This is a genomic window from Thermococcus sp. 4557, assembly GCF_000221185.1.
Taxonomy (GTDB): domain Archaea; phylum Methanobacteriota_B; class Thermococci; order Thermococcales; family Thermococcaceae; genus Thermococcus.
On record NC_015865.1, the window covers coordinates 57,672 to 169,342 of the forward strand.

The 111,671-nt window shown below is 55.3% G+C and carries 109 protein-coding genes, 1 pseudogene and 2 CRISPR repeat arrays (2 of these 112 cut by a window edge); of the genes and pseudogenes, 43 read left to right on the plus strand and 67 right to left on the minus strand.

Going from position 1 to position 111,671, the window contains the following annotated elements; genetic code table 11:
• The 7 genes and pseudogenes from GQS_RS00240 to GQS_RS00265 all read right to left on the minus strand — a co-directional run.
• Positions 1 to 4: the start of a hypothetical protein gene (locus GQS_RS00240; protein ID WP_014011637.1), read on the minus strand. 224 nt of this gene lie to the left of the window's left edge; 4 of the gene's 228 nt are visible here — the first part of the coding sequence; the start codon lies at positions 2 to 4; the stop codon falls past the left edge of the window.
• Between the two features lie 105 nt (positions 5 to 109).
• The gene (locus GQS_RS10975) at positions 110 to 280 is read right to left on the minus strand and encodes a hypothetical protein (RefSeq protein WP_014011638.1); all 171 of its coding nucleotides are present in this window, start codon (positions 278 to 280) and stop codon (positions 110 to 112) included.
• Between the two features lie 51 nt (positions 281 to 331).
• Positions 332 to 592, minus strand: a pseudogene (locus tag GQS_RS00245) (DUF72 domain-containing protein); the annotation flags it as partial.
• Entirely contained in the window at positions 588 to 1,838 is a 1,251-nt protein-coding gene (locus GQS_RS00250) for a DNA double-strand break repair nuclease NurA (protein ID WP_014011640.1), read from the minus strand. The pseudogene GQS_RS00245 and the gene GQS_RS00250, both read right to left, overlap by 5 nt.
• Positions 1,825 to 4,488: a DNA double-strand break repair ATPase Rad50 gene (rad50, locus tag GQS_RS00255; RefSeq protein WP_014011641.1), complete on the minus strand. Its 2,664-nt coding sequence runs from the start codon at positions 4,486 to 4,488 to the stop codon at positions 1,825 to 1,827. The genes GQS_RS00250 and rad50 overlap by 14 nt, the downstream gene beginning before the upstream one ends.
• Positions 4,485 to 5,897 carry an exonuclease SbcCD subunit D gene (locus GQS_RS00260; protein ID WP_014011642.1) on the minus strand — a complete coding sequence of 471 codons (1,413 nt, stop codon included), beginning with the start codon at positions 5,895 to 5,897 and terminating at the stop codon, positions 4,485 to 4,487. The genes rad50 and GQS_RS00260 overlap by 4 nt, the downstream gene beginning before the upstream one ends.
• A 15-nt stretch (positions 5,898 to 5,912) precedes the next feature.
• The gene (locus GQS_RS00265; RefSeq protein WP_014011643.1) at positions 5,913 to 7,583 is read right to left on the minus strand and encodes an ATP-binding protein; all 1,671 of its coding nucleotides are present in this window, start codon (positions 7,581 to 7,583) and stop codon (positions 5,913 to 5,915) included.
• A gap of 87 nt (positions 7,584 to 7,670) precedes the next feature.
• On the opposite strand from GQS_RS00265, the gene GQS_RS00270 reads away from it, so the two are divergent.
• Positions 7,671 to 9,227 carry a dihydropteroate synthase-like protein gene (locus GQS_RS00270; RefSeq protein ID WP_014011644.1) on the plus strand — a complete coding sequence of 519 codons (1,557 nt, stop codon included), beginning with the start codon at positions 7,671 to 7,673 and terminating at the stop codon, positions 9,225 to 9,227.
• A gap of 186 nt (positions 9,228 to 9,413) precedes the next feature.
• Complete coding sequence (locus GQS_RS10870) at positions 9,414 to 9,662, plus strand: hypothetical protein (RefSeq protein ID WP_148236339.1); 249 nt, start codon at positions 9,414 to 9,416, stop codon at positions 9,660 to 9,662.
• On the opposite strand, the gene GQS_RS00275 is transcribed toward GQS_RS10870, so the two are convergent.
• From GQS_RS00275 to GQS_RS00285, 3 genes are all read right to left on the minus strand, one after another.
• Positions 9,631 to 22,866 (minus strand): PGF-pre-PGF domain-containing protein, encoded by a 13,236-nt coding sequence (locus tag GQS_RS00275; protein ID WP_014011645.1) that lies wholly within the window; start codon positions 22,864 to 22,866, stop codon positions 9,631 to 9,633. The genes GQS_RS10870 and GQS_RS00275 overlap by 32 nt on opposite strands.
• A 224-nt stretch (positions 22,867 to 23,090) precedes the next feature.
• Positions 23,091 to 23,393 carry a DUF3216 domain-containing protein gene (locus GQS_RS00280; protein WP_014011646.1) on the minus strand — a complete coding sequence of 101 codons (303 nt, stop codon included), beginning with the start codon at positions 23,391 to 23,393 and terminating at the stop codon, positions 23,091 to 23,093.
• Between the two features lie 9 nt (positions 23,394 to 23,402).
• Positions 23,403 to 24,161: a YchF/TatD family DNA exonuclease gene (locus GQS_RS00285; RefSeq protein ID WP_014011647.1), complete on the minus strand. Its 759-nt coding sequence runs from the start codon at positions 24,159 to 24,161 to the stop codon at positions 23,403 to 23,405.
• Positions 24,162 to 24,235: 74 nt separating this feature from the next.
• Between GQS_RS00285 and GQS_RS00290 the strand changes: the two genes are divergently transcribed.
• Positions 24,236 to 25,210: a DUF835 domain-containing protein gene (locus GQS_RS00290; RefSeq protein WP_014011648.1), complete on the plus strand. Its 975-nt coding sequence runs from the start codon at positions 24,236 to 24,238 to the stop codon at positions 25,208 to 25,210.
• Here the strand turns inward: GQS_RS00290 and GQS_RS00295 are convergent, their stop codons facing one another.
• Both GQS_RS00295 and GQS_RS00300 read right to left on the minus strand, forming a co-directional pair.
• Positions 25,211 to 25,456: a DUF504 domain-containing protein gene (locus GQS_RS00295; protein WP_014011649.1), complete on the minus strand. Its 246-nt coding sequence runs from the start codon at positions 25,454 to 25,456 to the stop codon at positions 25,211 to 25,213. It lies immediately after the preceding gene.
• Complete coding sequence (locus GQS_RS00300; protein ID WP_014011650.1) at positions 25,456 to 26,175, minus strand: MBL fold metallo-hydrolase; 720 nt, start codon at positions 26,173 to 26,175, stop codon at positions 25,456 to 25,458. The genes GQS_RS00295 and GQS_RS00300 overlap by 1 nt, the downstream gene beginning before the upstream one ends.
• Positions 26,176 to 26,321: 146 nt before the next feature.
• On the opposite strand from GQS_RS00300, the gene GQS_RS00305 reads away from it, so the two are divergent.
• A complete protein-coding gene (locus GQS_RS00305) occupies positions 26,322 to 27,377 on the plus strand; it encodes a M20/M25/M40 family metallo-hydrolase (protein ID WP_014011651.1) in 1,056 nt (351 codons plus the stop codon).
• 131 nt (positions 27,378 to 27,508) lie between these two features.
• On the opposite strand, the gene GQS_RS00310 is transcribed toward GQS_RS00305, so the two are convergent.
• The 3 genes from GQS_RS00310 to GQS_RS00315 all read right to left on the minus strand — a co-directional run bounded on the left by GQS_RS00310 (position 27,509) and on the right by GQS_RS00315 (position 30,929).
• A complete protein-coding gene (locus GQS_RS00310; RefSeq protein WP_014011652.1) occupies positions 27,509 to 30,289 on the minus strand; it encodes a DEAD/DEAH box helicase in 2,781 nt (926 codons plus the stop codon).
• A gap of 3 nt (positions 30,290 to 30,292) precedes the next feature.
• Positions 30,293 to 30,370, minus strand: coding sequence for a hypothetical protein (locus GQS_RS11130; protein ID WP_369782832.1), 78 nt, complete (start codon positions 30,368 to 30,370; stop codon positions 30,293 to 30,295).
• Positions 30,371 to 30,737: 367 nt separating this feature from the next.
• Entirely contained in the window at positions 30,738 to 30,929 is a 192-nt protein-coding gene (locus GQS_RS00315) for an antitoxin family protein (protein ID WP_148236340.1), read from the minus strand.
• Positions 30,930 to 31,025: 96 nt separating this feature from the next.
• Between GQS_RS00315 and GQS_RS00320 the strand changes: the two genes are divergently transcribed.
• Positions 31,026 to 32,510 (plus strand): MFS transporter, encoded by a 1,485-nt coding sequence (locus GQS_RS00320; protein WP_014011654.1) that lies wholly within the window; start codon positions 31,026 to 31,028, stop codon positions 32,508 to 32,510.
• Between the two features lie 18 nt (positions 32,511 to 32,528).
• Here the strand turns inward: GQS_RS00320 and GQS_RS00325 are convergent, their stop codons facing one another.
• Positions 32,529 to 33,665, minus strand: coding sequence for an iron-containing alcohol dehydrogenase (locus GQS_RS00325; protein ID WP_014011655.1), 1,137 nt, complete (start codon positions 33,663 to 33,665; stop codon positions 32,529 to 32,531).
• Between the two features lie 119 nt (positions 33,666 to 33,784).
• On the opposite strand from GQS_RS00325, the gene GQS_RS00330 reads away from it, so the two are divergent.
• The gene (locus tag GQS_RS00330) at positions 33,785 to 34,075 is read left to right on the plus strand and encodes a hypothetical protein (protein ID WP_014011656.1); all 291 of its coding nucleotides are present in this window, start codon (positions 33,785 to 33,787) and stop codon (positions 34,073 to 34,075) included.
• On the opposite strand, the gene mtnA is transcribed toward GQS_RS00330, so the two are convergent.
• Positions 34,027 to 35,097, minus strand: coding sequence for an S-methyl-5-thioribose-1-phosphate isomerase (gene mtnA, locus GQS_RS00335; RefSeq protein ID WP_014011657.1), 1,071 nt, complete (start codon positions 35,095 to 35,097; stop codon positions 34,027 to 34,029). The two genes, GQS_RS00330 and mtnA, sit on opposite strands and share 49 nt — an antisense overlap.
• Positions 35,098 to 35,152: 55 nt before the next feature.
• On the opposite strand from mtnA, the gene GQS_RS00340 reads away from it, so the two are divergent.
• A complete protein-coding gene (locus GQS_RS00340) occupies positions 35,153 to 35,695 on the plus strand; it encodes an NTPase (RefSeq protein WP_014011658.1) in 543 nt (180 codons plus the stop codon).
• On the opposite strand, the gene GQS_RS00345 is transcribed toward GQS_RS00340, so the two are convergent.
• From GQS_RS00345 to albA, 3 genes are all read right to left on the minus strand, one after another.
• A complete protein-coding gene (locus GQS_RS00345) occupies positions 35,685 to 36,218 on the minus strand; it encodes a cyclic nucleotide-binding/CBS domain-containing protein (protein ID WP_014011659.1) in 534 nt (177 codons plus the stop codon). The genes GQS_RS00340 and GQS_RS00345 overlap by 11 nt on opposite strands.
• Before the next feature lie 50 nt (positions 36,219 to 36,268).
• The gene (locus tag GQS_RS00350) at positions 36,269 to 36,934 is read right to left on the minus strand and encodes a transcriptional regulator (RefSeq protein ID WP_014011660.1); all 666 of its coding nucleotides are present in this window, start codon (positions 36,932 to 36,934) and stop codon (positions 36,269 to 36,271) included.
• Between the two features lie 109 nt (positions 36,935 to 37,043).
• Entirely contained in the window at positions 37,044 to 37,319 is a 276-nt protein-coding gene (gene albA, locus GQS_RS00355; RefSeq protein ID WP_014011661.1) for a DNA-binding protein Alba, read from the minus strand.
• A 192-nt stretch (positions 37,320 to 37,511) separates the two neighbouring features.
• Here albA and purB point away from each other — a divergent pair, with 192 nt between their 5' ends.
• Both purB and GQS_RS00365 read left to right on the plus strand, forming a co-directional pair.
• The gene (purB, locus tag GQS_RS00360) at positions 37,512 to 38,867 is read left to right on the plus strand and encodes an adenylosuccinate lyase (RefSeq protein ID WP_014011662.1); all 1,356 of its coding nucleotides are present in this window, start codon (positions 37,512 to 37,514) and stop codon (positions 38,865 to 38,867) included.
• 1,007 nt (positions 38,868 to 39,874) lie between these two features.
• Positions 39,875 to 40,225, plus strand: coding sequence for a hypothetical protein (locus GQS_RS00365; RefSeq protein ID WP_014011663.1), 351 nt, complete (start codon positions 39,875 to 39,877; stop codon positions 40,223 to 40,225).
• A 427-nt stretch (positions 40,226 to 40,652) separates the two neighbouring features.
• Here the strand turns inward: GQS_RS00365 and GQS_RS00370 are convergent, their stop codons facing one another.
• Positions 40,653 to 41,009 (minus strand): DUF134 domain-containing protein, encoded by a 357-nt coding sequence (locus GQS_RS00370; protein ID WP_014011664.1) that lies wholly within the window; start codon positions 41,007 to 41,009, stop codon positions 40,653 to 40,655.
• A gap of 96 nt (positions 41,010 to 41,105) precedes the next feature.
• Between GQS_RS00370 and GQS_RS00375 the strand changes: the two genes are divergently transcribed.
• A complete protein-coding gene (locus tag GQS_RS00375) occupies positions 41,106 to 41,564 on the plus strand; it encodes a 6-carboxytetrahydropterin synthase (RefSeq protein ID WP_014011665.1) in 459 nt (152 codons plus the stop codon).
• Positions 41,565 to 41,660: 96 nt separating this feature from the next.
• On the plus strand, positions 41,661 to 42,092 hold the full coding sequence (locus GQS_RS00380; protein ID WP_014011666.1) for a chromate resistance protein ChrB domain-containing protein: 432 nt from the start codon (positions 41,661 to 41,663) through the stop codon (positions 42,090 to 42,092).
• Here GQS_RS00380 and GQS_RS00385 read toward each other — a convergent pair.
• A complete protein-coding gene (locus GQS_RS00385; protein WP_014011667.1) occupies positions 42,089 to 42,661 on the minus strand; it encodes a hypothetical protein in 573 nt (190 codons plus the stop codon). The genes GQS_RS00380 and GQS_RS00385 overlap by 4 nt on opposite strands.
• A 57-nt stretch (positions 42,662 to 42,718) precedes the next feature.
• Here GQS_RS00385 and GQS_RS00390 point away from each other — a divergent pair, with 57 nt between their 5' ends.
• On the plus strand, positions 42,719 to 43,141 hold the full coding sequence (locus tag GQS_RS00390) for a PPC domain-containing DNA-binding protein (protein ID WP_014011668.1): 423 nt from the start codon (positions 42,719 to 42,721) through the stop codon (positions 43,139 to 43,141).
• A gap of 5 nt (positions 43,142 to 43,146) precedes the next feature.
• Here GQS_RS00390 and GQS_RS00395 read toward each other — a convergent pair whose 3' ends face one another.
• From GQS_RS00395 to GQS_RS00420, 6 genes are all read right to left on the minus strand, one after another.
• Positions 43,147 to 43,716 carry a DUF998 domain-containing protein gene (locus tag GQS_RS00395; RefSeq protein ID WP_014011669.1) on the minus strand — a complete coding sequence of 190 codons (570 nt, stop codon included), beginning with the start codon at positions 43,714 to 43,716 and terminating at the stop codon, positions 43,147 to 43,149.
• 125 nt (positions 43,717 to 43,841) lie between these two features.
• A complete protein-coding gene (locus tag GQS_RS00400) occupies positions 43,842 to 44,810 on the minus strand; it encodes a hypothetical protein (protein ID WP_048056600.1) in 969 nt (322 codons plus the stop codon).
• A 61-nt stretch (positions 44,811 to 44,871) separates the two neighbouring features.
• Positions 44,872 to 45,060 carry a hypothetical protein gene (locus GQS_RS00405; RefSeq protein WP_014011671.1) on the minus strand — a complete coding sequence of 63 codons (189 nt, stop codon included), beginning with the start codon at positions 45,058 to 45,060 and terminating at the stop codon, positions 44,872 to 44,874.
• Between the two features lie 118 nt (positions 45,061 to 45,178).
• Positions 45,179 to 45,679, minus strand: coding sequence for a NifB/NifX family molybdenum-iron cluster-binding protein (locus GQS_RS00410; protein ID WP_014011672.1), 501 nt, complete (start codon positions 45,677 to 45,679; stop codon positions 45,179 to 45,181).
• Between the two features lie 55 nt (positions 45,680 to 45,734).
• On the minus strand, positions 45,735 to 45,956 hold the full coding sequence (locus GQS_RS00415; RefSeq protein ID WP_014011673.1) for a hypothetical protein: 222 nt from the start codon (positions 45,954 to 45,956) through the stop codon (positions 45,735 to 45,737).
• Positions 45,957 to 46,012: 56 nt separating this feature from the next.
• Complete coding sequence (locus tag GQS_RS00420; RefSeq protein WP_014011674.1) at positions 46,013 to 46,627, minus strand: NifB/NifX family molybdenum-iron cluster-binding protein; 615 nt, start codon at positions 46,625 to 46,627, stop codon at positions 46,013 to 46,015.
• Between the two features lie 112 nt (positions 46,628 to 46,739).
• Between GQS_RS00420 and GQS_RS00425 the strand changes: the two genes are divergently transcribed.
• On the plus strand, positions 46,740 to 47,549 hold the full coding sequence (locus GQS_RS00425) for a hypothetical protein (RefSeq protein ID WP_014011675.1): 810 nt from the start codon (positions 46,740 to 46,742) through the stop codon (positions 47,547 to 47,549).
• A gap of 35 nt (positions 47,550 to 47,584) precedes the next feature.
• On the opposite strand, the gene GQS_RS00430 is transcribed toward GQS_RS00425, so the two are convergent.
• Together GQS_RS00430 and tsaA are read right to left on the minus strand one after the other, a co-directional pair.
• Positions 47,585 to 48,031 carry a CGGC domain-containing protein gene (locus tag GQS_RS00430; protein WP_048056491.1) on the minus strand — a complete coding sequence of 149 codons (447 nt, stop codon included), beginning with the start codon at positions 48,029 to 48,031 and terminating at the stop codon, positions 47,585 to 47,587.
• A gap of 97 nt (positions 48,032 to 48,128) precedes the next feature.
• Positions 48,129 to 48,614 carry a tRNA (N6-threonylcarbamoyladenosine(37)-N6)-methyltransferase TrmO gene (gene tsaA / locus GQS_RS00435; protein WP_014011677.1) on the minus strand — a complete coding sequence of 162 codons (486 nt, stop codon included), beginning with the start codon at positions 48,612 to 48,614 and terminating at the stop codon, positions 48,129 to 48,131.
• Positions 48,615 to 48,704: 90 nt separating this feature from the next.
• On the opposite strand from tsaA, the gene GQS_RS00440 reads away from it, so the two are divergent.
• A complete protein-coding gene (locus GQS_RS00440; protein ID WP_014011678.1) occupies positions 48,705 to 49,367 on the plus strand; it encodes an MBL fold metallo-hydrolase in 663 nt (220 codons plus the stop codon).
• On the opposite strand, the gene GQS_RS00445 is transcribed toward GQS_RS00440, so the two are convergent.
• The 5 genes from GQS_RS00445 to GQS_RS00460 all read right to left on the minus strand — a co-directional run bounded on the left by GQS_RS00445 (position 49,364) and on the right by GQS_RS00460 (position 52,127).
• Positions 49,364 to 49,897, minus strand: coding sequence for a DUF2250 domain-containing protein (locus tag GQS_RS00445; RefSeq protein ID WP_014011679.1), 534 nt, complete (start codon positions 49,895 to 49,897; stop codon positions 49,364 to 49,366). The genes GQS_RS00440 and GQS_RS00445 overlap by 4 nt on opposite strands.
• Positions 49,898 to 50,034: 137 nt before the next feature.
• Positions 50,035 to 51,216, minus strand: coding sequence for an RNA-guided endonuclease TnpB family protein (locus GQS_RS00450; RefSeq protein ID WP_014011680.1), 1,182 nt, complete (start codon positions 51,214 to 51,216; stop codon positions 50,035 to 50,037).
• The gene (locus GQS_RS10980) at positions 51,206 to 51,370 is read right to left on the minus strand and encodes a hypothetical protein (RefSeq protein ID WP_014011681.1); all 165 of its coding nucleotides are present in this window, start codon (positions 51,368 to 51,370) and stop codon (positions 51,206 to 51,208) included. The genes GQS_RS00450 and GQS_RS10980 overlap by 11 nt, the downstream gene beginning before the upstream one ends.
• Before the next feature lie 85 nt (positions 51,371 to 51,455).
• Complete coding sequence (locus GQS_RS00455) at positions 51,456 to 51,716, minus strand: protein-S-isoprenylcysteine O-methyltransferase (protein ID WP_014011682.1); 261 nt, start codon at positions 51,714 to 51,716, stop codon at positions 51,456 to 51,458.
• 3 nt (positions 51,717 to 51,719) lie between these two features.
• A complete protein-coding gene (locus GQS_RS00460; protein ID WP_014011683.1) occupies positions 51,720 to 52,127 on the minus strand; it encodes a NifB/NifX family molybdenum-iron cluster-binding protein in 408 nt (135 codons plus the stop codon).
• Positions 52,128 to 52,200: 73 nt separating this feature from the next.
• On the opposite strand from GQS_RS00460, the gene GQS_RS00465 reads away from it, so the two are divergent.
• A complete protein-coding gene (locus tag GQS_RS00465; RefSeq protein ID WP_014011684.1) occupies positions 52,201 to 53,070 on the plus strand; it encodes a P-loop NTPase in 870 nt (289 codons plus the stop codon).
• A complete protein-coding gene (locus GQS_RS00470) occupies positions 53,070 to 53,957 on the plus strand; it encodes a P-loop NTPase (protein ID WP_014011685.1) in 888 nt (295 codons plus the stop codon). The genes GQS_RS00465 and GQS_RS00470 overlap by 1 nt, the downstream gene beginning before the upstream one ends.
• Here the strand turns inward: GQS_RS00470 and GQS_RS00475 are convergent.
• Positions 53,935 to 54,819, minus strand: a complete 885-nt coding sequence (locus tag GQS_RS00475) for a hypothetical protein (RefSeq protein WP_014011686.1) — start codon at positions 54,817 to 54,819, stop codon at positions 53,935 to 53,937. The genes GQS_RS00470 and GQS_RS00475 overlap by 23 nt on opposite strands.
• Before the next feature lie 110 nt (positions 54,820 to 54,929).
• Between GQS_RS00475 and pfdA the strand changes: the two genes are divergently transcribed.
• Positions 54,930 to 55,373 (plus strand): prefoldin subunit alpha, encoded by a 444-nt coding sequence (gene pfdA / locus GQS_RS00480; protein WP_014011687.1) that lies wholly within the window; start codon positions 54,930 to 54,932, stop codon positions 55,371 to 55,373.
• A 209-nt stretch (positions 55,374 to 55,582) separates the two neighbouring features.
• Positions 55,583 to 57,253: a DUF2341 domain-containing protein gene (locus GQS_RS00485; protein WP_048056492.1), complete on the plus strand. Its 1,671-nt coding sequence runs from the start codon at positions 55,583 to 55,585 to the stop codon at positions 57,251 to 57,253.
• Positions 57,254 to 57,275: 22 nt separating this feature from the next.
• On the opposite strand, the gene GQS_RS00490 is transcribed toward GQS_RS00485, so the two are convergent.
• Positions 57,276 to 58,211: an SDR family oxidoreductase gene (locus GQS_RS00490; protein ID WP_014011689.1), complete on the minus strand. Its 936-nt coding sequence runs from the start codon at positions 58,209 to 58,211 to the stop codon at positions 57,276 to 57,278.
• Positions 58,212 to 58,343: 132 nt separating this feature from the next.
• On the opposite strand from GQS_RS00490, the gene GQS_RS00495 reads away from it, so the two are divergent.
• Positions 58,344 to 59,363, plus strand: a complete 1,020-nt coding sequence (locus GQS_RS00495; RefSeq protein ID WP_014011690.1) for an adenylosuccinate synthetase — start codon at positions 58,344 to 58,346, stop codon at positions 59,361 to 59,363.
• Here GQS_RS00495 and GQS_RS00500 read toward each other — a convergent pair.
• The 4 genes from GQS_RS00500 to fba all read right to left on the minus strand — a co-directional run bounded on the left by GQS_RS00500 (position 59,360) and on the right by fba (position 63,878).
• Entirely contained in the window at positions 59,360 to 60,160 is an 801-nt protein-coding gene (locus tag GQS_RS00500) for a hypothetical protein (RefSeq protein WP_014011691.1), read from the minus strand. The two genes, GQS_RS00495 and GQS_RS00500, sit on opposite strands and share 4 nt — an antisense overlap.
• Positions 60,161 to 60,166: 6 nt before the next feature.
• Positions 60,167 to 60,943 (minus strand): alpha/beta hydrolase, encoded by a 777-nt coding sequence (locus GQS_RS00505; RefSeq protein ID WP_014011692.1) that lies wholly within the window; start codon positions 60,941 to 60,943, stop codon positions 60,167 to 60,169.
• 168 nt (positions 60,944 to 61,111) lie between these two features.
• A complete protein-coding gene (locus GQS_RS00510) occupies positions 61,112 to 62,911 on the minus strand; it encodes a pyruvate/oxaloacetate carboxyltransferase (RefSeq protein ID WP_014011693.1) in 1,800 nt (599 codons plus the stop codon).
• A gap of 121 nt (positions 62,912 to 63,032) precedes the next feature.
• Positions 63,033 to 63,878, minus strand: coding sequence for a class I fructose-bisphosphate aldolase (gene fba / locus GQS_RS00515; RefSeq protein ID WP_014011694.1), 846 nt, complete (start codon positions 63,876 to 63,878; stop codon positions 63,033 to 63,035).
• Positions 63,879 to 63,972: 94 nt separating this feature from the next.
• On the opposite strand from fba, the gene GQS_RS00520 reads away from it, so the two are divergent.
• The 4 genes from GQS_RS00520 to GQS_RS00535 all read left to right on the plus strand — a co-directional run bounded on the left by GQS_RS00520 (position 63,973) and on the right by GQS_RS00535 (position 68,380).
• Complete coding sequence (locus GQS_RS00520; RefSeq protein ID WP_014011695.1) at positions 63,973 to 64,683, plus strand: biotin--[acetyl-CoA-carboxylase] ligase; 711 nt, start codon at positions 63,973 to 63,975, stop codon at positions 64,681 to 64,683.
• Positions 64,684 to 64,786: 103 nt separating this feature from the next.
• A complete protein-coding gene (locus GQS_RS00525; protein WP_014011696.1) occupies positions 64,787 to 66,079 on the plus strand; it encodes a dicarboxylate/amino acid:cation symporter in 1,293 nt (430 codons plus the stop codon).
• 114 nt (positions 66,080 to 66,193) lie between these two features.
• The gene (locus GQS_RS00530; protein ID WP_014011697.1) at positions 66,194 to 67,666 is read left to right on the plus strand and encodes an exodeoxyribonuclease VII small subunit; all 1,473 of its coding nucleotides are present in this window, start codon (positions 66,194 to 66,196) and stop codon (positions 67,664 to 67,666) included.
• 72 nt (positions 67,667 to 67,738) lie between these two features.
• A complete protein-coding gene (locus GQS_RS00535) occupies positions 67,739 to 68,380 on the plus strand; it encodes an alanyl-tRNA editing protein (RefSeq protein ID WP_014011698.1) in 642 nt (213 codons plus the stop codon).
• Here GQS_RS00535 and GQS_RS00540 read toward each other — a convergent pair.
• From GQS_RS00540 to GQS_RS00585, 10 genes are all read right to left on the minus strand, one after another.
• Complete coding sequence (locus tag GQS_RS00540; RefSeq protein ID WP_014011699.1) at positions 68,377 to 69,549, minus strand: hypothetical protein; 1,173 nt, start codon at positions 69,547 to 69,549, stop codon at positions 68,377 to 68,379. The two genes, GQS_RS00535 and GQS_RS00540, sit on opposite strands and share 4 nt — an antisense overlap.
• Positions 69,550 to 69,661: 112 nt before the next feature.
• Entirely contained in the window at positions 69,662 to 71,764 is a 2,103-nt protein-coding gene (locus tag GQS_RS00545) for a CRISPR-associated helicase/endonuclease Cas3 (RefSeq protein ID WP_014011700.1), read from the minus strand.
• 3 nt (positions 71,765 to 71,767) lie between these two features.
• Positions 71,768 to 72,256, minus strand: a complete 489-nt coding sequence (cas4, locus tag GQS_RS00550) for a CRISPR-associated protein Cas4 (RefSeq protein WP_014011701.1) — start codon at positions 72,254 to 72,256, stop codon at positions 71,768 to 71,770.
• The gene (cas2, locus tag GQS_RS00555; RefSeq protein ID WP_014011702.1) at positions 72,253 to 72,510 is read right to left on the minus strand and encodes a CRISPR-associated endonuclease Cas2; all 258 of its coding nucleotides are present in this window, start codon (positions 72,508 to 72,510) and stop codon (positions 72,253 to 72,255) included. The genes cas4 and cas2 overlap by 4 nt, the downstream gene beginning before the upstream one ends.
• Positions 72,510 to 73,463 carry a type I-B CRISPR-associated endonuclease Cas1b gene (gene cas1b, locus GQS_RS00560; protein ID WP_014011703.1) on the minus strand — a complete coding sequence of 318 codons (954 nt, stop codon included), beginning with the start codon at positions 73,461 to 73,463 and terminating at the stop codon, positions 72,510 to 72,512. Before cas1b ends, cas2 begins: the two co-directional genes overlap by 1 nt.
• 33 nt (positions 73,464 to 73,496) lie before the next feature.
• Positions 73,497 to 75,538: direct repeats of the CRISPR family, unit length 29 nt; unit sequence CTTTCCACACAATTCTGTCCTACGGAAAC.
• A 461-nt stretch (positions 75,539 to 75,999) separates the two neighbouring features.
• A complete protein-coding gene (gene cas5 / locus GQS_RS00565) occupies positions 76,000 to 76,686 on the minus strand; it encodes a CRISPR-associated protein Cas5 (RefSeq protein ID WP_014011704.1) in 687 nt (228 codons plus the stop codon).
• A 1-nt stretch (position 76,687) separates the two neighbouring features.
• Complete coding sequence (gene cas7i / locus GQS_RS00570) at positions 76,688 to 77,671, minus strand: type I-B CRISPR-associated protein Cas7/Cst2/DevR (RefSeq protein ID WP_014011705.1); 984 nt, start codon at positions 77,669 to 77,671, stop codon at positions 76,688 to 76,690.
• Positions 77,668 to 79,014, minus strand: a complete 1,347-nt coding sequence (locus tag GQS_RS00575) for a hypothetical protein (protein ID WP_048056493.1) — start codon at positions 79,012 to 79,014, stop codon at positions 77,668 to 77,670. Before GQS_RS00575 ends, cas7i begins: the two co-directional genes overlap by 4 nt.
• Positions 79,007 to 79,732: a CRISPR-associated endoribonuclease Cas6 gene (cas6, locus tag GQS_RS00580; RefSeq protein ID WP_014011707.1), complete on the minus strand. Its 726-nt coding sequence runs from the start codon at positions 79,730 to 79,732 to the stop codon at positions 79,007 to 79,009. The genes GQS_RS00575 and cas6 overlap by 8 nt, the downstream gene beginning before the upstream one ends.
• A gap of 143 nt (positions 79,733 to 79,875) precedes the next feature.
• Positions 79,876 to 82,434: direct repeats of the CRISPR family, unit length 29 nt; unit sequence CTTTCCACACAACACTGTTCTACGGAAAC.
• Between the two features lie 496 nt (positions 82,435 to 82,930).
• A complete protein-coding gene (locus GQS_RS00585) occupies positions 82,931 to 83,926 on the minus strand; it encodes a TIGR01177 family methyltransferase (RefSeq protein ID WP_014011709.1) in 996 nt (331 codons plus the stop codon).
• A 158-nt stretch (positions 83,927 to 84,084) separates the two neighbouring features.
• Here GQS_RS00585 and GQS_RS00590 point away from each other — a divergent pair, with 158 nt between their 5' ends.
• The 6 genes from GQS_RS00590 (at position 84,085) to GQS_RS00615 (ending at position 88,120) form a co-directional block, all read left to right on the plus strand.
• Entirely contained in the window at positions 84,085 to 84,609 is a 525-nt protein-coding gene (locus GQS_RS00590; RefSeq protein WP_014011710.1) for a ferritin family protein, read from the plus strand.
• 180 nt (positions 84,610 to 84,789) lie between these two features.
• Positions 84,790 to 85,176 (plus strand): hypothetical protein, encoded by a 387-nt coding sequence (locus GQS_RS00595; RefSeq protein ID WP_014011711.1) that lies wholly within the window; start codon positions 84,790 to 84,792, stop codon positions 85,174 to 85,176.
• Between the two features lie 25 nt (positions 85,177 to 85,201).
• Entirely contained in the window at positions 85,202 to 86,254 is a 1,053-nt protein-coding gene (locus GQS_RS00600) for a hypothetical protein (RefSeq protein ID WP_014011712.1), read from the plus strand.
• The gene (locus GQS_RS00605; protein ID WP_014011713.1) at positions 86,251 to 86,994 is read left to right on the plus strand and encodes an ABC transporter permease; all 744 of its coding nucleotides are present in this window, start codon (positions 86,251 to 86,253) and stop codon (positions 86,992 to 86,994) included. The genes GQS_RS00600 and GQS_RS00605 overlap by 4 nt, the downstream gene beginning before the upstream one ends.
• Positions 86,991 to 87,428 (plus strand): hypothetical protein, encoded by a 438-nt coding sequence (locus GQS_RS00610; protein WP_014011714.1) that lies wholly within the window; start codon positions 86,991 to 86,993, stop codon positions 87,426 to 87,428. The genes GQS_RS00605 and GQS_RS00610 overlap by 4 nt, the downstream gene beginning before the upstream one ends.
• Entirely contained in the window at positions 87,425 to 88,120 is a 696-nt protein-coding gene (locus GQS_RS00615; protein WP_014011715.1) for an ABC transporter ATP-binding protein, read from the plus strand. The genes GQS_RS00610 and GQS_RS00615 overlap by 4 nt, the downstream gene beginning before the upstream one ends.
• A gap of 23 nt (positions 88,121 to 88,143) precedes the next feature.
• Here the strand turns inward: GQS_RS00615 and GQS_RS00620 are convergent, their stop codons facing one another.
• Positions 88,144 to 88,671, minus strand: coding sequence for a GNAT family N-acetyltransferase (locus tag GQS_RS00620; protein WP_014011716.1), 528 nt, complete (start codon positions 88,669 to 88,671; stop codon positions 88,144 to 88,146).
• Positions 88,672 to 88,725: 54 nt separating this feature from the next.
• On the opposite strand from GQS_RS00620, the gene GQS_RS00625 reads away from it, so the two are divergent.
• From GQS_RS00625 to GQS_RS00635, 3 genes are all read left to right on the plus strand, one after another.
• Positions 88,726 to 89,205 (plus strand): ferritin family protein, encoded by a 480-nt coding sequence (locus GQS_RS00625; protein ID WP_014011717.1) that lies wholly within the window; start codon positions 88,726 to 88,728, stop codon positions 89,203 to 89,205.
• Between the two features lie 60 nt (positions 89,206 to 89,265).
• Positions 89,266 to 89,568, plus strand: coding sequence for a ferritin family protein (locus GQS_RS00630; protein ID WP_014011718.1), 303 nt, complete (start codon positions 89,266 to 89,268; stop codon positions 89,566 to 89,568).
• 120 nt (positions 89,569 to 89,688) lie between these two features.
• Positions 89,689 to 90,138 (plus strand): ferritin family protein, encoded by a 450-nt coding sequence (locus tag GQS_RS00635; RefSeq protein ID WP_238515831.1) that lies wholly within the window; start codon positions 89,689 to 89,691, stop codon positions 90,136 to 90,138.
• 18 nt (positions 90,139 to 90,156) lie between these two features.
• Here GQS_RS00635 and GQS_RS00640 read toward each other — a convergent pair whose 3' ends face one another.
• From GQS_RS00640 to GQS_RS00680, 9 genes are all read right to left on the minus strand, one after another.
• Positions 90,157 to 91,017: a DUF835 domain-containing protein gene (locus GQS_RS00640; RefSeq protein WP_014011720.1), complete on the minus strand. Its 861-nt coding sequence runs from the start codon at positions 91,015 to 91,017 to the stop codon at positions 90,157 to 90,159.
• Positions 91,018 to 91,304: 287 nt separating this feature from the next.
• Positions 91,305 to 91,829 carry a ferritin family protein gene (locus GQS_RS00645; protein ID WP_014011722.1) on the minus strand — a complete coding sequence of 175 codons (525 nt, stop codon included), beginning with the start codon at positions 91,827 to 91,829 and terminating at the stop codon, positions 91,305 to 91,307.
• A gap of 3 nt (positions 91,830 to 91,832) precedes the next feature.
• Positions 91,833 to 92,180 (minus strand): iron-sulfur cluster assembly protein, encoded by a 348-nt coding sequence (locus GQS_RS00650; protein ID WP_014011723.1) that lies wholly within the window; start codon positions 92,178 to 92,180, stop codon positions 91,833 to 91,835.
• Between the two features lie 3 nt (positions 92,181 to 92,183).
• On the minus strand, positions 92,184 to 92,543 hold the full coding sequence (locus tag GQS_RS00655; protein WP_014011724.1) for an iron-sulfur cluster assembly protein: 360 nt from the start codon (positions 92,541 to 92,543) through the stop codon (positions 92,184 to 92,186).
• A 33-nt stretch (positions 92,544 to 92,576) separates the two neighbouring features.
• The gene (locus GQS_RS00660; RefSeq protein ID WP_148236341.1) at positions 92,577 to 93,200 is read right to left on the minus strand and encodes a hypothetical protein; all 624 of its coding nucleotides are present in this window, start codon (positions 93,198 to 93,200) and stop codon (positions 92,577 to 92,579) included.
• 132 nt (positions 93,201 to 93,332) lie between these two features.
• Complete coding sequence (locus GQS_RS00665; protein ID WP_014011726.1) at positions 93,333 to 93,680, minus strand: class II SORL domain-containing protein; 348 nt, start codon at positions 93,678 to 93,680, stop codon at positions 93,333 to 93,335.
• Positions 93,681 to 93,690: 10 nt separating this feature from the next.
• Complete coding sequence (rd, locus tag GQS_RS00670; RefSeq protein ID WP_014011727.1) at positions 93,691 to 93,852, minus strand: rubredoxin; 162 nt, start codon at positions 93,850 to 93,852, stop codon at positions 93,691 to 93,693.
• A gap of 76 nt (positions 93,853 to 93,928) precedes the next feature.
• Positions 93,929 to 94,444, minus strand: coding sequence for a rubrerythrin family protein (locus tag GQS_RS00675; protein ID WP_014011728.1), 516 nt, complete (start codon positions 94,442 to 94,444; stop codon positions 93,929 to 93,931).
• A gap of 103 nt (positions 94,445 to 94,547) precedes the next feature.
• Positions 94,548 to 95,777 (minus strand): FprA family A-type flavoprotein, encoded by a 1,230-nt coding sequence (locus GQS_RS00680; RefSeq protein WP_014011729.1) that lies wholly within the window; start codon positions 95,775 to 95,777, stop codon positions 94,548 to 94,550.
• Between the two features lie 116 nt (positions 95,778 to 95,893).
• On the opposite strand from GQS_RS00680, the gene GQS_RS00685 reads away from it, so the two are divergent.
• From GQS_RS00685 to GQS_RS00700, 4 genes are all read left to right on the plus strand, one after another.
• Positions 95,894 to 96,370 (plus strand): hypothetical protein, encoded by a 477-nt coding sequence (locus GQS_RS00685; protein WP_014011730.1) that lies wholly within the window; start codon positions 95,894 to 95,896, stop codon positions 96,368 to 96,370.
• Positions 96,309 to 97,448, plus strand: a complete 1,140-nt coding sequence (locus GQS_RS00690; RefSeq protein WP_148236342.1) for an SLC13 family permease — start codon at positions 96,309 to 96,311, stop codon at positions 97,446 to 97,448. The genes GQS_RS00685 and GQS_RS00690 overlap by 62 nt, the downstream gene beginning before the upstream one ends.
• A gap of 73 nt (positions 97,449 to 97,521) precedes the next feature.
• On the plus strand, positions 97,522 to 97,878 hold the full coding sequence (locus GQS_RS00695; RefSeq protein ID WP_014011732.1) for a helix-turn-helix transcriptional regulator: 357 nt from the start codon (positions 97,522 to 97,524) through the stop codon (positions 97,876 to 97,878).
• Positions 97,878 to 99,947, plus strand: coding sequence for a heavy metal translocating P-type ATPase (locus GQS_RS00700; protein ID WP_014011733.1), 2,070 nt, complete (start codon positions 97,878 to 97,880; stop codon positions 99,945 to 99,947). Before GQS_RS00695 ends, GQS_RS00700 begins: the two co-directional genes overlap by 1 nt.
• Here the strand turns inward: GQS_RS00700 and GQS_RS00705 are convergent.
• Positions 99,922 to 100,572 carry an N-acetyltransferase gene (locus GQS_RS00705; protein ID WP_014011734.1) on the minus strand — a complete coding sequence of 217 codons (651 nt, stop codon included), beginning with the start codon at positions 100,570 to 100,572 and terminating at the stop codon, positions 99,922 to 99,924. The genes GQS_RS00700 and GQS_RS00705 overlap by 26 nt on opposite strands.
• Before the next feature lie 244 nt (positions 100,573 to 100,816).
• Between GQS_RS00705 and GQS_RS00710 the strand changes: the two genes are divergently transcribed.
• Together GQS_RS00710 and GQS_RS00715 are read left to right on the plus strand one after the other, a co-directional pair.
• Positions 100,817 to 102,799, plus strand: a complete 1,983-nt coding sequence (locus tag GQS_RS00710; protein ID WP_048056495.1) for a heavy metal translocating P-type ATPase — start codon at positions 100,817 to 100,819, stop codon at positions 102,797 to 102,799.
• A gap of 108 nt (positions 102,800 to 102,907) precedes the next feature.
• Positions 102,908 to 103,210: an SHOCT domain-containing protein gene (locus GQS_RS00715; protein WP_014011737.1), complete on the plus strand. Its 303-nt coding sequence runs from the start codon at positions 102,908 to 102,910 to the stop codon at positions 103,208 to 103,210.
• Between the two features lie 7 nt (positions 103,211 to 103,217).
• Here the strand turns inward: GQS_RS00715 and GQS_RS00720 are convergent, their stop codons facing one another.
• On the minus strand, positions 103,218 to 103,796 hold the full coding sequence (locus tag GQS_RS00720; RefSeq protein ID WP_014011738.1) for a TRASH domain-containing protein: 579 nt from the start codon (positions 103,794 to 103,796) through the stop codon (positions 103,218 to 103,220).
• 177 nt (positions 103,797 to 103,973) lie between these two features.
• Here GQS_RS00720 and GQS_RS00725 point away from each other — a divergent pair, with 177 nt between their 5' ends.
• The 5 genes from GQS_RS00725 (at position 103,974) to GQS_RS00745 (ending at position 107,684) form a co-directional block, all read left to right on the plus strand.
• A complete protein-coding gene (locus GQS_RS00725; protein WP_014011739.1) occupies positions 103,974 to 104,624 on the plus strand; it encodes a helix-turn-helix domain-containing protein in 651 nt (216 codons plus the stop codon).
• 12 nt (positions 104,625 to 104,636) lie between these two features.
• On the plus strand, positions 104,637 to 105,371 hold the full coding sequence (locus tag GQS_RS00730) for a class I SAM-dependent methyltransferase (protein ID WP_014011740.1): 735 nt from the start codon (positions 104,637 to 104,639) through the stop codon (positions 105,369 to 105,371).
• A gap of 65 nt (positions 105,372 to 105,436) precedes the next feature.
• Entirely contained in the window at positions 105,437 to 106,288 is an 852-nt protein-coding gene (locus tag GQS_RS00735; RefSeq protein WP_014011741.1) for an ABC transporter ATP-binding protein, read from the plus strand.
• Positions 106,285 to 106,983 (plus strand): membrane protein, encoded by a 699-nt coding sequence (locus tag GQS_RS00740; protein ID WP_014011742.1) that lies wholly within the window; start codon positions 106,285 to 106,287, stop codon positions 106,981 to 106,983. The genes GQS_RS00735 and GQS_RS00740 overlap by 4 nt, the downstream gene beginning before the upstream one ends.
• Positions 106,980 to 107,684: an ABC transporter permease gene (locus GQS_RS00745; RefSeq protein WP_014011743.1), complete on the plus strand. Its 705-nt coding sequence runs from the start codon at positions 106,980 to 106,982 to the stop codon at positions 107,682 to 107,684. Before GQS_RS00740 ends, GQS_RS00745 begins: the two co-directional genes overlap by 4 nt.
• 61 nt (positions 107,685 to 107,745) lie before the next feature.
• Here GQS_RS00745 and GQS_RS00750 read toward each other — a convergent pair whose 3' ends face one another.
• The 4 genes from GQS_RS00750 to GQS_RS00765 all read right to left on the minus strand — a co-directional run.
• A complete protein-coding gene (locus GQS_RS00750) occupies positions 107,746 to 108,396 on the minus strand; it encodes a peroxiredoxin (RefSeq protein WP_014011744.1) in 651 nt (216 codons plus the stop codon).
• A 222-nt stretch (positions 108,397 to 108,618) separates the two neighbouring features.
• Positions 108,619 to 110,529, minus strand: coding sequence for a molybdopterin-dependent oxidoreductase (locus tag GQS_RS00755; RefSeq protein ID WP_014011745.1), 1,911 nt, complete (start codon positions 110,527 to 110,529; stop codon positions 108,619 to 108,621).
• 5 nt (positions 110,530 to 110,534) lie between these two features.
• A complete protein-coding gene (locus GQS_RS00760; protein WP_014011746.1) occupies positions 110,535 to 111,119 on the minus strand; it encodes a hypothetical protein in 585 nt (194 codons plus the stop codon).
• Between the two features lie 42 nt (positions 111,120 to 111,161).
• A protein-coding gene (locus tag GQS_RS00765; protein WP_014011747.1) for a DNA polymerase sliding clamp crosses the window boundary here: on the minus strand, positions 111,162 to 111,671 show its 3' portion. It continues 240 nt past the right edge of the window; only the last 510 of its 750 coding nucleotides appear in the window; its start codon lies beyond the right edge, outside the window — the gene reads right to left on this strand; its stop codon occupies positions 111,162 to 111,164.

Sequence of the window (111,671 nt, forward strand, 5' to 3'; positions counted from 1 at the left end):
TCATGTAGTTCACCACATTTAATTTGGTATTACAAATCTTAAACTTTTTGCACTACAATGGGTATAATTCACGCCTGTGTCCGACGATCGCAGAAAAACAACTGGATTGTTAAGCTCTCCAGGCGTATTCTTCGAGTTCTTCAACGCTCGCCTTTCCGAGTATTCCTAGGTGAACCTTCTTTTTCATAGCCTTTGCAAGGAACTCTGCATCAGCTTCGAGGAGTTTTTTCAGCCTTTCGAGGTCAACTCCCGCCGGAACCTTTATCATTATCTCTCCCATGCTCCCACCTAAAGGGAATTCAATGAGGTTGTATAAAGCCTTATCGAAGCTTCACACCTCTTTCATCATCGCCCTGAACCTCCTCGCGTCCCTGCACATGTCAGAGTTGTTGAAGAAGACGAAGCCCTCCCCGCGGTTCCAGCCGAGGACCCTTTCCCTTATCTTTTTCAGCTCTTCGTCGCTGTAGGAGTGCCTGTAGATTATCCTCCCGTTCTCGTAGCGCCCGTGCAGGCGGTAGTAGTTCATCTCCCCGTTATGGAGCGGGATCCTCACGAGGGGGTCGGTGACGTCTATAACGTCGAACTCCTCACTCCAGCGGCTCCCTCCCATAGCGCAGGAAGCTCAGGAACCTCTCGTCTTCCCCCACCAGTGCGCTCAGCACCGCGCTCACGTATGCGTCGAACTCCTGCTTTTTGATGACCACTGAGTGGTGGGCGTACTCCAGCGGGATGACGTATTCATCCTCGGCGACGGAGAGGATATTTGCAAGGGTTCCCTCGAAGTCCTGCCTTTCTGGTACCTCAAGAAGGTATATCAGCCCCCTTTCGGCGAAGCGGACGTATGCCGGTCTTATCCGGGCTCCGAGTATCTTACCGTCCTTCATGATGAGGATTTCCTTGAGGCTCTGGAGCTTTCCGTGGTGCATCAAATCGACGACCAGCTTTGGAAAGGCCTCCTTGGGCTTTTCGAGGTACCTGAACTCCAGGTAGCCGCTCTCGTCCGAAAGCGAAGCCACAACGGGGGTATCGACTATCATTGGTGCTCCCTTGAGCTTCTCTTTCTCCCTTTCCAGGACTGTCTTAACGACGTCGGACTTGTAGAAGGTCTTAGCTACCGCCGCTATCCTGCCCCCAAGGAGCCTGTCCAGTGCGTGGAGGTACTCTAGGTACTCGAAGAGGACTATAAGATCCTCCTTGTCGTTGACCCACCAGAAGCTCTCCCTTATACTCCTCGCACCCCGTTTCATAAGCATTGAGAATATCTCCTCCCCGTTCCAGCCCCTTGAGGGAAGGGAAAAACCGTTGAGCACGCCGGTTTTCTCCAGCTCCTCCCTCCACTCAACCCACTGTTCGTCGAGGAAGTCAAGGAACTCTAGGGCCGCTTCGAGGAGTTGCTTTCCGTGCCGGTTGTAGAGTTCCCTCGTCGTTGAAGATGCGTAAGTGGGAGGTGTGATTATGGCGCTGCTTATCGTGCCGTCCATGAGCACCAGATCGGCGCCGAGTTCGAGCATCATCGCGCCCATTCTCTTCTCCAGAATGTCCATGTGGATCCTAACCCTCTCCTCGACGTTCTTATAGGGAAAGACCATGCCGATATCGTTCCAGTAGTAGAGCCTCTCACCTATCGCAGAGGCCGAAACGGCGTAGATTATCGCCCCGCTGAGGCGCTTCATCATTCTGCTGCCATCGATCGCGTAAACGTTTCCACCCCTTGGAGCGGGCAGGGGCTTCCAGGAGAAGTGTTTCGCCACTGCGCTTCTCAGCTTCCCAACGTCCCTGAGGCTCCTGAGGAGAAAGTTCCTGATCTCCTTGATATGAACATCGCTAATACGCTCCAATGCTCTCCACCTCCACGCGGCTCTTGCCGCCGACGTTCAGCACCCTTATCACGTAGTCCGCCGCGTCCTTCAGCTCCTCGTCGTGGGAAACGATTATGACCTGCGGTATCTTCCTCAGCTGGCTCGATATTATCTCCACGAGCTTCTTCCTGCGCTCCTCATCCAGGAAGGGCGTGGGCTCGTCCAGGATCAGAAGCTCCAGGTTCCCCACCTTGTAGAGCGAGAGCGCCAGGCGGAAGGCCAGGCCGAGCGCTATTCTCTCCCCACCGCTCAGGAATTCCAGACCGACCTCGTTGCCGGCGTAGAGCACCTTCAGCTCTATCCGCTCCTTTCCGAACTTCTTCTCGCGTTTGAGCTTTATCCCCTGGTACTTGCCCTCCGTCATCTCCGAGAATGTCTCGCCGGCGAGTTTCTGTACTTCCTCAAGGCCCCTCAGCTCCTCCTCGGCCTTGAGCCTCGCCACCTTCTCCTTGAACGCGGTCATGTCTGCCATGGCCTTTTCAACGGTCTCCAGCTCCCTCTCGGCATCTTCTATCTCCTTCTTCTTTGCCTTCAGCTCGTCGAGGAGCTTCATTACCTCGTCCCTCAGCTCTTCAGCGCCCTTGAGCTCCGTTCTGGCCTTCTCAAGCTCCCTCGCGGTTGCCATGTATCTCTTCTCTGCCTCGGCGTAGGCTTCCTCAGAGAACTCCCGCGAGAGTTTTTCCATCTCCGCCCTCAGCTCCTTGAACTCTCCCTCCAGTTTTCTAAGGGCCTCGATGCTCTCATCGCGCCTCTTCTCCAGGAGGGAGAGCTTCTTCTTCGTCCTCTCAAGCTGGGCCGGGACGTCCCTGAGCGAGAGGTACTCGCGGTAGGCTGGCTCGAGCTCCTTCATCCTTTCCTCAACGGCCTCGAACGAGCCGAAGCCCTCGTTCTCCAGCCTTTCCAATATCCTCCTCTTTTCCCTGCCCATCTCCTGGAGCTTTTTCTCTATCCTACCCAGCTCGTCTTTTGCTTTCTCAAGCTCCTCGAGCTCCTCTCTGAGGTGTCTCAGCTCCTTCTTTATCTCGATGAGCCTTGCCTTGGCCTTTTCAAACTCCTCCGCGGCCTTCTCGAGTTCCTCCAGGTCGTACTTCGCCAGCTTTTCTTCGACTTCCCGCAGGAGGTCTGCCGTCTTTTTCAGCCTTATGAGCTTTGACTCCCTCTTGATGATTCCTTTGAGCTCGATTTCCCGTTCATTGAGCTTTTTGAGCTTCTTTGATAGCTTATTCAGCTTCTTCTCGATGGAGGTTATCTCGGCGTCGTACTCGGCCCGTATCTCCTCCTCGTCGTGCTCCCCGATGGGCCTCTTGCACAGCGGGCAGACCCTGGCGCCTTCCAGCTTCGAGAGATTCTCGATGAGACTCTCCTTCAGTCCGTTGAGAGTCGCAATCTCCTCCCTTATCCCGGTCACTTCCTCGCGGAGGTTCTCAAGCTCCTCCTTGGCGTTCTCGACCGCTTTTAGCTCCTTTTCCAGGTTCTCGGGGGTGACCCCCGCCCGCTCGAGTTCCCTCAGATACCTCTCCGCCTCGGCCTTCCGCTGGAGGGCGCGCTGGTAGAGGCCGTTCTGCCTCTTCAGCTCCTCGTAGGTCTCGCGGAGGGACTTTTCCTCCCCTTCGAGCTCCGCCATCTTTGCAGAGACCTCCTCGATCCTGGCGGCTCTCTCCTCAAGCACCTTTCTCTTCTCCGCCAGTCTTGCTTCGGCGGTTTCAAGCTTTGATAGCTCGTCCTTGAGGGAGAGGAGCGACTTCAGCTTCAGGTACTCCTTCTCGAGGGGCTCGAGCTCCCTGAGGCGTGCGAGCTTACCCTCGAGCTCTCCTATCTCCTTCTTCACTTCCTCGATCTGGGCTTCATAGTCCTCTATTCTACCCTTCTCGGCCTCTATCCTCTGCTCCAGGACTGCCCTCCTCTTCTCCAGCCCCTCAAGCTCACTCTTCAGGTCCTTGAGGCGCGAGTAATCCTCCTCCGCTTTCCTGAAGGCACCTTCGAGTTCTCCAACCCGCTCCCTGAGCTCGCTTATCCTCCTCAGCGTCTCGGAGAAGCGCTTCTCGGCATCGCGGAGGTTCTCCTCCACCTCGGCCTTCCTCTCGATGAGCTTCCTGAGGTACTCCCTCCTCCGCTTGAGCTCCCTTATCACCTCCGCCGCGTTCCTCTCGGCGTTCTCGTAGTCCTCTATGCCCAGGACCTTGCGCAGGACCTTTTCCATTACCTCGCGGTTCGTGATTATACCCTCTATCTCACCCTGCCTTATGTAGAGCGCGTTGGTGAATACCTGGATTGGGTAGACGTTCCTCTCGACCCAGCGCGCCACGTCGGAGCTCTTCTCCGCTATCGTCTCCCTGTCCTCAAGGAGCTCGCTCTTCTTGGAGTCCCTGACGATTTTGTAGCTCTTCCCGTTGTGCTCGAACTCCAGCGTTAATCCCAGTCCGCCGGTCGAGTTGACGCGGGTGTTTGCCTGAATGTAGCCCCTCGGGAAGCTCGGGTGCCCCATGTAGAGGGCCGCGAAAATCGCCTCGAGGATCGAGCTTTTGCCGGCGCCGTTCTGGCCTATCAGCAGGTTTATGCCGTCGCTGAACTCCACCTCGCTCATCTCGTGGGCCCTGAAGTTCCTGATCTTTATCCTCCTTATCCTCACGGCTTACCCCTCCTGAGCCACGCGTCTAGGCTCGATGGGTTTTTGGGCTTGGAAATGGGCCTGGGTTTTTTAGGAGGCTCTTTCCCCAGATCTTTTTCCGGTTTGGGCTTCTCCGGCTTGGCGGTGCTCTCGGACACCTTCTCCTTCTTCTCGGGTTCTTCCCTCTTTTCAGTTTCCGGAACTTTCCGGGCTTTTTCCGGGATTCCCTTCTCGTACCTCCCAATCAGCCAGGAGACGAACTCGGTGAGCCCCTCGGAGAACTCCTTCGGGGAGACCCTCAGGTTCAGGAGGAGCTCCCGCTCCCATTCGGTGAACAGCTCCTCCTCGCTCAGCCTCTCCTTGGAAAGCACCGTCTCCCCCACGACCCTGCTCCTGAAGGTGTAGTACATTATCCCCGAATCTTTAAGGAGGTCGTTGAACTCGGCCAGGCTCACCCCGCCCTTAATCGTCCCTTCGAGCGTTATAACCGCTATCGCGTCCTTCGGGACGAGCGAGGCTGCCTCCTCAACCCTCTTCCTGAGCTGGGACTTGCTGTCCCCCTCCACCCTGATCGAGTAGAACGGCCTCGCATCGACTTCTACGAACTCCGGCTGAAAGTCCTCGACGATGTAGAACCCCTTCGGCCCCTCCCTGCTCTCCGTGACCTTCGGCTTTTTGTCCCTCAGGGAATAGCGGATTGTATGGCTCGCCTCCCTTACCTCCGTCCTCTCCAGCGAGCCCGGATAGACCAGAGGCCCGCTCAGCCCCGTCTGCTCCGGTTCAGCTACCCTCCTCACGTGGATGTGGCCGAGAGCGTAGTAGGAAAAGCCGTCGGGAAGCTCGTTGAGCTTCAGGTCAAAGGCGTCCTGGTAGGGCGTGTCCTTGGCGAGGTAATCGACCGCCTGGTGGAGCATCAGGATGCCCTTCTTTCCCTTGAAGAGCGCCTTGAGAACGTTTACGGCCCCTTCCTGCCTTATGAGCTGCCAGCGGGTGTGATGCCTGAGGCCGTGGATTTCAAGGTCTCCTACCTGGCCCCAAACTAGGTAGCGGTTCTCACTTATCTTCCTGCTCCTCTGGAACTCACCCTCCCTTGGCTCCCTCTTCAGCCCGACGGTGTATATCAGCCCGAGATGCTCGAGGAGGTCGAAGACCGAGGTTTCCCTTATGGTCTTGTCGTGGTTGCCCTCTATCGCGAAGACCGGGATTCCCTTCCGCCTCGGGAGCTCAAGGACCTCAACCGCGTCGCGTATCGTCCTCGGGGACGGCCGGCTCACGTGGAAGAGGTCGCCTGCGATGAGTATGAAGTCCACCCTGGCTTTCACGGCCTTCTCGATGGACTCCCTGAAGACCTTGAGGTAGTCGTCGTAGCGGAAGGGCTGGTTGAACTGCTCCCTGCCGAGGTGGACGTCGGCGATGTGCGCGAATCTCATGGTTCATCACCGGCTTCACAGCGGGAGGGCCTCTATGGCCTCTTCCTCGGTTATCTCCTCTTCCTCGTCCCTCCCCGCGAGCCACTCGCCGACGATGTCTATGTCCCCGCCGCCGTAGTGGCCGTTCATATCCCTTTCGAAGCTGTATATCTTGACCATCGCGGGAATCGTGATGGCGTAGCCCACTAGGACGGCCTCACCAACGCCAAGGGAGGCAATGTCGCTCAGCAGATCCTCGCTTATCTGCTCGCTCGCCTGCTGGACGTAGCGCTGGTCGTTCGGCTCGACGAGCTTGAGGATTATCTTGGTGTTCGTCTGGCTGAGTATGTCGTCGTCCAGCTTCTTCGGCCTCTGCGACACTATCCCGAGGCCAACGCCGAACTTCCTGCCCTCGCGCGCTATCTTGCCGAGCCACAGAGTTGCGGGATTCTTCTCTCCCCTTGGCGCGAATATGTGTGCCTCCTCCACTATGATCAGCACGGGCCTCGTTAAAGCCGGATACCTCTCGGAAACCTCCCTGACGAGGGCCCTGTCGTTGGTTCTGACGCCCTTAACGTAGTCTATCCTGTTCTTGAGGATTCCGCGGAGGACGAAGCTTGCCAGCGTTATCATCTGCTCCTCTTCCATTCCGCTGAGGTCTATAACGTTCACCATCCCCGGCCTTATCTCGCTGAGCACATTAACCGGACTGATGAACTCGCCGAAGTTGGCCCTGAGCTCGCTGAGGTAGTCCTTCAGCCTTATGAGGGCCTCTATGTCCCTTGACTGTATTTTCCTCGGCGTCTCTATGCCCTTCTCGTCGTAGTAGTGGATGATCTTGTCGTCGGTGTTCTCGTAAACCCTTATCCACTCCTCTATCTTGTCCTCCATCTCGTGGATGAAGGCAATTCCGCCGACGACCTGTCCCTTCCTCCGCATCTCCTCCCTGACCGTCCTGTAAACCAGCCCCAGGAAGCGCCTCTGCAGGCTGGCGTTTTCAGCTATCCCGAGCAGTGTGGCGAACTCGCTCAGCCTTATCCGCCCCGGATCTATCGTGGCCTTTATCGGGTTCACGCGCGCGCCGGGCCAGCTGAGCCTCTGGTATTCCCCGTGGGGGTCGAGAATAACAACCGTAGCGTTGACACTGCTAACCAGCTCCTTCGTGAGAACTGCTATCGTGTTGGACTTTCCTGCGCCAGTGACGGCCAGAACCGCGAAGTGTCTCGAGACGAGTTTGTTAGCGTCCAGCCCAACCTCTATGTTCTCCCTCGCGATGAGCCTGCCGAGGCGTATATGCCCCTCCGAGAATATTTTCTGGAGGTCCTCGTCCCTCGTGAGGTAGACCTTCTCGCCCGGCTTTATTGGGACGCGGTTCGGGGCGGGCTTCGTCAGGAACTCACCGTCGTGCCTCCTCAGCACGCCGAGAACCTTCGCCGTCGCCAGAATCGCCTCGCTCTTGTCCAGGACGCCCTTTGAGAATACGTTCACTGTCTTCTCAACGTAGTCGTAGCTCCCCCTGCCGGCGTCCATCAGCCAGTTGATGTTCCTGATTGACTTAAGAAGAGCTAAAACTTCATCACCGTCCCGGTTTTTAACGACCAGAAACTCTCCGAAGCGGGGCAGCTCGTTCCTCGGGTTCACTATGAACGTGAAGTGATCCGTGCTTGATTCGCCAAAAACTATTCCAACGGCACCGTTTCCGACCATATTACCACCCTGAGTTGATTGGATGGGTATGAACAAAAACCTTTCGCCGGCCAAAACCCTAAAAGGCCCCGGGTGCTATCCTGTAACATGAGCGAAATCCCCTGTGAAAGGATTCTCCTGGTTACGGGCAGGCTCGCGGAGCCCCTCGTGAGGAGGTACGGGAAAGGCTGCGACGTCTTCGTTACGCCGGTCAGCGTCGCGGCATTTCTCACTCCAGAGATGATAGTCCGCTACCTCAAAAAGGCAGGGATCCGGAGCGAGGACTACGACCTGGTTCTAATCCCGGGCCTCGTCCGCGGTTCGGCCGGGCTCATCGAAGACGAACTCGGAATTCCTGCATTCAAAGGGCCGAGGAACGCGATGGACATCCCCCAGACGCTTAAAGCCCTGAGCGAGGGCTTCAAGCTCAGCAAAGAACTCCCCGCCGACGAGCTATTCTCCTTCGATGCCCTCAAAAGGGTCGAGGACATCAGGAACAAAACGAGGAACCGGCGCTACATTGAGAAGGCCCTCGAAATGCCGTGGAACGTCCTCATCGGCAACCTCCCCGCGGGAAGGGACTTTCCGGCGAGGATTCTGGGGGAAGTAGTGGATGCTCCGAGGCTCGGGGTTGAAAAGACCGTCGAGAAGGCCCTCTACTACCTCCGCGAGGGGGCCGATATAATCGACATCGGCATGGTCGCCGGCGAGACGAACCTCGATTTCATCGAGCTGATTCTCGAAATCCGTGAGAGGCTTGGAGAGAAGGGCTTTGACGTCCCCCTAAGCTTCGATTCCCTCAACACGGCGGAAATTGAGAGGGCCCTCGACTATGCGGACCTCTTCCTGAGCGTTGATGAGGGCAACCTTGAGGGGCTCGTGACTGAGAAGCCCGTCGTTTTAATCCCGACCAACCAAAGGAGAGGCTTCTTCCCGGTCAGGCCGTCGGAGAGGGTCGAGTTCCTTGAAAACCTCAAGGAGAGGGCCCTCGATCTGGGGTACAAGACGGTTATCCCAGACCTAATCCTCGAACACGTTCCTCACTTAGCGCGCTCCCTTACTGCTTTCCAGCTCTACCGCGAGAGGAATCCGGACGACGTTCTTTTGGCGGGAGTCGGCAATGTGGTTGAACTTTACGATGCGGACAGCGTAGGGATGAACGCCCTCTTAGCTGGAATAGCAAAGGAGCTTTCAATAAACCTCCTCCTCACGACCGAGACGAGCGCCAAGGCGAAGGGTTCGGTGAGGGAGCTGAGAAGGGCGGTGGACATGAACCTTTTTGATATACCAAAAGACCTCGGCTTCGACCTGCTGGTGCTCAAGGAGAAGAGGGCAGGCGAATGGAGGTTCGAGCCGGCTGAGAAAGTCATTGAGGCCGAGGAACGGCCCGTCCGGATTGAACCCCTCTACTTCCGCATCTGGGTCGAGAACGGGAAAATATGGGTAAACGCCCACCGCGGAACCGAGCTTCTCCTCACGATAACCGGGGACGAGCCCAACGCGATAATCGACACCATCCTCGAGCGCTTCGAGATAAGCCCGAGGCATGCCTTCTACCTTGGCAGGGAGCTGGAGAGGGCCTACACTGCCCTCAAGCTGAGGAGGAGCTACGTCCAGGAGGTCGAGCTCTTCGGGGAGTTCTACGGCGATGCCCACAAAGTTTAACTCCTGAAAGTCCACTCCATCAGGGCTGGCCTCGACGGCCTTGTCCCTTCCGGCAGCAGTGGGGAGTTCCCCTATCTGAACTTCGAGGAGAAACTCGGGGTCGTGTCGCCCCGGAGCTCTGCGCCGAACTCTGGAGAGCCTTCAGGAAAAGGGAATCACCAAAAAGCCGGAGAACTTCAGCTCCACGTGAGCTTGATAAACGAGGTTGTTTCCAAGCTCCACAATCAGATAAGCGCGGTGAAGGCTGCTGTGGAAATGCAGGGCCTGAAAGTTGGGGGACCGAGGTTGCCTTCGCTACCCCTCGATGAGAGGGCTCTCGGCGATATTGAAAGCGCCCTCCGGAAAGCGAGTTTTCCTGAGGTCGGTCAAAGGTGGGAAAGAAGCAAAAACAGAAAAGTAAAAATCAGCGCCGTCTGTAGAGATAGACGGCTATAAGCACCAGCAGGGCTCCAAGGAGGGCGTAGTAGGGCCAGCTGGCCCCTCCTGGGGTGCCCGGCCCAGTTGACGTTCCGGTTGTGCCCGTTCCAGGGGTTTCCGTCGGACTTGTCGTTGTCGTCTCGCTCGTCTGGTTGCCACCTGCCGATGTCTGGGTCTCCACCTCCTCCGCCACGGCGAAGAGGGAAAGCCCCGGAACGCTGGCCCGATAGTAGGCGTATCCCGCGTCCTCGTACTCGAAGACGGGGCTGAACTCCTCCCACGTCCCCGAATAGCGGAGCAGGGTAACGTTCTCGGTGCTCGCGTTGTTCTCCCTTAACCAGTCCTTTGAAACGCGGAAGTGGAGCGTCACGTTCTCGACCGACCAGTTCTCCGGATGGGTGACGTTGAAGAGGGCGTAGACGGTGTAGCCCTCAACCTCGCCGGGCTTCTGGTAGACCCCGAGGACCCCCTCAATGTCCCTGCCTGCCGTAAACGTCAGCATGTAGAGGTCCGTGGAGAACTCGAAGAGCCCAAACCTGCCCTCCCTCAGCTCCACGAGGAGGCCGTCCACGGGGTTTGGTCTCTTCGGTCTGGTGACCTCCAGCCCGAACTCCCTCTCAACGCTCCCGTTTCCGTAGGTGCATTCAACGGCGAGGGTGTAGTTGCCGGGCTCAAGGCCGTCCGTCCTAACCAGTTCTCCCCCGCCGTTTCTCCCGTCGAGCCTCCAGCTGAGCAGGCACGGGGAGGTGCTCATTATTCTGACCACGCCTCCAACCGGGACGCTCGTGCTGCTCACGTTGATCTCCGGTGCCCTTCCCTTCCTGGCTATCAGAACCTCGTTTCCGGAGGAGACCACCGATGCGTTGGAGCCTTCAACGCTCACCGACGTGTCGCTTAGCGGAACTCCGAAGGCGGGCTTTATCTCGATGCTTCCGTTGTAGTGCCCCTTCCTGGTTATGTTCGCCCTTAGCAGCTCCCCGTCTATCGCCATCGAGAGTTCTATTTCCTCGTCCTCCGGGAGCGCGTTGAGCTTTCCGGTCGCGGCTATTGTGAGGACGTTTCCCCTTATCGAGACGTTTGCCCCTTCGAGCTCTTCGAAGTACGCCCCGGCGAAGAGCTTCGCGTTCTCCTCGTCCCTGAAGAAGGCGAAAATGGCTTTGGCAGCTTCCGCGGTTGGCTTCATCTCTATGAAGGCAGTGCCTTCCACGTCAGCGCCTTTCCTGCCTCCTGTAACGTTTACCCTCATCCACTCGAGGGTCCTGTTGAAGAGGGGTCCCACAGCAGTGGTTGGCGTTAGGACGGTGTACCTCGCCTTGTAAACGTCCAGTTCCCCAAAGGTCAGGGAGACGTTGGCCACACCGGTTCCGTTGCCATCGCTTCCTCCGAAGATGAGGGCCCTGTCAGCCTTCTCGACTTCCACCGTGAAGTTGGCCGGCGGGTCGAGCACGTAGATGGTTCTTGAGCCTGGGACCGGGGCGAGGAAGAGGTACGTGAGGAACTGCGACATGTCGAAGGTGTAGGATACAATGGCCCCGACCTCTCCACCAACTTTTTTGAGATAGTCCTTCTGTTCCTGCTCCGCGAGGCTCTTGAAGTACTTGCCCTTCTTTATCTCGTTGAGTACAAGCGTCTTCGCCTGCTTCTTCAGGGCCTTTTTGACCGCCGCCGTTCCCAGCGAGCCTACCGCTCCCTGAGTTCCCTCAACATCGCCCGTGTAAACTGATTTGGCCAGCTTTGCGAGCTCGTAGTAGGTGCTCTTGTCGCTCACCTCGATTATGGACTCGATGAGGAGAACCTGGAGGTCCTCGTCGAGGGCTATTGCCTTCACCAGCTTCCCGAGAACCGCCGCTCCTTCCCCAACGGAGAGCTGGTTGAGGTTCATCAGCTCGCCGTAGTAGGTCCTGTCCATGCCGTAGTTCTCCTCAAGCCGGGTGAAGGTGTCTATCCCCACTGGTGCCATAACCGTCTCGTTGCTTGCGAGGAGCGCGTTGTCGACCTCTTCCCTCCTTGCGCTCGCGTTTATGGACTCAAAGCTCTCCGATTCGGTCTGGAAGTCTATCGTCTCCACGAGGTTGACCACCTTAAGGATGGCGTTCGCGAGCCCCATGACTATCGTGTCCGAGGGGACGTCTATGCCGAAGAAGTCGAGGAGGGCCTCTATCGACCTCGATACGATGCGGAACTCGTTGCCCACCAGAGAGGGCCTGGCACCAACGATTATCTGATAGTGGGGTATCACCTTGTTGGGCTCCCTGCTGTCGTCCGCTATGGCCCTCATCGTGAAGTCGGGAGGTATTATGTGGTACCACTTGTAGCCCTCCCCGGGTCCGTAGACGCCGTCGGCGTAGTAGTCGTAGTAAATGTTGCCGTTCGTGTTGTGGAGCGTCAGGTAGGTTCTGCCGTTCTTCACGGCCGTTACCGTGACGTCTATTGGGTTCATGTGGACAGTCTGAACTTGGAATGTCTTGTTGAGGGCCTTGACGGGCGTTTCCTTGTAGTTCAGGCTCGGGGTGTAGTATTCCTTCCCATCAACGGTGTAGTAGAAGGTCGCGCTGGTCATGTAATTCCCGCTGTAGTTCACCGGCGGAATGATGGCCGGGGGTACGTCGGGCCACCAGTTCATGTAGATGTCCAGTCCTCCCTTTTTCTTCCCGACTTCCGCCACCCCCAGAATGCCGACGTTGTTTCCAGCGTCCACGAGGGCCGAGCTGCCCGGGAATATGTAGGCGTCCATCCCCTTGTAGAGCTTCGTTCCCTCCCCGCGCTCGGAGATGTGGTCGGTTACCGTGATCATGGTCACGTTGGCGTCCCTGTCCCCCACGTTCGTGTATTGCAAATCGAAGTGGTGACTTTCGGATGCCTCGACGTCGTTGTCGCCATCCCCGTCGTAGGGGGGAGTGTTGTGGCAGAACTCCGGATAGCTCTGGCAGTACGCCAGTGTGTACGGATACATCACGTATCCCGTTATCTCGAAAACTGGCCCGAGGGTGAAGCCCACAGTTACCGGTATCTCATCCCTCAGGATGTTGTCTCCATCGTAGAGCCTCACTATGGCTGTGAACCTCTCGACGTCTGGAAGCTCATCGGGCTGGACGTCCCAGCTCAGCGTTCCGAAGTCGTACTCCACTATCGGTATGGAGACGTGGAATACTCCGGACTCATTGGGGCCGAGGAAGATCGGCTCACCCACCTTTCCGGTGTGCCTCTCGACGTACTCCGGAAGGTCTATCTCGATGCGCGCCGTTCCGTTCGTCAGGCCGGTGTTCCTGAGGTAAATCGTAAAGTTCGCGAGCCTCTCCCTGTTGGGTACCCAGGCGGTGGCCATCCTTCCCCAGTCAAACGTCTCGTACTCCACGCGGTAGAGGCTGTAGATGTTGCTCGCGTTCGTCACGCTGACGTTCTCGATGACTATCTCGGCGTTGGAGAAGTAGACCCTCCTCGCGCTTGTCAGTTTTCTTCCCCCTGAATCCACGGCCGTGAACTGCAGGATTCCCTCCCCGGTGAGGTTCATGGAGAGGCTGTCGAGGATCAGGTAGTCGTTGTATGAATCTCCCCCGACGGTCTGGTTGAGCAGCACGACGGTGTTGTTCTGAACGACCTCATAGACCACCCGCGAGAGACCGTCCCTCGACGTAGCACTCCCTTCGAGCGTTACAACTCCCTTAACCGAGCCGTTCTCGAGGGGTGTAATCCTGAGGAACGCCGAGAGCAGGTCCGAGCCCCAGTCCTCGGTCGCGTTCCCGTCGGTCCAGATGACGATGATCCAGGTCCTGCTCAGGATGTCGTAGTCGTCCTGAACCTCTCCGGTTGAGGTGTACATGAAGCCGCCGTTGTAGTTCGCGACCATCTTTGGCTCATTTCCGCCCCAGTCTATTCCGTGGAGTCTCGGCGTGGAGCGGTTGGCAACGAGAACGTCCCTGTAGTTCACCAGGGTGTTGTTAACCACATCCGGGAGCAACGTGGTGTTGAAGTAAAGCCCCAGGGAGTTGCCTTCCAGGACGTTCTTGGTGAAGTAAACGTAGCCCTCCCCGTTGTTTCCCTCGAACCTTGCACCGATCCCGTTCTCGACGAGGGTGTTGTGGTCGATGAAGACCCTGTTTCCCTTGCTGTAGACGCTATCGCCCCCGGTTACCTGGAAAATTCCGGTGTCGCTGCCGTAGATCACGTTGTTGTGGACGGAGCCGGTGACGTTGTGAAGCCTTATGCCCACCCTATTGTCCATGATGTAGGAGCTGTTTATCATGACGTTGGCGCTTCTAACGTCTATTCCAACGCCGTTCCCGCTTACCTCGCTCCCGCTGACTGTGATGTTGCCGGTGACCCTTATCCCGTACTCAAAGCCGGAGATTCTGCTGCCCTCAACGCTCACCACTCCCCAGTGGGGCCGGGTGTTGATTCCTATGCCGCTCCCGTCCCCGGTAACGTTGCTGTCTATAACGGAGAGCCTTCCGAGGACGTTTATACCCCCGTTCACCTCGCTGTCGCTTATATCCACCCAGGACAGGTATCCAAAGTCCAGGTTGCCGGTGATAACGTCCCTCGCTATTATCGCCCTGGTTCCGTACCCCCCGATTTGTCCGTCGATGACGCTGTCCGTTATCCCCGAAACGCCGCTCTCCATTGTGAGTTTGGCGGTGAAGGCACCGAACTTCTCGTAGCCGGCGGGGTTTCTCACTCTAACGGCGATAACGTTCTTACCGGGTACGAGGTAAGCCGCTATGTCGACCTCACCATAATCGGGAACCCCATAGGGGCGAATGCCGCCGAGACTTCCGGTGTAGCCTGTCCTCGGTATGTACTGGTCACTCCCCCGGAGAACCCTCCTGCCGTTGACGTAGAGCTCCACGCTCCCGACGGCGAAGTACGTGAAGACAGCCCTCAGGGGCATCTCGTCGACGTCTATCGTTTTCTTGAGGTACAGCTTGGTGAAGTCCCCGACCTCAACTGAGGCGTCCCAGCCGGGGGGCCTGTATGAAGACTCTGCCACCAGGGGCGTGACGGTTGGGAACATCCCGTCCGTTGATGGGCTCAGATACCAGTTGGGTGAGGCGCTCCTGGAGTGGTACCAGATGCTCGAGTAGCTTATCGGCGTTGAGGTGGTTATCTCCTGGTCGAGGGCCTCTTCGCTTGAGCTGAGGGAGAAGGTCGTGTTCTCCGAGACGCTCCCCCTTAAGAAGAACCACTTCGACTCCGCTATCACCTTGGAGTTCTTCAGCCTCGCGTTGAGGAAGCTCATGTGGCCGCTGTCCCATCCCTGGATTCTGACGCCCTCGATGAGGGGTGCATCTCCATCCAACCCATTCGTCGCCGGGATCCCATCGAGGTCTTCAACCTTCAGCGTGCCGGAGACATCGATGAGGCCGCCGCTGAGCGAGTAGTCCCTCAGCGTCAGGATTCCGTCTACGGTTCCGCTAACCCCTTCCATCGATCCCATTTCCATGAATGCCCTCGCGTCCGGCTTCACCTCCACCCTGAGGTTCGCGATGCTCCCCGAGATGCCGCCCGTAACGTTGGTGTTGACCAGCTCAAGGGTCTGGAGGGAGTTGGAGAAGAAGGCCCTGTCTCCGCTCACCGAAGAGTTCACGACTCTAACGTACCTCCCGGGGGAGGAGATTACGAAGGCGTTGTTCCTCGCGTTGATGTTGGAGCGCGTGATTAGGACGTCTGCACCAGCTATTCTAATCCCCTCATCGGCAAGAACGCTCAGGTTCCTGAACTCCACCTCTCCGAAGGAGTAGTAGGGCATGTTTATCTCAACCGCGCTCTCCCTCGGGTTCTCGATGAAGACGTTCTCAAAGGTCGTCCCCGCCACGAATCCGTCCAGGAGCCTTATTCCGTAGGAACAGCCCTCGAAGCTGACGTTCTCCACCTCAACCGGGCCGGGGTTCCTGAGGAGGAGCCCCCCGCCGTAGCTGAAGGCCGAGTTGAGGATCGAAACCTCACCGCTGGCCTCGATTCCGCCCTTTACTTCGCTCCCCTTTACGGTTAGGTAGGTTGCCTCAAAGAGATACTCGCCCCCGAGCTTTGAGCGTTCTATCCTGGCGTTCCCTCCCCTGAACTCGTCTTTCCAGGCCACGTCGAGCTCGGAGTCCATGACCCTGAGACTGCCTTCGTCTCCCGTCAGCCTGTCCCCATCCACGAGGGAACCGTCCAGAAGGCCGAGCGCCCCGTTCACCTCAACCTTCCCGGGCAGGTGAACCTTACAGCCCCTCAGGGTCAGGTTTCCCGTGTCCTCGATGATTATGCTTCCGTTGAAGGAGAACTCGCGGTTGAGGCAGCTCTCGGTGTCGTTTACTATCCAGTCCCCATCGCTCGGAGGCCCGAGGAAGACTCTCATGGTTTCCTCCACTTTCAGTCCGCATTCACTTGCCGCCCTGACCGATACGAAGTTCTCGCCCGGCCTCAGCAGGCCCGTCAGGTTCACGGTTCCGTTGAACTCAACCCAGGGACCGCCGTTGATGGAGTAGTGGAATTCCCTAATCTGAACCCCGTTGGTTGCCTCGGCGGACATTACGACGTCCTCGTCCCGGTAATAAAAGTCCTCCATGTTTATCGAGAGGGCGGGTTTCTCCGGGTTTTTGCAGACTGTCACTTCTCCCTCCGCTTTAATCTGCTTTCCGCAGTTGTCCGTGGCCGTTATCTCCAGGCTCACCGGCCTCCCTTCCTCCGTCCCCTTCAGAACCGCGTCCTGGATTTCCCAGAGGTCCGCGACGAAATGGCCCCTGACAACGTAGAACCTTTTCACTTTCCCTTCGAAGGGCCCTCCGATGTCATTCTTAACATCCTTAAAGTCCACGACCTCGATGTCGGGCTCAAAGGCATTCTCGACGCTCGCCCCCATGATCGAGGCGCTGTAGGTGTAGGCCTTTGCGAGGCTGTTCGTTACGAACGTGAAGTTCACTGGGAAGCGTAGGGAGCCCGCCTCGTCCGGCAGGTTCAGTTCGAGACTGTCCCCTTCAACGAAACACATCCCCTTCACCGAGAACGCTCTGCTCTCCGTCTCGATTCTGCGCCGGTAAATGTCCACCGCGGAGACCGAGAAGCTGTATTCCCCGCCGGGGATAACGTTGAGTCTCGCCCTGCAGGTGTTCTGGGTTACCCCCATCGCCAGCGGCACGCCGTTCCACGTGATCCAGCACTCCATCAGGGGCACGCTGGAAACCACCGTCACGGTAACCTCTTGGACTTCGCCCGGAAGAACCGTTCCGTTCTTCGGAGTGGGCTCGACGTAGTAGAGTATGAACTCGGGCAGCGGGACGGTGAATCTGGCACTCACGGGCTCCCCGCCGTTCCCGTACCTGTCGAAGGTTCTCGCGTACAGGACGTGCCTTCCGTGGCCGAGGTTCATCGAGAACCTCATCTCCTCCCCCGGTTCGCCGCTCAGGTTGGCAACGCGGGAGGAGTTCCAGTCGATTATCCTCTCTCCCTTTTCGTCTTCCATCTCCTTGGGGTCGAGGTACAGTTCAACCCTCTCGAAGTCGTCGTTATCGGGATTCCTCCAGGTCGCCGTGAACCCGGAGCTGTTCGTGCTGACGTTCAGGCCCCCAACTGGGCCAGGTGCCCTCGTGTCCGCAACGCGGACGAGGAGGGTGAGCTCTGCGTGGTTGAGGGCGGCGTCGTAGACGACCACCCGGTAAACGTCGATTCTCACATCGTCGGTCCTGACAGGGAACCCAAACGGGACGCCGCTCCGGTAGCGTCCTTCCCGTGCCGGGAGCTCCAGATGGCCAGGCTCGGGGTTGAGGTAAACCTGATAGCTCATCGGGTGCTCGTCGGTAACGTTTATCTCGAAGGACGCGTTTGAGAGCCTCTCTGCGATGAAGACTCCTATCTCGGAGCGGGTCATGTTGTTGGCGTGAACCCACAGGATGACCGGTGGCGTTGAGTCCACCTCGACGGTTCTGGTCTCGCTCACCCCGGTGTTGTTCCCGAGGTCGGTTCCGTAAACCCTGAAGGAGTGCTGGCCGTCGGAGGAGCAGAGTTCGCCGGTAAGGCTCCAGACACTGCCCGAGCCCTCCATAGTGAAGTTGGCTCCGTCGAACTCGAGAACCGCTCTGCCCAGCTCCTCACTCGCGTTCACCGCGATGGTCAGGGTGCACGAACCTACGATGGAGCCGTTCTCCGGTGTCGGCGGGATGAACGCGAGAACCGGCGGTGTCGTATCAACCGTGAACGTTCTGTGCTCCGTTTCGTTGGCGTTGCCCTCGACGTCCCAGGCCTCGATGTAAAAGCCGTACCGTCCGTCCTCGAGGGCCAATGCCAGGCTCCAGTTCCTTCCGGAACCGGTCATTTCATACGCGGTCCCGTTCAGGTTCAGCACCGCCCGTGAGAGGTTTTCATCTGAGAGCAGTCTGACCTCCACGGTGCTCCTGTTTAGGACCGAGCCGTTTTCCGGCGTGGGCGGGAGGAGGGTAAGTCCCGGAGGCGTCGTATCCCTCACCCGTATCTGCACCGTCCTCTCGCTTTCCCATCCGAATGTATCGTTGGCCCACACCCTGTACTCCACCATCCCCGGCTCCGGTGCCTGGAAGACCACGCGCAACGTGGTGTTGCTGGAGTAACTGCCTTCCTCCTGAAGGACGCCGTCCCTGTAGATTTCGTAGCTCGCGGGGTGGGCATCGTGTATGCTCACCTCCACCGTCACCGAGTCCCCCTCGTCCACCGTGTCCGGGCAGTTTACCGTTATCTCTGGGGGATTTCCATCCGATTCAAAGGTCAGCTCCCCGCTTTTTGCCCTAGTTCCCGCCGCGTCCGTGCCGTAGACCCTGAGGACGTGATGTCCATCCGTTAGGGAGACGTTCAGGTTCCAGCTCCTTCCAGAACCAAGCATCGTGTGGTTGACACCATCGAGTTCAAGAACCGCCAGCAAGAGCTCCCTGCTCGCCTCTGCCTCGACTTCTACCCAGCTTCCCTTTATATTGGATCCGTTCCCCGGCGCGAGAACGACTATTTTGAGCGGACTTTCGCGTTTCACAACCCGCATCAGCCACCAGTGTCTCGCGACGCCGTTCTCATTTTCAACCCTCACGCTGACGTTCCAGAGGCCGATGACGAGGCTGGAGTTGGTGTAGGTCGAGCCGTTCCCCTCTTCCTCCAGAACGACCGTCCCGTTGACGGCCCACGTGACGTTCGCCACCTGGTTGAGCGCTATGGAGAAGGCCGCCGTTTCGTTTTTCCTGAGGGTGATTTCCTCCGCCTCGGGCGAGAATGAAACTATCCTCAGCGGCTCGATGACCCTGAAGCACTCCATGGGCGTTGAGTTCACGTGTCCTAGCGTGTCGCTGGCCTCCACGCGCCAGCAGTACAGGCCCGCGCTGAGACTCCTCGTCTGAATGGTGAAGTTCGCCCAGCTTGAGTATTCCATGGATTCAACGGGGGCCCAGCCGCCGTCGGCGGTGGCGTTCGTTATGAGAACCGCCTCGGAGGGGTTCGCCTCCTCCCAGAGACTGTGAACTCCTAGGCTTTCTCCCAACGTGATCGAGTCCCTTTCCTGCCCGTAGCGAACCCAGCGCGGTGCCCTCGTATCTACCTCAAATTCTCTTTCTTCGCTCGTTCCGACGTTGCCGTGGGCATCCTCGCCGGTTGCCATGAAACTGTGCTCCCCATCCCCGACCTCTACCGTTGCCGTCCAGTCCCTGCCGGAGCCCTCCATGGCGTAGCTCCTCCCGTCCAGGCGGAGGGTGGCGTTTCTCAGTGTCTCATCCGCCCTTAGGCTGAAGGTAACGCTTGCCGTGCCGATCAGACTGCCGTTTTCGGGAGTGGGCGGAACGAAGGTGAGAACCGGCGGAGTTGTGTCCGTTTTCACAACGAGCCTCCAGGAGTGGGCCGCCTCTCCGCTTTCCTCGCGGGCGACAGCGGTCACGTTCCAGATTCCCGGGACGAGGGTATCGTTGAAGTAGCTTGAGCTCTCCCCCCTTTCTCTCTTCGCGGGACTCTCGTTCACGAACCAGGTCACGTTCGCCTCGCGGTTCAGGGTTATCGAGAAGTTCACGCTCCCGTTGTCCTGCACTTCCACCTCGTTCTCCTCGGGCGAAAACGAAACTATCCTCAGTCCTTCTTCGACCCGGAAGCAGAGCTTCGGCGTCTCGTTCTCGTTCCCGAAGGTATCGTTGGCTTTGATGTACCAGCAGAAGACCTTCCCGGCAAAGTTTTCGTCGGTGCTTATCGTCCCGTTGCTCCAGCCGTCGGTGATTTGGAGCGGTCTCTCGCTCCATATGAAGGCTCCGTCCACAAAGGTCGCGTTCGTGACCAAGACGGCTCCGTCGAGATGGGAATCACCCCACCTCGCGAAGACCTCAACGTCGTCGCCAGCTGTCACTTCATCTCTGTTCTGGCCGTATTCGGTGAACTCCGGGGCCGTCGCGTCTATTTCTATTGTTCTCTCTTCCGTGGTGTTGGTTATCCCTTCGGCCGAGCCGTAAACGCGGAAGGTGTAAGTTCCGTCCGCGAGGTTTTCCTTGATAACCCACCAGCTCCTCCCGGAACCGCTCATGCTCTCGTTAACGCCGTTCCACTCGAGGGTGGCGTTATCGAGGTCGAGCGAGGAGCTGACGTTTATGATGACTCTCCTCACGTTGAGCATCGCCCCGTTCTCTGGAGTTGGTTCCACGAAGCTCACGGTGAGGCTCGGTTTGGGATAGACGTACCACGCCCAGAACTGGCTCGCCGAGCCGTTGGAGTTCTCGACGACAGCTCTAACGCTGTGCTCCCCCTCTCCCACATCGGAGTTCGTGTAGGTGGATGTCTCAACGTTCTCATCCGTCTTCACGACGCTCCCGTCGAGGTACCAGGTGACGTTCACAACCTGGTTAACCTCAACTGAGAACTCGACGGTATCGCCGACGTAGCTCTCGACTGGGCTCTCCGGCGAGTACGAGACTATTTCAGGTGGGGAGTAAACCACGAAACAGTGAACCGGGGTGGTGTTCTCGTGATCCAGGGCATCGTATCCAGTTATCTTCCAGCAGTAGAGCCCCGGCTCGTCAAGGGTTATGGAGAAGTTGCTCCAGCCTTCCGTTTCTTCAAAGACCACTTCATCAAAGACCTCCCATGAGCCGGTTATGTTTGTATAAAGAACCGCCCCCTTGAGGTGGGGGTCGCTCCAGAAGGCGTTGACGTGAACCTCTCCGCCCGGCGGGATGCCTTCCGCATCCTGGCCGACGTTTGAATACTCCGGGGCCTTCGTGTCAACTTCAAATTCCCTCTCCTCGCTCGTCCCGTTGTTCCCGGCCAAATCCTGGCCGTAAACCGTGAAGGTATGGGTTCCATCCGCAACGTTCATTGCGTAGTGCCACGCCTTTCCCGAGCCGAGCATCGTATGGTTTGCCCCGTCGAACTCAAGGGTCGCCAGGGCGAGGTTCTCGTTCGAGGTGACGTTTATCACCACGCTTGAGTCGCCGATCAGGGAGCCGTCCTTTGGTGTCGGATCAACGAAGGTGAGGACAGGTGGGGTGATGTCGTTCTCCTCCTGGGCAAGCGGTGCGAAGATGCCCAACCCCGTCAGGTTGGCCTCCACGAGGTTCTTGTTCGTGTCCAGATGGTGCCCGCTCGTCCCATCGAGCGTCCAGCCCTCTGTGAAGTGCCATATCTGGAGGCTGTCCTCATTAAGGCCCTCAAGGGCAGAATCGTCGTAATAGAGGCCCAGATGGAGCCAGCTGTCCACGTCTATTTCGATATATTCCCCAACGTCGCCGTAGCCCTCCGGCGGTGCCGGCCGGTTCTCCGTGGGAACTCCCCTCACGAGACAGTTTCCGGGACAGGTTACCTCCGTGGGAATCCCGTTTATCGTATTCCCGCTTAGCGAGCCGTAGAACTCCGCGATGACGATTATTGCCCAGGCGTTCGTCTCGGAGAGGTTAGTCGTCAGTTCGTTGTTGTCTATAAACGAATCCCCCGCGAGGTACAGGTAGAGGGCATAACCGGCGTTCTCACCCACACCGCTTATCGAGATCGTGTTGTCATAAACCCATGCAGAGGTTTGGAAGACCTCTATCCCGTCGGCGCTGTCGCCTCTAACCGTGACTGTGTTGTCGTGGACGTCGCTGGCTTCCCCCTCTTCCTCGTAGACGTAAATTCCGACACCCTGGAAGCCTGAAACGCTCACGTCGTTGTCCCTGATGATGTTGCCTCCCCCGTAGCTGAGATAGATTCCGTAGCGCTCGCTCTCCCCGGTCTCGGTTATCGTAATCGTGTTGTCCTCAATCGTACAGTTCTCAACGCCGTCCACCCAGACCCCGATGTTCGAGACCGACGAGGCTACAACAAAGCCGTTCAGCGTAACGTTGTCGGAGCTCACGTAGAAGACGGGCTTCCTTCCGTTCGCCCACTCGGAGCCGTCGCCGGTGATGCGGGCGCTCTCGCTCGTTTCCACGGTGAGGGATTTACCTATCTCCACACTCTCCGGATAGGTTCCAGCAAGGACTACGACCGTTCCACCTTCGATCGCGTTCTTTATTCCGTCCTGGAGCGGCGTCTCGCTGGGGTTGAGGCTCCCGCCCTCGTACCACCAGCCGCTCTCGTTTACATAAACCGTTTCAGCTGGAGTAAGCGTCGTTGCGGTGTCGTTCACCCATGTGGTGTTGACGTTCCCAGAGTAGTCCCTCGTGAGAATTCCAATCGTGTGCGTCTCGCCGGGTGAGAGCTCGTCGAGCCACCACTCACCCTCGTCCGTCTCGCCCTCGAATTTTCCGTCCACGTAGATTAGCGCCGTCTCGAAGTCCTCATCCTCCGGGTTGTCCCACGTCCAGTGGATGTAATCCGGACCAACTTCGTGGGCCAGGTTTCTAACGGTCCCCGGCGGCGTCTCGTCTTTCTCGCTCGCGTTCACGTAGAAGTTCACCTGGGCCATCCCTGTCTCGTCGCCGGCGAGGGCGTACACCACGAGGAGGTTTTCCCCGTTCTGGGCGGTTATCGTGGTGTTCGGCTCGAACGTGACGTTCTTCCCGCCGTTGAGGGAGTAGCGCCACTCGTCAACCGGCTTGTTGGCGGTGACGTTCAGGTTTATGGTCGTCGTGTTGTATATCCTCTCCTCAGGGGAGAGAATGGCTATCTGAAGTTCCCCACCCACCGGTTCCGCGGGTAGGTGGCCCATACCGATAACGTCCGAGTCTTCCGGGGAAAATGGTGCCCCCCTGCTGGGAGCCACGTAGGAAACGCCGACGAAACCCACGTTTAAATAGGAAGCTAGGAGGAGATAAATCAAGAATACAACTCTTTTTCTCATCTTCTCACCTTCTCGGAGAAGAGACCCTAGCTGTCAGGAGGGTGGGAGAGTGATTAGAGGGGCCTTGATTGGAGGCAACAGTTAGGGCCCCTCCTGTAGCGGATACGTATACTTCATATAACGAGTTTAAGGTATAATAGGCTTTTGGTGGGGCTGCGAAATGTTGGAAAATATACAACAAGACATTTCGGGGCGTATTCGCCCTCCGATGTGCACCTTCCGGATTATGCCCCGTCGAGGTTTCTCATCCTGGGCTTCCTGAAGAGTTCATCCAGCTCCGCCCGTCTGGCCCGCACCCGCTCGTGGAGCCCAGCCACGCGCTCGTCACCGGGATATTTCATCATCAGGGTCGTGGTTATGCCCTCCAGGAAGCCGAGTATCGAGACCTTTATGAAATCCTCGCCCCTCTTGCTCTCCAGCCCCTCGTTGAGGGCCACGAACGAATCGAGCCTCGCTATTAGCGCCCCTTCCCCAAGCTCTTCCAGCAGGCTCCTGACCTCCGCCACCTCGGGTATATCGACCGCCATGCCATCACCTCACATCTTCAAATTGAAGAACCTCACCGCGTTCCTCTCGGTGATTCTCTCGACTTCCTCGAACCCCAGCCCCTTAAGCTTTGCCACCTCTTCAACGGCAACGCGGACGTTGCATGGAGTGTTCCTCTGCCCCTTTACCGGACTCATGTAGGGAGCGTCCGTCTCCACCAGCATGTTTTCGACTTCAATCGCCTCCGCGGCCGCCATTACCTCCGGGATGAAGACTATCCCTGTGTTTATCCCTATGGGGTGCCCGTTTTCTGCTATCTCCCCCGCCAGCTCGACGCTCCCCGCGAAGGAGTGGAAGTATGCCCTAACGCCCGCGCGCTGAACCATCTCAAAGGCCTCCCTTTCGGCCTCGCGGGCGTGTATCACCACTGGAAGCCCCAGTTCGAGGGCCAGCTCAAGGAAGTGCTTGAATATCGCCCTCTGGTTCTCCCTCTGAGTTTCGTTTTCCGCGTAGTGGTAGTCGAGTCCTATCTCCCCTATCGCCGCTATCTCGGCCCTGTGTTCCAGTATGAACTCCTCGACCCGCTTCACCTTCTCCCAGTTGCCGCGCCGTGCCTCGTTCGGATGGTACCCCAGGGTCGGGACGATGAAACCGAAGTACGGCTTCAGCAGCTCCCAGCTCTTCCAGACGTGGGCTTTCCTGTACTCGGTGATTGAGTCCACCACGGCGGCGAGATCCTTCCGACACTCCTCTATCATACGCGGTGCGTCCTTTTTGTAGAACTCGAAGTGGGCGTGGGCATCTATCATGTTCCGCCGTTGGGTTTACCATAGAAAAGCTTTTCCGTTGTTTGACCGACTAATTTACGGGAGGTATTGATAACATGGAAACCAACAACGGTGCCACGGAGCTCATGAAGGACATTGTGAGAGCCCTTCGGGACAAGTCACCGAAGGAGCTTCTAAGCTATGCGATATTCAACGAGGAAGAAGAGGCGAAATACTATGCCAGACTCGCCGAGAGTGTTGACAAGGCCAGCATCAGGGCTCTGTTCCTGAGAATGAGCGAGGAGAGCATGGGGCACCATGACTGGCTTTACGGGCTCTTCAAGAAGCTGTACCCGGATGAGGAACCTGTAAAGGTGGACGCTCCCCCTGTTGAGGTTGCCCCGTTCTACCCGAGGTTCGAAAGCGTTGAGGACTACGTATCCGCCCTCGAGTACTGCATGGAGAGCGAGCTTTTCGCGAGGAAGACTTACGAACTCCTCTCCAAAGTGGCCGAAGATGAGGACACCAGGAACTTCGCCCTCAACCTTGCCGCGATGGAGGATGAGCACTACCTAGCGATACGCAAGATGTACGAGCTCATAATCTCCCTGGAGGAAAAGAACATCGTCCCCACCAAACTCGATCCTGGGGGATACCTCTTCACGGACGACCTCAAGGCCAAGTACTTTCTCCTGGATCTCCTGGAAGGGGATGCGGTTCTCATCGTGGTCATTCGGGAGAAGCCCGAGAAGTTCCTTGAGATGTTTGAGGGAAGGAAGGTTGATGTCATTTGGATGACAAAGACGGATGTTGACCGTTCCATTCGTCCCGAGGCCCTGCCTGCCCTCAAGAACCGGCTGTGCCAGTTTTTCAGGAGGGCATCCGAGAACGGCAAACGCGGAACCGTCTTCATTCAGAACCTCGGCTACATCGCCCTTGAACTGGGATTCAAAAGCATGGTGGACGTGATTTTTTACCTGAAGGACTGCGCCCTCCTCTACAACGGCCATCTCCTTGTAACCGCAGTCAGGGATGCCTTTGAATCCCGCGAGTGGGCGCTCCTCACCTCGGAGCTCAGGGAGGTCTCCTGATCAGAGCTTCCGGGTCTCCCATATTACTTTCCCATCTTTTCTAACGACCTTCAGGATGCGGTGGTACGGTATCTGGGCGTCCCCGACGAAGAAGTAGCCGTGACCGAGCTCTATCATCTCGACGGGGATTTTCTTGACATCGCCGTAGGCACCGCGGTGCTCTATGATGACATAGTAATCTCCCTCGTCCTCCCTGGGGTCGTACTTGAGCTTCGCCAGAACCTCCTTCACGGAGCCCTTCCGCATCAGAGCCACCCCAGGATTTCGTCGATGTTCCCTCTCCAGTCCTTTATGACCCAGCCGTGCCCCGGAAGGCCGAAGTCAACGTCGTAATCCCTGAGCCTTTCGAGGCTCTCCTGGAGCTTCCATCCGTTTCCGGTCGGCAAATCCGTCCTGCCAACCGTGCCGTTGAAGATCGTATCCCCCGTGAACATTACCCTCGTCTCCCCATCGTCGAGGTAGAGGCACGAACTCCCCGCCGTGTGGCCGGGCGTGTGGATCAGCTCAAGCTCCAGGGAGCCGACTTTGAGCGAATCGCCCCCCCTCATGTGGAGGTCAACCCTCTGCGGTTCGAACCTCCTCCCGTAGGAATAGGCCAGAATCACGTAGTCGTCCCCCTTCTCCAGCGTTTTTGCCGTGGTTTCGTGGGCGGCGAAAAGGACGGTCATTCCTTTTCTCCTCAGCCAGTCCGCCAGGGCCATGTTCCCGCCCACGTGATCGAAGTGCTCGTGGGTGTTGAATATCGTAACCCTCTCAACACCGTTGAGGAGACCTTCCCTCTCCCAGATCTCGGCGTAGACGTGCCAGTTAACGCCGGTGCCGGTGTCCACTACGAGGGCCTCTCCCTCGTCCCTCACGAGGTAGACGTTCGAGTCCCAGCCTATGCCCCTCAGCATCATGGTGTGGGGAGGAATCTCAACGGGCACCAGCTCCCTCGGAAACTCCTCGATGGAGCTTATCCTCACGCTTTCACCTCCAAAAAGGGCTCGAGGAGGACCGCCTCCTCATACGGAGCAGATCCCGTCGGGAGGGGTCAAACTCTTCATCGCCCTATCGACTTACGCGGGGGAGGTTTATAAACTCAACCGCGGAGTTGAATTAGGTGACCCAAATGAAAACCGAGCGCGCGAAGGAGATACTCCTTCAGCTTTTGAAGATACCCTCCCCATCGGGAGAGGAAGACAGGATAATGCTTCACATCATGGAGTTTCTGCACAAACTGGACTACGACGTCCACATCGAGAGCGACGGGCAGATAATAGACCTCGTCGTGAACCCCGATGCCGAGCTCTTCTACGAGGTTCACATTGACACGATACCGATCCGCGCGGAGCCCTTCGTGAGGGGCAACATCGTCTACGGAACCGGCTCGAGCGACATAAAGGGTGGCGCCGCTGCCATACTCCTCATGCTCGAGAATCTGCGCAGGGAAGGGAAGGAACTCAACGTCGGCATCGTCTTCGTCAGCGATGAGGAGCTTGGGGGCAGGGGAAGCGCACTCTTCATGGAGAGGTACAAGCCGAAGATGGCCGTCGTCTTAGAGCCGACCGATTTGGAAGTCCACATCGCCCACGCCGGCAACATCGAGGCCTACTTTGAAGTTGACGGCAAAGAAGCCCACGGTGCCTGTCCAGAGAGCGGCATCAACGCTATAGAGGAGACCTACAAGATGCTCGAGGAGATGAAGAAGCTCGAACCCTTCAAGGCCAAGGGCAAGTACTTCGACCCGCACATCGGCATCCAGGAGCTCGTCTGCGAGAACCCCGTCTACCTCATCCCCGCCCTCTGCCGCGGCCGGCTTGAGGCGAGGCTTCTGCCCGACCAGGAAGTCGAGGACATACTCGACCTACTTGACCCCATATTCGACGAGTACACGCTGAAGTACGAGTACACCGAGATATGGGACGGCTACGAGCTTGAGCCGGATGAGGAAATAGTCCAACTGGCTAAAAAGGCCATGGAAGTCACGGACATAGACGAGTTCGGCGGGATGAGAAGCTGGACCGACGCGATAAACTTCATGTACAACGGCACCAAGACGATAGTCTTCGGGCCCGGCAACCTTGATATATCCCACACAAAGAACGAGCACATCGACGTCAGGGACGTGGTAACTGCCAGCGAGTTTTTGAAGGCCCTCAACGAGATTTACGGGAAGGGCGGGTGAGCATTTCTTTTTCCCTTCTTGACCCAACTTTTTTAAGCAAGACCCCCCACCAGTAACTGGTGGGGGGGTTACATCGAAACGCATTTATATATAATCGTGCTTAGACTGACCTCAAACTGCCAACTGATGTGTTAACCTTCATTTTCACCCTTCTCTTTTTCGCTCTCCTTCCTATCCACCCAGAAGCGCCTTGTCCTTATGAACTGCCGCTCCCTCTCCATGAGGGCGACGAGCAGGGCGTCCCCTTTGTACTGGGCCAGAATCCTTGCCGCTGTGTCAGGACCGGTGCCGTAGCTGGCCAGAGCCAGGACCGCCTCGAACCCGTAGGAATCCACAAGGTCTGCAGCTTTCAGCAGCTTCCTGTAGGTTCTCTCCTCCTTCCGCTCCAGCGGCTTCCCGTGGCGAACCTTCTCCAGAACGGGGAGAAACTCTTCCGCGTCAATCGGGTGAGCAACGGCGAGCATCTTCGAGCCGCAACGCGGGCACTGCCTCAGCTTTATATTTTGAAGCCTTACAACCTTCGTCTTCGAGTGCCAGCCGCAGTTGGTGCAGACCAAGACGACCTCGTGGTCGAGCAGTCTCTTCCTGAACAGCTCCAGTATCTCGTCCCTCTCCAGGACGCCGGAGAGCAGGAACTCACCGCCAACGGTCATGTTGAGCCCGGCCAGAGTCGAGGGCTCCCTCCTAAGCTCGGTCTTCACCCTCATCGTGCCCCTCTTGAGCATCTCAAGGACCAGCTCCCCCTTCCTAACGTCAACTTTGTCGTGGTACAGCTCGCTGAGGGTTTCCCTCTCCACCACGGTGCCCTCGAAGAGCCTCTCGATTCTCCTTATCCTGGCGTCCCTCCTCAATGCTCCGAACCGCTTCGCCACGTTGAGCATCCTCCAGCGGTAGGCGTGGGAATCCCTCATGGCGCGGGAGACGATGAACTCCAGGCTCTCCGGTTCCCGGTAGAGGTAGCCCTTTACCTCCTCCGGGTTCAGCTGGAACGGCGTTTTGAATACTATCGCGTGGGCCTGTGAGCGGACTGAGAAAACCCTCCCGTAGCGCAGAATCAGAAGCGAGTGAACCAGCCGTCCGAGGGCCTCGTTGGTCCTGTTCCCGAAATCGGCGTGTATGACGAGCGCCTTGGGCGTGCTCTCGACGACGATATCGCGGTCGGTCGAGAAAGGTTCGTCTTTGATTTCCTCGAAGGCCCTCCTCAGCTCCTCCTCGCTGAACTCGACCCCTTCCAAAAGCCCCTTCGCCTTCTCGAAGTCGAAGCTTAGCTCCCTCTTCAGCCTGCCGACGTCGAGGGCAACGCTGAACGGAACGGGAATCATCTCGCCCTCCCAGCTCGGTATCGCGCTCTCAAGGCTCTTGCTCTCCCTGACCTTCAAAAGCTTCGCCTCGTCATCTATTTTGAGCACTATCCAGCTCCGTCCGTTCATTACGAAGTCCATGCCTTCCTCTAAATCCATTACGAACCTCTCGTCGAGCCTGCCTATAACGTGGCCGCTCCCCGCGTCGAATACCCTCCACGCAACCTCGTCCGGAATCGTCGAGAGGTTCTCGTAGTAGTACTGGAATGCCCCCCTCCTCAGGTAGAGCAGGCCGCTCTCCTCGTCGTAACCTATCAGCCTGGCATCCTCCAAAACGCGGAGAACGTCGAGGTAATCGCTCCAGCTCAAATCCCGGTAAACGTAGGCCCTTTTCGCTATCTCGTAGGGCCTCTCGCGGGGCAGTCTTTTGTACTCGATGAGAAGGCCGACGACGAAATGGGCTAAAACGTCCAGCCCTCCCATCGGCTCGACCGCCTCAAAGCGGCCTTCGAGGGCGTGCTTCGCTATGACGAGGCTCTGAAGGTAGTCCTCGACGTTGGAGGTTATGACGTAGCCCTCGCTCACCTCGCCTATCCTGTGCTTCGCCCTTCCAACGCGCTGAACTAAGCGGTTCACCTGCCTCGGGCTCATGTACTGAATTACAACATCAACGTCGCCTATGTCTATGCCCAGCTCCATCGAGGAGGTACATATCAGGGCCTTGATTTTGCCCTCCTTCAGCGCCCTCTCCGCCTTAACGCGGGCCTCCCTCGAAAGCGAGCCGTGGTGAACCTCGACCGGCTTCTCCCAGGCCTTGAGGCGGTGCGCCAAAATCTCCGCGAACTGGCGCGTGTTGGTGAATATGAGGGCCTTTCCGTGCTCCTCAACTATCTCCCAGAGGAGCCTTAGCCTCGCCGCTATCTCAGGTGAGAGGCTCAGCTTCCTGGCAAGCTCCATGTCCCTCTCGTCGGGCTTCGGATAGAGGACGTGGAAGCGGTAGTTCTTCCTCCAGCTCGGCTTCACTATGACGTCCGCCTTCAGCCACTCCCTCACCTCCTCCTCGTTGCCCACAGTTGCCGTCATGCCTATTCTCCTGAAGTCCGCAATCTCGGCCAGCCTCTCAAGGTTCAGGAGGAGCTGCGCACCGCGCTTGTTGTCCACCAGCTCGGCTATCTCATCGACGATGACGAACTTCACGTTCTCTAGGTGCTTTCTAAGAGACTTAACCGTCAGAATCACCGCGAGAGTTTCGGGGGTTATGATGAGCATCTGCGGGGGGTTCTTCGTCTGCTTCGCCTTCCTGTAAGCCGAGGTGTCACCGTGTCTGACCTCAACGGTTATTCCGAGCCTCTTCCCCCACCATTCAAGCCTCTCGAGCAGGTCCCTGTTGAGGGCCTTGAGCGGGGCTATATAGAGTGCTGAGATTGGTTTAAGCCCCTCCTCAATGATTTCGTTGAAGACGGGCAGAACGGCCGCTTCGGTTTTCCCCGAGCCGGTGGGGGCGATGATTAGAACGCTCTTCCCCGAACTAACCTCGCGGAATGCCCCCATCTGGACCTCGTTGAGCCTTCCGAAGCGCTCTTTGATGACCTTCTTGAGGAGGGTGTGCATGGTTTAAGGGAGAACCTTCACCTCTTGAACTTTACTGTAGTCCCTGTCAAAGGTCGCGATGGCATCAATCCCTCTCTCCACCGCGGTGGCGAGTATCGTGGCGTCGTTTGGAAGGAGGGAACTTCCGCATGAGTCCCCTTATGGCTTCCCAATCGCTCGAGTCTGGTGAGTCCTTTCGATTCTCAAAGCCTGCAGAACGAACTCCATTCTACTCAGGGGTTCCTCAAAAGGCTTGTATCCCCTTTCTTTTAGAATCTCTTTGACCCGGTAGTACGAACGTGCCCCGAAAGTTACCTCGACCGTTTTTCGTATTATCGCATAGCTCAGCTCGTTCAGGACTGTGCCGCTGATGTAGAACTCGTAATCCTTCGACAGAACCTCCTTCGCCTTCGGTGTTAGTCGGTTTTGTAGAAGTAGTTGTACAGGACGTTGGTATCAAGGAGAACCCTCATCGTGGAACTCCCCCCAGGTACTCTTCCACCTCGCTCGCTCTTCCCTCGCCGAGGATTCCAGCCAGCCTTTCAACCAGCTCCTTTCTAGTGAGTATCTTGACCGTGATGGTATCCCCCTCGTGGAGTTCCTTTCCATCGATTATGATAAGCTCCCCCTTTCTATATACCCCTGAGATTACCTCGGACATGCCCACACCCATCTGTATATCATCTGCGGAGTTTATAAGCCCAACCACCGCTAACTTTATAAATCGATATATCGTTCGACATGTCGGTGAAGAGATATGAACGTGACGGGAAATAACGAAACCTACGACCTTAACTATGCCAAAAAGGCCATGCTCGTTGTGATTATCCTCCCACTGCTCGTCATGTACACGGAAGCGATGCTTACACCCGCTCTACCCACCATACAGAAGGAGTTCGCGATAAACCCCAACGACGTCAGCTGGGTTCTCACGATATACCTGCTCGTTGGTACGGTCAGCGTGGCCCTCTTCGGAAAGCTCGGCGACATGTACGGCAAGAAGAAGATGTTTTTAGTTGCTCTGGGCTTCTACACGCTCGGCGTCATCCTGAACGGCTTCGCCCCCAGCTTTGAGTCGCTCCTCATCACGAGGGCAATCCAGGGCTTTGGAATGGCCATATTCCCGCTCGCCTTCGCCCTCGTCCGTGAGGAGTTCCCGCCGAGCATGGTGCCGCAGGTTCAGGGAATGATAAGCGCCATGTTTGGAGTCGGTATGGTCATAGCCCTGCCCCTCGGCGCCTGGGTCACCGAGAACTGGGGATGGAGGTGGACCTACCACACGGCCGCCCCCTTTGCAATCCTGATGTTCATCCTCGCCTGGAAGGTTCTCCGCGAGAGCCGCTACATCAACCCCGGAAAGCTCGACTGGCAGGGCGCTCTGCTCCTCGTCTGGGCCGTCGTGCCGATGCTGGTCGGTGTAACGCGCGCCCCGAACGTTGGCTGGACGGCGACTCAAACGCTCATCCTCTTCGCGGTCTCGATAATTGGCTTCATACTCCTCGCCCGCTGGGAGAGAAAAGTGGAGAACCCGCTCCTTCCCCTCGACATCATAACCTCGCGCAACCCTGCCATAGTGAACGTTGGAATAATGTTCGCGGCCTTCGGAATCTCGATGATGAGCCAGGCGAACACCTACATATTCCAGATGCCGGAACCCTACGGCTTCGGCAAGACGATACTCCAGAGCGGCCTCCTCATGACTCCGCAGGCGCTCGTGATGCTCATAATAGCTCCGCTCGCGGGAAAGATAATGCCAAAGGTCGGTGCAAAGCCCATAGCCCTCACGGGCGCTCTGGTGGCCAGCGCAGGCCTCGCCTTCATGTCAAAATACGCCACCAGCCTCTCGCTGCCGCAGTACGTCGCGATGATAGTAATAGTCGGAACGGGAATAACCCTCATGAACATCTCCCTGATAAACATCCTCGTCTTCAGCGTCCCGCCGAGGATCATGGGCGTCGCGACCGGCGCCAACAGCCTGTTCAGGAACTTCGGCTCGACGTGGGGGCCGGCCATAGCGGGAACCATAATGAGCACCTACTACGTCCTCTTCCACCCGCCCGGAGCACCGGCTTTCGTGCAGATTAAGCTCCCGACGGAGAAGGCCTATGAGGTGCTCTTCGGTGGAGCGGCCGGAGTCTATCTGCTCCTGGCGCTCCTCGTGCTTGCCACAAGAGAGGTCATGAAGGGCGGAAGGATACACGAGGTCGAGAACGAGGGAGAAAAGGAAATAACCGTCGGCTGATTTCTCTTTTACCTCCTTTTATTCTCCCCTGTACGCCCGTAGATACAGCGCCCTTATCTCCTCGGGCTTCGGCTCGACGGGATTGAAGAACACTAATCCGTCGCGGTAGGCTTTTTCGGCCATCTCTTTGACCCTCTCGACGAAGGTCTCCTCATCAACCAGCTCGCCCAGTTTTGGAACGCCAAGCATCTCGTTGAGCTCCCTTACGACCTCAATGAGGTCCTTCGCCGTCTGGAAGCCAAGCTCCCTCGCTATCTCAGCGTAGCGCCTCCTCGCGTAGTCGCTTTTGTTTGCGTTGAACTCCATCACGTAGGGCAGGAATATCGCGTTGAGGAGTCCATGCGGGCCAATCCATGCCGCCTTGTGACTCATCGCGTGACACAGGCCGAGGCGCGCGTTGAGGAAAGCTATCCCCGCCATCGTTGCCGCGTAGTGAACCCTCTCTCGAGCATCCTCGTCGCCCCTAACGGAGAGCGGAAGCCACCGATAAACGGTCTTTATGGCCTTAATCGCCATGGCGTCGCTGAAGGGGTTGGCAACCTTGGTTGTGTAGGCCTCTATCCCGTGGACGAGGACGTCAAGGCCAGAGTTCCGGGCCACCTCGGCTGGCATCGTCCTCGGCAGCCGGGGGTCGAGGATGGCCACGTCGGGCGCTATCTCCGGAGTGACTATGTTATATTTGACGCCGCCCTTCTTCAGCACGCTCGCTCCCGAAACCTCGCTTCCCGCTCCGCTCGTCGAGGGTATTGCTATTAACCTCGTCCTCAGCTTAGGAACCGGCTTCGGCTTCGAAAACCTGTCTATGAATGCTATCTCCTCAAAGTTTAGCTCGGGGGCATCGTAGAAGACCTTCAACGCCTTGGTCGTGTCGATGACGCTTCCCCCACCAAGAGCAACCAGAAGGTCGGGCTCGAACTCCCTAACCTTCGGCAGAAACTCCTCTATGACCTCGACGCTAGGCTCCGCCGGAAGACCCGCTATCGAAAAGACCTCCGCACCGGCCTCCTTCACGTAATCTTCGGCCTCGCTCAGGAAGCCGTGCCTCTTCATCGAGTTGCTGGCCAGGATAAGAACGCGCTCGTGCCCGCTCGCCTCCCTCTTGAGCTTCTCAAGGGAGCCCTCACCCTCAATGAGTTTCGTCTTCAGCCAGAACATCTCCACCACCGGTGAAGATTGGGTGGGCTGGCTTTTAACGTTCTCGGCCGGGTTAACTTCAAGTTCGAAACCTTTCGGTAAGGAAATCCTTTAATTTCTGCCGTTTTAGCCTATATTTGATGCTCGTGAGGGGCAAGGTTATCGGCGAGAAGGTTACCGCACCCTTTGAGATTCTGAAGACTAAGGAGGGCATCTTCCTCAGGGTCGAACTCCCGGGCGAACCCTTTAAGTACTCGACGGACTGCTCCTGCCTGGAACCCCTTGAGCTTCTCGGCCTCCTCCTGCCGGCCATAGAAGAGGAAATCGGAGAGATAAAGGGAGTTTTCGTTGAAGAAGTGGTTGAGGAAAAGAAAGGAAAGGTTCACTCCATTTTGAACAGTCTCTTCAAATTCCTCTCGAAGGGCGGGTAAACGACGCCCTGATCTGTGATTATTCCCGTCAGGTACTTGTGCGGTGTGACATCAAAGGCAGGGTTGTAGACGTCCACATCGGGGGCAATCCTGCAGCCACCGCAGGTGAGAACTTCCTCGGGCTTCCTTTCCTCGATGGGTATCTCCTTCCCGCTCTTGAGGCTCATATCTATCGTTGAGAGTGGGGCGACTGTGAAGAACGGTATCCCGTGCTCTTTGGCAAGGACAGCCAGGGTGTAGGTTCCTATCTTGTTGGCGAAGTCGCCGTTGGCAACTATTCTATCGGCACCCACAATTATCGCGTCAACCTTCCCCTGCTGCATCACGAAGCCCGCCATGTTGTCGGATATAAGCTTGAGCGGAATGCCGTCGTAGTGGTACTCCCAGGCGCTAAGCCTAGCTCCCTGAAGGACCGGCCTCGTCTCGTCCACCCAGAGGAGTTTGAGGCTCCCGTCACGGTTCATCACGCGCAGAACCGCCCCAACGGTTCCGAGCTGAACCGTTGCGAGGCTTCCGGCATTGCAGTGGGTGAGAACGTTTCCCTCGGGCAAAGCCTCTGCTCCGTAGTGACCCATCCTGAGGTTGGCCTCGACGTCTTCGTCCGCTATCCTCTGTGCCTCAGCGACGATGAGCTTTTTAATCTCCTCCAGAGGGCCCTCAAGGTTCTCCTCTACCAGCTTCTTAATCCTGTTGAGTGCCCAGAAGAGGTTTACAGCGGTTGGCCTCGTGTTCTTCAGCCTGTCGTATGCGCTGTAAAAGCCGTCCATGAACTCGTCCCTGGTTTTAGCTTTGCTTGTGTCGGCGTAGAGGGCCAGGCCGAACGCGGCGGCGGCGCCTATCGCCGGGGCACCGCGGACCTTCATCGTCACTATCGCCTCGGCCACCTCATCAACGGTCGTCAGCTCTATCGTCTTGAACTCCCCGGGCAGGAGTCTCTGGTCGATCATGATGACCTTTCCGGTTTCGTAGGTCACGCTCCTCGGGAGCCTCGTGAGTTCCTCCGGTCTGTACCTTATCTCCATAACCACCACCCCAAAGGGTTTAAGGCTCGAGCTTAAATCTCCTTCGGTGATGGAAATGACGCTGAGAATATTTGTTACCGGTCCGGCGGGAGTCGGAAAGACAACACTCGTGGAGAGGGTTGCGAGGGAAGCCGACCGCTGGGGCTACCTCGTTGGTGGAATGATAACGAGGGAAGTGCGGAGGGGAGGAAGGCGCGTGGGATTCAAGATCACCGCCCTCGACAACGGGGAGGAGGGAACCCTGGCCAGCGTTAGGGGCACCTCACACCTTCCGGGCGTTCCCTTTGGGAAGTACGTCGTCCACGTCGATGAAATAAACCGCGTCGGTGTTTCGGCGATAAAACGTGCCCTTGTTGAGGCCGACCTGATAGTCATAGACGAAATCGGCCCGATGGAGTACAAGAGCGACGAGTTCATCCGCGTTGTGGGGGAAGTTCTGAGGTCAGAAAAGCCCCTCTTGGCTGTCGTCCACAGAAGGATGACAGATAAATTCCGACCACTCGGGAAACTCTACACGCTGAGCGTCGAGAACAGAAACAGAGCCTTCGCTGAGGTAATGGACGAAGTTATGAAAGAACTGAAGGGAGTCAGAGGTTGAGGCTGTCCTTGCAGCTCTCGCATATCCACTTCTCGCCGCCCTCGATGTAGACCTTGTAGAGCGGGCCGTACTGTCCGCAGAGCTCGCAGATACCGTAGACCTCGGTCTCCTCGCTGGTTTCCTCCTCACTCTCACTGTTGTACGCGTTGAGCGCAGCGAGAAGGTCCGCCGCGGTGACGAAGCCTATCGGCCTTCCGAGCCTGGTGACGAGAAGTCTCCTGATGCCCTTGTCCATCATCTTGTCGATCGCGTCCTGAACCTCGTAGTCGTCCTCGATGGTTATCGGGTTCTTCGTCATGACCTCCTCGACCTTGACGGTCTTGGGGTCCCTTCCCTTCGCAACGACCTTGTCGAGTATGTCGCGGTCGGTGATTATTCCAACGATCTCGTCGCCTTTAACAACAACCGCGCTCCCTACCTTGTTCTTTGAGAGAATCTTGGCGATCCTGTGGACGGTGTCGTCCGGCTTGACGATAACTGCCTTCCTTTTAACCACTTGTCCCACGGCTATCCTAGGTGCCATTTTATCACCTCGCCAACGGGGGTTGGAGAAGAAACTTAAAAACCTTTTCTTCAACTCCTGTGCTTCATAATGTACGAAATCAGGAGAAACGTTAAGATGAACGCAGCAATGGCCAAGCCCACAGGAACGGCCGTTGCATGGGTTTCAAGGCCGGAACTAGACACCGTGGAGTGAATCGCATGGAGCATGGATTCGGTACTCGTGTTCGTTGCCGATGGGACGATGGCCCTTTCGGATGCCACCATCATCGAGACGTTGTCCGCCGCGGACTTCGTGATTGACTCAGTTGTGCCGCCGGAATTCACGGGGGCGAGTACGTTCCGCGCCGCGGCGTACACACCGGCCGCCACCAGCCCGGCGAGGCCCAGGCTTATAACGTGCAGCTTCTCAAAGCTCATGACGGCTTTCTTCCTCACCTTCGCAACGTTCCTGCGGGGTACGAGGAGTATGGGCCTGTTGGAGGCGCGGTAGAGCTTGACCTCCTGGAGCCTCTTCCCGTACTTCTTCCCCGCCACCTCGATGAGGCCGACCTTGAGCATTTTGTCTATGTGGTATGAGACCGTGGAGATGGGGAGGTTCAGCTCGCGGGATATCTCGCTTATTGACAGCGCCCGGTCTTCCACAAGATGCAGGATGGCTATCGCTTTGTCGTTCATCAGAATCTGAGCGAGCTCCTTGGCCCTTTCGTCGTGTATGTCTATCGTCTCATAGTCCAAACGGCGCCACCTGGGAAGAATACGGTGAGGACGTATTAAAGCTTTTCACAGCTTCAAGCCAGTTTGAAGCGTCAGAAGAGCCCCGAAGGAAAAGGAAAGGGGGTCAAATTCACGGCTTCTCCATAACGATCTCGATGGTCGAGGTGTTGGCGGTCCTGCCGTCGGCGGTCGGGAGCTCCTCGGTGCCGATCCTGATCTCCTTGACCCTGACCTCTGGGAGGAACCTGTTCCTGACGATCTCGGCGACATCGACGGCCCTGCTGATGGCCCTACCGCGAGCCTTGACGCTGACCTCCTTGGCGCCCTCGTTGAACTGGGTTATCACAGCGAGGACGTAGTTCATAACCGGCTTCTTTCCAATGTAGACGACGTGCTCCTCAGCCATTTCTGGCACCTCCGGAAGTTTTGTCGTTAGGCTATCGTCGGGTTCCGGTTAAATACTTTTCGGTCGTTTAATAGCGTTATTGAACACTCCTGTGGCTCCGATGAGCGAATCAAATGACCAACCATGTTCCTGCAAATTCATGTTAAGCGAAAGGTTTTAAGGTCCAGAAATTGCCATATGGTTGGTGATAAAATGGCCGTTCACCCGATTGATTACCGCTACGGGAGCGAGGAAATGAGGCGCATCTGGGACGAGGAGAACAAACTCCAAAAACTCCTCGATGTGGAGGCGGCTCTGGCAAGGGCCCACGCGAAGGTTGGCAACATCCCCGAGGATAGTGCCCGCGTGATTTCCGAGAGGGCCAACACGAAGTGGGTGAAGCTCGACCGCGTCAAGGAAATAGAGGCTGAGATACACCACGACATAATGGCCGTCGTCAAAGCCCTGAGCGAGGTCTGCGGCGAGCACGGCAAGTACGTCCACCTCGGCGCCACTTCCAACGATATAATAGACACCGCCAACGCCCTTCTCATAAAGGAGAGCCTGGAGATAGTGGAGAACGACCTCAGGGAGACACGCTCGATTCTCAAGAACCTCGCCAGAGAGCACAAGTACACCGTCTGCATAGGAAGGACCCACGGTCAGCACGCGGTTCCAACGACCTACGGCATGAAGTTCGCGATATGGCTCGACGAGATACAGAGGCACTTGGACAGGATAGAAGAGCTGAAGGAAAGAATTCTGGTCGGCCAGATGAGCGGTGCCGTCGGGACGATGGCAAGCTTTGGGGACAAGGGTCTCGAGATACAGCGCCTCGTTATGGAGGATCTCGGGCTAAAGCCAGCCAGGATAAGCAACCAGATAATCCAGCGCGACGTCTATGCGGAGCTTATGGCGGTTCTCGCTCTCATCGCCTCGACCCTTGACAAGATTGCCCTGGAGATAAGGAACCTCCAGAGGACCGAGATACTCGAGATCAGCGAGCCCTTCGGGAAGAAACAGGTGGGCTCTTCAACAATGCCCCACAAGAGGAACCCCATCAGGAGCGAGAAGGTGAGCGGTTTGGCGAGGGTCTTGTACTCGAACGTTTTCCCGGCCCTGCTCAACAACCCCCTCTGGCACGAGAGAGACCTCACAAACTCCTCCGTTGAGCGCGTTATCCTCCCCGAGAGCTTTGTCCTCCTTGATGAAATGCTGAAGAGCATTAAGAAAGTTCTTGCCGGCCTGGAGTTCTTCCCGGAGAACATTGAAAGGAACCTCTACATGACCAACAACCTCATCATGGCCGAGCCGCTGATGCTGAAGCTGACGGAGAAAGGTATGGGAAGACAGGAGGCTCATGAACTCGTCAGACAGCTCGCTATGAATGCGTTTGGAGAGAACAGAGACCTGATCGAGGTTGCCAAGGAAAACGAAGATGTGAGAAAGTTCTTAACTAAGGACGATTTTGAGATCCTGAAGCCGGAGAACTACATAGGGATGGCCCCGCAGATAGTCGATAACGTAATCGCGTGGATAGAGGCGAAAGAGCGAAAAGAAGTGCTGTGAGGCTTTAATTTCTTACTTTTTGTTCTCTGCATCGTCTTTGTTGCCCCGTCATCATCGTCGAATTTATCTCTCAAATTTTTGGGCGAATTATTATGCTTAGTTATAGTAATTTTTGTGTTTTCAATTTAGATTGTTATTTGCATTCATTATATATTGTGCATTTAATTCTTTGCTTATTTGGTCTAAAAATTACTTATTAAAATATTAAAAAATTTGGATTTTTGACTATCTTTTAGTGCAATTTGCACAATTATTTTGTGTGGGACAAAATGTGTGGCTGTCATATACCGGCGAGTGAGTTTGTTCCTGCCAGTGGACTTGGGACAGTGGCAGTAGCCCTCACGGCTGGATTGACACTACCTTTAATTGTAACCAATTTTTGGTCTTTAGAAGCCAGACCTTGTAGATAAAATCCCCTGATTCAGAGAAGGTGTCCATAGTTGTGCCCCACTACCAGTTGGCTGGGGTAATTAGTTGCTGCTATATGTGCCGCTTAGTTTGTGTTGTTCCAATCATCCCCGTACGCGGGTAGTTGCATTTGTAATTACGACAGTAAAATCCTCCACGGTGAGTTTGGTGCAAGTTGATGGGGTCATGACGCTCACACGGCCTCTAGTAGGTGGATCCTTAATTCGCAGTGGACTCTGTGGATGGGCTGGTGCAGTTCGCAGGAACCTAAAACTCATAAACTTGGGGCATGTAATGAATGCCCCTCTGCAGTTTATCCCTCGACCCCTCTGTTTCTGTCCTTCTTAATGTTCTTGTATGTTCACAGGTTTTAGATATAAGGCACATTATAGGAAAATTAAATAAAGTAGTAAATACTAACAAAGGGCGACAGTGGGGTCGCGGGTAGTTATTTGCCGGTGCCAGTGCAGGTGTGCCAAGTCCTTAGGCTCCGGAGGATTCTGGATTGTGGGGATACTCATATAAAGGCCCCCCATGAATACGCCTCGTCGTGTTGAATACGGCGCTGCTTTTGTACTCACACCGGAGGTGTCCAACGAATGAAAGATACCAAGACCCCCAAATGCACCGCCCCTGGATACAAGTGCCTGGGGCCGCTGGCCGAGGAGATAATCCTCGCGAAGCTTGAGCGGGCCTCCCCTGTGCGTGATTCAATCAGCCCGTTCTTCCGAGAGAACTACAGGACCAAGCACCTTGAGTTTGTCATACCGTTTAAAGCCCTCACCAGTATGGAGAAGCATGTCCTCAAGGAGGCGGGATATCCCGAGAGGCTTGTGCGGGGAGACGAGAATGCGGGACTGGCTAAGGCCTTTGTTATCGATGTGCGGGCGATTGAGGCCACGTCCCCAGGGCTGGCGGAGGCAATACTCTCAGCGTATAGGGGGCTGTGATCGGCAGTTGCTGCTTACATGGGTTGACGATACGTGCGGGTGTGTGTTGCTCCCGCACATTTCTAGTATCTTACCTGTGTGTCCCATTTGGGCTGTATGGTTGTACACATTTTGCCAGATTTTACTTTTTTTGGCAGTAGATTTTTTGGATTTCTTAACTTCTTAAATGGTAAAAATATAAGTCATAATAAATTTCCAAAATTTTTATTATATGCAATTTTAAAACTAACCACTCGAATATGAAGTTTGTATTAATAAAGAAATACAAGTACTTTTAATTACGTTTTTGAAAAGTAAGAATTCACCCAAAAATTTGAGAGATAACTCCGACACAAAAGTTAGGCGAGCCTAAAATCCCTAATCGGCAGGAGAACAGCTGGATCGGCAAATATTCGGCAATAAGAACTGCTTTCAAGAATATAGCCGACTATAACTCTTCTTCGCCAGGAGTTTTCGGGACCTCGTTTCCCTGGGGTAAAATTATGAGCTCCCTTCCCTCCACCAGCATCTGGGCGACTTTTTTCCGGGCCGAGCTCAGGGCCCTCCACACGGTGCCGCGGGAGACTCCCATTCTCTTTCCAGCTTCTTCCTGCGTCAGCCCTTCGTGATCCACCAGCCTGAGAGCTTCGAATTCTTCGTATGTCATGAAAATCGGAGGCTTGGGCTGGCCCATAGGGGGTAACGCGGGATAGAAATGCCTAACCTCCGGAACGAATCCTATCATCCTCAGCTTCCTTCTCCTCCCCCTTCCGCGGCCCCAGCCGGGTCCCATTCCCATCGGCATGGCTATCAAAGACCTTTGAGCTTTGGGGTTTATAGGCTTTCCCCCGCCCAGTAAGGGTTATAACTCCCTCCCGCGAACCCCTTGGTGGTGAGAGATATGGGATTCCACGTGACCGAGAGGAAGATAGGATGGCACAAGGACTTTGACAGCTCACATTTTCTTGCCCTGCCCTACGAGAGCAAGTGCCTCAGAATACACGGGCACACTTACAACGTGGACGTCGAGATATGGGGTGACCTCAACGAGAACGGCATGATATTCGACTTCAACCACCTCAGCAGGCTTATCAAGCTCCTCGACCACAGGATCATCGCGAGCGAGAGCTGGGTTGTGGAGAGGAAAGGGGATGGTATCATTATTGAGAAGAATGGAAAACGCCTGGAGCTGCCCCCGGATGAGGCTGTAATCCTCAACAAACCGAACGTTACCGCCGAGTACATAGCGGAGTGGTTCGCGGAGAGAATAGCAGAGAAAGCAGGAGACAACGTAAAGAAAATCCGTGTGAAAATCTGGGAGGATCCGCGGAGCTACGCGGAGGTAACCCTTGAGAGATGACTCTTAACGTCCTTTTTGCCTTTGTCTCTATTTTGAAACCGGGCAGAGAGGAAACCCGTAAATAGAAAGACGTCAACTTTTCTTCGAGGCGATTTTATGAAGTGGGTGACCCGTGAACACGTCCACGTTGATCGCGTGGCGTGCCCCTGGCTTATAAAGCGTTTTATCGACCCCGAGGCGGAGTTTATCTTCGTGCCCCGCGATACTGACCCCGCAACAATCACTGAGGGAATACCCTTTGATTTTAAGGGGGTTGAGCTTGGTCATCACGACGGAAAATGCTCCTTCGACGCTTTCGTTGAAAAGTACAACATAACCGACCCCGCAGTTCTGAAGATTGCCGAGATAGTTCGGGAGGCCGATACTCACGTCGAGAACCCTCAGCCCTTGGCGGTTGCCCTCGATATACTCGCGAGAGGGTACAGGATGATATGTAAGGACGACTATGAAACCCTCGAGAAGGAGTTTTACCTCTACGATGCCATGTACGCCTACTTTAAGAAGCAGATTGAGGAAGGAAAGGCTTAGCAGCCCCTCTCCCTTTTTTCAGGGGGTACCTCCTCGATTCCACAGTTTTTGTAGACCTTTGTGAGTATCTCTCCAGCCTTCTTCTTGAGTTCGCTGAAATACTCCTCCTCGAAGGTTTCTTCCGCTTCGATCGTTAGCAGGTAGGCGGTTTTCATGTATGCTGGACCCAGCTCGCAGTCGGATTTTTCCACAATTTTCTCCGCTATATCCACGAGGTAGCCGACGAACGAATGCAGGAGCCGTCTGTAATCGTTCTCGAAGCCGTTTTCGTTGAGCCAGCCCTTGAGGGTCAGGAAGACCTTAAACGCCGGCACTTCGACCTTTTCGTCCCCGTAGCGGCGGTATCTGATGAGGAGGTACTGGAATATTGAGATGAGGAACTTTCCAACATCGGCCTTCGTTCCGCCGTTTTCCTCAACGAACTCCTCGAATTCCCTTAAACCGGTTTTCCCGCTCTCGAGGAAGGCCTCCAGCACCGCCGCGTAGGGTGTTGAGTACTGGGAGAAGGCAACCTCGCCGAATTCAGGAATCTCGGGGAAGATGCGCATTATCGCTCCTTTGGTCTCCATTTCTTTCACCCAAAACCGTTAAATCCAGGGAGACTTATTAGCTTTGAGGTGGGTACCGTGAGGTTCTCGAGGGGCAGAAATTTCCTGTTCAAGGTTCCCGAGGGGGAGGAGCTCCTGAAGTTCATAAACGAATTTGCAAAGAAGAACAACGTCCTGATCGGGACGGTCAGCGCCATCGGGAGTTTGAGGAACCCGAAGATAGGTTACTTCGATGAGGCTGCGGGGGAGTACAAGGTCACCGAGCTGACCGGTACCTATGAGCTGGTCTCCCTCGCAGGCAACATAAGTGTCAAGGACGGTGAGCCGTTCGCCCACATCCACGTTGCCTTGGGCGACTCCGACGGCATGCTCTACGGCGGTCATCTTGTTGAAGGAGAGGTTTTCGTGGCCGAGGTTTTCATGCAGGAACTCCTCGGCGAGCTGCTTGAGAGAACGCCGCAGGAGAATGGATTGGCGCTGTGGGACGAGATCAGCCTTTAAGCTCTCTAACTCTTTTCGGCGAAGAATTTCTCCCACAGCAGCGCGTAGTGCCAGATTATCATGGCGAAGATTCCGGTGAACTCGGCAATGGCGACGCCGCTGAAGGTCTTAAACGCCCACCTCGCGAGGAGAACTTCTGCGGTAAAGAGCAGAACGGTGAAGGCTCCGAATCTTCCCCGACCTTCGAGCCAGAGGCTGGCTCCGGCTATCAGGAATCCGACGCTCCCGGCCAGAAAGAACCCCCAGCTGACGTGGTAGTGCGGTTCGGTTCCTTCCGGAAAGACCGCTATTCCCGCCAGGAAAGCCAGCCCAATGATGAAAACACCGATCCCAAGCTTGGAGACGGGATTTGTAATCTCCTTGAAAAGACCCACTGCGTAATAGATGGCAAGAACCGCGGATATGAACAGCGGGACGTTCATTACCCAGCTGTACGGAAGGCCGACTTTTCCCAGGTCGCTTATCGCGTTGTCCGTGAGCCGCCACCAGGAGCGGTTTATGATGATTGCCACCCCTATCCCGCCGAGAGCAATGGGAGGAGAAAGAATGCCGGCCCACAGCTGGCTCTTTTTCATTCACAGTCACCCCTCGTAGAAGACCCGGCAGTGCTGGACGTACTTCTCCTTCTCCAGCAGGAAGACTGCCACTAAATCACCTCGGCATTATTCTCGGCGGCATCCTATAAAAACCTCCCGCGGCGTTACTGGGTAAACGCCCACCTAGCGCTCCTCCCAAGACTCACGACCGCGATAACGCTCGCAAAGGCCCAGAGAGCCATGATGACCGCAACGCCGAGCTCCGGCAGCACGAACGTTTTGATTGAGGTAAATATCGTTGCAGAGATTACGAAAACCCCCGCAAGTTCAATGAGCCTTCTAATCCCGGGCCTGTATTCCATGATCTCGACCTCTCCATGCTCTCGGGACTTCTTTAGGGCGCGGTACAGCAGGAAAAATGTGGCAGCATAGAGAAGCCAGATTGGAACCTGGGCGGAGACCTCAGGGAGGGCTTCCCTTCTCAGCAGGGAGCCGAAGATGATGTAGTATGCCAAGAGAACGATTAACAGGGGTTTTAGCTCCTTTGACGTTGGAAGGAGCCCCTTCATGTCATGACGTTTGCCTTTAAAACGCTCCAACCACAGGTAGATTAGTACGATCAGGAACGCCGAGGAGGAGAACGTGGAGAGGAACGAATGGAGCGGAGTAGGGGCGTTTGAGGATTCGACGATGCCGAGGAGTGCGGCGGTAATGTGCGGATGTCTAAGCACGATATCTGGGAGAATCTTCCTCCCCGAAGTCAGGAGCTCCGCGACTCCAACTGGGATTATGAACGACATGAACGGGTGCCAGAAGAGCACCACGACGAGAACCTCGAAGATTCCGACGCCGCCAATCTTGAGGAAGGAGTCCCACTCCGGGTTCCACACCACTTTGGTTATGTACGCCTCGTAGAGGCCGAAGAGTATCCCTGCGAGGTAGAGGGTCTCGAACCGAGGCTTCCCAAAGCGGTAGACGATTCCCGCGAGAACCAATGTGTGGAGGCCGTAGAGGGGAAGGAGGGAGATTATTCCCCAGGGAGTGAAGTACGGATAGAGGTATGAAGCCACCGTCACCTCGGCAAAGAAGACTGACAGCGAGGCGAGGAGAAGCCAGAAGAAGTACCTCCGCATTCCCCGCTCGCCCGTTGTGTGTTTCATAAGGGTGTTTATCGGGCGCATGGCCGTACTCCACTTACAGATAATTTTTCAGGATGAAAGCCACAAACCCCAGGGCCAGTACTGCGAGTATTATGACCACGGCGGTTTCTATGCCCGAGTACTCCCGGGGTTCTCCCCTTTCGCGCCGGAACCTTTCGGTCCTTTCGCGGGCAAGGGGGTCGGACCTCTTGATGGTGACTTGGTCTGGGAACGGACCGTGCATAGACTCACCGTTGTTTTCTCCGCTTTAGAATATTTTAACATTTCGCTGGCAGTAGGGTAGAACCTTAACTCTTGGCGGGAGTGTGCTCACAAAAAATGTTGGAAGAAGGGACTCAGGTTCACCAACCGCCACCGCGGCCGTATCCGCCGCCTCTGCCGCGGCCGCCGCCCATTCCACGCCCCATGCCTCTGCCTCTTCCCATGCCGCGTCCCATACCTCTTCCCATTCCTCCGCCGTAGCCCCCGCCGGGTCCGACTCCACCGCCCTCGGGGCCGAAAACGGCCTGGGTGAGCTCGCCCCTCAGGAAGGCTTCGACCGCTTCTCTGACGGTCATAGCGGCAGGAGCCGAGACCATCCTTATGCCGGCGGCCTGGAGTACTCCAGAGGAGTTGGGTCCGAAGCTTCCCGCAATGACAACGTTGGCTCCCTGGTCTATACAGAACTGCGCCGCTGTAACTCCGGCTCCCCTCGGCTGGCTGTAGCCTGGGTTCTGAACGACCTGGGCGCTGGTTATTCCTCCGTTCTCAACGTCAACTATCGTGAAAGTGGGAGTTCTTCCGAATGCCGGGTTCACCCGGTCTTCGAGTCCTCCGTTTACGGTTGAGACTATGATCCTCATTCACATCACCTCCGGGAGAATTAGGAAAACCGAACTTAAAAAAGTTTGCATACGCTCAAAACGGCCTCCCCCATCCCCAGAAACGGGGCCTCAGAAACGACCCGAGGATTAGGAGTGCCACTAGGCCCAGAGCGTATGGAAACGCCACAACGAAGAGCTTAAACAGGAAATACAGGATCCCTACTAGGAATAGCAGGTCGATTAGGTCGTATGCTCCGCCGAATGGATAAAATCCGTACCCTGACCTGCCGTATCCCCTTCCCATTCCCCTTGGCATTCTCCTTCCTCCGATACGTTCTCAAAGCTTGTGCTCATAATGTAAAAAGAGAGGGTTCACCACCAGCCAAAGAACCTCGCGCGCCAGGTTCTCCTGCTGGGCTGGCCGGTCCAGGGGCAGTAGCCGAGTCTGGCTCCCCAGCCTCTTCCTCCTCTGCCCCATCCACGGCCGAGGCCTCTGCCTCTTCCCCAGCCGCCACCGCGGCCCCAGCCTCTTCCCCAGCCGTAGCCGTAAGCGGGGTAGGCCGGGTAGGCAGGTGTGGCTGGGTACGGGCCGTAGGCGGGGGCCGGCGCTGTCGATGTCGCCGGGGCAGGCGGCACTGGGGCCGTGAACTGGCCAACGCTTCCGCTGGTGACCGCCTTTATGGCCTCCTCAACCGGGGTTCCAGGTGCGACCTGGTAGAGCCTTATCCCCGCGGCCTGTATGGCTCCAAGGGCGTTGGGGCCGACCTGCGGTGCTATCACCGCTTCGACGCCCTCGTTGATGAGGGTCTGGACTGCCATCGGCCCGGCTCCGCCGCCGGCCATGGCGGCACCGTTCTGGATGACCCTGCTGTTGGTGACGTTGCCGTTCTCGTCAACGTCCGCTATGAGGAACGCGGGTGCCCTGGCAAAGACCTGGGCAACGGTGTCCTCGAGTCCCCCTCCATTGGTGGGTATCGCGATTCTCATCTCAACCACCTCACTTTCATTCTATTATTTTGTGCATATGCACAGCATTTAAAGTTTTCGGTTGCCCTAATTCTGGGCAAGGTTCATATACCCTGCTTCAAAAGGGAGTCCTATGAAGGTAGCCACCGTCAAGGGATTCTCCTTCAATGTGCCTAAGCGCTCGTGGTGGAGCTTCTACAATAGCCCCTATCCAGCCCACAGGCTCGGGACTGCCGTTGACGTGTATTTTCCCGACGAGGCGCTCTTTCCATTTGAAGAGGGCAGGGTGGTGGCTACCAGGAGGGTCAGGACACCGGGCTACGTGCCCGTGCGGGAGGATTACCTCACGATTGTGAAGGTTGATGGCTTCTGTCTCAAGGTGCTCCACGTAAAACCAAAGGTGGTGGAGGGAGAACACCTTACTCTCGGTGACCCCCTGGGAGAAATGGTGGTCTCGGGCTTCTTCAGTCCCTGGAGCGACAGGCACGCACACTTTGAGCTCAGGCCGTGCCACGACGCCTACCGGGCGCGCGGGGCGTTTCTAATGAGTCCCATTCTCCTTGAGCTGGTGCCCTCTCTGAGGGGGGATGAGCTTGAGGTCGTGGAATGCACGGAAAACTATTGCTGGGCACGGCCCTTGAAAACCGGAGGACGTTCCCTGACGCCCTTAACATCCGAAGGGTTTCCCATTGAGGGTGGTCTCCCGCACTACCGCTACGGGGCACTCTTTGGCGAGAAAGAGGGCGTAGAGCTCTTTGGCCTGGGGCTTTCGGTTGGGGAGAGATTATCAAACGGCGTCTCGATTTTTGACGCGAACTTTAGGGTGCTGGCCAATGGAAAGGAAATAAGGGGGGTTGGGGTTTACTGCAACAATCCCCTCTTCAAGCTCGTGGGCAGGTTTGAGGAGGGCGAAGCCGTAAAGCTGACCTTTGTGCGGCCGTGAGGTCTTAGCGTTGGCTTGGGGAGTTGATTCAGCCATTAGTCGTATTTCTTTCTCGTTTCTTCATCGCAGATGACGTACTTCAGTTTTTCCTCCCAGTCGGGCGAGTCCCACGTGCCCAAAGCTTTGTGGGTCGTGTAGTATTTCTGCGGAATGGGATGGGTTCCAAGGACGACCTTGAGGCCGTATTTCTCCTCTATGAACCGCTTGAAGTGCTCTATCCAGGGACAGGGAGGATAGCCCACCAGAAAGCCCGTCGCGAGGTGTATCACCTCGGCACCGTTCTTTTTCATTTCCGCCGGGGCGTATTCAATGTTCCCTCCGGGGCAACCCCCGCAGGTGGTGTATCCTACAACCTCGACTTCTTGATCCCGGTATATGCTGAAGGCTCCCTCACGTTCCCTCAGCGCCCTGAAGCACTTACCGCCCGCGCAGGTGCGGTAGCGGTCGCAAATTATAATTCCAATCTTTACCATTTTCGGCATCTCCCTAAATGTTCAGACAGATATCTTAACAAAAAAGTTGGCTTAAAGCTTTTGTACGATGTCCTTTGTTCAGCTGTGAATCAAGAGGATAACGGTGCTATCCCTTCACGAACCTGCCGTCGTCCCTGGCCTCTGGGAGCTTGTGAACGTTTCGCTCCAGCCAGCCCGTCCTCTCGACGGTTCTAATGTCAAACTCCGGCACATACGGCTTTATGTCGAGCAGCGGTGTTCCGTCAACGATGTCAACGTCTTCGATGTGGAGCACGTTTCCCTCAACGCCGATGAGTCTCACTATCGAAATGCCTATTGGGTTCGGTCTGGCCGGTGCACGGGTGGCGAAGACTCCGTGCTCCTCATCATCCATGTACGGCCTGACGAGGAGCTTTCCTGGCTCCGCAAGGTGGAAGTGGTAGATTAGTATGATGTGCGAAAACCCTTCGATGTCCTTCAGTCCTGGCGAGTATTCAGGAAAGACCTCAACGGTCCCTTTAACTCCTCTGGCCGCCGAGGGCTGTATTGGAACGCCCTTCGGCTCCTTGAATGGGCTGTGGATGACTCCGATGAAGCGGTAGGTTACTTCCATCACTTTCTTCCCCCACGTGTGTTTGGCGGGAGAAGTTTAAAACCCTTCCAGCGATACGTTGCATTGAGGGTGTAAACAAGGGGGAAGGGTATGCGCCTCCTCGTCCTTAACGACAACGCCTCTTCGAAGGGCTTCCTCAACGACTGGGGCTGGAGCCTCCTTGTGGAGGGAAGAACCCGCTTCCTCTTCGATGCCGACACGAAGGGAGGAATACTGCTCCACAACGCTGAAGTTCTCGGCGTTTCCCTAAAGGGCCTCGACTTCGCCGTTCTCAGCCACTGGCACTACGACCACTACGGGGGCCTCTCCCTCGTCGGTGAGCTGAATCCGGGAATTCCTCTCTATACTCCGCCGAGAAACGGGACGATGGCGAGACAATGGGGATTTCAGGTTAGAGAGGTCACGAAGGCCGGTGCGATCGAAGTCGGAGTTTGGACTTCGGGACCATTAAGTGGGTTTGAGCAGGCGGTTGGGGTGGAGACGCCCTCCGGCCTCGTCGTCATCGTTGGCTGTTCTCATCCCGGCGTTGACAGGCTTACTATGGCAGTCCTTGAGGTCTCTGGGTATGAGAAAGCCTATCTCGTAATCGGTGGTTTTCATTATCCTTCGGTTAGGACTCTTGATAGATTGGCGAAGCTGACCGAGCTAATAGCCCCTGCCCACTGCTCGGGGGAAGGGGCAAAGGCCTACGTGCGTGAAAAATATCCCGAGAAGTTCGTGGGAGTGAGAACGGGGAGCGTCATCGAGCTTTAAACCCCGAGGAACCCCCACAGTCGCTTGAAGAACTCCGTCTTTCTGCCCTTTTCCGTCACGAAGCGGAGAACCCTCAGCTCTTCGAGGGTCTCACCGTCAATGCTTACCTTTCTGCCTGCTTCATTTAGGTCCCTGCTTTCGGCGAGTGCCCTGGCGACCTTCCACCCGTTTGGGAGGAGCGCGTTAAAATACTTCTCCACCCACTTCTTATCAATCGAACGGACGAAGAGTTCGCCCTCCCTGGAGAGGCGGTAGTAGGTGTGGTGCTTATGCACCTCAAAGGCCTTCTTGAAGCGTGCTTTGCTTCGCTTTACCGCGCTCCCCGGGTCGCGTTCTATCAGGCCGATTTCAAGGAGGTCCTCGATTGCATCCGTTATGAGTTCAAGCGGAAGGCCGCTCATCTTCCCCATCATCTTCGCGTAATCAACGCCCGCCCTTTTCAGGTGGGCAAGGACGTAGAGATGAACAGGGAGGAGCTGGAATCCTCGGTAGGAATCTGCCCGTTCTTTTCGTGTATTCTCGCAATTCATCGCCGAACCTCTCCTCCAAGGCCTTCTCTTCTTCCCCTATAAACCTCACCACTGCGAGCCAGTAAACCAAAGGCAGGCCGAGCATAAAGCCGCCGATGGCGAGCGAGAAGCCTGGCACTATAAGAAAGCCGTTCTGGTTAGCCGTAACTTGTGTAAAGTTCGTAAACGTCGTTACGGCTAACCTTCCCCACTCCCGTCTTCATTGTGGGGCTTTCGGGGGGAACGGTAACTCCCCACATCTTCAAGGCTCTCAAACGAACATTCCAAGAGCCAACCACATCACGGTTAGCCTCAAAACCACAATTCGAACACTTCAAAACCCTGTGCCCATTCGGGCTCAATTTCTCCCCACATATCGGGCACAGGGAAGAAGTAAAAGCCGGATTCACGAAAACAACCTTAACACCCTTTAATTTCGCCTTGTATTCGATAATGCTCTGAAGCTTCCGAAAACTCCACCTGTGAAGTCTCCCATTCATCTCAGCCGAATACCTGATTGACTCCCTAATTTCCGTTAAATCTTCGAGGGCGATTCCGCCGTATTTCTCCGCCACCTCAACGATTTTATTGGCGAGCTTATGATAAAGGTCATTAAGCCTGTTCTTTTCCCTCTCACCGTATTTTTCGAGAAGTTCTTTCCTCTTCTTTCCAGCTTGGATTTTCTGCTGTATTTTCCGCCTCTTCACGAAGTAACCCGTCCTAATCTCTCGCTCGTGAGTGATGATTTGGAGGAACTCGCCGTTAGGAAGGGAAAGCGTTACGTTGTTCTCATTCAAATCCACACCAACAAAGGCATTAGGCTCGCTAATTTCAACTTCTCTCGAAAAAACAACGTTGAGGAAGATGCCCTTCGGCGTTCTAACCAACCACGCCTGCCCAACCTTCCAGTCCTTGAACTTCTCGTGGTATTTAGCCGGATAAAATTCCAGTTGAATCCTCCCGTTCGGAGTGGAGAGCTTTATGATTTTATTCTCCAAGTCGAGTTTGAACAGGTGGTCGTCGAGCATTATGACTTCTTTCTTGAAAACTGGCCTCCCCCTCGTTTTACCCTTCTTTTTCCGCTTCCTAAAGCTTTTGAAGATTGCAGTCGCCATTTGACAAGCCGTGTAAAGGTAGTGACTTGGGAGTTCTGGATACTCCTTGCGAAGGCTCTTGTAGGTCTCTTTTTTCAACCGGTAAAAGCTGGTGATGTTGTTCTCAAAAGCGTAAGTGATGAGAAAGTTCACGATTTCTCGATAAGTGGAGAAAAGGTCATCTAATCCGTCGGGTGTTCCCTTGAGTTTGAATTTAGCGGTGAGTTTGATTGTTTCATTCGGCATTTTCCAGCTCCTTTTTTGTTTTCTTAATCCAATCCTTGATTGCCTCTTCAATTGCAACGCTTAAGACTCCCCGCTTGTCCCCGTAGCGTTTTTTAGCGAGTTTTTTGAACTCTTGGAGGGTTTCTTCACTGATGACGAAAGTAGCCTTAGGCATTATTAACCACCATCAAAGAAATACTAAGTTGGAGTATTTAAACCTTGTGCTAACAAAAACCAGCAAAAGTTACGAAAGTTACCAACTAAGAAACAGCCCAGATTGAATAGATAGGGTGGCGGACTCTGGAGTAGCAGCCCGTTGTGAGCAGCTCACCCCTTCGGTAGGCCTTCGAAATCTGCCGGTAGCAGAGGAGCCAGAAGACCATGCCGGCTGTGAGAAGGGCAACCCCCAAGGCCGAAAACCTAGGAAAAGAGAAGTTGAGCCTCGAATTTAGGTAGAATGCCAAAACCGCGTAGGGAACCGTGAAAAGGGAAACCTTGGGAACTATCCCAAGGAACCCCATCGCTCACTCCTCTATCGGGGGCTTTTCGGCCTTCTTCGCCTGAACTTGGCTGTAGAGGTCATCGAAGTTCTCGATGAACCTCTGCAGGGCGAGGTTTAAGTCCCTCGTCCTCGTGAAGAAGGCCACCTTGTTGGTCTTGTCGCGGATTCTCAGGAAGTTCGGCCCCATTCTGAAGGCCGCCAGGACGTCAACGTCGAGGAGCTGGCTCACGACGGCCTTGAACTTTCTGGGGTCACCGTGGCCGTCATCCTCTTCCTCGAAGTCCTTGGCCTTGTTGTGCCTCTTTTCGAGGAGCTTAACGCTCCCGTCCTCGCAGATCTCGTATATCGCGAAGAACTCTGAATCCCCGTAGTGGGCATCTATGAGCGTCTCGTCGTTCTCCATTCCAAACGCGACCTTCAGGCACCTCATGAGCATCACCGTTTTGAGCGTATGCACAAAGCTTAAAAGCTTTTAGGTTAGCCTAATTCCTGGAGGTGAGAGCTTGCAGATAGCGGTGAGTGGTGGAAAAGGTGGCACCGGAAAGTCCACGATCGCGATTAACCTGGCGATAGCGCTCAGGGAGCACTACGACCTTGTCCTGGCGGATCTCGACGTTGAGGCTCCCAACGACCACCTGCTCCTCGGCGTAGAGCTGGCCAATGAGGAGCCGGTTGAACTGTTCATGCCGCGCTTCGACTATCAGAAGTGCACCCGCTGCAGGAAGTGCGCGGAGGTCTGTGAGGAGCATGCGATAATAACCATGCGCGATGGGACGCCCTTCCTGATGCCGAACCTCTGCTCCGGCTGCGCCGCCTGTGAGATAGTCTGCCCGGTTCCGGGGGCGATTCTGCCGGGCAAGAAGCTGATGGGGCACACCTACCTCACTGAGACCCCCTACGGCTTCCCGCTCGTCACGGGAAGGCTCCTTGAGGGCGAGGAGAGGGCGATGCCGATAGTTTCCAGGGCCAAGAAGCGCGCCCAGGGGCTTGAGAAGGAGCTTTTGATGGTTGACACCGCCGCGGGAACGAGCAACACCGTCTCGAAGGCCCTTGAGGACTCGAGGCTCATCATAGCCGTCACCGAGCCAACTCCCCTCGGAATTCACGACGGCGAGCTGATTCTAAAACTTGCGAAGCTGATGGAGGTTCCCGCGATGGTCGTTGTGAACCGCTCGGACCTCGGCGACGTGGCCAAGGTGCGCGAGATCGCCGAGAAGTACGGTGCGGAGGTAATCGCGGAGATTCCGTACAGCGAGAACATCATAAGGAGCTACGTTGAGGGGAAGCCCATAGTCCTGACGGATTATCCCGAGGCGGGGCTCTTCAGGGAGATTGCTTCCAGGGTCGTTGAGTTCCTCGGAGGTGGTGAGTGATGCAGCTGGTCATAGCGAGCGGCAAGGGAGGCGTTGGAAAGAGTACCGTCACGGCCTCGCTCCTCTACCTGCTGAAGGACGAGTACCGGTTCGTTGCCGTTGACGCTGACGCTGACGCGCCGAACCTCGACCTGCTCCTCGGCGTGGAGCACTGGGAGGAGGAGAGGGAGCTGGTAGGGGCGAAGGTGGCGAGGATAAACACGGAGAGCTGCATAAGGTGCGGTATCTGCCAGGAGCGCTGCCCTTACGACTGTATCAAGGTCATAGACGGCGACTACGTTGTCAGCGAGCTGACCTGTGAGGGCTGCAACGTCTGCGGCCTCGTCTGTCCTGTTCCGGGAACGATAACGCTGGAGGAAGTCCGCTCCGGAGTCGTCAGGAAGACCACTACCCGCTACGGATTCCCGCTGATTTCGGCCCAGCTCGACGTTGGCAGGCCCAACAGCGGAAAACTCGTCACCGAGGAGAAGGAGTGGGCGAAGAAGCTCATGGGGGAGCTTGGCCTGAAGCACATGGTGGTTGACAGCGCCGCAGGAATCGGCTGTCAGGTTATAGCGAGCATAGGCGGGGCTGATCTGACGATACTCGTGGCGGAGCCTACCCCTGCTTCCCTCAGCGACGTGCAGAGGGCCTACAAGGTAGTCCAGCACTTCAGGCAGCCGGCTTACCTCATCATCAACAAGGCCGACTTCAACCCGGGCTTCATGGCTCTGAGGGAGTGGGCCGAGGCCGAGGGAATCCCGATACTCGGCGAGATACCCTACGACAGGGCCATCCCGAGGAGCATGAGCATGCTCAAACCCTTCGTCGAGGCCTTCCCCGACTCGAAGGCGGCCGATGCGATGAGGGAGATAGCCGAGAGGGTCAGGGAAGAGATACTCCGCTGACCTCGCAGTTCATCGGGGCTTCCCTTTCTCCCCATATTGTTTCCAGCTCGAACCTGACGCACAGCGGAGGTCTATCTTCTTCCCCGTAGGTCGTGTTGAAGACCAGTGCAAAAGCTCCGTACGGCCGGGTAACGTTGAAGCCCGCGGAGTCCAAGCCACCGTATGCTTTGGGGAAGGAGAAGTACTTGGAGATCTCGTCAGTTTCGTTGCAGGTCATTATCGTTCCGTTTTCTGGCCAGCACTGCCAGAGGAGGGTAGAGGTGGAAGTTTCGATGCTCCAGGAGGGTGGGTAGATTACGGTGGCGTCACTGATCCCTTCGATGGTTTCGGGGTTGGCGAGGTAGTAAACCACGAGAACCCCCTTGCCGTCCATCTCAGAGTAAACCCACCCTCCGAGGAAGTCGAAGGTATCGTTGTCGAGGAACATGTCCCTGGGAGGATAGACAATAAAGCGGTCGTCGGGACTTTTCGTTGGAACCCACTCGGAGCGGACGCTGGACTCAAGACTGCCGTTCTCGTTGAACTCCATGTAAAAGTACTCCGAGTAAGCCCTGAGCTTCCCCCTCCCAGCCAAATACTTCACGACGGCGAGGGGATAGTTGGGGTCGAGGGAGTCGTTGAAGGCCTCCACGAGAACGTTGCCCAGGCTCCTCGGGCTGTAAACCTTTCTAGCGTAGCCCCTCCCCGTGCCGTTTTGTACGTACGGGCAGATCTGGTAGCTGGCATGGTAGTTGACCTTGGGCGGCTCTGATATCACCAATTTGCAGTCTTCATTCTCGCTTAGATATTCACTTATGGAGTACGCGGTTCCGATTACCGCCACGAGAATCATTGCGGCGAGAAGGATTCTTCCCAGGTTCATTCCACCACCGCTTTTTCTTTGGTGTTGGATTAAATAACTTTTTCGTTTCTTTGGTAATTTGGACCCAAACCTTAAAAGCCTCCCCCGCGTAGTCTCCCCGGTGGTGTGAAATGGCCGAGATGAACGAGCAGCTTGAAAGGCTCGCTTACGAGTACCAGCTCCTTCAGGCCCAGGCTCAGCTCCTGGCCCAGAACCTCGAACTGCTCACCCTTGGAAGGAACGAGTTCCAGGCTGTGAAGGAGACGCTGGAGGAACTCAAGAAGGTCGAGGAGGAGAAGCCGGAGATACTGGTGCCCATTGGAGCCGGCTCCTTCCTGAAGGCGCACATAGACGACAAGGAGAACGCGATAGTCAGCGTCGGCGCCGGCTACGCCATCGAGAAGAACCTTGACGACGCAATAACTTATCTGGACGCGCGCATAAAGGAGTACGATGAGGCAATAGCCAAGACCCAGGAGGCTCTCAAAAAGCTGGAGGGTCAGCTGGGAGAGCTCGCCCAGAAGGCGCAGGAGCTTCAGCAGAGGCAAGCCATGGGCTTCAGCGTGAAGAAGTGAGGCACTTCCCAGGACGTTCTCTTTCGATTTTATCTCGTCTGTCATTCTTCGTTGGTGGGTCCGCGGACGCTGTTCGGATTGCCGCTGGGAACCGGAACCTAGTGTTCTGAGAAAAGCGTGTTTACTCACGTTTGTTTCGTAAAATTGGGTGTTTTGGTGCCTTTGTTTCGGATACGTTTAAATGTCTCTCAGCACTATTCACAAGGGATATGAATAGAGTGAGGATAAAATTCCTTGCCGTGGCGTTTGCACTGCTGCTGATTCTGGGAACTTTTGGGCTAGCCGTGCCTAGGATTAACATCAGTGCCCAGGAGATTGGGGCGGGCTCAAACTATCTAGTGAGTCCTGTTAACGATGGAAGGTACACTATATGGACATCTGGGAATACGGTCACTAATGTAGAGCTTATATTGGGCGGCAGTCTTTCAGAGGGTACGATGGTTTATGTTGATCTTAGGGACTCCTCAGGGAATATGGTCTCAAACGGGTCCCTCACTGTAGGGCCAGGTGGCATTCCTGGTGGGGTTGCATTTAATGTGAGTGTATCCTCGACGGATATCTCAGGTGTAGACCCAACAAAAACCGAGGTCATAATTTTGTCCTCCGAATACAATCTGGACTCTTCTGGGCCGATCTTTGTAAGTATTCAAAAACTTGGACTTGGGACCTACGATGGTAGTTACTCTAATCCCATAACAATTCATGGGAGCGCTGTGTATCTTAATCATTATCCAGTTAGGATTTTGCTGGTTGCATCGTCCCCTTCTTTTCCCTGGGACTCTCTTTACTTTACAAACTCAACCGGCCATTGTCTGTATTACTGGAAAGAATTTCAGGGCACTTTTGTTAACTCTGACGGCAACACCTACTCTTGGGCGGTATTCTGGGTTAATGTAACTACCATCGCACCTGACTCTGATGAGACTATATTCGTCAATTACCTCGGGACAGGAAATTCCTGTTCGAGCTATCTGGATCCCAACAAGGTTTTTCTCTTTTATGATGACTTCAACAATTTGGCCAATTGGGAAATCAGAGGGTCCCCAGCAGTATCCAATGGCAGGCTTGTTCTTGATGGCGGGGACTGGGTGTGGACAAAACAAAGCTTCCCAACCCCATACGCGGTTGAAATGCTTGTGAATCTTGGGTGGGATGATGGAACATCATATAATAAAAGAGGCATAAATACATATTCTCTGGGTCCATTTATCGTGCCCTATGTAGACTCTGGTGGAGATGGATGGGGTGAGGGTATCGGAACGCGATACTTGTTTGGCGTCATACCGTTATCTCAGGAAGATGGAGCGGTCAATTTTAATGTTTATTCATCGTTGTCCTCTTTATCTTGGAGCTACCAGCAAAGTACTCCGCAGTACGTGATGGGCATTTGGGAGATATTAAACGCCACTGTTTACGCAAACACTCTTGACTTTTCTCAGACTGTGTTCGTCACATACCAGTCAGGTAATGGATGGGTTCTCTCTTCAAGCCCTTCTACGGGAATCCCAATGGGAGTTCAGGATACAAGCTCGTACCCTGTTTCGATAACCTCTGAGGGACGCGTTGGAATTGGTCAATGGAGTGGTGGTCCGACAGAGGTAGAGTTTCTCTTCGTCAGAAAGTACGTAAATCCCGAACCTACTTACGATATAGGAAGGTGGTACTATCACCTTACATTTATTCCAGAGCCTGCGGCAGCGTCGGCAACTGGGACTGCCGTGGCTTCTACGACCGCTCCGGCAATAGCCCCCGTGGGGAAAGCTGGTCAGGCAGTACTGTCTGGTTATGGACTCGGCTCTAAGAGACAGACTGTCCCCCAGTTCCAAAACATGAATAACATTACAGGATCCGGGAATTCTGAGGTTTATGCAAAGAATTAGAGAACTTGCAAGAATTACAAATCTAGCCCTCAGCGAGGTGGCTCATAGCCCGATACCACTCCACAGTTTTCTTCAGCCCGTCCTCCAGGCTCCACTCCGGCTCGAAGCCAAGGCTCCTGATCTCGCTTATATCCGCTAGGCTGTGCCTTATGTCTCCCGGTCTGGGCCTGTCGAAGAGTATTGAGCTGTTGGCACCTGTTATCTCGATTATCTTCATCGCCAGCTCCAGGATGGTCGTCTGCTTTCCGGTTGCAACGTTGAAAACCTTTCCGTTGCTCCTCCGGCTCTCGGCGGCGAGTATGTTCGCCCTAACGACGTCTTTGACGTATATGAAGTCCCTCGTCTGCTTGCCGTCCCCGTAGATGACGAGCGGCTCGTTCTTCAGGGCGCGGTTGATGAAGATGCTTATAACTCCCGCGTACTGGTTGGCGCTCTGCCTCGGACCAAAGACGTTGAAGTAGCGCAGCGCGACGGTTGGAACCCCGTAGAGCTCGTTGAAGACCCGCAGGTACTCCTCAGCGGTCGCCTTAGTCACGCCGTACGGTGAGAGCGGCCGCGGCCTCTCAACCTCCCTCAGGGGCAGGTTCGGGTTGTCCCCGTAAACCGCCGCGGAGGACGCGAAAATCAGCTTCCCGTGCCCATTCAGGAGGGCCTTTAAAATGTTCAGGGTGCCGATGACGTTGACCTCCTCTGTGAAAACCGGGTCTCTGACGCTCTCGACGACGCTCACCTGCGCCGCCTCGTGGAAGACGTAGTCCGCGTGGCTTATAAGTTCCGCAACGGCGCTGTAATCCCGGATGTCTGCCTTCACGAGCTTCGCGCCCGGGGGCACGTTCTCCTCCTTCCCGGTGTAGAGGTTGTCTATTATCACAACATCGTTGTCCTTGACAAGCTCCCAGGCGATGTGGGAGCCGATGAAACCGGCCCCTCCAGTGACGACTACCAGCTTGTTCCTCATAGCTACCCCCACAGGTAGTGTTTGCCACGGGTTTTAACCTTTTGTGGGGCCCGGGTGGAGTGTTTTGACACTCTTTTGTTAAATTCGAAACCGTTATAAGCCCCCTATTGACTTAAACCTGGGTAAGGAGCCATGCCGAGCTACATCGTTGTTGGCGGTCAATGGGGAGACGAGGGCAAGGGCTCAGTTATCGCTTACCTTGCCCTGAAGGACGAGCCTGAGGTCATAGCGCGCGGCGGCGTTGGAACGAACGCGGGCCACAGCGTTTTTATCAACGGCAAGAAGTACGCGGTCAGGCAGCTTCCAACGGCGTTCATCCAGAGAAAGGCCCGGCTTCTCGTGGGTGCGGGCGTTCTGGTTGATCCTGGAGTGTTCTTCCACGAGCTTGAGCACCTCAGGGACTTCAACGTCGGCGAGAGGGTGGGCATCGACTACCGCTGTTCCATAATCGAGGACGAGCACAAGAAGCTCGACAGGAGCAACAGCCACCTCCACGACAAGATAGGGACCACCGGAAGCGGCTGCGGGCCAGCTAATGCCGACCGGGTCATGAGAAGGGCGAGGCTTACAAAGGAAGTCCCCGAGCTTGAGCCCTACCTGACGGATGTCGCCGCGGAAGTGAACGACGCCCTGGATGATGGGAAGCTGGTTCTCGTCGAGGGAACGCAGGGCTTTGGACTGAGCCTCTACTACGGAACCTACCCCTACGTCACCTCGAAGGACACGACCGCTTCGGCCATAGCGAGCGACGTGGGAATAGGCCCGACGAGGGTTGATGACGTCATAGTCGTGTTCAAGAGCTTCCCGACGAGGGTTGGGGAGGGGCCGTTCCCGACCGAGATGAGCCAGGAGGAGGCAGAGAAGATGGGCCTCGTCGAGTACGGGACGGTGACCGGAAGGAGAAGGAGGGTCGGCTGGTTCGACTTCGAGTTCGCCCGCTACTCCGCGAGGCTCAACGGGGCAACGATGCTTGCCCTCACAATGCTCGACAAGTACGATAAGAACGCCTTCGGCGTCACGGACTACGAGAAACTGCCGAGAAGGGCCAGGGAGTTCGTTGAGGAAATCGAGGAGCGCGTCGGCGTCCCTGTCGGACTCATAAAGACCGGACCCGAGCTGGAGCACATAATAGACAGAAGGGAAAACATCTAGCCCTCGAGGAACTCCAGAATCATGCCCCTGACCCTTTCTTTCTTCAGTTTTGCTATCTCTTCAAAGGAGAGCGTCTCTTCAAGCCATCTGATGAACCTGTAGCCAAGATAGTAGCCGGTAAACTTCATTCCAAAGAGCTCGTACCACGAGCCAAAGAACGGGTTCAGGGGTTCGTTTTCCCGGACCCTTCTTGAGAACTCCTCCTTAATGCGCCGCTCGTTTCTCGTGCACCATTCGAACCATCCATCGTATTCGAGGTGCCACGGCCTCCCGGTTACAATGTCCTCCACCCTCTGGGCGAATCCCTCAGTATACAGCCCCATAATGGAATCTTCTTCGAGCTTTTCCAGGTTCTCGTTCCTCATGAGCCAGTGCACAAGATGTCCGAATTCGTGTGCAATCAATCCAGAGATTCCATCGTACCATCCAAGCTCGGCTATTGCTTCCAGGCCAAAAAGAAGTGAGGGCTTTCCTTTGAATTCCGTCACCCATCCGGCCCCGTTCTCAAGGCCGACGTATATGACGATGTTGTACTCGTCCGGGGTGATTCTGAACAGCCTCTCGACGTCGGCGGTGAGTTTTGGCAGCGCTCTCATGAGGCTTTCGTATGCTTTGGGGAACTCCTCCGGCTTTCTCTTGTCCAGCAGGCTCAGATAATCTCTCCAGCTCGCCCCGTATCTCGCGTAATCCTCCTTAATTTTTTCAAAAAGCTCAGGGTAGTTACTGATGTATGTTACCCAGCTTTCAGGACTCCCATCCCAGCGCTCCATAAAATCCTGAAATGTATCAAAGATCATAGGAATTCACCCTGTGTGCCCGGTCATCCACTCAACCACTGTCCTGTGGAGTTCATCCGCCCATTCGGGATCTTCGAATATCTCGTGGTAGGCCCCTTCGAATTCCCTGATTGCCTTGTCCTTAACTGTCAGCTCCTCCAGAAGCCTCCTCGCCCCCTCGGGAGGTGTTATCACGTCCGCCGTGCCGACGACCAGCAGCACGGGAACCTTTATCCTTCCAGCATCCCTGTGGGCCAGTTCCATGTTCTCGAAGATGCTCCTGCCGAGCCTTGCGGAAATCCTGTCGTGGACGAGGGGGTCTTCGACGTAGCGCTTCACCGCCTCGGGGTTCCTGGAAAGCAGCTCCGGCTTCAGCCCGTTGGAAAGAACAATCCCCGGGGCGATTTTCCCGAGGAACTTCGCGAGGGCCACCATAAACTTGGGCGTTTCGGGGCTTTTGGCGAGTGCCGGTGAGGACGCCACCACGCCACGTATCCTTTCGGGCCTCGTCTCGGCGTACCTGATCACGGTCAGTCCGCCGAGGCTGTGGCCGAAGAGGAATGGCTTTTCGCCAATTTCATCTATGATGCCGTCTATTATCTCCATCGCCTCTTCAACGCTCGTATGTCCCCTCTTGCCGGGGCTCTTCCCGTGACCGGGCCAGTCGAAGGTGTAGACCCCAAAGCCGGCATCGTTGAGCTCTCTGATTAGTCTCCCGTACCTCCCGCTGTGCTCACCAAGGCCGTGGACGAGAACGACCCAGCCGAGTTTTGGTTCACCGAAGCTGACTTTATAAATGTCCATAACGTCCACCGCCCTTGAAAATGGATGGAAGAGGATTTAACGTTTTCCCCGAAGCTGACCTCCTCTCTGCCCAAAGTGCAAAGCTTTCAAAAGAAAAATGTAAAAAAGTTCATGATAAGTGGGCTTCCCCTGAGCCTTTTATTGGCGAGGTGAAAGAGAGGGGGCCGTTTACTCGAGTTCTATTAGTGTTTGTCCGGTGTCGACGGTGTCGCCTTCTTTGATGAGGATTTTCTTGACTACTCCGTCTTTTGGTGCGGGGATTTCGTTCTCCATTTTCATTGCTTCGAGCACGAGGAGTCCTTGACCCGTCTTAACCTGCTCACCCTTCTTCACGAGTATCCTGAGGATCTTGCCCGGCATTGGGGCCGTCACAACACCCTCCCCAGCCAGGGCTGGAGTAGATGCTGGAGCGGCAGAAGCAACCGGAGCCGGAGCAGGAGCAGCAACGGGCGCAGGTGCGGGAGCAACAGCCGCCGTTTTTGGAGTGCCGGTGGGAGCTGAAGCTCCTGCTATCTGAGGCAGGTACCTGAGGGCACTCAGGTCGACGCCCTCGATTCCAACCTCGAACTCGACGCCGTTAACGTAGATCTTGAACCTCTGGGCGCTCGCAGGTATCTCTGGCCCCTTCTTTCCGGCCTTTCTCCTCTCGAAGAACTCCCTGGCTATCTGCGGGAAGAGGCAGTATGTGAGGACGTCTTCTTCTTTCTCAAGGTAGCCAAGGCCCTCCAGCTCCTTTCGGCAGGTTTCGAGGGCAGGTTCGAGCAGTTCCCCGTGCCTCACGGTTATCGGTTCCTCGTTGCCGAGGACGCGCTTCCTCAGCTCCGGGTTCACCTCCGCTGGCGGTCTGCCGTAGAGGCCCCTGATGTAGTTCTTAACCTCCTCGGTTATCCTCTCGTACCTTCCAAAGAGGACGTTGAGAACCGCCTGCGTCCCGACTATCTGACTGGTCGGCGTCACCAGCGGCGGCCATCCAAGGTCTTCCCTGACGCGCGGAATCTCCTCCAGAACCTCCTGGAGCCGGTCGAGGGCTTTCATCTCCTTCAACTGGCTTATGAGGTTGGAGTACATCCCGCCTGGAACCTGGTACTTCAGAACGTATGGGTTCACCATGAGGGCCTCCTTGTGCAGCATCCCCGAGTACTTCTCGTCGAGGAGCCGCTTGAGGTAGCGTGAGACCTCGTGGATGAGCTCCCTGTCGAGGTGGCTCCCAACGGCCTCCGGTAAGGCGTGCCATATTGTTTGTATTCCCGGCTGGGCCGTTCCGAAGGCGAGCGGACTTATGGCAGTGTCTATGTAGTCCGCCCCGGCCTCGACGGCCTTGAGGTAGGTCGCGACCGCCATTCCCGTTGTGGAGTGCGTGTGAACGTTGACTGGGACGCCGTAGCGCTCCTTTATCTCGCTCACCAGCTCGTAGGCCTTCCGCGGCGTCAGCAGGGCCGCCATGTCCTTGATGGTTATCACATCAACATCGAGCGCTAGGAGCTCTTCGACCTTTCCCAGGTAGTACTCGAGCGTGAACACTTTGCCTGTTGTGTAGGCTATCGCACCCTGAACCTCGGCACCGATTTCCTTCGCCTTCCGTATCGCCACCTCCATGTTCCTGACGTCGTTTAGGGCATCGAATATTCTGAAAATGTCTATCCCGTTCCTGTGGGCCAGTTCAACGAACCTTTCAACCACGTCGTCGGGGTAGTGGCGGTAGCCGACGACGTTCTGCCCGCGGAGGAGCATCTGAAGCTTCGTCTTCCTTACCTGCTCTCTGAGGAGCCTCAGCCTCTCCCACGGATCCTCGCGGAGGTAGCGGATGCAGACGTCGAAGGTGGCCCCTCCCCAGACCTCCATGGAGTAGAAGCCTATTTTATCCATCTTCTCCGCTACCGCGAGCATGTCCTCGGTCGTGAGCCGTGTGGCTATAAGGGACTGGTGAGCGTCCCTAAACGTTGTGTCTATTATCTCAACCCTGCTCATGCCCTCACCTCCATCCTGGGCTACAGTCGGCCATTTAAAAGTCTAACGACGTTCGGGGGAGAGAAATTCGACAGAAGACGAAACAGTGCCGCGAAAGAAAAAGTTGAAAACTGCTGAAGGCTCAGAGGAGCCCCTCGGCTTTCGCCGCCTCCTCCGGGTCCTCGTTGCGGTGGACGACGCGGAGGAGTGCCTTTATAAACGGCTCGGGGTCTTCGCGCTGGAAGATGTTCCTTCCAACGACCGCCCCGGCTCCGCCGGCCTCTATGACGTCCCAGACGAGCTTGAGGAAGTCCACGGGGTCCTCGGTCTTTGCCCCGCCGCTGAGGAGAACGGGAACTCCGGCTGCCGCATCGACAACCTTGGCGAAGGTCTCCCTCGAGCCGGTCCAGTAGGTCTTTATCATGTCCGCGCCGCTCTCAACGGCCGCCCTGGCACCGTACATGACGACGCGGTAGTCTTCCTTCTTCCCGTACTTCTCGTTTATGTACGGTCCGCGCGGGTAGGCGAACTGGACGACCGGAAAGCCGAGGTCGTGGGCGTAGCTCGCTATCTCCGCGAACTGGCGCATCATAACGTCTTCCTGCGGGCTGCCCCAGTAGACGGTCGCGGCTATTGCATCGGCGCCGAGCTTCACCGCGTCCTCAACGTAGCCGAGCTGGCTCTGGAGGAGCTGGTCGTCCTTCGGGCGGAGGTTGGTCTTGCTGGTGAGCTTGATCATCAGACCCCTGTCGGGCTTCACGTCGTTGCCGGCAATCCTCGCGAGGCCAGGGAGCATCATAACGCCGTCGATTCCGGCCCTCATGACTTTCTTTATGATGATCCTCGGGTTGACGTGCTCCCAGTGCTCCTCGAAGTCCGTCGGCCCGTGCTCGAAGCCGTGATCCATGGCGAAGATGAGGGCCCTTCCGTCCCTCCTGAAGAAGCGCTTCATCCTCCTCTTTATGCCCACGTTCTGGTATGCATCCATACTAATCACCGGGAGTGATATATTCATTTGGGGATTTAAGGTTTTTGGGCGAAGGTTGTTTAAGGTGTTCCAGGAAATCACCCCGGTGGTGGAAATGGAGCGCATCATCGGAAGAAAGATCATAACCCTGGACGAGGTTGACTCCACCAACGAGTACGCGAAGCGAATAGCCCGAAATGTCCCGGAGGGAACTGTTGTCGTGGCGAAGAAACAGACCGCGGGAAGGGGCAGGAAGGGCCGCTCCTGGGCGTCCCCGGAGGGCGGGCTCTGGATGAGCGTTGTCCTCAAGCCCCCCAGGGTCGATCCAAGGCTCGTCTTCGTCGGGGCGCTGGCGGTCGTCGATACGCTCGCGGACTTTGGGATAGAGTCAGGGATAAAGTGGCCCAACGACGTGTGGGCGGGAGGCAGAAAGATATCGGGAATACTTACCGAGGGGAAGGCCGGCGAGTACAGCATACTGGGAATAGGCCTCAACGTGAACAACGCCATCCCCGAGGAGCTCAGGGAAAACGCTGTGTCGATGGTGCAGTTTACGGGCAGGGAGCTGCCGCTCGACGCTGTTCTCGAGAGGCTCCTGTTCCATCTGGGGGGATGGTATAGGGTTTTCCTCGAGAGGCCGGACCTGCTGATGGCGAAGGTTCGCGAGAGGGCGTTCATACTGGGGAAGGTTGTCACCGTAACCGAAGGTGATGAGAAAATCTCTGGCATAGCACTGGACATACTGGATGATGGCTCATTACTCATGAGCATTGACGGACAGTTAAGGAGAATCCTGTATGGGGACGTTTCGCTAAGGTTCTTCTAAGTTCTTTGCCATTTTGTCAATATTTAGCGGATAAAATTAATATATCATCTCGAACTGATTGATTTTGCTGGCAATCAGTCAGCCCAATAAAGGGGGTGGAACAGTGGGAAAGGGACTTCTGAGGAGGTATCTGGACTACCCGGTTCTCTGGAAGATACTCTGGGGCCTCATTCTGGGTGCAGTGTTCGGCCTGGTGGCGGCTCACTTCGGCTGGCAGGACGCCGTTGAGACATACGTAAAGCCCTTCGGCGACCTCTTCGTCAGGCTCCTGAAGATGCTCGTCATGCCAATAATCCTCGCGTCCCTTGTGGTGGGTGCATCGAGCATCAGCCCCGCCAGGCTGGGCCGTGTTGGCGTCAAGATCGTCGTTTACTACCTGTTTACCTCGGCGTTTGCGGTGTTCTTCGGCCTGCTCATGGGCAACCTCTTCCATGTGGGGAGGGGAGTTGACCTCGGAACCGGCACAGGTAAGGCCATCGAGGCCCAGCCGCCGTCCCTGATTGACACCCTCCTGAACATAGTGCCGACGAACCCATTTGAGTCGCTCTCCAGCGGTGCGGTCCTTCAGACGATATTCTTTGCGATAGTCCTCGGAATAGCCCTCACGTACCTCATCAACAGGGAGGACGAGAGGCTTAGGGCCGCCGGAACGACGCTTCTCAGGGCCTTTGACGGTCTCGCCGAGGCGATGTATCTCATAGTCGGGGGTGTCATGCAGTACGCACCGATAGGTGTCTTCGCGCTCATAGCCTACGTCATGGCGATTCAGGGCACGAAGGTCATCGGCCCGCTGACAACGGTCGTTCTGGCCGTTTATGTTGGTCTGATTCTCCAGATACTGCTTGTTTATGCCGTCCTGCTCAAGATCTTTGGCATCGACCCGGTGAAGTTCCTCAAAAGGGCAAAGGACGCCATGCTGACTGCCTTCGTCACGAGGAGCTCCAGCGGAACGCTGCCGGTTACGATGCGCGTTGCGGAGGAGGGAATGGGCATCGACAGGGGAATATTCTCCTTCACGCTGCCCCTCGGCGCGACGATAAACATGGACGGAACCGCGCTCTACCAGGGAGTTACGGTCCTGTTCGTCGCATACGCCATCGGTCAGCCACTCTCCCTGAGCCAGCAGCTCATCGTCGTTCTGACCGCCGTTCTGGCCTCGATAGGAACGGCAGGAGTTCCGGGTGCGGGGGCGATAATGCTCGCCATGGTTCTCCAGAGCGTCGGTCTCGACCTCACCGCCGGAAGTCCGGTTGCCCTGGCCTACGCCATGATACTCGGAATCGACGCCATCCTCGATATGGGCAGGACGATGGTGAACGTCACCGGCGATCTCGCGGGAACGACGATCGTGGCCAAGACCGAGGGAGAGCTGGACGAGTCGAAGTGGGCGGAGTGAGCCCCGCCTCCTTTTCTCTTTCAAGTTTCTTCTGACCGATCAGACGATGGGATAAAGTTAAATACTTCAACGTGGCGCTAACTACCGGTACAGATTGAATGGAGGTAGTGTGTAATGAAAAGAGTCTTTGCGGTTATTTTTGCGGCGATTCTTCTGACGTCTCTCGTTGGCCCGAACTTCGGGCTTGCCGGGGATACGGCCCCCGTGGTCTACAAGCAGGACTTCACGTTCAAGATAATCGTTCTGCCCAACGGCAGCGCCAACATCACCATGACGAGCGTCTGGCTGGGACCGAAGGAGGAGATCGAGAAGCAGATAGAGAAGATCCTCAACGAGACCCAGAACGGCAACATGACGATGGAGGAGGCCATAGAGAAGTTCGAGCAGGAGCAGCTCGCCAGGTACATCCAGGGACTCGCCCAGGCCGGGGTAAAGCTGGTGAACGAGAGCATGAAGTCCTACGGCATAGAGGAGGGCAACAACATAACCCTCGTCTTCAACGCGATAGCCCTCGACTATGCCAGGTACTACTCGTATGATCACTACTGGGAGCTCTGGATCGACCCGACCAGGGGATACGGCTCCATGATGGTCCCCGATACGGGGTTCCCCTTTGGAATCGAGGCCAACAACACGTTCATAGTTGTCCTTCCACCCAACGCGACGCTCCTGAGCTACCCCAAACCCTTCGTCAAGCAGTACAACCAGAGCAGGTTTGCGGTCGAGTCGAGTGCTGAGGGCGATACCGTCATCGTTCGCTCCCGCATATACCTCGAGCCCTGGCTGACCCCGGATGGGCTTAACTCCCTCTTCGGGGATTATGGGGACTACTACATCCGCTATAAGACCCCCTACGAGGGAGTCGAGCACTATGAGAAGAGCATAACCAACGAGTACGTTACCCTTAACGTGTACTCCAACGGCACCGTCAGGCTGCACATGAAGGACGAATACGTGGAGCCCCTCAGGGACGTCATCGCCAGAAAGGTCGAGATAGTATCGTACGGGGTTCAGAACGTTACTGAGTACATACTCAGGACGTACTCCCTTGCGCTCGGTTACCAGGGAGCCATAGTGGATGGTGGTAAGGTAACCATCCTCGGACTCAACGAGACAACCGCGCCCCTCGTCATCGACGCGGAGTACATGCTGAGGAACTTCACGAAGTACGAGAACGGATCATACGTCTACACCTTTGATCCAACGATGGGAATGGCCCAGAGCCTCCAGGGCAGGAGCGAGTACGAGGTAAACAACACCCTGCACCTCACCCTCAACCTGACCGACGGCGGGGAGTTCATCGAGGTGCCCGACAACGTCAGCACCGAGGTCAAGGGCAACCGCTTTACCATGACCGTTGTCCGCAGGGGGAACACCCTGGAGATAGTCTCCAACGTTTACATCCGCTACGGCGCCCAGCCGGAGGACGTGAAGGCCCTCCTCGCCAACCGCACCAGCGCAACGGTCAGGTACACCCTGCCGGCCGAGGAATCCAACGGGGGAATGAGCGACACCCAGAAGATGGCCGCGGTCATCGTTGCGGCGCTTATCGTGGTCCTGGCGGTGGCCTTCTGGAAGAGGCGCTGAGCTTCTTTCTTCCTTTCTTCCACGTTTCGATACCCATTTAAGGGAGCGCTCCAATTTTGGGTGGTGGTCAGGATGACGCGCAAGCTCTACTACGAGGATGCCTACCTGAGGGAAGCGAAGGCGAAGGTTCTTGAAGTCAAGGAGAACGCCCTTCTCCTCGACCAGACGGTATTCTACCCGACCGGCGGCGGCCAGCCCCACGACAGGGGGACGATAAACGGCGTTGAGGTTCTGGACGTCTACAAGGACGAGGGAGGAAACGTCTGGCACGTCGTTGCGGAGCCGGAGAAGTTCAAGCCCGGCGACGAGGTTGAGCTTAAAATCGACTGGGACTACCGCTACAAGCTCATGAGAATTCACAGCGCGATGCACCTCCTGGAGCACGTGCTGAACGAGGTTCTCCCCGGCGAGTGGGAGCTCTACGGCAGCGGCATGAACGTCCAGAAGGGCCGCTACGACATAACCTACCCCGAGAACGTGAACCAGTGGAAGGAGCAGATTATAGAGACCTTCAACAGGCTCGTTGACGAGGGCGGCGAGATGAAGATATGGTGGGAAGGGGAGACCCGCTACACCCAGATAAGGGACTTCGAGGTAATTCGCTGCGGCGGAACCCATGTTAAGGACATAAAGGAGATAGGCCACCTGAAGAAGTTCAAGCGCTCCAGCCTCGGAAAGGGGAAGCAGAGGCTCGAAATCTGGCTCGAGGATTAGCGTCTTCTCCCCACAACCACAGCCAGAACGCCCAGAAGCACCAGGATTATTCCAATGGCCGCGGCGGGCCAGATTTTGTTCTTTTCTTTCCAGGGCACTGGATCCCTGGCGTAAATCTCCATGCCGTAGAGCCTTTTGCTGGGGAGCCCGAGGAAAAGCTCTGGGTATATACCGCTGCTCTGGAGTTCCAACGTCAGGAAATTCCTGCCCCGCTGCATTACGTAGAGAGTTCCATATGAGAACAGGATTTCAAAATGCGACGGTCCTGGTATCAGCCGCCCGCTGCAGGCCTCTCCACCGTTTAGTTTTGTGCAGACGAAGCCGTTCTTGACGTATATTTCTCCCTCTTTTTCATCGTCTGTTTTGTACCGGAAGAGGGTGAAGTTCTCACCCTCCCACAGAGCTTCTCCGTTTATTCTGAGGTAGCTCACCGGTCCGCAGCTCGGTGGAGGGTAGCCCTCTCCGTAGCTGGGTATACTTGGGAAGCCCTTTTGGGGTAGGAGGGCGAGCGCGTAGACTTCATCGATGTATTCCGCCCCTTCTCCTTCGAGCTTTACTGTGAGGTTCTTTGTTCTGATGAACCCACCCAACTGATACCACCAGAGCCCGCTGTGGAGGGGACGTGGTTCAACTGCGATACTCCCGTTTTCGGTTGTTATGATTGCCCTCAATGGAAGCTCCGTAACCTCTGTTCCATTGACGTACAGCCTGTTGGAGTCAAAATAGATGGCCTCGATCTCCAGGGGGCTTTGGATTTCATAGGCGGCTCTTTCCCTCTTAAGGGGCATTCTAACTATTCTGTATCTCCAGCTGGAGACGTAGTACTCCCTGCCGCAGACGTCAACGTCATAGACGGGCTGGATTGAGATGTTGATGGGGCAGCGAGCCTCAAGGAACACTGTCACGTTTTTCCATCCAAGCGCTATTATCCTGGGGGATACGTTTTCCAGGCAAAATTTCTCCGTTCCGTTGAGGAAGAAAGAGGCTGTTCTACTTTCCTCCGGCCCGAAGAGTGTCATAACAACCCACTGGGGACAGGGGGAGCTGGCATTGATGTGGAGGCTGTCGATAACATGATACGGCCTCTCCCTGATCTCTATCGTCGTGTTCCACGCTGAAACCGCGGGGAGGATCAACAGGGCAATGAGGAGCAGGGCGGCCGCTCTCATGGTTACCCCTAAGCTGTTTCTGGATAAAAACTTTTCGCGTTAGTAATTGGTGGGAACTTGTTATTACTGAGCTAGAAGAGAGCCTGGAAAATAAAGAATGGAAAGCACAGGGTTAAAATAGCATCAGCTTCTTTTTCTCCTCTTTTATCCCCACTTCGCTGTCGTAGTCCACGTCAACGCCAAAAACCCCGAATCTTTCGTAGATGTCCTCGCTGTAGAGCCTTGCCTCCCCGAGCACCCATATAGGTACATTCACCGTGTGCTCCATCACGTAAACCGCCGCGTCCAGCCGTTTCTCCCTGGACAGTTCATCCCAGCGGGAGGCAAATTCTGCGGCCGTATTAATGAATGGCCGTGGAATCGCCGGCAGGGTCATGAAGGTGTCCCTCGTGGATAGCCAGTCTTCGCTCTTTTTCCAACGATTTATTGTCCTTAGAGTTTTTAAGAGCGGTCTCTCCTCGAGCTTGCCCTCATAGTTATTCCATATCTCGTCATAAAACCTGTCGTTGAGCTCCAGAAGGTGAAGCTCACTCTCCATGCCTTCGAGTTCTCCAAGAAGGGCCAGGCTTGCCTTGAATGCATCCCTGTCATATGGCAGATGCTTTCTTTTGCCCTCTGGCTGGAAGATGTACACCCTGCCTTTTTTCTGCCCCCTCCTGTTGACCCGCCCAAAGCGCTGTATCAGAGAGTCCAGCGGGGCGGTCTCGGTGTACATCACATCGTAGTCTATATCAAGGGAAACCTCGACCACCTGGGTGGCCACGAGTATTCCCCTGTCAATTTTTCCCACGAGTTCCATTTTATTTTCCTTGTCCTTATTGATGAACCTTGAATGGAAGAGGTACACGTCCTTTCTTTTTCTCCGGAGCTCCTCGTAGAGGTGTCTGGCCCTCGTTACGGTATTGGCGACCACCAGAACCTTACCGCCCTCGCCAGCGATCTCATCAACGGCGTTCATCAGCGGCTCGTCCCTCACCTTCACATCCACCCTCTTCCTGGAACGGTAGCGCTCCTCAACGCTCTTTAAGGGGATTAGCGGCTGAAGCCCCCTCCCCTCCAGTTCCGCAATAACGTGCGATGGCAGTGTAGCAGACATTACGGTAACATGGGCTTTTAGGTATTTGATAGCGTATTCAATCGCGTCCAAGATAAGGGATAGTGTGAACGGGCTGTAGGCGTGTATCTCGTCGATTATCCAGTGCGCTCCTCTGAGTGCGAACTCCCTGACCGGGAAGCGTGGATAGTTCAGGAAAGCCAGCAGAACCTGGTCGATTGTTGATACGAAGATGGGCCTCATCGCGTAGCGGTGAATGAGACGCTCGTCCAGGGCACCTTTCCGGTAAAGGCTCAGGAACAGCATGCTGTGGGAAAACGAGACCGTATCCTTCCCAAACATGGATTCAAAGCGTTTCCTCATTGCCTCCGTGGTGGTTATCGTTGGGAGTGAATAGACCACTCTAGAGGCTCCATCAGGGGTTGCCAGGAGGCTGGTTTCCGTTTTGCCGTCTCCAGTCGGGAGTCTGAAGTATCCGCCTCCCCTGCCCAGCGCCACCCTTTGATATGGCCTGAGCGAGAAGCCCTTATTCTTCAGATACCCTGCGGTCAGGTCCCGGACGGCTCCTCCCCCCGGCAGGTGATACGTCTCCGCCGAGAAACCCCCGCTTTCAAGCCAGTCTGAAACGCGGAGAAGACCGTTGAAGAGCGTGTACAGGGCGCGGACCTCTACAGGATCCATGTCATAGTCGTCCTCCAGATCCCCTCCAAGAATTCTTTCTCTGAGCTCCCAGACGAAATCAGCGGGCTCTGAAATAGTGGTTCCGTCAACTACCAGTTTCTCCCCGCGCTCTATCTCGTTGCTGTAAAGTGCTTGGTGAAGGTCAGAGTGATGGCTTAGTATTGAGGCTAGGGCTATCGTCCTGTAGGGTTCTTGGCAGTTCAGAAACCGCGAGGCCAGCTCGAGTCCGAGGTACGCGTGGGGAGGTGCCTTTCCCAGTTTTCCATCGAGTTTGGCCTGGAATCTGTCATCGAGCTTTCCAATGTCGTGAAGGAAGACGTGAAGGAGCAGGCATTCATCGAGCCGCTCATCGTGGGGGATTTTTGGCAGAAGTCCTCTGGCTATTTCTTGCGCCCCCTTGGAGTGGTCGTAGAGGCTCCTGTCAGGTTTGGCCTTGGCTCGCTTCCTCTTCATGAGTTCTATCAAATTGTCCCATTCCATATCTCACACCCAGCAGAAGTCCCTGTAAGCGCATCTTCTGCAGTATGGTTTTTTCTTAGCTGGAGGTGGTGTTTCAAGGGATATAACCCTTTCGATGTCCTCCAGAGCTTTTTCGAGGGCCAGTATGTCCTCGTCCCGCAGCTCTACTTCCTCGCGCCTCTTTTCTCGAGGATATGTCATGACGCCTTTCGCATCAACGCCCGCTTTCTTCAGCAAGTAGAGGTAGTATTTCAGCTGCCACCTGGCGGGCTCCTCCAGCCTGGAGCTTTTCTTGATTTCCACGACCTCAATGCCGTCACCCTTTATCACCACGTCGAGCTTCACGTCGCCCAGAGTAACCTCCTTCCAGTTCCGCTCATACGATTCCCCGTGAATGAGCCTTCCTATGAGCATGTCCTCGTTCTCCTCGTCAAACTGAAGCCCCCTAGAAAAGAACCACAGCTCCCTCTTGCATGTGAAATAGTACTGTACCATGACGCCAGTTATCCTCAAATTATCTCCCCCACGGGGCTTTTATCAATCCCGATGACGTGGAGCGTGAAGTCCCCGCGCGGCAGTTCGTATATCAGCACGGAGTCATCTCCCTCGATCATGCTTTCGAGGGTTCGTTTTATCTCATAGAGCTGGGCTTTGCCGACTTCTCCTTCAAAGACGCTGTTCTGGCGCCAGTGAAGGTGTGTCCTCAGAAAGCGGTGAACCTTGCCAACCCTCCTCACGTCAACATCGTAAACGATTATTACGTACATCACCACCACGCCCGCAGTGATCTGTATTTGCTGTCCCCCAGGAGGTGCCTCACAAGGGAGTATCCTTCCAGGCGAACCATGTATCGAATCGATACCTTCCTCTTGAATCGTGGATGGAGAACCTTCCTGTTGAGTTCTCCGTTGAGTTCCTCGATAAATATTCTGAGCCCCTCCCTGTTCATCATCACCCCAACGTCCCTATCGAAGTGTTCTTTCCGTATCTGTCGCCTGTTGACGAGTCGGAGAATAACTCTGAAGACGATTATCGGCTTGAATATATCTGCAATGTCAAGTGCCAGCGAATACCTCCGCTCCAGAGGCTCGTGGAGGAAGCTGATGGCCGGATGGAGGTATGTCTTCCGAATCTCCGAGAGCACCACCGTGTAGAGAACCGAGTTCCCGTAGCTTATCATGGCGTTCACCTCATCGCGGGGAGGCCTTCTATTTCTTTCATTAAACTCGAAGTGTTTGAGCATGGTGGAATACACCCCGTAGAACTCCCTCCACAACTGGCTCTCGACCCCCATCAGCTCGGTGGGCGTTTCACCCTTAACCTCGATTTCCGAGATGGTGCCATAATCCGCCCTCTGTGATTTCAGAAAAGCCACCATCGAGGCTTTTATCCCCCCCAGGAACTGAGAGGCTATGTAGATGCGCTTTTCCGGGTCGAGGTAGTGCTCGGCCTGTTTTATTACGACCGTTCCACTTATCTGCCCCTCAATCGGCATATACGAACCCCTATAATAGCCGTACTTGTTGTAGAAGTGGGCAGGGACATTTTTCTCTGAGAGAAGTTTTATAGCCCCGCTCGTTAAAGTCACGGGTTTGAAACAGTGTATTTCGCTGGTGGAGTTTATGGGGATGGCTTTCTTGCCGTTCTCGTTCTCGAAGAATAGAGTATTGCCCCTCCTTTCGAGTATCCCCATCTGGGTGATATACACCGGCCGTTTCATGAAACCACCAACCGGGGTTTTGCTTAAGCTTCTTATTGGACACAATTCTGTCCTACGGAAACCTACAAAAGCCGGTTTGGGCGTCGTCGGTTACCCATAGCTTTCCACACAATTCTGTCCTACGGAAACGTCATACCAAAAGCAGTCGTGGGTGCGGGGGTCTCTGCTTTCCACACAATTCTGTCCTACGGAAACTATTCCTCTGACCCACAAGCACGGTTGTATGGCAGGTTATTCTTTCCACACAATTCTGTCCTACGGAAACTTCGAGGACCGCGAGCCTTTCCTTCTCCTCAAACTCCTCTTTCCACACAATTCTGTCCTACGGAAACAGAGGGTCCGAGGTTATCCCCATGTCATACGTTCCACTTTCCACACAATTCTGTCCTACGGAAACCCCGACCAACGACGAGGCAAAGGCCCTTTTCGCCAACCTCTTTCCACACAATTCTGTCCTACGGAAACCAAAAAGCGGTTTCTCCTCGCTCATTGGCTCCCGACCTCCTCCTTTCCACACAATTCTGTCCTACGGAAACAAGACGTTGGAATAACCCATTTCCGAACTCTCGAACCTCTTTCCACACAATTCTGTCCTACGGAAACCAAAACATGCAGGCTGTGGGCGCAGGGGGAGAAAAGTTTTCTTTCCACACAATTCTGTCCTACGGAAACGGGAACCGACGCCGGAACCGGTGTACATAGTGGTGGAGATCTTTCCACACAATTCTGTCCTACGGAAACGATTTGCAAAAGGTCGCCTAACTCTTCAGCCACCTTGACTTTCCACACAATTCTGTCCTACGGAAACCCGGTGGCCTCGCTACTGATGGACCACATGAGCCTGGCTTTCCACACAATTCTGTCCTACGGAAACGAACATAGTTCTAACGACAAAACTTCGGGGGTGGTACTTTCCACACAATTCTGTCCTACGGAAACCCTTGTCACCCACAAGTCGACATACGCTCCGGGCACTTTCCACACAATTCTGTCCTACGGAAACCTGGGATAACTGAAGGGTCCTCAGAGTGGACGGAGTCTTTCCACACAATTCTGTCCTACGGAAACAACAGAGAAGAGGCGATTAGGCGCACGCTTGAGGAGCTCTTTCCACACAATTCTGTCCTACGGAAACTTCAGGAAAGCGATAACGCCGACCCGGACCACCCAATCACCCTCTTTCCACACAATTCTGTCCTACGGAAACGCTTATGGGCGAGCTTGCGGACGATTAGCAACCACTTCTTTCCACACAATTCTGTCCTACGGAAACCCGCGGCCGTCGTCGTGAGCATGAGGGAACACGGCGCTTTCCACACAATTCTGTCCTACGGAAACCCGCGGCCGTCGTCGTGAGCATGAGGGAACACGGCGCTTTCCACACAATTCTGTCCTACGGAAACTGTTCACTACCGAGGAGGTTACGCCGATTTCGAGGACGGCTTTCCACACAATTCTGTCCTACGGAAACAGAGAAAGTTGAGCATTTGGAGGCACTAGACGACTTCCCTTTCCACACAATTCTGTCCTACGGAAACTACTCCTCCCACGGTTCGGGCGGTTCTGGGAAGTTACTTTCCACACAATTCTGTCCTACGGAAACAAAAGATGGGAGGTGAGGATAGGTGAATGAGGTTGTCTTTCCACACAATTCTGTCCTACGGAAACATTGGCTGCATCGGACGACGAGGAAAAGAAGAAGGAGGTCCTCTTTCCACACAATTCTGTCCTACGGAAACCCGGTGTGTTTTTGCGGAGAGTATAGGGCGGCGGTCCTCTTTCCACACAATTCTGTCCTACGGAAACAGAACTTTGAGAAGCACCTGAATGTGAAGAAGGCCAACTTTCCACACAATTCTGTCCTACGGAAACATGACAACAATGAAGTTTATTTTGGTCTAAGGGATAATCTTTCCACACAATTCTGTCCTACGGAAACCTACTTCCCTGAGGTCATCGGCCGCCGCCTGAGGAATTACACTTTCCACACAATTCTGTCCTACGGAAACTCTCGTAGTCCTCGCTTATGTTCTCGATGTAGTTCGCCTTTCCACACAATTCTGTCCTACGGAAACTTTCTCTTTTTCTCCTTGTATTGTACAATAAACTATCCTGAGACTCTCTATTTAATGTTTTCTCCGAGAATCCGTAACATCGCTGGCTGTTTATAAACCTGATACACAAACTAAAACGGCATGTGATCCAGTATCTTGGCCATTGAAGCCTCATACTGTCCTTATATTGCAATTGGTGTAATCGAAACTGGTCTGAGGGTTAAACTATTCCCCTTTGGCGTTTAATAACGTGATACCGCCCTCCAATGTGCGGTTGAGGGTTCAACCTCTCCCGTCCTAGCGTTGTTTTAAAAACTGGGGGATAGATAGCAGTATTCCCATTCTCCCCAATCCAGCGGACACCCGCAGAAGCCCCCCACACCCCACATTTGAAAAACCCGTTTTTGCCTTCTTACCATTAGTTCTCTGGTATGGTCGATTTATATAACAAAATAGACGCGACAAAGGTAAAACTGAAAAAATCAAAGAGCGAACACAGGTTCTCCATCAAAGAGTAGCACATCGATGGGGTTGGCCAGCTCAACGTATCCCCCTGCAAACGCTACCACTTTCCTGTAAACCGCCCTTCGTCCTTTTCCCCTGCCGTAGGTGAAGTCGACGGGCATCCTATACTCCCTGGGGGTCAGATTGGTTCTCTTCATGAGGACAAACCTAGCACCTTTGGTGTACTCGTCGCCTGGTATAATGCTCCGCAGGATGGATTCTTTGCCATCATTGACTTCCACGATACGGACGTAGTCTCTCTTCGCTGGATACATGAGACTCTCGCTATCCCCAAGATACGGGGTGAAAACGGGATCGATGAGGGAGTCGTAGGCCCTCTCTATCAGATCATCGTCCCCGGCGAAAAACATGCGATACCGCGGTTTGTGGAAGAGGACCTTAGTTATTGGATAGAGAGGGGAGTCGGGACTTTTGAATATTGCTGCCTTTTCCTCAACTCTGACCCCTGGATCCTCTACTATTACCCCGTACCTCATTTCTTTAAGCAGTTCTCTGTAACCACCCTCTGGGAGCCCCATAGCCCCAGCCACTAGACCTATGGCAGTCGTCCTTGGTGGGAATGGGTAGCTGTCGAGGAGTAGGGAGTTATAGGGTATCCTGAAATGTGCCTGCAGGGGTCTGACCTCAAGAACGAGGCCCAGCACGTTACTCACCGAGTTCAAGTTCTTCAAGCCTCTCCCTCAGCGCCTTCATGCTCAGTATCTCTACGTTGTCCATGTCGCTGAATGAATTTCTCAGCTCATCTACGTTGGCGAAGCGGCTCTCGAAGAGTCCTATGTAAAGCTTCTCGATGTTGTCCTCGAAGGTTTCTACAGTCTCCCTCAGCCTGTCCACGTCAATTACCAGCTTCCCATCGACGTAGCCTGGCTTCACAGCTAATGCATCACCTATTGCCGGGACTTTCCTCTTCAGCAGGGCCACGACCATGATCTCGGGATAAACTTTGGTAAAGAAGTTGCTGAGCTTTGCACCCCCGTGGTACTGCATTATGGCCGCAAGGAGCGCCCTCAGTCTCTTCTCACGTTCCAGCTTTGGAAGGATGTAGAATGTAACCTCTTTCCCCGTGGCGTCCTTTTCTTTCCTGACCTCAAGACCCTCAAGCTTTGGGACTTCGAGGCCCTCTTTGAAGACGCCAAGCCTGTCGAGCTCGATGAAGAAGTTGCCGCGCATGACGTTTGTGGTTATCTCTGTCTCGTATATGTTGTGGTTGTCTCCGCTCGGGTCGTAGCGAACTCCGAAGTCCCTGTCCTCCTGATAGGGGAATATGGATATCATACCGTTGGTTCTTACCACTGCGGTTCTCCTGAGCGTTGCGTTTTTATTGTTCACTTTCTTGGCTATCATGTAGCCGAAGATGTCGTCGTCTATGTACTTTTCCGGTTCTCCGAGGGATACTATGACCTTCTGCCCACCTTCGCTCTTTGGTACAACCTGGCTCAGCTCCCAGCCGAGCTCCTTCAGGAGCTGCCTTAGATGGTACTTGACGCTCTGGCCGGAGACACGGACATACTCTCGGCCATCAATGGGGTCGCGAATCTTCTTGAGGACCGCTATAACGCCCTCTGTTCCGTTGGAGTTCAGATTTGCCCCCTCCACCTTGGTCAGGGTCACAATCTCGATGGCTTTCATGAGGATCCCCCCGTGCCCTTATCCTTCGGCTTCTTATCCGCCCCGTGAAGGGCGTTCAGCATTCCGTTCAGCAGTATGGCCTTCATGGTCTTCCACTCCTTCTGGTTTTCATAGATCGGCCTCAGGTCGAGGCTCTCCTCCAGCTTGGCCTGAAGCTCGACGAGCTTGTTCATGAACTCTTCAAAGCCCCTTGCCCTGAAGAGTTCCCACTGATAGCGCTCGAGGTTGGTCCCCTTCATCTTCATCCCCAGGCTGTATCCCAGGCCGTTCACCTGTTCAAAAGTCTTGACGTCCACAACATCACCCCCAAATACCTCCAGGTAGGAGCGTGTCCACGCGTGGTAATACGGCGGTAGGGGGAGCTTGTGCTTGACCCTCTCCATGAAAATGCCGTTCAGGAGAACGAAATCAAAACTCCCCTCCAAAAGTTTCCTCAGGAATTCTTCCCGCTCAAGGAAGTTCTTGGAACGGTCCTTTTTGTTCCGCGGGACTTCAAGGCTCTCATAGAACATGACGACTGCCGAGTCCCATTTTTCGAGGTGCCTTTTTCCCCACTGGGTCTCCCTGCCTGCGTTCTGGAGCCTGTCTAGGAATCCTATGAGCTTCTCAAGCGTCGTTCCTTCGATTACATTTTCCCTGTAAAACTGGCCAGAGCCGTATACCATGTAAGTTCTTACGGTCCTGCCTATCTCCACAGTCTCCTTCAGCATCCGTCTGTTTTTGAGGAACTTGACGAACTCGTGGAGAACTGCAAAGAACGCCTCGTTTGGGTGGTATCTACTCAGGGCTAGACTCACTCTAAGGGAATACTTCTTCTTCCCGTTTTTTTCCTGGACTCCAACCCTGAACTTTTCCCTCCAGAAATCGTCCTTAAACGTCCTCTTGAACCTCTTGAGCTCCCTCTCAGGGGCGTCGAAGAAGAATCTCAAAGTTGCGTTGCCTGTGGGAACGGTATACAGGTATGCCATCCCGGAATAAATCTTGAATGCATGTTCTTGACAGAGTGCCAATCTGTTGTTCTCATCAACTATTGAGTCGATCTTTCTCTCGAACGGAAATATGAACGCCCTGTTTGGAACTACCGTAGTTTCTCGCCCACAAAGAGAGCAGATGCCATTTTTACCACCTGTCAATCCCGGGAGGAGTTCTTTAGTCTTCCCAGATAGTTCAAACCCAAACCGTCTTAGAAGGGCAATGGCGTCTTTGTCGGATGTTATGGACACATCGTTTGCCATCTCTCGAATGGGCTCAAGATAAACCCTTGAGATGGTTTCTGGGTCGAGGTCACCTATCCCGCTCTCCTTCAGAAACAGCTCTCCATTCCTTAGGTACGCGTCAAGCACTGTTACCACCCCGAATCGGGTTCAAAAAGCCGAACCCGAGACTGTTCTTTTCACCCAGGCCGGTGTCCATTATGAAGCGGTAAAAGCGCCTTTCAGAGGGCCGGATTCTGTCCCTCTCAAGGAGCTCCCAGTTGGAACCTATTACCGGGAATGGAACACCGTTTTTGACAACCTTGACGTACACGTCGAGCTTGCCGTTTTTTCGGACTTTTGGTATCATCCTGTCGAATATCGGCCCCTCCAGTATGAAATCGTCGTCATAGAATGCGTTGTACTTCTTCTCTGCGTTTTCCTTGAGCCTTTCAAGGAAGAATGTGAGGTCACGGTGGGCATGGAGCTTGAAATACTCGTTTGCCTCTGCGTCCAGGTACAGAACCACCGGGGAACCCGTCTGAAAGCGATTCTTTAACGGGAGGTTGAACTTCCTGAGTTCGGCCAGATAAAGCTCGTGGGTGCCGATGTACAGTCTGTCCTTCTCCTTGATCGCCGAGTACAGGGCCCTTATGAAGTCTCTATCGGGTGATGATACAAGGAACGTCCATCTGGAGTTCTCCTTGAAGAAGTCAGAGAACGTGAAGAACTTGAAACGGGGCTGATCGTGTCTGGCGCCGTACTCAGTACCTTTCAGCATGTTGTATATGAAGCCCTGCACCGCGTGCTTGTTGGGGCGGAGGGGGCCGGTATCAGAGGGTGCCCTAAAGGACACTTTGAGCCTCATAATATGCACCTGATGCTCATTGTAAGTGCAGATGTGAATTTAAACGTCCTACTTATAAACTTGTCTATGCACCGTGAGTCATTGAATCTCACTCTGCACTGTAGGTGTGTAGAACCATAGGGGGTAATTATGTGGAGGGTTTCCTTTTCGCACAATATTGTTCTACGGAAACCTCACCATGTGCCAGGCCCCCAATTACTAAGTTTTACTCTTTCCACACAACACTGTTCTACGGAAACGCCTCGAAACGCTCATCCTGTTCCTCTCGGACGAGTATCCTTTCCACACAACACTGTTCTACGGAAACGAGAACTTTGGAGTTGTCAACGCGAACGTAGGGGCGAGCTTTCCACACAACACTGTTCTACGGAAACTCCTTCACCGTGTACTCCTTCTTGCGAGGGAAGGCGTCTTTCCACACAACACTGTTCTACGGAAACTCCTTTCCACCCGAGTAAAGCACCGCTGGCCTCCTGCCTTTCCACACAACACTGTTCTACGGAAACTAGAGCATGCAAAGGGCGCGTTCCATCGGGTCATGCTTTCCACACAACACTGTTCTACGGAAACGAGCTGAGCCCAGCGCGTCATTCCTCAATCCTCCTTAGAATCACTTTCCACACAACACTGTTCTACGGAAACAGGATAGGGCCGGGGAAAATCCTCACCGAGACGCTCTTTCCACACAACACTGTTCTACGGAAACACTACTGCGACGTTGAGAAGCTCGACGGCGAGCGCGTCTTTCCACACAACACTGTTCTACGGAAACCGCCCTGCGCCATGTGGAAGAGGCTAAGGAAACCTGCTTTCCACACAACACTGTTCTACGGAAACTCGATGCAGCGTACTCCAATTACTCATACGTGAGCTTTGACTTTCCACACAACACTGTTCTACGGAAACATGGTAGGGCATCAGACGGGGTTTGCAGGTAGTCCAACTTTCCACACAACACTGTTCTACGGAAACCATAGTATCAGTTAGGCCGAGGGCCTCAGTTAGGACTTTCCACACAACACTGTTCTACGGAAACCGCCCTTATCCGGCTGTAATTATTGTATAATGCTACGACTTTCCACACAACACTGTTCTACGGAAACAGAGATACGGGCCGCTGTGTGGAATGCAATTGCAAAAACTTTCCACACAACACTGTTCTACGGAAACGGAAAGGAGCCGGCCGGTTATAAGCTCGATGTTTACACTTTCCACACAACACTGTTCTACGGAAACAACGTCGTAATGCTTCCGTTAGATGCACCCCACCCGCCTTTCCACACAACACTGTTCTACGGAAACTCGATGTGATGGAAGTCCACCCGGCGAGGCGGCCGTCCTTTCCACACAACACTGTTCTACGGAAACTGACGCGCCCGCTAAACCCACACCCAGTCAGATGGACTTTCCACACAACACTGTTCTACGGAAACTTCTTGACCTGCTGGCGTTCCTGACGACAAGGCGAACTTTCCACACAACACTGTTCTACGGAAACAAAAGCAGCCCCCTGCTCGAGCCATCAGCGCCGGGAGGAGTCTTTCCACACAACACTGTTCTACGGAAACAGGCCGCCCGGTCAAGAAGCGCTACAAGGTGGGGGACATCTTTCCACACAACACTGTTCTACGGAAACGTGGGTGTTCGTGATGAATACGGCGGTATTCATTACTTTCCACACAACACTGTTCTACGGAAACTATGAGGGCGTTCCTCAGCCCTTCCCGATACCGGTCACTTTCCACACAACACTGTTCTACGGAAACCTTGCGGAAGTTCGCGAGGGTCTAAATGAAAATTATGTTCTTTCCACACAACACTGTTCTACGGAAACATTATCATGTGCCCTGGGAGAGGGTGGATGATGTGGTCTTTCCACACAACACTGTTCTACGGAAACGGACCGAGGACCCGAGGACCCTCGCGGCCGAGTTCGTCTTTCCACACAACACTGTTCTACGGAAACAAAGACGTGTACGCGGAAGTGAACGCAGAGGATGGGCTTTCCACACAACACTGTTCTACGGAAACTTCTTATTGATGAAAAGATAAAGGAAGGGTACTTTTTCTTTCCACACAACACTGTTCTACGGAAACGGTAGTTGATGAGGCAACTCATTATCAATATGTGTTCCGCTCTTTCCACACAACACTGTTCTACGGAAACCCTCGACAAGACGATAGAGGCCATCTGCAAAGCGTGCGGTCTTTCCACACAACACTGTTCTACGGAAACTAGATTTGGGCGATTTCTGAATCGCTGAGGGCGCGCGTACTTTCCACACAACACTGTTCTACGGAAACTCGGGCCGGCGGTAGCATCACACGGAAGGACCTTTACTTTCCACACAACACTGTTCTACGGAAACCCGTTCACTCCGGGTGGTGAAAAGATGGCGTCCCCGTGCTTTCCACACAACACTGTTCTACGGAAACCAAATAACTGCTCAAAGGCTGGGTCGACGAAGTATGCTTCTTTCCACACAACACTGTTCTACGGAAACAGCTTACCGTTACTCAGGCCGACGTCTCCGCTATCACTTTCCACACAACACTGTTCTACGGAAACACATACATAAGTCGAGGGGTCCGCTCGGAGTTTGGATTTCTTTCCACACAACACTGTTCTACGGAAACTCGATGAAGGACCCGCGAGCATGGAGAGGGACCCCGCTTTCCACACAACACTGTTCTACGGAAACTCTCTCTGATTTCTTTTATTTTCTCAAATATTCCCATCATAGAATGTGTATTTAAGCCTTTCTTGGGGAACCTGTGGCACTGTGTTTCATTTAAAATCCTGCCCCGGAAACGGAGAAATTACGTGGTTGTCAGGACTCATTGTTTGGAACCTTATAGTGCTTAAAATCCCGAATCCTGCGATCGAAAACCTCTTTGAGAAAATCCGGGTCTTGAAATCTCCGGAAAAATAAATTCCCCTGCAACTGGGGCCATTCAACCGTTCAAACTGTGGTGTCATCGGAGATTTAGCCCCGCAGGTGCCCCTGGGGGCATCTCTGCAAAATGGATACATCCAGGGGACAGTTACTACCAGTAGGGTGAACCGGAGACAAAGACGGCTGGAGGGAACCAGAAATTGTGATGGCCCCATGATATCATCTTGCAGCCGGAATAAAGCCAGACCAATAGTGTTTAGGCTGGATAAGAAGTACATGACCCCGAAAGACACCCTGTGTATCACTTCTCAAACACGTAGAAGTACCTTTCGAGGCTCTTGTGCACGCGCTGGTAGTACTTTCCTACCAGTTTGAAGCCCACCTTTTCAGCTTCCGCCTCCCCGTCGAAGCTCGTTGGGAATGCTATCGCCAGCCTTCCGCCCCCCTCAAGGACACCGTAGATGCTCTCCAGCACCTTCCTGTACAGCTCGTCCCTCTCCCTGCCTGCGAGGGTTGCGGAGGTCCCGTAGGGCGGGTCGGTGGCGACGGCCTCGAACTTCTTCCCCGAAAACAGCTCCTTCAGCCTCGTCGCATCGCCGAGTTTGAGCTCGTAGTTCCTCATCCCGTAGTGCCTGAGGTTCATCTCCGCACCTTCAACCATCTCCGGCCGTATATCGACTCCATAGACCTTAAGGCCGAGCAGTCCCGCCTCCATGAGGATTCCGCCGGCGCCCATCATGGGGTCGAGGATTTCCCGGGTGGCCTTCGTGAGGTTCACCAGCGCGCGGGAGACCCTCGGGTGGAGAGAAATCGGCCTGAAAAACGGCCTGTGGTGGGCCTTTCTGCCCTCAAAGTCCTTGGGGTCGAAGAAGCGGAGCCTTATCCCGGCGTAGACTTTCTCGCCGCAGTAAACCCGGACGAGCGTGTCCGGCTTCGAAAGGTTTACCCTGAAGCCCTGGGCGTGAATAACCGCGCCGAGCTTCCTGGGCAGGTCGAGAACGTCGTGCCTGCAGTTGGCCATGGTCTCGGTGTCGACCTTAAAGGTTCCTTTAATCGGCCAGTCCACCTCTTCGGCCTTCCGGAGGAGCTCCTCTATGGAGTCGGCCTCCACAATGAGCTCCCCATATTCGTGAGAGAGGCCGAGCCGGTCGAGGTAGGGGAAGGCAGTCTCATCTGCATCGAGCTTCAGGAACAGGTAGTCCTGCCCGGCTATCTCTCCGCCGGCCAGTTCCAGCATGGCCTTCACTTCGTCCCTTGCCATCTCCGGAAGGTTTCCAAGGATTTCCAGGTAGAGCATGGTTGGAGCTTTTCGGGGGGGTTTTTAAGCTTGTTCCCCTTCGGCCGTTATTCCAGGGGGTGGGCCGGGCCGTTCCATCGGCGCGATTAAGTTTGTAAATCATCTACCTGCGAAACGTTAATAGGGTGCTGGGTGAATGTTATATCGGTGAATTTCCTATGGAGATAACTGACAAAGAGGTTTTTGAGATTGCCATAAACGCGGAGATACGGGCCAAGGAAGCCTACGAGAAGCTCGCTTCTCTCTCCACCAGCGACATAATACGCGACGAGCTGATGTTTCTGGCCCGGGAGGAAGACAAACACCGCGAGATAATCGAGAAGATGGCCGAGAAGTTTGAAGGGGCCAGGACGGAGCCCAAGAAAATAGAGATCGACGTCATGGGCGAGTTCAGAGTCATAGCCGAGAGGCTTGCGGAGCTCATTCAGAAGCCGGACTTCACCGTCGATGAGGTTTACGAGGTCTCCATGCAGGCCGAGCTGGTCAGCGAGAAGCTCTACCGCGAGCTGGCCGGCTACGCCGCCACCGAGAACACGCGGCTTATTCTGGAAATCCTCGCGGACATGGAGCGCAACCACTACAACATCCTGAAGAAGCAGTACGACTACATAATGCGCTATCCCGACATATACAAGGAGGAGTTCTACGACCAGCTGATGAAGGACATAAACTTCAACTTCTAGCCTGCTTCTTACTCTTTTTTCGTGTTATGATTACCTAGGTTTCTACGTGTTCATAATTGTTTTTTAAAGTTGTTTACAGAAAACTCCAGAACACCGAAAGCTTAATAAGCGGCATTGATGTAACATTAAGTGCAAAACCCCGTTGGGGGGGCGATGCCAAGGAAGGTGTTGGCCCTGTTTATGTTGGGAGTTTTGTTCTTTGCAGGAGTAGCCGTGGCACTGGACGGCAACGAGCCGGAGGCAATAACCAGGGACCCCCTTGTCCACGACGAGAACATCTACGAGCCCACCGACGATGGAAGCCTCTACTGCTGGATAAGCGGGTACGCGAGCCAGAGCCAGCCCGGTTACCTCTACAACATATACGGCGATGCAAGGGGTATAGGGATATGCGGGCTCTGGTATAAGAAATTCAGCCCGTCCACCGCAACCCCACCGGCCGGATACGCTTGGGACTCTGCCCAAGTAGCCGCCACCGGCTGGTGCCCCTTCTGGCCCAAGACCATCTACGCCGAGATAACCTGGGTCCCTGGGGTTGCTTACACAAGTACAACTGAAGAAAGCTGAGTGAATCTTAATCGGGGGGAATCACATGGAGAGGGTTTCCAGGTTCTTCGTTCTCCTCTTTTTTGTTCTTTTGGTTCTAAGCCCGCTCGTCTCGGCAACACCCTACTGGTTCAAGGAAGGGATTTATGCGAAGTACGTCGCCAGGGGCTGGCTGTCAATCGACCTGAACACCTCCACTGGGAACGTGACCTATTACTGCCCCCGGGTGGAGTTCACGTGGCGCGTCCTCAAGGTTTCCGACGACAAAGCCCAGGTGTCCCTTCTGCTCAGGGGGTTCAACTGCACCCGGGAGGCTTACTCTACCCTCAGCCTGGAAGAAGCGAGGGTCCTTCTCCGGAAGTACCAGGGGCGCTACAACTTCACCGGAGGCGACTGCCTGGAGGTGCCGATCGCTGGCGGCAACGTCACCGTGTGCGAGGAGAGCTACTCTGAACGGACGGCACAGCGCTCCTTTGGCTTGATGATTATGGAGGGAGAGGGCAGGCTGTTCAACAAGTCCTACGTACCGGAGAACTTCAGCAGGGCAGGGGTCGTTGAAATCGACCTGGCCACCGGGAAAATTTACGTGAACGGCACTCCCGCTGGAGGAAACTTCCTCTGGGCCGAGAACCCGGCCAACGTGACCGGGCTTGAGATACTGCCCGGGCTGAAAATCGAGACGGTCAAGATGATAAACTCGACCGCGATGACATACTACGGCGACTTCAACGCCCCGGTTTACATGGCCCACACGAACATGATGAGCCTCGACAATTGGACTATGGGAAAGGACGTTATCCTCTACGACGGCTCGAGCGGTCTGGCGATAGCCTTCTTCACGCCCTTCAGCCCGCTGTGGAAGGCCCTCGGCGTGAGCAGTACCATGATTCAGGACACCGAGTTTGCCAAGGAGCACGAGAAGGAGATTAAGGAGAGCAACAAGATGCCGCCCTTCGGCCTCGTCCTGGCCAGGACCAACATAGACTTCACCAGGGCCGAGGAGCTTCCCGACGAAGGCCCGTCCAGGACGGCGGTCTTCGCCGTCGCTGGCATCGCCGCGGTTCTCGGTGTTCTCTTCCTCTGGAGGTGGAGGCGGTGAGGGAAGTCCTCCGCTGGGAGCTCCGCTCCCCGCTTAATTTAGCCCTGGCCTCGGCCGGGGCGGTTCTCGTTGGAACCGTTATGAAGAGGTACTACATGACGTGGAGCGAAAGTGCCCACGGCGGACCTCACGGGGTCGAGGAGCTTGGCTCCGTTTTCAGGGACGCCTTCACCGGCGACGTTTACCTGATTCTGGCGATACTGGTTCCCTTCATAATAACCCTGGCCGTGAGGCTGGAAAGGGACGAGGGCGTTGCCCTCTCGGTGTACTCCCTTCCGGTTTCGAGGGTTAAAATACTCCTCGCCAAGTTCCTGGCGGCTTTCCTCGCGCTCTTCCTCTTCGTCTTCTCGGTACATCTCCTTGTCTTTGGCCTGCACTTCTCGGCCACGCCGGGCGCCGTGCTCAGCGTTCTGAAAACCCACACCCTCCAGATGGCGTTCTTCTACCTCTCCGCCCTGCTCTTCATGACCTCGGTCGCGGCCCTGATAGCGATAGCCTCGCCCAACACCTACGTCTCCATCTTCGGGGGCTTCATAGTCCTTTACCTCCCCGAATTTTTGGGGACGACGTGGTACGGGCCGGTGCCGTGGAGGAATTTCCTGATAAGTTACTATTTCGCCACCATTTCGATTCGAATGGATCCGCTGTTCTCGTGGGCCTTCGTGAAGATAACCCTCCTCCCGGCGCTGGTGTTACTTGCCCTATACCTGCTCATCGGCAACTGGAGGGACGTGAGATGAGGCTCTTCCGGGCGCTCCTCCTCGTCCTCATGCTGGTCTCGCTTGTAAGCCTCGGCCTGCAGTCCAACCTCAAGCCGAGCGACGTTCACTACAAAACGGCCTTCGTGTCCGGGAGGGACGCAACAGCCGTTTACATCTCCTCCATGGCGTCGGTGAAGCTCTACGCCGTCGGCACCGGGGAGTTCTGGATAGAAGACCTGCAGACGGGGGAGACTATATTCACCGGCGAAGTGGAGGGCAACGGGGCCTTCGCGCTCGTCTTTCCCCACCCCGGATACTATGAGTTCGGCGGGAACTCCACTCAGGGCATCACGATAACGATAACGCCCGTTGATGTTGGCTTCCCAGGGAAGCAGAAATCCGCCCACCTGTGGGCATCGGCGTTGTTCGGCGGGCTTCTGGCGCTGACGCTCCTTGGAGGTGGCAGGAGATGAGCGCGGTAATCGAGGCAAGGGATTTGCACAAGTACTTTGGGCCGATAAAGGCCCTTAAGGGTGTCACCGTCGAGATACCCGAGGGCCTGACGCTCATCCTCGGGCCCAACGGCGGCGGGAAGAGCACCTTCATGAAGGTCGCACTGGGCCTCTACAAGCCGACTAAGGGGACCGTGAGGCTCCTCGGAAAGAACCCCTGGAAGCACCCAGAAACGAGGAAATCCGTTGGCGTGGCCTTCGACCCCGGAAGGTTCCCGAAGCTGACGACGGGGCGGGAGTGGCTGGAGTTCATTGCGCGGACGCGGGGAGCGAACCCGGACGATGTTGAAAAGGCCGCCGGGCTCTTTGGCATCGAAGACGCCCTCGACAGGAGGATAGACGGCTACTCCTCGGGAATGGTGAAGAGGCTCAGCCTTGCGCAGGCTTTCGTGGGAGAGCCGGCTGTTGTGTTCCTGGACGAGCCGCTGGCCAACCTGGACTTTGAGAGCGTCGCCGAAATCGTGGGCATCATCGGGAAGTGGAAGGGCAGGGGCAGGAGCTTTATTCTCATAAGCCACATATGGGAGCCCTTTGAAGGGCTGGCCGACTACGGGGTGGTCATCAGCGGCGGAAAGGTTTACCTGAAGGGCCAGTTCTCGGAGATACGTGAAAAGATTGAGGGCATGTTCCGGCCGCCCGCGGTGGGGGAATGAGGCTTCGGCTTTTGATTTTTGAATTATTCCCTTTTGAGCACCATGAACTCCTTGTAGTCCATCACCTTGACGAAGCCCTTTCTCATATAATATGAATAAGCCTCAAGCTCGGGGAAGGTTATCACGTAGGGCACCCTGCCGAGCTCGCGGAGCCTCTCAATCGCGAACTCCAGCAGCCGGGAGCCGTAGCCTCTGCCCTTGTACGAGGGGTCAACCATGAAGAACTCTATGAGTCCCGTCTCCTCGTCGTTGATTTCATCCGGCAACCACGGGACGTCCTTGCCTTCAAGGTTGTAAACCAGCGCCACGGTGCCGATTATTCCCCCGTCACTATCGCGCAGGACGTAGAGCTCGTCGAACTCCCTCCCCAGGCGGAACTCGAGGAACGGCTCATAGACCTCCCTGAATCCATCGAAGTCATCCGTGCCCGGCTTGTTCTCCACCCACTCCAGCGCGGGATACGCTCCGTTCGTGCCCCGATAGACCCTGAAAACGAAGCGAACCAGCTCATCCTTCAGTGAGGGCGGCTCCCCGACCCTTTCAATACTCACCTCTGTCCACCAAAGGTTATTAGGGCCCGAAACCTAAAACATTTTGGTGATAGCATGAACGAACTCCAGGCTTTGGCCCTGGCCCTCGAAGTCGAGAAGGCTGAGTTGAAGTTCTACATAAGGCTGGCGAAAAAGGCCAGCGACGAACGGGCTAGGAGAATGTTTCTGTTTCTGGCAAACGAAGAGGCAGGCCACTGGGAGCTGTTCGAGGAAAAGTTCGTCGAAAAGCTCATAGAGAAATGTGAACTCCCCGCGGTCGACAGGGCTGCCCTTGAGAGCCTCTTGGTGGAGGCCGACGAAAGGAAGCTGAGCGAGGTGGACGCCGTAAAGATAGGAATGGAGCAGGAAAGGAAGACCTGGGAGTTCTACGAAAGGGCCGCGAAGGAGGCCGAACACGAGGACGTCAAGCGCGTGTTTGAGGAGCTGGCAAAGGTTGAGAAGGGCCACTACGAGCTCCTGAAGGCCCAGTACGATTCGGTGATGAAGACCGGCATCTGGATGGACTACCAGGACTTCAGCCTCGAGGTGGACTGAAGCCCTGCGAGAGGTGTTTTCTTTTATTCCAGCTATTGAAAGTGAATGTGGTGGTGCTGTATGCTTGCAAAATACCCATTTGAACTGCCGAAGGATAGGCCCCTCTCAAAGAAGGAAATAGCCCAGGCCCTGCGCTGGGCCATCGAGGCCGAGCTCGACGCCATAAGCTTCTACGAGCAGCTGGCCGAGCTTATTGAGGATGAAAGGATAAAGCACATCTTCTACGACGTTGCCAACGAGGAGAAGGAGCACGTTGGGGAGTTTTTGGCGGCCCTTCTTCAAGTCGATGAAGACCTTGTGAAGTACATGAAGGAAGGTTTCGAAGAGGTTGAGGAAGAGACCGGTATAAAGGTCGAACTGTGACCTTTTCCTTCCCATTTTCCATTCCTTTCCTTCGATTCTCGTGCACTAAGCAGTATGTTAATGTACCGTTGCGCTCAATGAAAAACGTTATTAAGGTTCGATGTTCATATAGTTCTGGTGATGTGCATGGTTGAACCCCTTGTTAAGAGGGCCTATGAGACTGAAAAGAAGGCTGCTGCGAGCTATACCGATGGTCTCGCCCTCGTGAGAGGCCAGGGACTCAGGTACACGAAGGTTGAGGAACTCGTTGGAAGGATAGCCGTTGACACGATAATTCACAAACACCTGATGAAGGCCATCCTCGATGCCCAGAAGGAGCTGGAGAAGCTCGCCGGCGAGGGACCAATATCCGAAGTCAAGGATGTCGAACTCGCACCGGAGCAGAAAGCCCTAGTTAAGCGCTTCGCGGAGATGCACCTCGACATCGAGAAGGACATGATCGAGACCTACCAGAAGATGGCCGAGAAGATGACGCACCCGCTGTTCAAGGGCCTCGCGGAGGCGCTGGTTGAGAACGAGAAGGAGCACCACAGGATTCTGGCGGAGCTGATAGCAAAGTATGGGGAATGAATGGGGGTTTAATCGGGGTCACCCGATGGTTCTCAGAAGGATGTTCCACTCCCCCTCGTCCCAGATATCTTTTTCGGTGACGATAATAAGGGCGCCGCCGTGGATGAGAACGCTGTCCCTCAGGGTTGCCAGCATTTTGACAACGCTTCTGAAGTCATTGTAAAGTTTGAGAAATTCAACCGCCTCTATTATGACGATCCCTTTGTTTCCCATTCTCTCCATCTCCACGAGGTACATGTTAGCGGTCTCCGTAATCCTGTACATTGCAGTCGGGGGTATCACGTTGGGGCCCTGCACGGTGCTTATCCTGTAGCTTATCCACCCGTTCATCGGCTTTGAATTGCGGAGGAATGCCAGTGCGGGATATCCATCCAAACGGGCTGAAATCTCCCGGAAGTCTTTCTCGGACACTATACTGCTCCCGGAAACAACCCTCTCCGCTCCGCGCAGGGGTGCGAGGTTTTCCAGTCCCAGAAAGTGCCTGCTGTATATAACGCTGTAGTACGCGTATGCAGTCATGGTGGCCAGCAGCAGGGAGGTGTACATGACAACGTTGGGTGTGAGGAAGCCGTTCTCATACGCCACAGGGTGCATCATGCTTGCAATGCCGGAGATACCCAGGACTGCCCCGAACAGAGCCGCGTTTCTTCTGTAGTACGCGGACATGAGTTCGGTGAATACAACCCCTGCTATAAGCAGCAGAACCCCGCTGGTGACGTAGGTTCCGGTGCACGAGCTACCGATGGACGCCTCGGCTATACCGTACAACGCGGGGAGTGTGGGGAGGGTAAGGTGCATAGCCTTGGGCGATTTTCTGCCGCTCTCTTCCTCAATTAGAGTCAGTATACCCATAAGGGTGAATGCAGCCGCCGTCCCCATGAAGATGCATTCCACTCCGGGATTTGAGCTTATACCGATCGGAGACACGGGAATACTGCTTATCCATCCGGAGGATAGAAAGAGAGCTGATTTCCTGCTACTCTTTATGTAAGCCCTCAAAAACACAACACTGGCTGCTATTTTTAGCATCATGGTTAACCATTGAGGACTTATTATCATCTTTAATCCTCCATGATGGGATATATTCCAGTGTAGAGGCTATTATTTAAAAACTTTAACGGCCAGGAGAATAATAAAAAGAATGGACGTTCTTGATATTCGGTGCTTCAAGGTCCAACGTGCATCATCTGGCTGTACATCTCCCAGTCGAGGAGAAGTTCGTACTCGGCCTTCAGGGTGTAGTAGTGGCCCTTCTCCATGTCGCTGAGGTAGCGCATGAGCCTCTTTTTGTCATCGGTATCGACGAGGTTCTCGATCTCGGCGTAGAATTTGGCCGCTATATCCTCTGCTCTGATGGCCCAGCGGATAAGCTCCAGGATATCCTCCGCACCATGAAGCTCCCTCGCCACGGGCTGGAGCTCCGGCCCTATGTGCTCCTTCGGGTAGATGACTTCCTTTCCGGAGAACATTGACTCGTACATCTTCCTCAAAAGGGCCTCGTGCTTGCCCTCCTCCCCGGCGAGCCACTCTATCTTGTCCTTTAGGGCGTGGATCTCTATCCTCTCCGCGAGGCTCTCGTAGAACTTTCTCGCCCCAATCTCGGCCTTTATGGCCATTGCGAGGAGCTCCTCAAGCGAGAAATCCTTGACCTTCTCGAGGGGAAGCCCCTCGTCAAATTCCTGTCCAACCATAACTCATCCCTCTGCAAGTAGCAGACCAATTTCATTGTAAACCTTTATCTTATTAAACCCTTCCTGCCTTAAAACTTCAACTATATCACCCAGAATCTTGTTCTGCAGGTTTATGGCCAGCATCTGACAGAAGTGGCACTCGGGTGTTGCTCGGGCCATCAGAAGAAACAGCTCGACACTCCGCCCCTTGACCGTGATGCCGTAGAGAAGTCCTTCATCCACTATATCCAGCCCGGTCTCCGGGTCTTTCACCTTCCGCAGGATTCGAACCACGTTCTTGACGTCGAGAGGCAGGTCTTCCCTTGGCCCTGCTAGCGTCTGTTTCCGCATAAAAACGTCAAAGAGGCCCAAATCTCAGACCCTCTCGGTGCTGATGTCCTCGATTGTGTAGCCCTTCTTGTTCTCGAAAACTCCCACTGGATTGTTCTTGAGGTCGTAGACGTAGACGTTCTGGAACTTCACGAGGGCGAAGCGCTCGATTATGTCCCCGATTATCTTTGAGTAGGCTATTGCGCTCTCGCCGGTTATGTTGTACTCCGCGTGGCTCTCGAAGTTGAGCCACACCTTTAGCGTGTCGTCCGCGACTTCCAGGCCGGCAACGACGCCGGAATCCAGGATGTCCCCCCCAGTAACGGGGTCGGTTATTCTGGCGAGCTCGTCCAGAACCACCCTGTAGTGCTCAGGCCATTCCCTGTCTGGCATGTAAACCTTCATTTTTCTCACCCGTGAGGGGGTTGGAGTGTTCGGTTATAAGCCTTCCTGGGCGGTTATGTGTAACGCGGGATAGTTTGAGGATAGTTTGAAGTACGTCACCGTGAGAACGCCAACCCAGAGGAGCACCGCGGCAACGTACGGCAGCACTATCGCGGCCTTTAGTAGTCCGTGGGTATCGTTCAGGGCGTACCGGGTCCAGGAGAACAGGACGATGAGCCATGAGGAGACCACTATCAGATGCCTCTGTATCCCCTTCTCAATCATCATGTGGGCGTTCATTAGGAGAAGAAGAGCCAGGAAGGGGCCGGCGTAGGCCACATCAACGGCGACCATTGAGTAGCTTCCCGCCAGGAACAGGCTCAGAAGCGTTAGAACGCTCTGAATCATAAGCCTCCCGGTTATCTTCTCAACACCAACGTTGGCGAGTGCGTACCCGATCATTGCGGGGCCAATCAGGATGAGGGAGAGCACTGCAGTCGTCATCCCGCCGCTACCGAGAAGCCCCCATGTGAATCCTATGGATGTTAAAAGTCCCCCTAGCAGCATAACCGTTGGATAGGGGCTCCCGGCACCTTCCCGGTGCCTGTCAATCTTACGGAGAATTGCCCATGCAAGGAAAATGCCAAAGAATATAAGCACTCCCGTAACACTCATCACGATATTATACCACAGTTCGGCCATATTTTCCAGCGTCCATCTTGCTATGCTCTAAATTCAACGCTTCTCCAGATAAACCTTCCGGCCGGTTCCTGACGAATCATTAAAAAAGAGGGGGTTGGGGCAGGGAAATCACTCAAGCGTGACCTCGTTCTCCCAGAGGCCGTGGATGTTGCAGTAGCTGAGGGCGTATAGCTTGCCCTTCTTGCCCGTCCTGAAGAAGAAGACCGCCTTTGGCTCGGTCAGCGGGTCGCTGTGGTTCGTGAAGGCAACCCTGCCGACGAGAACCGGGAAGTTCTCCCCCTCCGGGTGGAAGTAGAGCTCAATCCAGGCTATGTGGTGCTCAGGCGTGTTCGGGTGCGGTATCTCCTTGCCAACGCTGACCTCGACCTTGACGAGGTCGCCCTCCTTCTCGTACTCTATAACGGGGACGTGCTTCTCCCCCTTCCAGTCTCCACTCTTTATGGTTCCGCTAAGCATCTCAACCACCTCACTCTATCTTTTCAAACATGTCCTTGGGCGCACCGCAGAGCGGGCAGACCCAGTCCTCGGGGAGTTCTTCAAACTTGGTTCCCGGGGCTATCCCGGCGTCCTCGTCACCCTCATCCTCATCGTAGATGTAGCCGCAGACCATACACTTCCACTTTGCCATTTTCATCATCCTAATGTTATTAGTCCGCCCTTATAAGGTTTGCGCCTCAAACTTGAGAAGTGGAAAAGCGAAAGGTTCACTCAAAGACCACGAACTTGTCCCTGGGAGCACCGCACACGGGGCAGTACTCGGGCGCCTCGTCAACTGCGGTATAGCCGCAGACCGGGCAGATGTAGACCTTCTTTATCTCGATATCCGTTCCGCCCTCGGCCTTCTCCTTGGCGGCTTTGTAGAGCTCCGCGTGTATCTTCTCGGCCTCGAGGGCGTAGTGCGTCGTTCTCACGGCGTCCTTCTCTCCCTGGAACTCGGCGGTGTTCTTAAAGACAGGGTACATCTCCTCTACTTCGTATGTCTCGCCGTCTATGCCCGCCTGCAGGTTCTCTGGGGTCTTCCCGAGGTGTCCGAGCGCCATGAAGTGGTTCTTCGCGTGAATGAACTCCGCGTGGGCGATAGCCCTGAAAAGCTTAGCTATGTTCGGGAAACCCTCCTTCTCGGCCTGTTCGGCAAAAATCAGGTACTTCATGTGGGCCATGCTCTCGCCGGCGAAGGCGTCCTCCAGAAACTTCCGGGTCATTGCTCTCTTAACTGGCATGGGATACACCATAAAAAGGAGGAAACGAAACTATATAACGGTTTTCTGAACCTTTGGTTTGCCCTTCCGCTTACTTCCATTGGAAGACAGTTCGCGGCTGGTTCTATGAGATCCAGTTAATGAGTTTCCTGACTGCCTCCCTCAACCGCTCCTCGTCCTCCTTTCTGAGCATTCCCCTGCCCTCAACGGTGTCGACGTGATCAAACTTGCTCCTCGCTATGAGTGTCTCGATCTTCCTTCCAGCAACGCCGCCCCAGCCGTAGGCACCGACGATGAGGACGGGCTTCTCGTAGTTGGCCTTGTCGAGGAGCTCAAAGAGTGTGTACCTTATTCTGGGGTGGATATCGGCCTCAAAGGTCGAGGCGCCGATGATTATCGCCTCGCTGTCCGGAACCTCACCCAGTATGTCGCTCACCGCGGGGGCCTCCTTGTCCGTGAAGCGGTAAACGACCGGGTTCAGTCCGTTCTTCCTCAGCTCGTCGAGGACTATCTCCATCCTCCTCTCAACGAAGCCGTACATGGAGTCGTAGAGCACCAGAACCTTGCCCTTCGTGACCTTTCCGGATCCAACCCTCTCGTAGTGCTCGAATATCCTGGCCGGATTCTTCTTCCATATGAGTCCGTGGCCGGGGAGTATCATCCTGGCATCATCAATTATCCCTAGATTTCTCAGCTTCTTTATGTTCTGGACGATGTACTTGTGGTAGTGGCCTATGACGGTCACTATGTACTTGGTCACGTGGGGCAGGTAGCGCTGAACGACCTCCTCGTCGCTGTCGTCTATCCTTTCCGGAATCCCGTAGCCTCCCCCTGCGTCGCAGCTGAATATGAGCCCCTCCTCAACGACGTAGGTTATCATAGTGTCCGGCCAGTGGAGCCAGGGAACGGTTATGAAGCGGAACGTCTTGCCCCCTATGCTCATCTCCTCGCCGTCTTTGATCGTGTAAAAGTTCTCAACGACCCTCTCGCCGTAGAAGCCCTCCAGGAAGCGCTTCGCGAAGGTGGTTCCTATGAGCTTGGCCCTGTAGCCGTTGGCCTCAAGGAAGGCCGGTAAAGCGCCAGTGTGGTCGGGCTCGGTGTGGTGGATTACGACATGGGTTATCTCCTTTGGATCAACCAGCTTTCCGAGGGCCTCCATGAAGAGGTCTGTGTATTCCCGCTTGCTCAGGTCAAAGAGAACCGTCGCACCATCGAGCTTCATCAGGTAAGCGTTGTAGGTTATCCCCTCGGGGATGCTCCAGGTGGCCTCGAAGTACCTTATCCTATCATCATCGACCCGGATTATGTAGAGCTCCGGATCGTCGAGAATCTTCTCAACTTTCACATCGGGCATTTCTATCACCGAACCTATTTGGTGCGGAAGAATAAAAAGCCTTTCTTGACCAAACAGTTATACGGCCTTTTTCCACACCCGGTATGTAGGCAGGTGTTCATTGAGGAGGTCTCGCCATGTCCCCCATGCCGCCACCGATAAGGGGAAGCCCCGACCGCTGGAGGGAGCTCACCCCGGAGCTTGCCGAGAGGGCGATAGAGACCGTGAAAAACGCCCTTCCCTTCTTCACGGCCGGAACGCCGATCGTCCATCACGCACCCCACGGCATTCACGTGGATGTCCCAGTCATGTACCTGAGCTTTGCAGTGGACAGGATTCACTACAACCCTGAGACGAAAACCCCGGCTCCAAAGGGCCTGCCGCCGGAGTCTATGGTGGCCGAAGTCAATCCGGAGGAGGTTAGGGAGCGGGTTCAGGCGCTGTTGGGCGAACTCAGTGTTCTCAGTGGGGCCGAGTTCCGTGCAGAGGGTTGCTGGATCGTGCCGGTGGCGTGGAAAAGCTTTATAATCCTGCACGTCCGCGTCTCGGCCGATGGGGAGGAGCTCATCCCGGATTACGGCCTTACAGAGGAGGTTAGGAGACACGGCGTTTGAGAGGCTGAAGGGCTTTGTAAGACGTGAGTGGTTCCTCACGGTGCTCCTGGTGCTTTACCTAGTCCTGGTTCTCAACGATCCCTCCCTCCCAGGCAGAACGCCCGACCTGGTGGACTGGAGGAGCCTGGCCCTGATAACGTCGCTCATACTCGTCTCAAAGGGCCTTGAGCTGTCGGGAATCTTCACCCGCCTTTCCATTGCGCTCATATCGCTCTCCGGCGGCTCCGAGCGGAAACTGATGCTTCTCCTGATTCCCATCATAGCCCTCTCCTCGGCGGTGATAATGAACGACACCGCGATGCTCGTCTTCATCCCCCTGGTCGTCATCACCGCCCGGCTCGCCGGCATAAACACCGCCCGCGCCGTCACGCTCTCGGCAATAGCGGCGAACGTCGGCTCGGCCCTGACCCCGATCGGCAACCCCCAGAACATCATAATCTGGAACACGTACGGCCTCTCCTTCCTGGGGTTCGTGGGGGCGATGCTGCCCCCCGTGGCCCTGTGGCTCGTCCTCCTCGTCCTCTTCACTCTCACGATACGGGAAAGGCCAATATCCATCGAGAGGCTGCCCCCGGTGGCGATTAAAACGAGGCTCTTTGCCGCATCGCTCTCCCTTCTGATCGGGGACATACTCCTCGCCGAAACCGGAAGGCCGCTCTGGACCCTTCCGCTGACCCTGCTGGTTCTGCTCATCCTCGGCAGGGAGGCTTTGCTGGGCTTCGACTGGGCGCTGGTTTTGACCTTTGCCTTCATCTTCGTGGACTTCGGTGAGATTGCCCGCCTGATTTCCGGCTCTTCCTGGCTTCCCTCCGGGGGACTGGTTCTCCTCCTCGCCTCGGCCGGTCTGAGCCAGCTCATCAGCAACGTTCCCGCGACGGTGGTCTTCATAGGCTCGCGGCCGGAGTGGCTTCCCCTTGCCCTCGGCGTGAACCTGGGCGGAACGGGGATAATAATCGGCTCCCTCGCGAACCTCATAGCCCTCCGCATCTCCGGTATCGGCATTAGGGACTTCCACAGGTTTTCGATTCCGTACTTCCTCATTGCCCTGGTGGTTTCGATTCTGATATTCCTGCTCTGACCCTCTGAGGGTTTCGAAATGGGAAGGTTTATAAGAACATTTGCACAACTGCTCAAATGTGGAGGTGAAGAAAATGACCGAGGTCTGCAAGGTGTACGAAGAGCATCTGGACAGAATCCTGGAGGCCCAGGCTAAGCTGCCCGAGGAGGAGAGCATACTCGAAGCGGCGGACTTCTTCGACGCCCTTGGGAACCCCACCAGGCTTAAAATCCTGCTCGCGCTCATGGAGGCCGGGGAACTCTGCACCTGCGACCTCTCTGCGATAACCAAGCTTTCCGTCTCGGCCATCTCTCACCAGCTCCGCATCCTCAAGGACAGGAAGATAGTCGCCTACCGCAAGGATGGCAAGAACGTCTTCTACCGCCTGGACGACGAGCACATCAGGAAACTCCTGAGGACCGCCCTCGAACATCTCTCGGAGGCAAAGTGATGCCGCAGAAGCTCGTCCTTGAGGGACTCGACTGCGCGAGCTGTGTATACGAGATAGAGGAGGCCCTCAAGAAGGAAGGCTTTGAGTTCGCGCTCGTGAACTTCACAACTAAGGAGCTGGTTATAGAGGGCGACGTCGAGAGGGCCAAGGAGATAGTGAAGAGGGTCGAGCCGGACGTTGAGGTTCTCGAGAAGGACGGACATGGTCACACTCATGACCACGGGGAGACTGACTGGGGAACGGTTTACTCCATAGGTCTCTCGCTGGTTCTCTTTGCCGTTGGAATCGTGATGCGCTACCACTACGGCATTGACGATTGGGTGGTCTTCGGAATCTTCCTCGCGAGCTACCTGATGGCCGGCTGGCGCGTGTTGAGGAGTGCGGTGATCAACTCCCTCCACGGCAACGTCTTTGACGAGAACTTCCTCATAGCGGTCGCCACGCTGGGAGCCTTCGCCATTCGGGAGTATCCTGAAGGGGTCGCCGTCATGCTGTTCTACGTTGTCGGCGAGTTCTTCCAGGACCTTGCGGTGAACCGGTCGCGGCGCTCCATAAAGGCACTGCTTGCGCTCAAGGCCGAGTATGCAAACCTGCTCAGGGACGGTGAGGTAGTCCAGGTGAAGCCGGAGGAGCTGAAGGCCGGCGACGTGATCCTCGTGAAACCCGGCGAGAAGGTTCCCGTTGATGGCGTCGTTATGGAGGGCGAATCCACCGTGGATGCGTCCGCACTGACCGGCGAGAGCGTTCCAAGGGCCGTGCGGGAAGGAGAGGAGATCCTCTCGGGTATGGTCAACCTCTCCGGCCTCCTCAAGGTTCGCGTGACCAGAGAGCTTAGCGAGTCCACCATATCCAAAATCCTTGAGCTGGTGGAGAACGCTAGTGCCAGAAAGGCCAAGACCGAGAAGTTCATAACTCGCTTTGCCCACTACTACACGCCTGCCGTTGTGGGAATAGCCGCCCTAATAGCGACCGTTCCTCCACTGATAACCGGGGACCCCTTCACCCCCTGGATCTACAGGGCTTTAGTCATACTAGTGATCTCATGCCCCTGTGCCCTGGTTCTCTCCATACCCCTCGGCTACTTCGGCGGCATCGGAAGGGCGGCCAGAGAGGGAATACTCGTCAAGGGTTCCAACTACCTCGACACCCTCAAGGAAGCGAGCATCGTGGCCTTCGATAAGACCGGCACGCTGACAAAGGGCGTTTTCAAGGTCACGAAGGTGGAAACCCGGAACGGATTCGGCGAGGAAGAGATCATCGGGTTCGCAGCTTTGGCAGAGGCCCACTCGAACCACCCGATAGCGAAGGCCATACGCGAGGCTTATGGGGGAGAACTCAACGAGGCAGAGATAATCGAGTATGAGGAGATAGCCGGCCACGGCGTCAGGGCTAGGATAGACGGCGTCGAGGTCATGGTCGGAAACGACAGGCTCCTTCACAGGTTCAAGGTCGAGCACGACACCTGCCACGTTAAGGGAACCGTTGCACACGTCGTCATCAACGGAAAGTATGCGGGCTACATAATAATCTCTGATGAGATAAAGGACGACGCCCCGCTCGCTGTGAAGGAACTCAAGTGCCTCGGGGTCAAAAAGGTCGTGATGGTGACCGGTGACAGCAGGGACGTTGCCGAGGAGATAGCGAAGCAGCTTGGCCTCGACGGCTTCTACGCTGAGCTCTTGCCGGGGGACAAGGTGAGGGTCATAGAGGAGCTTGAGAAGGAGAAGGGCGATGGAAAGGTTGTCTTCGTCGGCGACGGCATAAACGACGCACCGGTGCTTGCGAGGGCCGATGTGGGCGTTGCGATGGGCGCCCTTGGAAGCGACGCGGCAATAGAAACGGCCGACGTCGTCATAATGGACGACAAGCCGTCCAAGCTGCCCGTAGGCATCAGGATAGCGAGGAAGACCCAGAGGATAGTGTGGCAGAACATAGTATTTGCCCTCGGCGTTAAGCTTGCCTTCATAAGCCTTGGAATCCTCGGGGAGGCGACCATGTGGGAGGCGGTCTTTGCCGATGTAGGGGTTGCCCTGATAGCGGTCTTCAACGCGATGAGGATTTTAAGGTGAGGCTCCCTTTGTTTTCCCCTTTCAGCCCCTTCACCATTCTATAGAACTCATAAGTCCTCCCTTCAAGCTCTACGGAGTGCTCCCTCTCAACGGAGTAGCCGAGCTTTTTGTATATGGCTATCGCCCTCTCATTGTCCCTCTCAACGTCTAGGACTATTCTCTCTGCCCCGCTCTCCTTGGCGAGTCGCTCTGCTTCGAGCATAAGGGCCTTTCCGATGCCCTTTCCGCGGAATTCTGGGTAAACGGCGACGTTGCTGACGTAGTAGTCTCCCCTTTCCAGTCTCCCAGAACCTGATGTGGAGCTTATGAACCCGGGAAGCTTCCTCAGAAAGTCAAAGCCGAGGCTCTTCATCATCAACCAGCCCGTTCTCTTCTCTTCCATCTCCTTGACCTTCCAGTCGTAGCTCAGGAGCATTCCGGCTATCTGTCCTCTGTAAATCGCAAAGACGACGTGCTCGTGGCTGAAAAGGTTTGCTTTTTCAATGTAGAGCCTTCTGAAAAGCTCGGAGAACCTCGGCCCGAGCAGGGCTGGGAAGTACTCGGGCGCGGAAATTTCCATGAGCCTCGCGAAGTGCTCGGCCTCGGTTTTCTTTCCCTCTCCGGCCTTTAGAACTATCTCTACCATGATTACGTTTTGTGGGTCAATGTTTATAACCCTGCTCCAGCCCTTCTAGTTTCCCGGATCTATCTGCTTGGTGTGTCAAAACTCCTATTTTAAAAGTTCAGACGGCGTGGGTTTACATTCTGACAATAATAAGCCTATTAGGGTTTTGGGTCAAATGTTGTGATAGGTGAGTAGGGTGAAGAAAGAAGCCGGCGGCCATGATGGTCATGATATGGGTGCAAATGAACATGGGGGTCACAAAGGCATGAAGCACGAGAAACACGAACATGAAGGCCATTCCCATGCAAAGCACCACGAGATGATGATGGAGGACTTCAAGAAGCGCTTTGTAGTCTCCGTGATACTGACGGTTCCGATTCTGATTCTGTCCCCGCTGATACAGGACTTCTTCGGCTTCGAGCTGACCTTCCCGGGAGACCGCTACGTTCTCTTTGGACTTTCCGCGGTGGTGTACTTCTACGGCGGCTGGCCGTTCCTGAAGGGCATGGGGGACGAGCTGAAGAAAAAGTTACCCGGAATGATGACGCTGATAGCGCTGGCAATCACGGTTGCCTTCTTCTACAGCACCGCGGTAACCTTCGGCCTGTCCGGAAAAACCTTCTACTGGGAACTGGCAACGCTTATTGACATCATGCTTATCGGACATTACATAGAGATGCGCTCCGTCCTCGGAGCTTCAAGGGCACTTGAGGAGCTCATAAAGCTCATGCCCACCGAGGCGCACCTCGTAACGCCCGAAGGGGTGAAGGATGTCCCGGTCAGTGAGCTGAAGAAGGGCGACGTGGTTCTGGTCAAGCCCGGCGAGAAGATACCCTCCGACGGCATCGTTGTCGAGGGGGAAACGAGCGTCAACGAGGCGATGCTCACCGGCGAATCGAAGCCCGTCTACAGGAAGCCTGGGGACGGTGTCATAGGCGGTTCCATAAACCTCGAGGGCGCGATAAAGGTCCGGATAGAGAAGACCGGAAAGGACACCTACCTGATGCAGGTCGTTGAGCTCGTCAGGCAGGCGCAGGAGACGAGGTCAAAAACGCAGGATCTGGCGAACAGGGCGGCTTTCTACCTCACGCTCATAGCCATAACCGCTGGAACGGTAACGCTTGGAGTGTGGCTCTACATCGGCAAGCCCTTCGTCTTCGCCCTTGAGAGGATGGTTACAGTGATGGTCATAACCTGTCCCCACGCCCTCGGCCTGGCCGTCCCGCTGGTCGTCTCTGTCTCGACCTCGCTGTCGGCGAAGAAGGGAATCCTCATCAGGAACAGAGAGGCCTTTGAGAGGGCGAAGGATGTGAAGGTGGTCGTCTTCGATAAGACCGGAACGCTGACAGAAGGGAAGTTTGAGGTGACCGAGGTAATACCCCTCGATGAGCTCGGCGAGGAGGATGTGCTGAGATACGCCGCCGCCCTCGAAGCCCACTCAAACCACCCGATAGCCCAGGGGATAGTGGAGAGAACAGAGGAACTCGGCCTTGATCCCTATAAGGTTAGGGAGTCGAAGGTCCTGCCCGGTAAGGGCGTCCAGGGCGTCATCAACGGCAAAGAAGTCCTCGTTGTGAGCCCCGGCTTCCTGAAGGAAAACGGCCTGTGGAGGGAGGACGAGCGCGTTAAGGAGGTTCTTGAGCAGGGTAAGACGGTGGTCTTCCTTGTAATCGACGGCAAGCTCGTTGGCGCTTTGGCACTGGCGGATAGGATAAGGCCCGAATCGAGGGAGGCCGTGAAGAGGCTCCACGAGATGGGCATAAAGGCCTACATGCTCACCGGCGACAACGCCAAGGTTGCAAAGTGGGTTGCTGAGGAGCTCGGCCTCGACGGCTTCTTCGCCGAAGTCCTGCCCCATCAGAAGTCAGAAAAGATAGTTGAACTCCAGAAGCAGGGGTTGGTCGTTGCGATGGTTGGCGACGGCATAAACGACGCTCCAGCTTTGATTCAGGCCGATGTCGGGATAGCCATTGGAGCGGGAACCGACGTGGCGATAGAGAGCGCCGACATAATCCTCGTCAAGAACGACCCTAGGGACGTTATAACCGGGGTACACCTCGCTAAGGCAACCTACAGGAAGATGGTGCAGAACCTGGCCTGGGCGACTGGCTACAACACCTTCGCGATTCCCCTGGCGGCAGGTGTGCTATACAGCTACGGAATCCTTCTCAGCCCCGCCCTCGGTGCCCTGCTGATGAGCATGAGCACGGTAATAGTGGCAATAAACGCGAGGTTCCTGAAGGTTTGAGGCCCTTTTTACTTTATTTTTTTGCGAAAATTTTTGTTCGTTTCTTTTCGTTTTGTCAATAATAAGCCCTATAGGCTTTGCCACTGAGTAGCGTTCGAGGAGATCAAAATGATGCTTGAAAACGTTAATCCGGACTTTCTGGTCCACATGGAAGAGGGAGAATGGGGGTGGCATGAGATGATGGGATTCGGCTGGTTTGGAATCTTTGGGGCGATATTCATGCTCCTGTTCTGGATTTTGATAATCGTCGGAGTGGTCTGGTTCATCAAATGGCTAGTGGAACAGGGCTCGGGCGGAAGCAACGGTACCTCAAAGAAGAGCGCCCTTGAGATACTCGACGAGAAGTACGCGCGGGGCGAAATAGACGACGAGGAGTATGAGAAGAGAAGGAGAAAGCTGCTTGAGGCATGACGGGCCATCAGCCACTTTTCTGTTTTGTGGAGGCCTTTTCCAGGTTCTCCCGCGTTTTCTTAAACTCCCTGAGGCAGGTGGGACAGCAGAAGAAGTAGACCCTGTTGTGGTACTTGTACACTATCGGCTCGTCCACAATCTCCTTGCCGCAGTAGTCGCATTTGAAGGGGACCTTTACCTTCGGCGGGTTCGCCCGCTCAAAGCTCTCCAGGATTGGCATTATCTCGATGACCTCAAAGCCGGCCCCCTCGATGACCCTTTTCAGTTCATCCATGCTCTCGATGGCGATTTTTATGAGGTACTTTCTGCTCGTGAAGCGGTTTATCTCGATTATCTCCTGGAACTCCTCCATTCTCTCGGGCTCGTCCGTTTTGACGATGAGCGCAACGATGTTGTGGCCCCTTACCAGCTGGGGGTTGAGCTTGATGGTGTATCCCTGTATAACCCCCTCTTTCTCAAGCTTTTCAAGCCTAGATTTAACGGTCGGCCTGCTGACGCCGAGCCTCTCGGCAAGCTCCGAGACACTCAACCTGGAGTTGTCCATTAGGAGGTAGATGAGCTTCAGGTCGAGGGCGTCGAGTTTCATGTATTTCACCACTTCCATTAGGCCCTCAAACTATAAAAATTCTCTGTTCTCGTTGTGCATACATAACAACTTGCCAATATACAACTTGGTATTGAAACTATCTGCAACCGATGATCCAAGATGACCCTGACCTCCGTTCCCCGATAACCCAATAAGGGGTTAAGTTGTTCTAGTGTCATGAAGCGCCTGAAAATCGCAATACCCTACGAAGGGGAGCTCTTCGCTGGCCTTGAATGGTTCCTCGAAGCGATAGAATGGGCCTATGGGGACACGTACTTCACCATAGACACCGACGTCGTTAAGTTGGTGGAGATCAAGTTCAAAGATGGCGTGAACCCGGAGGAGATACTTGAAAGGCTGAGGGTTCTTCCCCATGTGAAGGACGTTAGGGCCTTTCCCCGGAATGGGGGGTATCTGCTCTACATTCGCGCTTCCTTTGAACCCCAAAGGGAGCAGGCCGATAGGCTCTTCGAACTCCAGAAGAAGGGCCTCGTTATTTTTGAGAGTGGAACTTTCGTCGGGGGCGAGAGCGTCCTCTCGGTCCTCTGCGAGGAGGGACTCGTTGGGAAAGTGATAAGGACATTCCGGGAAACCTACGGCGCAAGAGTTATCAGCGTTGAGGAAGCGGAAACGGAGAAAAACCCCCTCTCAAAGCTTACGAAGAGACAGGCCGAGGTTCTTCTTCTCGCCTACAAGAGCGGCTACTTTGACGAGCCTCGGAAGGTCACCCTGCGCGAGCTGGCGGAGATGCTGAACCTCAGCCCCTCGACCGTGAAGGAGCACCTGAGAAAGGGGTTGAAGGCAATGCTCGGTGAATTGCTGGAGTAATGGGGTGAAAGCATGAAAAAGAACGTCATGGAAGAATTTTTCAACGTGGAGGCTCCGCACTACCTGAACGAGCCGTTTACGAAGAACACAGAGGAGGAAGTTAACTTCATACTGAGCGAGCTCAAACTTCCGAAGGGCTCGAGGATTCTGGACATTGGGTGCGGTGTCGGCAGGCACTCCATAGAGCTCGCGAAGAGGGGATACCGGGTCACGGGAATAGACATTTCGGAGGGAATGCTCGCGGAGGGCCGAAAGAGGGCCGAGAAGGAGGGGGTAAACGTCGAGTTCATCAGGGCGGACGCCACGAAATTCCAGCGTAGAAGGGAGTTCGACGCGGCCATCTGCCTCTGTGAAGGTGCTTTTTCAATTCTCAGCCACGGGGATAACCCGATAGAGCACGACCTCGCCATACTGAGGAACGTCTACGAGTCCCTGAAGCCGGGTGGAAGATTCATATTAACGGCCCTCAGCGCCCTCGGGAGGCTCAAGAACGCCACGGACAAGGACATAGAGAGCGGGCTCTTCGATCCGGACTCGATGACGTTCCTTGAGGAACTAACCGCACCGAACGGGGAGCGGTTCACAATACGAGAGCGCGTCTACACCCCAACCGAGCTCAAACTGATGCTCATGATGGTCGGCTTTGAAGTCGAGGCAGTCTGGGGAGGCACGGCCGGAAGGTGGGGCAAGAGGAAGGTGGACTTTGAGGACATCGAGATAATGGTCATCGCAAGAAAGCCGGGATGACTGACCCGCACATGTGCGGGGTTACCTATAACTATTCCGAATGCCTATCTTTAGCCGGTGAAAACATGCCCGTCATAGAGGTTGCGAACGTTAAGAAGTATTATGGCGAAGTCAGGGGCGTTGAGGGGCTGAGCTTCTCGGTCGAGAAGGGCGAAATCTACGGCTTCCTTGGGCCGAACGGGGCTGGCAAGACCACGACGGTCAAAATCCTGGTGAAAATCCTGAGGGACTACGAAGGGACCGTAAAAATCCTAGGAAAAGACCTCAGGGAATGGGGTAAGGAGTACTACAACAAAATCGGCGTCTCCTTTGAGTTCCCGGCCGTTTATTCGAAGCTCACCGCCAGGGAAAACCTCGGGTTCTTCGCGAGTTTCTACAGAAAGCACCTCGACCCCACTGAAGTGCTCAAGATGGTCGGCCTGGAGGAGAAGGCGGACGAACTCGTTAGTGGCTTTTCAAAGGGGATGAAGAAGAAGCTCGACCTCGCGAGGGCTTTACTGCCGGATCCGGAAATACTCTTCCTTGACGAGCCGCTCGAAGGCCTCGACCCGGCGAGCGCGAGGAGGATAAAAGACCTGCTCCTGGAGATGCGCGAAAGCGGGAAGACGGTCTTCCTGACCACCCACAACATGTACGTGGCCGATGAGCTCTGCGACAGGGTCGCCTTCATCGTGGACGGCTCCATAAGGCTGGTGGACAATCCCGGCGAGCTGAAGGTGAAGATGGGCAAGCGGCTCGTTAAGGTGGAATACGTCGCCAACGGCAGTGTTGCCGTGAAGGAGTTCCCGCTCGAAGGAATAGGCCGGAACGAGGAGTTCCTTAGGGTCATTAGGGAGCACGAAGTCAGGAGAATAAACACCGAAGAGCCTACCCTGGAGGAGATATTCCTAAAGGTGACGGGGAGGAGGCTCGTATGAGGAACATCGTCAGAACGAACATTGTTCTCGGGGTGAGGAGCTACGTCTACCCTATATACCTGCTCGTGGCCTTAGCTTATGGCCTCATGCTCCTTGCCTTCCCGGAGCGCTACCTCCCGACGATGGTGCCGATCTTCCTCCTCTTCGAGCCGGGGCTCGTTGGCTTCATGTTCGTTGGCACGGAGATATTCGCCGAAAAGAAGGACGGCGCGATAGGCACTCTGGCGGTCACGCCGATAGACTGGAGGAGCTACATCTTAGCTAAAACACTCCTCCTGAGCCTGCTCTCAGTCATCGGGGCGGTGCTCATAATGGCGATAGGCACCCGCTCCCTCAACGGGCTTCCGTATGTGGTTGTTGGGACCTTTCTCGTCTCCATAGTTTACACGCTCCTTGGAATAGCGGTCTCGGCCAAATACCGCGACCTCGACGACTACTTCATCCCTATACTGGGGGTTATGGTGGTCTCGCTCCTGCCCTTCGCGCACTACCACGGCTATCTGACGGGTGAAGTCTGGAAGGTCCTCTATGCAGTCCCGAGCTATCCAGCGATATACTTCTTCAAGGCGCCCTTCGAGGAGATAACGAGGAAAACGCTGGCCTATTCAGCGGCGGCCCTGCTCGCCTGGTCTGGAATAGCCTATCAGCTCGCTAAAATCCGCTTTTACAGGTATGCGGTGGAGGGATTGAGATGAGCTTTGTGAGAAAGTTCGCTTCCATCTACAAGACCGACCTTAAGCTCCTCCGCAGGGACCCCATGCTGGTCTATTCCGTGGCAATGACCCTTGTGCTCCTCCTTATTGTCCGGTACTTCAAAGACCGCATTGGAGTTTACTACCCGCTGCTCGCCCTGCTGATGATGCTGTTCATCCCCATGATATTCGGCATGGTGCCCGGTTTCATGATGGCGGACGAGAAGGAGGACAAAACCATACAGGCCCTTCAGGTGATTCCCATCTCAAGCGAGGCCTTCCTCGCCTACAGGCTTACGGGGGCCTCTGTGGTTACGGTGGTAATGACCGGCCTCGCACCCACAATCCTCGACATTGAAATCTCGCGGAACGGCCTGCTGGCGCTCATGGTGCTCTTCGTGCTCGAGGTCTGGATTTACGGACTGCTCATCACGGTGTTCTCGGAGTCGAGGATGCAGGCACTGACTGCATCAAAAGTCCTGGGCTGGCTCCTCATGCTACCGCCGCTGATAAAGCTGGTCGTGGAGTGGAGGGACCTCTCAACCGACTGGAGCAAGTTCACAGCTTTCCTCCCCACCTACTGGCTCTACAGGGTCTTCGAGGGGATAACCCTCAACGATTACGGTGACTTTCCGACCGCTGTGGTTGTGCATCTGACCTGGCTCGTCCCGCTGGTGGTGCTCTTCAGGAGAAGGGTGCTTTAGCTCCTCTTACTTTTTTTGTTAATGCGAGAAGAATAACCAAGAACTAAGAAGGGAAAGAAGCTCACTCAAGCTTCTTGTGGCAGAACCACCAGTCGTAGCACTCGATCTCGCCCTTGGCCTTGGCCTCCTCGCGCTCCTTGATGGCGTCGACGGTTCCGGCCGGCGGAACGATGGCGCGGTCGCCGATGAGCTCGTTGTTGGGCCACTTGTGCGGCAGGGCAACGCCCTTCTCGGTGCTGGTCTTGAGGGCCTTGACGAGCCTGAGTATCTCGTCCCAGTCCCTACCGACCTCAGCCGGGTAGTAGACTATCGCGCGAATGACGCCCTTGTCATCGACGATGAAGACCGCCCTGGCGGTTATCGTGGCACCGCTCGGGATCATGCCGAGGGTCTCGGCGAGGTCACCGCGGTCGTCCGCTATAACCGGGAAGGTTATCTCCTCACCGAGGTTCTCCTTGATCCACTCCATCCACTTCAGGTGGCTGAAGACCTGGTCAACGCTCAGCCCGATCGGCTCAACGCCGAGCTTCCTGAACTCCTCGGCGCGTTTCTGCATTGCGTAGAACTCGGTCGTACAGACCGGGGTGAAGTCGGCCGGGTGACTGAAGAGAACGAACCACTTGCCCTTCTCAGTGAAGTAGTCGGGCAGCTTTATCCTGCCGTGGGTGGTGTTGACCTCAACTTCCGGGAACTTTTCTCCTATCACTACCATCTTCCATCACCTCATTTTTCTATGTTTTCTTCACTATAAACCTTCCTGGTTCGGATATATAAACCTTTCGGTTCGTCTAACGCTATTAATTTTGTCGAATATCCAAGAATTTTAAGGGGCCGGGGGATAGCTGTGCAAAGAATGCCCATCATTGGTTGTCATAGTGAGAGATTGAATGGAAATGCATTGTCGAAAAGCTTGAAGAAAAAACCCATTTTTGCCTTAAACTTTCTTAACTTCGACCCATGTTGAATGGTATACAGAACCGTTCCCGTACTTTTTGACGGTTTCATCTCCCGTCAGAAAGTTTGCATTCCAGCCAAGGAGTCTAACCCAGAATGCCTTGTAGAGCATTACAACCCCCTGCGGAACGTTCTCCGTGAGCCTGGCCTCCGTTCTGATGCTCCCGTTGTCGTTAAAGACCTCGACGGTATCGCCGTTCGTAATCCCTCGAGCCGAGGCATCGGCAGGGTTGATGTAGAGGTTCGGGTCGATCATCCCATGTGTGTTATGGTACTGGCTCGTTATCGTCATCCGGTAAGTTGGGGTGAGGAGCCGGAGTGGATACTTCCCCCTGAACTTCCTGTACTCTGGAAACGGGCTTAAACCCCTTTCAACGGCCATCCTGGAGTAGAACTCGATCTTTCCGCTCGGTGTCTCCCACCCTCTCGGTCCTTCCGGAATTTTAACGAAGCCCTTTGCCTTCAGCTCTTCCCAGCTCAGTCCGTTGAGTTCGAGAATCTTCCTTATGACCTCCTCGTCGCTCTCGTAGAGGTATGGGCTGTCAACCCCGAGCGCCCTCGCGAGGAGCCGCGTAACCTCGCTGTTGCTCTTTCCGTGAAGCCTCGCGACCGGCTCGTTTAGAGCTATGTAACGGTGGTAGTAGGAATCCGCTATATCGAGTCTCTCAAAGAATGTGTTCGCCGGAAGGACAACGTCCGAGTACAGGGCCGTGTCGGTGAGGAAGATATCATGCGTGACCACGAAAACGTCGCTCTCAATCAGCGCTCTCCTCAGCCGGTTCTGGTTAGGCAGGCTCGTGAGTGGGTTGGAGTTATATACATAGATGAACTTTATCTCGCCCCGCTCGATGTACTCGGCGAGTTTCATCTGGGGAATCCTCTTCGCCGGCTTCGTCCTCAGGAACGCGCCTTCGGCGTAGCTTTTATCTATTGTCTTCATGTCGTAGATGAAGCCGAAGCGGTGACCTATTAGGGCCGGAAGGATTGCTATCGCCCTGACCGCTTCTCCACCGGCTAAAGAGCGCTGAAAGCCATAGCCGATGTGGATTACTCCCCTCTTCTCGGCGAACTCTCGAGCGAAGGTCTCTATATCCTGCACGGCAATGCCCGTCTCAGTGCTTACATAATCAAACGATAGTGTTTTTACATAATTCTTGAATTCTTCAAAGCCATAAACGTTCTCGCGGACGAAGGCTTCGTCGTAGAGCCCCTCCTCGATTATAACCTTCGCAACTCCGAGGGCGAAGAGGACGTCGGTGTCGGGCCTTATCCGGAAGAACCTGTCGGAGCGCTTGGCCGTTTCGGTTCTGACGACGTCAACCGTCCAGATTTCGAGGTCGTATTTCCTCGCCAGCGTGAAGCCGTGCAGGTTCGTCCAGAAGGCGTTTATTCCCCAGTAGACCACCAATCGATGGTTTTTGAGCTCCTCCGGGTCCATTCCAACTGCCGTCCCGTAGACGTCCCTCAAAGCCTCCTGACCTGCCCTGTCGCAGATGCCGTAGTCGAGCATCGATGTGTTCAGGTAGTGGAAGAGCCTCAGCGGGAAGGCGTAGTTCACAACTCCCCTGTCCCCGGCGTACTGATAGACGAGAACGCTTTCACTTCCATGTTCCTCAATCGTCTCCCTCAGCTTCTTGGCAACGAGTTCAATAGCTTCCTCCCAGCTCGTCTCCCTAAAGCTCCCGCTTCCCCTCTCGCCCCTCCTAACGAGCGGCCTTTTGAGCCTGTCCTCAGAGTGGAACCATTTTGGGAGAAGTGCTCCCTTGGGGCAGAGGAAACCGGCCGTTATTGGGTGTTCAGGGTTGCCCTTAACCCTGAGCCGGCCGTCCTTGAGTTCGCTCAGGATTGAGCATGTGTCGTAGCAGTCCCTCATGCAGACGGAGAAGGGCATGGGCATCACGGGGCGATCCTTATCCTCTCGGCCGCGTCCCTCTCCACGAGAACCTTCCCAAGGCTCCTGGGAATAATAACGAGGTCTCCGGCCCGGAAGGGGCCGTACTCCCTAAGCTCCGGGTCGAGTATCTTCGGAAGGTCAACTTTGATTATGTACGCCTCGCTCGGGATGCTCTTCTTGAGCTCGGGAGCCTTTGTGGCGACTTCGGACACGGTCTGGGCGGTCTCTTTCCCGGGAGTGGGGACGCTGAGCCCCTCGAGCTCCTCGCGCTCTATGAACGCCCTCAGAACCGTGAATATCTTCTTCTCCTCGGCAGTCAGCTCGCCGGGGATTCCTTCGACCGCCAGATCAACGATTTTATGGAGCCTGATTTTGATTATCTCACGCATGAGCTTCTCAGCTATCCCCAGCTGGGCAAGGTAAAGTCTCTCCTCTATGTCCTCGCCCCTCTCGCGGGAGCTCTCCGCGCTGAGCTTTAGGGCTTTAATTAGGCTGTCGAACTCCTCGTAGAACTCTCCGTCTAGCTCCGTCAGTTCCGGCGAGGAAAGCTCTGCCTCGAGCAGTTCCCTGAGCTTGACGATGTCCACGCTACCACCAGCCGGACTAAATGGGATGAAAGGGGGAAGAAATCAGTCCTCGACGCGCGGGGCGAGGAGGAATATCAGCTTGCCCTCGTCCCTTATCGGGTACTCCATCTGGAGGGGCATCTCGTTGCCAAAGCGGATTATAACCTCGTCGGCCTTCCCGATGCCCTTTATCATGTCCGCGAGGTAGCTGATTCCGTAGGCGCTCCTGGTGTCCTCCTCAACCTCGAGGTCGAGAAGTCCCTCGTCCTCAAGGGTGAGCTTAATCTCGACCTCGTTGGTCTCTCCCTCGGCGCGCATTATGAACTCGTTCTCACTGGCTATGAACTTCATGGCGTCGCTGACGAGGGAAGCGTCCTTGACGGCCTCCTTGAGTACCTCGCCGAGGACGATGACCTTGGCGGTGAACGGAAGCTCCGGAAGGTCGAGCTCGAGCTCCTCAACCTCGATGAGCGGGAGCTTGAAGGTTCTCTTTGCCGTGCCCTCGAAGGTGACCTCGAGGAAGTTCTCGTCACCCTTCCTGAGGATGAGAGTGTCCTTGTTCTTGCCGCGCTT

Excerpts from the sequence above, each read along its gene's own strand:
- GQS_RS00685 (WP_014011730.1), top strand. The coding sequence starts at position 95,894 with ATGTCCCCCATGCCGCCACCGATAAGGGGAAGCCCCGACCGCTGGAGG.
- GQS_RS00705 (WP_014011734.1), bottom strand. The coding sequence starts at position 100,572 with ATGGTAGAGATAGTTCTAAAGGCCGGAGAGGGAAAGAAAACCGAGGCC.
- GQS_RS00615 (WP_014011715.1), top strand. The coding sequence starts at position 87,425 with ATGAGCGCGGTAATCGAGGCAAGGGATTTGCACAAGTACTTTGGGCCG.
- GQS_RS10975 (WP_014011638.1), bottom strand. The coding sequence starts at position 280 with ATGGGAGAGATAATGATAAAGGTTCCGGCGGGAGTTGACCTCGAAAGG.
- GQS_RS00600 (WP_014011712.1), top strand. The coding sequence starts at position 85,202 with ATGGAGAGGGTTTCCAGGTTCTTCGTTCTCCTCTTTTTTGTTCTTTTG.
- GQS_RS00520 (WP_014011695.1), top strand. The coding sequence starts at position 63,973 with ATGGAGCGCATCATCGGAAGAAAGATCATAACCCTGGACGAGGTTGAC.
- GQS_RS00380 (WP_014011666.1), top strand. The coding sequence starts at position 41,661 with ATGAAGTGGGTGACCCGTGAACACGTCCACGTTGATCGCGTGGCGTGC.
- GQS_RS00260 (WP_014011642.1), bottom strand. The coding sequence starts at position 5,897 with ATGAGATTCGCGCACATCGCCGACGTCCACCTCGGCAGGGAGCAGTTC.
- GQS_RS00625 (WP_014011717.1), top strand. The coding sequence starts at position 88,726 with ATGAACGAACTCCAGGCTTTGGCCCTGGCCCTCGAAGTCGAGAAGGCT.
- GQS_RS00365 (WP_014011663.1), top strand. The coding sequence starts at position 39,875 with ATGAAAGATACCAAGACCCCCAAATGCACCGCCCCTGGATACAAGTGC.
- GQS_RS00370 (WP_014011664.1), bottom strand. The coding sequence starts at position 41,009 with ATGCCGATGGGAATGGGACCCGGCTGGGGCCGCGGAAGGGGGAGGAGA.
- GQS_RS00715 (WP_014011737.1), top strand. The coding sequence starts at position 102,908 with ATGATGCTTGAAAACGTTAATCCGGACTTTCTGGTCCACATGGAAGAG.
- GQS_RS10980 (WP_014011681.1), bottom strand. The coding sequence starts at position 51,370 with ATGCCTAAGGCTACTTTCGTCATCAGTGAAGAAACCCTCCAAGAGTTC.
- GQS_RS00415 (WP_014011673.1), bottom strand. The coding sequence starts at position 45,956 with ATGCCAAGGGGAATGGGAAGGGGATACGGCAGGTCAGGGTACGGATTT.
- GQS_RS00455 (WP_014011682.1), bottom strand. The coding sequence starts at position 51,716 with ATGGGGTTCCTTGGGATAGTTCCCAAGGTTTCCCTTTTCACGGTTCCC.
- GQS_RS00610 (WP_014011714.1), top strand. The coding sequence starts at position 86,991 with ATGAGGCTCTTCCGGGCGCTCCTCCTCGTCCTCATGCTGGTCTCGCTT.
- GQS_RS00395 (WP_014011669.1), bottom strand. The coding sequence starts at position 43,716 with ATGAAAAAGAGCCAGCTGTGGGCCGGCATTCTTTCTCCTCCCATTGCT.
- tsaA (WP_014011677.1), bottom strand. The coding sequence starts at position 48,614 with ATGGAAGTAACCTACCGCTTCATCGGAGTCATCCACAGCCCATTCAAG.
- GQS_RS00320 (WP_014011654.1), top strand. The coding sequence starts at position 31,026 with ATGAACGTGACGGGAAATAACGAAACCTACGACCTTAACTATGCCAAA.
- GQS_RS00745 (WP_014011743.1), top strand. The coding sequence starts at position 106,980 with ATGAGCTTTGTGAGAAAGTTCGCTTCCATCTACAAGACCGACCTTAAG.
- GQS_RS00535 (WP_014011698.1), top strand. The coding sequence starts at position 67,739 with ATGACGCGCAAGCTCTACTACGAGGATGCCTACCTGAGGGAAGCGAAG.
- GQS_RS00400 (WP_048056600.1), bottom strand. The coding sequence starts at position 44,810 with ATGCGGAGGTACTTCTTCTGGCTTCTCCTCGCCTCGCTGTCAGTCTTC.
- GQS_RS00425 (WP_014011675.1), top strand. The coding sequence starts at position 46,740 with ATGAAGGTAGCCACCGTCAAGGGATTCTCCTTCAATGTGCCTAAGCGC.
- albA (WP_014011661.1), bottom strand. The coding sequence starts at position 37,319 with ATGGCTGAGGAGCACGTCGTCTACATTGGAAAGAAGCCGGTTATGAAC.
- cas2 (WP_014011702.1), bottom strand. The coding sequence starts at position 72,510 with ATGTACGTAATAATCGTTTACGATGTTGACGTGAGGAGGGTTGGCAAG.
- GQS_RS00740 (WP_014011742.1), top strand. The coding sequence starts at position 106,285 with ATGAGGAACATCGTCAGAACGAACATTGTTCTCGGGGTGAGGAGCTAC.
- GQS_RS00345 (WP_014011659.1), bottom strand. The coding sequence starts at position 36,218 with ATGGCACCTAGGATAGCCGTGGGACAAGTGGTTAAAAGGAAGGCAGTT.
- GQS_RS00410 (WP_014011672.1), bottom strand. The coding sequence starts at position 45,679 with ATGAGGATCATAGTCTCAACCGTAAACGGAGGACTCGAAGACCGGGTG.
- GQS_RS00675 (WP_014011728.1), bottom strand. The coding sequence starts at position 94,444 with ATGCCAGTTAAGAGAGCAATGACCCGGAAGTTTCTGGAGGACGCCTTC.
- GQS_RS00545 (WP_014011700.1), bottom strand. The coding sequence starts at position 71,764 with ATGGAATGGGACAATTTGATAGAACTCATGAAGAGGAAGCGAGCCAAG.
- GQS_RS00495 (WP_014011690.1), top strand. The coding sequence starts at position 58,344 with ATGCCGAGCTACATCGTTGTTGGCGGTCAATGGGGAGACGAGGGCAAG.
- GQS_RS00475 (WP_014011686.1), bottom strand. The coding sequence starts at position 54,819 with ATGAACCTGGGAAGAATCCTTCTCGCCGCAATGATTCTCGTGGCGGTA.
- GQS_RS00310 (WP_014011652.1), bottom strand. The coding sequence starts at position 30,289 with ATGCACACCCTCCTCAAGAAGGTCATCAAAGAGCGCTTCGGAAGGCTC.
- GQS_RS00595 (WP_014011711.1), top strand. The coding sequence starts at position 84,790 with ATGTTGGGAGTTTTGTTCTTTGCAGGAGTAGCCGTGGCACTGGACGGC.
- GQS_RS00325 (WP_014011655.1), bottom strand. The coding sequence starts at position 33,665 with ATGTTCTGGCTGAAGACGAAACTCATTGAGGGTGAGGGCTCCCTTGAG.
- GQS_RS00330 (WP_014011656.1), top strand. The coding sequence starts at position 33,785 with ATGCTCGTGAGGGGCAAGGTTATCGGCGAGAAGGTTACCGCACCCTTT.
- GQS_RS00690 (WP_148236342.1), top strand. The coding sequence starts at position 96,309 with ATGGGGAGGAGCTCATCCCGGATTACGGCCTTACAGAGGAGGTTAGGA.
- GQS_RS00585 (WP_014011709.1), bottom strand. The coding sequence starts at position 83,926 with ATGCTCTACCTGGAAATCCTTGGAAACCTTCCGGAGATGGCAAGGGAC.
- GQS_RS00375 (WP_014011665.1), top strand. The coding sequence starts at position 41,106 with ATGGGATTCCACGTGACCGAGAGGAAGATAGGATGGCACAAGGACTTT.
- pfdA (WP_014011687.1), top strand. The coding sequence starts at position 54,930 with ATGGCCGAGATGAACGAGCAGCTTGAAAGGCTCGCTTACGAGTACCAG.
- GQS_RS00270 (WP_014011644.1), top strand. The coding sequence starts at position 7,671 with ATGAGCGAAATCCCCTGTGAAAGGATTCTCCTGGTTACGGGCAGGCTC.
- GQS_RS00295 (WP_014011649.1), bottom strand. The coding sequence starts at position 25,456 with ATGCGGAAGGGCTCCGTGAAGGAGGTTCTGGCGAAGCTCAAGTACGAC.
- GQS_RS00290 (WP_014011648.1), top strand. The coding sequence starts at position 24,236 with ATGGAAACCAACAACGGTGCCACGGAGCTCATGAAGGACATTGTGAGA.
- GQS_RS00405 (WP_014011671.1), bottom strand. The coding sequence starts at position 45,060 with ATGCACGGTCCGTTCCCAGACCAAGTCACCATCAAGAGGTCCGACCCC.
- GQS_RS00630 (WP_014011718.1), top strand. The coding sequence starts at position 89,266 with ATGCTTGCAAAATACCCATTTGAACTGCCGAAGGATAGGCCCCTCTCA.
- GQS_RS00450 (WP_014011680.1), bottom strand. The coding sequence starts at position 51,216 with ATGCCGAATGAAACAATCAAACTCACCGCTAAATTCAAACTCAAGGGA.
- GQS_RS00755 (WP_014011745.1), bottom strand. The coding sequence starts at position 110,529 with ATGCCCTTCTCCGTCTGCATGAGGGACTGCTACGACACATGCTCAATC.
- GQS_RS00440 (WP_014011678.1), top strand. The coding sequence starts at position 48,705 with ATGCGCCTCCTCGTCCTTAACGACAACGCCTCTTCGAAGGGCTTCCTC.
- GQS_RS00305 (WP_014011651.1), top strand. The coding sequence starts at position 26,322 with ATGAAAACCGAGCGCGCGAAGGAGATACTCCTTCAGCTTTTGAAGATA.
- GQS_RS00490 (WP_014011689.1), bottom strand. The coding sequence starts at position 58,211 with ATGAGGAACAAGCTGGTAGTCGTCACTGGAGGGGCCGGTTTCATCGGC.
- cas1b (WP_014011703.1), bottom strand. The coding sequence starts at position 73,463 with ATGAAACGGCCGGTGTATATCACCCAGATGGGGATACTCGAAAGGAGG.
- GQS_RS00590 (WP_014011710.1), top strand. The coding sequence starts at position 84,085 with ATGGAGATAACTGACAAAGAGGTTTTTGAGATTGCCATAAACGCGGAG.
- GQS_RS00655 (WP_014011724.1), bottom strand. The coding sequence starts at position 92,543 with ATGAAGGTTTACATGCCAGACAGGGAATGGCCTGAGCACTACAGGGTG.
- GQS_RS00285 (WP_014011647.1), bottom strand. The coding sequence starts at position 24,161 with ATGATAGATGCCCACGCCCACTTCGAGTTCTACAAAAAGGACGCACCG.
- GQS_RS00445 (WP_014011679.1), bottom strand. The coding sequence starts at position 49,897 with ATGAATTGCGAGAATACACGAAAAGAACGGGCAGATTCCTACCGAGGA.
- GQS_RS00340 (WP_014011658.1), top strand. The coding sequence starts at position 35,153 with ATGACGCTGAGAATATTTGTTACCGGTCCGGCGGGAGTCGGAAAGACA.
- purB (WP_014011662.1), top strand. The coding sequence starts at position 37,512 with ATGGCCGTTCACCCGATTGATTACCGCTACGGGAGCGAGGAAATGAGG.
- GQS_RS00735 (WP_014011741.1), top strand. The coding sequence starts at position 105,437 with ATGCCCGTCATAGAGGTTGCGAACGTTAAGAAGTATTATGGCGAAGTC.
- GQS_RS00265 (WP_014011643.1), bottom strand. The coding sequence starts at position 7,583 with ATGGTCGGAAACGGTGCCGTTGGAATAGTTTTTGGCGAATCAAGCACG.
- GQS_RS00540 (WP_014011699.1), bottom strand. The coding sequence starts at position 69,549 with ATGAGAGCGGCCGCCCTGCTCCTCATTGCCCTGTTGATCCTCCCCGCG.
- GQS_RS00730 (WP_014011740.1), top strand. The coding sequence starts at position 104,637 with ATGAAAAAGAACGTCATGGAAGAATTTTTCAACGTGGAGGCTCCGCAC.
- GQS_RS00700 (WP_014011733.1), top strand. The coding sequence starts at position 97,878 with ATGCCGCAGAAGCTCGTCCTTGAGGGACTCGACTGCGCGAGCTGTGTA.
- GQS_RS00470 (WP_014011685.1), top strand. The coding sequence starts at position 53,070 with ATGCAGCTGGTCATAGCGAGCGGCAAGGGAGGCGTTGGAAAGAGTACC.
- GQS_RS00275 (WP_014011645.1), bottom strand. The coding sequence starts at position 22,866 with ATGAGAAAAAGAGTTGTATTCTTGATTTATCTCCTCCTAGCTTCCTAT.
- GQS_RS00665 (WP_014011726.1), bottom strand. The coding sequence starts at position 93,680 with ATGCTTAGCGGAACCATAAAGAGTGGAGACTGGAAGGGGGAGAAGCAC.
- GQS_RS00505 (WP_014011692.1), bottom strand. The coding sequence starts at position 60,943 with ATGGACATTTATAAAGTCAGCTTCGGTGAACCAAAACTCGGCTGGGTC.
- GQS_RS00635 (WP_238515831.1), top strand. The coding sequence starts at position 89,689 with ATGTGCATGGTTGAACCCCTTGTTAAGAGGGCCTATGAGACTGAAAAG.
- mtnA (WP_014011657.1), bottom strand. The coding sequence starts at position 35,097 with ATGGAGATAAGGTACAGACCGGAGGAACTCACGAGGCTCCCGAGGAGC.
- GQS_RS00530 (WP_014011697.1), top strand. The coding sequence starts at position 66,194 with ATGAAAAGAGTCTTTGCGGTTATTTTTGCGGCGATTCTTCTGACGTCT.
- GQS_RS00640 (WP_014011720.1), bottom strand. The coding sequence starts at position 91,017 with ATGGGGACGGCGGCTGCATTCACCCTTATGGGTATACTGACTCTAATT.
- GQS_RS00720 (WP_014011738.1), bottom strand. The coding sequence starts at position 103,796 with ATGAAACTCGACGCCCTCGACCTGAAGCTCATCTACCTCCTAATGGAC.
- GQS_RS00460 (WP_014011683.1), bottom strand. The coding sequence starts at position 52,127 with ATGAGGTGCCTGAAGGTCGCGTTTGGAATGGAGAACGACGAGACGCTC.
- GQS_RS00385 (WP_014011667.1), bottom strand. The coding sequence starts at position 42,661 with ATGGAGACCAAAGGAGCGATAATGCGCATCTTCCCCGAGATTCCTGAA.
- GQS_RS00680 (WP_014011729.1), bottom strand. The coding sequence starts at position 95,777 with ATGCCCGATGTGAAAGTTGAGAAGATTCTCGACGATCCGGAGCTCTAC.
- rd (WP_014011727.1), bottom strand. The coding sequence starts at position 93,852 with ATGGCAAAGTGGAAGTGTATGGTCTGCGGCTACATCTACGATGAGGAT.
- GQS_RS00750 (WP_014011744.1), bottom strand. The coding sequence starts at position 108,396 with ATGGTAGTGATAGGAGAAAAGTTCCCGGAAGTTGAGGTCAACACCACC.
- GQS_RS00430 (WP_048056491.1), bottom strand. The coding sequence starts at position 48,031 with ATGCCGAAAATGGTAAAGATTGGAATTATAATTTGCGACCGCTACCGC.
- fba (WP_014011694.1), bottom strand. The coding sequence starts at position 63,878 with ATGGATGCATACCAGAACGTGGGCATAAAGAGGAGGATGAAGCGCTTC.
- GQS_RS00280 (WP_014011646.1), bottom strand. The coding sequence starts at position 23,393 with ATGGCGGTCGATATACCCGAGGTGGCGGAGGTCAGGAGCCTGCTGGAA.
- GQS_RS00725 (WP_014011739.1), top strand. The coding sequence starts at position 103,974 with ATGAAGCGCCTGAAAATCGCAATACCCTACGAAGGGGAGCTCTTCGCT.
- GQS_RS00695 (WP_014011732.1), top strand. The coding sequence starts at position 97,522 with ATGACCGAGGTCTGCAAGGTGTACGAAGAGCATCTGGACAGAATCCTG.
- GQS_RS00485 (WP_048056492.1), top strand. The coding sequence starts at position 55,583 with ATGAATAGAGTGAGGATAAAATTCCTTGCCGTGGCGTTTGCACTGCTG.
- GQS_RS00645 (WP_014011722.1), bottom strand. The coding sequence starts at position 91,829 with ATGGTTGGACAGGAATTTGACGAGGGGCTTCCCCTCGAGAAGGTCAAG.
- GQS_RS00420 (WP_014011674.1), bottom strand. The coding sequence starts at position 46,627 with ATGAGAATCGCGATACCCACCAATGGAGGGGGACTCGAGGACACCGTT.
- GQS_RS00315 (WP_148236340.1), bottom strand. The coding sequence starts at position 30,929 with ATGTCCGAGGTAATCTCAGGGGTATATAGAAAGGGGGAGCTTATCATA.
- cas6 (WP_014011707.1), bottom strand. The coding sequence starts at position 79,732 with ATGAGGCTCAAAGTGTCCTTTAGGGCACCCTCTGATACCGGCCCCCTC.
- cas7i (WP_014011705.1), bottom strand. The coding sequence starts at position 77,671 with ATGAAAGCCATCGAGATTGTGACCCTGACCAAGGTGGAGGGGGCAAAT.
- GQS_RS00710 (WP_048056495.1), top strand. The coding sequence starts at position 100,817 with ATGAAGCACGAGAAACACGAACATGAAGGCCATTCCCATGCAAAGCAC.
- GQS_RS00500 (WP_014011691.1), bottom strand. The coding sequence starts at position 60,160 with ATGATCTTTGATACATTTCAGGATTTTATGGAGCGCTGGGATGGGAGT.
- GQS_RS00510 (WP_014011693.1), bottom strand. The coding sequence starts at position 62,911 with ATGAGCAGGGTTGAGATAATAGACACAACGTTTAGGGACGCTCACCAG.